Annotated in this window: 99 protein-coding genes, 2 tRNA genes and 1 pseudogene; 53 read left to right on the top strand and 49 right to left on the bottom strand. The window is 65.9% G+C overall.

Features of this window, described 5'->3' with window-relative positions:
* Nucleotides 1–95: 95 nt before the first annotated feature.
* Nucleotides 96–509: a PaaI family thioesterase gene (locus ACFPU0_RS21580; RefSeq protein WP_377695485.1), complete on the top strand. Its 414-nt coding sequence runs from the start codon at nucleotides 96–98 to the stop codon at nucleotides 507–509.
* A gap of 178 nt (nucleotides 510–687) precedes the next feature.
* Here ACFPU0_RS21580 and ACFPU0_RS21575 read toward each other — a convergent pair whose 3' ends face one another.
* A complete protein-coding gene (locus ACFPU0_RS21575; RefSeq protein ID WP_377695328.1) occupies nucleotides 688–2,025 on the bottom strand; it encodes an OprD family porin in 1,338 nt (445 codons plus the stop codon).
* Nucleotides 2,026–2,760: 735 nt separating this feature from the next.
* On the opposite strand from ACFPU0_RS21575, the gene ACFPU0_RS21570 reads away from it, so the two are divergent.
* On the top strand, nucleotides 2,761–3,186 hold the full coding sequence (locus tag ACFPU0_RS21570) for an HIT domain-containing protein (protein ID WP_377695327.1): 426 nt from the start codon (nucleotides 2,761–2,763) through the stop codon (nucleotides 3,184–3,186).
* A 2-nt stretch (nucleotides 3,187–3,188) separates the two neighbouring features.
* Nucleotides 3,189–3,395 (top strand): SlyX family protein, encoded by a 207-nt coding sequence (locus ACFPU0_RS21565; protein WP_377695326.1) that lies wholly within the window; start codon nucleotides 3,189–3,191, stop codon nucleotides 3,393–3,395.
* 51 nt (nucleotides 3,396–3,446) lie between these two features.
* On the opposite strand, the gene ACFPU0_RS21560 is transcribed toward ACFPU0_RS21565, so the two are convergent.
* The 5 genes and pseudogenes from ACFPU0_RS21560 to ACFPU0_RS21540 all read right to left on the bottom strand — a co-directional run bounded on the left by ACFPU0_RS21560 (nucleotide 3,447) and on the right by ACFPU0_RS21540 (nucleotide 6,798).
* Complete coding sequence (locus tag ACFPU0_RS21560) at nucleotides 3,447–3,671, bottom strand: cold shock domain-containing protein (RefSeq protein WP_162945915.1); 225 nt, start codon at nucleotides 3,669–3,671, stop codon at nucleotides 3,447–3,449.
* A 54-nt stretch (nucleotides 3,672–3,725) separates the two neighbouring features.
* Nucleotides 3,726–4,157: pseudogene (locus ACFPU0_RS21555) on the bottom strand (cold shock domain-containing protein membrane protein); the annotation flags it as partial.
* Nucleotides 4,158–4,201: 44 nt separating this feature from the next.
* The gene (locus ACFPU0_RS21550; protein ID WP_377695325.1) at nucleotides 4,202–5,269 is read right to left on the bottom strand and encodes a GGDEF domain-containing protein; all 1,068 of its coding nucleotides are present in this window, start codon (nucleotides 5,267–5,269) and stop codon (nucleotides 4,202–4,204) included.
* A 105-nt stretch (nucleotides 5,270–5,374) separates the two neighbouring features.
* Nucleotides 5,375–5,845, bottom strand: a complete 471-nt coding sequence (locus ACFPU0_RS21545) for a Dps family protein (RefSeq protein WP_377695324.1) — start codon at nucleotides 5,843–5,845, stop codon at nucleotides 5,375–5,377.
* Between the two features lie 134 nt (nucleotides 5,846–5,979).
* Nucleotides 5,980–6,798: an SDR family NAD(P)-dependent oxidoreductase gene (locus tag ACFPU0_RS21540; protein ID WP_377695323.1), complete on the bottom strand. Its 819-nt coding sequence runs from the start codon at nucleotides 6,796–6,798 to the stop codon at nucleotides 5,980–5,982.
* 268 nt (nucleotides 6,799–7,066) lie between these two features.
* Here ACFPU0_RS21540 and aspS point away from each other — a divergent pair, with 268 nt between their 5' ends.
* The 15 genes from aspS to ACFPU0_RS21465 all read left to right on the top strand — a co-directional run bounded on the left by aspS (nucleotide 7,067) and on the right by ACFPU0_RS21465 (nucleotide 19,112).
* Nucleotides 7,067–8,842 (top strand): aspartate--tRNA ligase, encoded by a 1,776-nt coding sequence (gene aspS, locus ACFPU0_RS21535; protein ID WP_377695322.1) that lies wholly within the window; start codon nucleotides 7,067–7,069, stop codon nucleotides 8,840–8,842.
* Between the two features lie 63 nt (nucleotides 8,843–8,905).
* On the top strand, nucleotides 8,906–9,655 hold the full coding sequence (locus ACFPU0_RS21530; RefSeq protein WP_377695321.1) for a YebC/PmpR family DNA-binding transcriptional regulator: 750 nt from the start codon (nucleotides 8,906–8,908) through the stop codon (nucleotides 9,653–9,655).
* Nucleotides 9,656–9,790: 135 nt separating this feature from the next.
* Nucleotides 9,791–10,315 (top strand): crossover junction endodeoxyribonuclease RuvC, encoded by a 525-nt coding sequence (gene ruvC / locus ACFPU0_RS21525; RefSeq protein WP_377695320.1) that lies wholly within the window; start codon nucleotides 9,791–9,793, stop codon nucleotides 10,313–10,315.
* A gap of 21 nt (nucleotides 10,316–10,336) precedes the next feature.
* Nucleotides 10,337–10,942: a Holliday junction branch migration protein RuvA gene (ruvA, locus tag ACFPU0_RS21520; RefSeq protein WP_377695319.1), complete on the top strand. Its 606-nt coding sequence runs from the start codon at nucleotides 10,337–10,339 to the stop codon at nucleotides 10,940–10,942.
* 6 nt (nucleotides 10,943–10,948) lie between these two features.
* Nucleotides 10,949–12,001 carry a Holliday junction branch migration DNA helicase RuvB gene (gene ruvB, locus ACFPU0_RS21515; RefSeq protein ID WP_377695318.1) on the top strand — a complete coding sequence of 351 codons (1,053 nt, stop codon included), beginning with the start codon at nucleotides 10,949–10,951 and terminating at the stop codon, nucleotides 11,999–12,001.
* A gap of 92 nt (nucleotides 12,002–12,093) precedes the next feature.
* Nucleotides 12,094–12,540, top strand: coding sequence for a tol-pal system-associated acyl-CoA thioesterase (gene ybgC, locus ACFPU0_RS21510; protein WP_377695317.1), 447 nt, complete (start codon nucleotides 12,094–12,096; stop codon nucleotides 12,538–12,540).
* Nucleotides 12,541–12,542: 2 nt separating this feature from the next.
* Entirely contained in the window at nucleotides 12,543–13,238 is a 696-nt protein-coding gene (tolQ, locus tag ACFPU0_RS21505; RefSeq protein WP_190831225.1) for a protein TolQ, read from the top strand.
* 34 nt (nucleotides 13,239–13,272) lie between these two features.
* Complete coding sequence (tolR, locus tag ACFPU0_RS21500; RefSeq protein ID WP_377695316.1) at nucleotides 13,273–13,731, top strand: protein TolR; 459 nt, start codon at nucleotides 13,273–13,275, stop codon at nucleotides 13,729–13,731.
* Complete coding sequence (gene tolA, locus ACFPU0_RS21495; protein WP_377695315.1) at nucleotides 13,731–14,768, top strand: cell envelope integrity protein TolA; 1,038 nt, start codon at nucleotides 13,731–13,733, stop codon at nucleotides 14,766–14,768. Before tolR ends, tolA begins: the two co-directional genes overlap by 1 nt.
* Nucleotides 14,765–16,069, top strand: a complete 1,305-nt coding sequence (tolB, locus tag ACFPU0_RS21490; protein ID WP_377695314.1) for a Tol-Pal system beta propeller repeat protein TolB — start codon at nucleotides 14,765–14,767, stop codon at nucleotides 16,067–16,069. The genes tolA and tolB overlap by 4 nt, the downstream gene beginning before the upstream one ends.
* A gap of 58 nt (nucleotides 16,070–16,127) precedes the next feature.
* Nucleotides 16,128–16,631, top strand: a complete 504-nt coding sequence (gene pal / locus ACFPU0_RS21485; protein WP_377695313.1) for a peptidoglycan-associated lipoprotein Pal — start codon at nucleotides 16,128–16,130, stop codon at nucleotides 16,629–16,631.
* A gap of 6 nt (nucleotides 16,632–16,637) precedes the next feature.
* Nucleotides 16,638–17,459 carry a tol-pal system protein YbgF gene (gene ybgF / locus ACFPU0_RS21480; protein WP_377695312.1) on the top strand — a complete coding sequence of 274 codons (822 nt, stop codon included), beginning with the start codon at nucleotides 16,638–16,640 and terminating at the stop codon, nucleotides 17,457–17,459.
* A 126-nt stretch (nucleotides 17,460–17,585) separates the two neighbouring features.
* Nucleotides 17,586–18,233 carry a 7-carboxy-7-deazaguanine synthase QueE gene (gene queE, locus ACFPU0_RS21475; RefSeq protein WP_377695311.1) on the top strand — a complete coding sequence of 216 codons (648 nt, stop codon included), beginning with the start codon at nucleotides 17,586–17,588 and terminating at the stop codon, nucleotides 18,231–18,233.
* Between the two features lie 70 nt (nucleotides 18,234–18,303).
* Nucleotides 18,304–18,978 carry a 7-cyano-7-deazaguanine synthase QueC gene (queC, locus tag ACFPU0_RS21470; RefSeq protein ID WP_377695310.1) on the top strand — a complete coding sequence of 225 codons (675 nt, stop codon included), beginning with the start codon at nucleotides 18,304–18,306 and terminating at the stop codon, nucleotides 18,976–18,978.
* 58 nt (nucleotides 18,979–19,036) lie between these two features.
* A tRNA-Lys gene (locus ACFPU0_RS21465) sits at nucleotides 19,037–19,112 on the top strand.
* A 77-nt stretch (nucleotides 19,113–19,189) separates the two neighbouring features.
* On the opposite strand, the gene ACFPU0_RS21460 is transcribed toward ACFPU0_RS21465, so the two are convergent.
* Both ACFPU0_RS21460 and ACFPU0_RS21455 read right to left on the bottom strand, forming a co-directional pair.
* Complete coding sequence (locus tag ACFPU0_RS21460; protein WP_377695309.1) at nucleotides 19,190–20,335, bottom strand: response regulator; 1,146 nt, start codon at nucleotides 20,333–20,335, stop codon at nucleotides 19,190–19,192.
* A 35-nt stretch (nucleotides 20,336–20,370) separates the two neighbouring features.
* On the bottom strand, nucleotides 20,371–24,663 hold the full coding sequence (locus ACFPU0_RS21455) for a response regulator (protein ID WP_377695308.1): 4,293 nt from the start codon (nucleotides 24,661–24,663) through the stop codon (nucleotides 20,371–20,373).
* A 292-nt stretch (nucleotides 24,664–24,955) separates the two neighbouring features.
* On the opposite strand from ACFPU0_RS21455, the gene ACFPU0_RS21450 reads away from it, so the two are divergent.
* The 4 genes from ACFPU0_RS21450 (at nucleotide 24,956) to nadA (ending at nucleotide 27,715) form a co-directional block, all read left to right on the top strand.
* Nucleotides 24,956–25,597: a response regulator gene (locus tag ACFPU0_RS21450; protein ID WP_377695307.1), complete on the top strand. Its 642-nt coding sequence runs from the start codon at nucleotides 24,956–24,958 to the stop codon at nucleotides 25,595–25,597.
* Nucleotides 25,598–25,782: 185 nt separating this feature from the next.
* Nucleotides 25,783–25,980, top strand: coding sequence for a hypothetical protein (locus ACFPU0_RS21445; protein WP_377695306.1), 198 nt, complete (start codon nucleotides 25,783–25,785; stop codon nucleotides 25,978–25,980).
* Nucleotides 25,981–26,003: 23 nt separating this feature from the next.
* Nucleotides 26,004–26,297, top strand: coding sequence for a hypothetical protein (locus tag ACFPU0_RS21440; RefSeq protein ID WP_377695305.1), 294 nt, complete (start codon nucleotides 26,004–26,006; stop codon nucleotides 26,295–26,297).
* A 359-nt stretch (nucleotides 26,298–26,656) separates the two neighbouring features.
* Nucleotides 26,657–27,715, top strand: a complete 1,059-nt coding sequence (gene nadA / locus ACFPU0_RS21435) for a quinolinate synthase NadA (protein ID WP_377695304.1) — start codon at nucleotides 26,657–26,659, stop codon at nucleotides 27,713–27,715.
* A gap of 161 nt (nucleotides 27,716–27,876) precedes the next feature.
* Here nadA and ACFPU0_RS21430 read toward each other — a convergent pair whose 3' ends face one another.
* Complete coding sequence (locus ACFPU0_RS21430) at nucleotides 27,877–29,310, bottom strand: M48 family metalloprotease (RefSeq protein ID WP_377695303.1); 1,434 nt, start codon at nucleotides 29,308–29,310, stop codon at nucleotides 27,877–27,879.
* Between the two features lie 146 nt (nucleotides 29,311–29,456).
* Here ACFPU0_RS21430 and ACFPU0_RS21425 point away from each other — a divergent pair, with 146 nt between their 5' ends.
* Nucleotides 29,457–29,708 (top strand): sulfurtransferase TusA family protein, encoded by a 252-nt coding sequence (locus ACFPU0_RS21425; RefSeq protein ID WP_377695302.1) that lies wholly within the window; start codon nucleotides 29,457–29,459, stop codon nucleotides 29,706–29,708.
* A 36-nt stretch (nucleotides 29,709–29,744) separates the two neighbouring features.
* Nucleotides 29,745–30,818 carry an AI-2E family transporter gene (locus ACFPU0_RS21420; protein WP_377695301.1) on the top strand — a complete coding sequence of 358 codons (1,074 nt, stop codon included), beginning with the start codon at nucleotides 29,745–29,747 and terminating at the stop codon, nucleotides 30,816–30,818.
* 185 nt (nucleotides 30,819–31,003) lie between these two features.
* Here the strand turns inward: ACFPU0_RS21420 and ACFPU0_RS21415 are convergent, their stop codons facing one another.
* Together ACFPU0_RS21415 and ACFPU0_RS21410 are read right to left on the bottom strand one after the other, a co-directional pair.
* Nucleotides 31,004–31,477, bottom strand: coding sequence for a peroxiredoxin (locus ACFPU0_RS21415; protein ID WP_377695299.1), 474 nt, complete (start codon nucleotides 31,475–31,477; stop codon nucleotides 31,004–31,006).
* 13 nt (nucleotides 31,478–31,490) lie between these two features.
* The gene (locus ACFPU0_RS21410; RefSeq protein WP_377695298.1) at nucleotides 31,491–32,048 is read right to left on the bottom strand and encodes a glycine cleavage system protein R; all 558 of its coding nucleotides are present in this window, start codon (nucleotides 32,046–32,048) and stop codon (nucleotides 31,491–31,493) included.
* Nucleotides 32,049–32,226: 178 nt separating this feature from the next.
* Between ACFPU0_RS21410 and dapA the strand changes: the two genes are divergently transcribed.
* From dapA to ACFPU0_RS21390, 4 genes are all read left to right on the top strand, one after another.
* Nucleotides 32,227–33,105 carry a 4-hydroxy-tetrahydrodipicolinate synthase gene (gene dapA, locus ACFPU0_RS21405; protein ID WP_377695297.1) on the top strand — a complete coding sequence of 293 codons (879 nt, stop codon included), beginning with the start codon at nucleotides 32,227–32,229 and terminating at the stop codon, nucleotides 33,103–33,105.
* Between the two features lie 18 nt (nucleotides 33,106–33,123).
* The gene (gene bamC, locus ACFPU0_RS21400) at nucleotides 33,124–34,242 is read left to right on the top strand and encodes an outer membrane protein assembly factor BamC (protein ID WP_377695296.1); all 1,119 of its coding nucleotides are present in this window, start codon (nucleotides 33,124–33,126) and stop codon (nucleotides 34,240–34,242) included.
* 90 nt (nucleotides 34,243–34,332) lie between these two features.
* Nucleotides 34,333–35,202: a phosphoribosylaminoimidazolesuccinocarboxamide synthase gene (locus ACFPU0_RS21395; RefSeq protein WP_377695295.1), complete on the top strand. Its 870-nt coding sequence runs from the start codon at nucleotides 34,333–34,335 to the stop codon at nucleotides 35,200–35,202.
* A 160-nt stretch (nucleotides 35,203–35,362) separates the two neighbouring features.
* Nucleotides 35,363–35,452: transfer RNA gene (locus tag ACFPU0_RS21390), tRNA-Ser, on the top strand.
* An 83-nt stretch (nucleotides 35,453–35,535) separates the two neighbouring features.
* Here ACFPU0_RS21390 and ACFPU0_RS21385 read toward each other — a convergent pair.
* Nucleotides 35,536–35,796: a helix-turn-helix domain-containing protein gene (locus ACFPU0_RS21385; protein ID WP_377695294.1), complete on the bottom strand. Its 261-nt coding sequence runs from the start codon at nucleotides 35,794–35,796 to the stop codon at nucleotides 35,536–35,538.
* A gap of 117 nt (nucleotides 35,797–35,913) precedes the next feature.
* Here ACFPU0_RS21385 and ACFPU0_RS21380 point away from each other — a divergent pair, with 117 nt between their 5' ends.
* On the top strand, nucleotides 35,914–36,297 hold the full coding sequence (locus ACFPU0_RS21380) for an HNH endonuclease (RefSeq protein ID WP_377695293.1): 384 nt from the start codon (nucleotides 35,914–35,916) through the stop codon (nucleotides 36,295–36,297).
* 114 nt (nucleotides 36,298–36,411) lie between these two features.
* Here the strand turns inward: ACFPU0_RS21380 and ACFPU0_RS21375 are convergent, their stop codons facing one another.
* From ACFPU0_RS21375 to ACFPU0_RS21365, 3 genes are all read right to left on the bottom strand, one after another.
* Complete coding sequence (locus tag ACFPU0_RS21375; RefSeq protein WP_377695292.1) at nucleotides 36,412–36,648, bottom strand: ribbon-helix-helix domain-containing protein; 237 nt, start codon at nucleotides 36,646–36,648, stop codon at nucleotides 36,412–36,414.
* A gap of 216 nt (nucleotides 36,649–36,864) precedes the next feature.
* Nucleotides 36,865–37,251, bottom strand: coding sequence for a hypothetical protein (locus ACFPU0_RS21370; protein WP_377695291.1), 387 nt, complete (start codon nucleotides 37,249–37,251; stop codon nucleotides 36,865–36,867).
* A gap of 280 nt (nucleotides 37,252–37,531) precedes the next feature.
* Nucleotides 37,532–37,822: a hypothetical protein gene (locus tag ACFPU0_RS21365; protein ID WP_377695290.1), complete on the bottom strand. Its 291-nt coding sequence runs from the start codon at nucleotides 37,820–37,822 to the stop codon at nucleotides 37,532–37,534.
* Nucleotides 37,823–38,456: 634 nt separating this feature from the next.
* Between ACFPU0_RS21365 and ACFPU0_RS21360 the strand changes: the two genes are divergently transcribed.
* The 5 genes from ACFPU0_RS21360 to ACFPU0_RS21340 all read left to right on the top strand — a co-directional run bounded on the left by ACFPU0_RS21360 (nucleotide 38,457) and on the right by ACFPU0_RS21340 (nucleotide 48,356).
* Nucleotides 38,457–40,067 carry a M28 family metallopeptidase gene (locus ACFPU0_RS21360; protein ID WP_377695289.1) on the top strand — a complete coding sequence of 537 codons (1,611 nt, stop codon included), beginning with the start codon at nucleotides 38,457–38,459 and terminating at the stop codon, nucleotides 40,065–40,067.
* A 152-nt stretch (nucleotides 40,068–40,219) separates the two neighbouring features.
* A complete protein-coding gene (locus ACFPU0_RS21355; RefSeq protein WP_377695288.1) occupies nucleotides 40,220–43,057 on the top strand; it encodes an AMP-binding protein in 2,838 nt (945 codons plus the stop codon).
* A 184-nt stretch (nucleotides 43,058–43,241) separates the two neighbouring features.
* Nucleotides 43,242–43,856 carry a translesion DNA synthesis-associated protein ImuA gene (gene imuA, locus ACFPU0_RS21350; RefSeq protein WP_377695287.1) on the top strand — a complete coding sequence of 205 codons (615 nt, stop codon included), beginning with the start codon at nucleotides 43,242–43,244 and terminating at the stop codon, nucleotides 43,854–43,856.
* Nucleotides 43,857–43,863: 7 nt separating this feature from the next.
* The gene (locus ACFPU0_RS21345; protein WP_377695286.1) at nucleotides 43,864–45,279 is read left to right on the top strand and encodes a Y-family DNA polymerase; all 1,416 of its coding nucleotides are present in this window, start codon (nucleotides 43,864–43,866) and stop codon (nucleotides 45,277–45,279) included.
* Entirely contained in the window at nucleotides 45,276–48,356 is a 3,081-nt protein-coding gene (locus ACFPU0_RS21340; RefSeq protein ID WP_377695285.1) for an error-prone DNA polymerase, read from the top strand. Before ACFPU0_RS21345 ends, ACFPU0_RS21340 begins: the two co-directional genes overlap by 4 nt.
* A gap of 326 nt (nucleotides 48,357–48,682) precedes the next feature.
* On the opposite strand, the gene ACFPU0_RS21335 is transcribed toward ACFPU0_RS21340, so the two are convergent.
* The 3 genes from ACFPU0_RS21335 to ACFPU0_RS21325 form a co-directional block, all read right to left on the bottom strand.
* Entirely contained in the window at nucleotides 48,683–48,868 is a 186-nt protein-coding gene (locus tag ACFPU0_RS21335; protein WP_377695284.1) for a hypothetical protein, read from the bottom strand.
* A gap of 124 nt (nucleotides 48,869–48,992) precedes the next feature.
* The gene (locus ACFPU0_RS21330; protein WP_377695283.1) at nucleotides 48,993–49,403 is read right to left on the bottom strand and encodes a hypothetical protein; all 411 of its coding nucleotides are present in this window, start codon (nucleotides 49,401–49,403) and stop codon (nucleotides 48,993–48,995) included.
* Between the two features lie 29 nt (nucleotides 49,404–49,432).
* Entirely contained in the window at nucleotides 49,433–49,915 is a 483-nt protein-coding gene (locus tag ACFPU0_RS21325) for a GreA/GreB family elongation factor (RefSeq protein WP_377695282.1), read from the bottom strand.
* Between the two features lie 576 nt (nucleotides 49,916–50,491).
* On the opposite strand from ACFPU0_RS21325, the gene ACFPU0_RS21320 reads away from it, so the two are divergent.
* Both ACFPU0_RS21320 and rmuC read left to right on the top strand, forming a co-directional pair.
* A complete protein-coding gene (locus ACFPU0_RS21320) occupies nucleotides 50,492–50,902 on the top strand; it encodes a tetratricopeptide repeat protein (protein ID WP_377695281.1) in 411 nt (136 codons plus the stop codon).
* 165 nt (nucleotides 50,903–51,067) lie between these two features.
* Nucleotides 51,068–52,432 carry a DNA recombination protein RmuC gene (rmuC, locus tag ACFPU0_RS21315; RefSeq protein ID WP_377695484.1) on the top strand — a complete coding sequence of 455 codons (1,365 nt, stop codon included), beginning with the start codon at nucleotides 51,068–51,070 and terminating at the stop codon, nucleotides 52,430–52,432.
* A gap of 181 nt (nucleotides 52,433–52,613) precedes the next feature.
* Here rmuC and ACFPU0_RS21310 read toward each other — a convergent pair whose 3' ends face one another.
* Complete coding sequence (locus tag ACFPU0_RS21310; protein WP_377695280.1) at nucleotides 52,614–53,561, bottom strand: alpha/beta fold hydrolase; 948 nt, start codon at nucleotides 53,559–53,561, stop codon at nucleotides 52,614–52,616.
* Between the two features lie 259 nt (nucleotides 53,562–53,820).
* On the opposite strand from ACFPU0_RS21310, the gene ACFPU0_RS21305 reads away from it, so the two are divergent.
* Entirely contained in the window at nucleotides 53,821–54,630 is an 810-nt protein-coding gene (locus tag ACFPU0_RS21305) for a MerR family transcriptional regulator (protein WP_377695279.1), read from the top strand.
* Nucleotides 54,631–54,734: 104 nt separating this feature from the next.
* On the opposite strand, the gene ACFPU0_RS21300 is transcribed toward ACFPU0_RS21305, so the two are convergent.
* The 10 genes from ACFPU0_RS21300 to ACFPU0_RS21255 all read right to left on the bottom strand — a co-directional run bounded on the left by ACFPU0_RS21300 (nucleotide 54,735) and on the right by ACFPU0_RS21255 (nucleotide 67,189).
* On the bottom strand, nucleotides 54,735–56,006 hold the full coding sequence (locus ACFPU0_RS21300) for an MFS transporter (protein WP_377695278.1): 1,272 nt from the start codon (nucleotides 56,004–56,006) through the stop codon (nucleotides 54,735–54,737).
* Between the two features lie 179 nt (nucleotides 56,007–56,185).
* Nucleotides 56,186–57,439 (bottom strand): hypothetical protein, encoded by a 1,254-nt coding sequence (locus ACFPU0_RS21295; protein WP_377695277.1) that lies wholly within the window; start codon nucleotides 57,437–57,439, stop codon nucleotides 56,186–56,188.
* 422 nt (nucleotides 57,440–57,861) lie between these two features.
* Nucleotides 57,862–58,653, bottom strand: coding sequence for an ABC transporter ATP-binding protein (locus ACFPU0_RS21290; RefSeq protein ID WP_377695275.1), 792 nt, complete (start codon nucleotides 58,651–58,653; stop codon nucleotides 57,862–57,864).
* 79 nt (nucleotides 58,654–58,732) lie between these two features.
* A complete protein-coding gene (gene ntrB, locus ACFPU0_RS21285; protein ID WP_377695274.1) occupies nucleotides 58,733–59,590 on the bottom strand; it encodes a nitrate ABC transporter permease in 858 nt (285 codons plus the stop codon).
* 14 nt (nucleotides 59,591–59,604) lie between these two features.
* A complete protein-coding gene (locus ACFPU0_RS21280) occupies nucleotides 59,605–60,888 on the bottom strand; it encodes a CmpA/NrtA family ABC transporter substrate-binding protein (RefSeq protein ID WP_377695273.1) in 1,284 nt (427 codons plus the stop codon).
* 550 nt (nucleotides 60,889–61,438) lie between these two features.
* On the bottom strand, nucleotides 61,439–62,017 hold the full coding sequence (locus tag ACFPU0_RS21275) for an ANTAR domain-containing response regulator (RefSeq protein WP_377695272.1): 579 nt from the start codon (nucleotides 62,015–62,017) through the stop codon (nucleotides 61,439–61,441).
* A 20-nt stretch (nucleotides 62,018–62,037) separates the two neighbouring features.
* Entirely contained in the window at nucleotides 62,038–63,252 is a 1,215-nt protein-coding gene (locus ACFPU0_RS21270) for a CmpA/NrtA family ABC transporter substrate-binding protein (RefSeq protein WP_377695271.1), read from the bottom strand.
* Between the two features lie 170 nt (nucleotides 63,253–63,422).
* Nucleotides 63,423–64,805, bottom strand: a complete 1,383-nt coding sequence (gene ppnN / locus ACFPU0_RS21265; protein WP_377695270.1) for a nucleotide 5'-monophosphate nucleosidase PpnN — start codon at nucleotides 64,803–64,805, stop codon at nucleotides 63,423–63,425.
* Between the two features lie 279 nt (nucleotides 64,806–65,084).
* The gene (locus tag ACFPU0_RS21260) at nucleotides 65,085–66,089 is read right to left on the bottom strand and encodes a 2-dehydropantoate 2-reductase (RefSeq protein ID WP_377695269.1); all 1,005 of its coding nucleotides are present in this window, start codon (nucleotides 66,087–66,089) and stop codon (nucleotides 65,085–65,087) included.
* A gap of 53 nt (nucleotides 66,090–66,142) precedes the next feature.
* Nucleotides 66,143–67,189, bottom strand: a complete 1,047-nt coding sequence (locus ACFPU0_RS21255) for a class I SAM-dependent methyltransferase (protein WP_377695268.1) — start codon at nucleotides 67,187–67,189, stop codon at nucleotides 66,143–66,145.
* A gap of 305 nt (nucleotides 67,190–67,494) precedes the next feature.
* Between ACFPU0_RS21255 and ACFPU0_RS21250 the strand changes: the two genes are divergently transcribed.
* Nucleotides 67,495–71,892 (top strand): DEAD/DEAH box helicase, encoded by a 4,398-nt coding sequence (locus tag ACFPU0_RS21250; protein WP_377695267.1) that lies wholly within the window; start codon nucleotides 67,495–67,497, stop codon nucleotides 71,890–71,892.
* A 266-nt stretch (nucleotides 71,893–72,158) separates the two neighbouring features.
* Here ACFPU0_RS21250 and ACFPU0_RS21245 read toward each other — a convergent pair whose 3' ends face one another.
* Together ACFPU0_RS21245 and ACFPU0_RS21240 are read right to left on the bottom strand one after the other, a co-directional pair.
* Nucleotides 72,159–72,917 (bottom strand): Mut7-C RNAse domain-containing protein, encoded by a 759-nt coding sequence (locus tag ACFPU0_RS21245; RefSeq protein ID WP_377695266.1) that lies wholly within the window; start codon nucleotides 72,915–72,917, stop codon nucleotides 72,159–72,161.
* A 55-nt stretch (nucleotides 72,918–72,972) separates the two neighbouring features.
* Nucleotides 72,973–73,626 (bottom strand): peroxiredoxin, encoded by a 654-nt coding sequence (locus tag ACFPU0_RS21240; RefSeq protein WP_377695265.1) that lies wholly within the window; start codon nucleotides 73,624–73,626, stop codon nucleotides 72,973–72,975.
* Nucleotides 73,627–73,871: 245 nt separating this feature from the next.
* On the opposite strand from ACFPU0_RS21240, the gene ACFPU0_RS21235 reads away from it, so the two are divergent.
* The 3 genes from ACFPU0_RS21235 (at nucleotide 73,872) to fusA (ending at nucleotide 77,602) form a co-directional block, all read left to right on the top strand.
* A complete protein-coding gene (locus ACFPU0_RS21235; RefSeq protein WP_377695264.1) occupies nucleotides 73,872–74,702 on the top strand; it encodes a methyltransferase domain-containing protein in 831 nt (276 codons plus the stop codon).
* A gap of 150 nt (nucleotides 74,703–74,852) precedes the next feature.
* Nucleotides 74,853–75,140, top strand: coding sequence for a GYD domain-containing protein (locus ACFPU0_RS21230; protein WP_377695263.1), 288 nt, complete (start codon nucleotides 74,853–74,855; stop codon nucleotides 75,138–75,140).
* A gap of 359 nt (nucleotides 75,141–75,499) precedes the next feature.
* Nucleotides 75,500–77,602, top strand: coding sequence for an elongation factor G (gene fusA, locus ACFPU0_RS21225; protein WP_377695262.1), 2,103 nt, complete (start codon nucleotides 75,500–75,502; stop codon nucleotides 77,600–77,602).
* Nucleotides 77,603–77,897: 295 nt separating this feature from the next.
* On the opposite strand, the gene ACFPU0_RS21220 is transcribed toward fusA, so the two are convergent.
* From ACFPU0_RS21220 to ACFPU0_RS21210, 3 genes are all read right to left on the bottom strand, one after another.
* The gene (locus ACFPU0_RS21220; RefSeq protein WP_377695261.1) at nucleotides 77,898–78,518 is read right to left on the bottom strand and encodes an NAD(P)H-dependent oxidoreductase; all 621 of its coding nucleotides are present in this window, start codon (nucleotides 78,516–78,518) and stop codon (nucleotides 77,898–77,900) included.
* Complete coding sequence (locus ACFPU0_RS21215; protein ID WP_377695259.1) at nucleotides 78,511–79,905, bottom strand: class II fumarate hydratase; 1,395 nt, start codon at nucleotides 79,903–79,905, stop codon at nucleotides 78,511–78,513. Before ACFPU0_RS21215 ends, ACFPU0_RS21220 begins: the two co-directional genes overlap by 8 nt.
* A gap of 72 nt (nucleotides 79,906–79,977) precedes the next feature.
* A complete protein-coding gene (locus ACFPU0_RS21210; RefSeq protein ID WP_377695258.1) occupies nucleotides 79,978–80,988 on the bottom strand; it encodes a DUF2804 domain-containing protein in 1,011 nt (336 codons plus the stop codon).
* A 291-nt stretch (nucleotides 80,989–81,279) separates the two neighbouring features.
* Between ACFPU0_RS21210 and ACFPU0_RS21205 the strand changes: the two genes are divergently transcribed.
* From ACFPU0_RS21205 to ACFPU0_RS21185, 5 genes are all read left to right on the top strand, one after another.
* Complete coding sequence (locus tag ACFPU0_RS21205) at nucleotides 81,280–81,789, top strand: DUF2059 domain-containing protein (RefSeq protein ID WP_377695257.1); 510 nt, start codon at nucleotides 81,280–81,282, stop codon at nucleotides 81,787–81,789.
* A 13-nt stretch (nucleotides 81,790–81,802) separates the two neighbouring features.
* Nucleotides 81,803–82,108 (top strand): BolA family protein, encoded by a 306-nt coding sequence (locus ACFPU0_RS21200; RefSeq protein WP_377695256.1) that lies wholly within the window; start codon nucleotides 81,803–81,805, stop codon nucleotides 82,106–82,108.
* Nucleotides 82,109–82,262: 154 nt separating this feature from the next.
* Nucleotides 82,263–83,198 (top strand): rhodanese-related sulfurtransferase, encoded by a 936-nt coding sequence (locus tag ACFPU0_RS21195; protein ID WP_377695255.1) that lies wholly within the window; start codon nucleotides 82,263–82,265, stop codon nucleotides 83,196–83,198.
* Between the two features lie 38 nt (nucleotides 83,199–83,236).
* Complete coding sequence (locus ACFPU0_RS21190; RefSeq protein ID WP_377695483.1) at nucleotides 83,237–83,839, top strand: DsbA family protein; 603 nt, start codon at nucleotides 83,237–83,239, stop codon at nucleotides 83,837–83,839.
* Nucleotides 83,832–85,613 (top strand): ABC transporter ATP-binding protein, encoded by a 1,782-nt coding sequence (locus ACFPU0_RS21185; protein WP_377695254.1) that lies wholly within the window; start codon nucleotides 83,832–83,834, stop codon nucleotides 85,611–85,613. The genes ACFPU0_RS21190 and ACFPU0_RS21185 overlap by 8 nt, the downstream gene beginning before the upstream one ends.
* 82 nt (nucleotides 85,614–85,695) lie before the next feature.
* Here ACFPU0_RS21185 and ACFPU0_RS21180 read toward each other — a convergent pair whose 3' ends face one another.
* Both ACFPU0_RS21180 and ACFPU0_RS21175 read right to left on the bottom strand, forming a co-directional pair.
* Nucleotides 85,696–86,592 carry a class I SAM-dependent methyltransferase gene (locus ACFPU0_RS21180; RefSeq protein ID WP_377695253.1) on the bottom strand — a complete coding sequence of 299 codons (897 nt, stop codon included), beginning with the start codon at nucleotides 86,590–86,592 and terminating at the stop codon, nucleotides 85,696–85,698.
* Between the two features lie 152 nt (nucleotides 86,593–86,744).
* The gene (locus ACFPU0_RS21175; RefSeq protein WP_377695252.1) at nucleotides 86,745–87,842 is read right to left on the bottom strand and encodes a helix-turn-helix transcriptional regulator; all 1,098 of its coding nucleotides are present in this window, start codon (nucleotides 87,840–87,842) and stop codon (nucleotides 86,745–86,747) included.
* Between the two features lie 296 nt (nucleotides 87,843–88,138).
* Between ACFPU0_RS21175 and maiA the strand changes: the two genes are divergently transcribed.
* From maiA to ACFPU0_RS21160, 3 genes are all read left to right on the top strand, one after another.
* Entirely contained in the window at nucleotides 88,139–88,804 is a 666-nt protein-coding gene (gene maiA, locus ACFPU0_RS21170) for a maleylacetoacetate isomerase (RefSeq protein WP_377695251.1), read from the top strand.
* An 86-nt stretch (nucleotides 88,805–88,890) separates the two neighbouring features.
* Nucleotides 88,891–90,300, top strand: a complete 1,410-nt coding sequence (locus ACFPU0_RS21165; protein ID WP_377695250.1) for an amino acid permease — start codon at nucleotides 88,891–88,893, stop codon at nucleotides 90,298–90,300.
* 206 nt (nucleotides 90,301–90,506) lie between these two features.
* On the top strand, nucleotides 90,507–91,610 hold the full coding sequence (locus ACFPU0_RS21160) for a hypothetical protein (protein ID WP_377695249.1): 1,104 nt from the start codon (nucleotides 90,507–90,509) through the stop codon (nucleotides 91,608–91,610).
* 53 nt (nucleotides 91,611–91,663) lie between these two features.
* Here ACFPU0_RS21160 and ACFPU0_RS21155 read toward each other — a convergent pair whose 3' ends face one another.
* From ACFPU0_RS21155 to ACFPU0_RS21100, 11 genes are all read right to left on the bottom strand, one after another.
* A complete protein-coding gene (locus ACFPU0_RS21155; protein WP_377695248.1) occupies nucleotides 91,664–92,701 on the bottom strand; it encodes a metal-dependent hydrolase in 1,038 nt (345 codons plus the stop codon).
* Nucleotides 92,702–93,051: 350 nt separating this feature from the next.
* Nucleotides 93,052–94,104, bottom strand: coding sequence for a protein-glutamate methylesterase/protein-glutamine glutaminase (locus ACFPU0_RS21150; protein ID WP_377695247.1), 1,053 nt, complete (start codon nucleotides 94,102–94,104; stop codon nucleotides 93,052–93,054).
* 4 nt (nucleotides 94,105–94,108) lie between these two features.
* Complete coding sequence (locus ACFPU0_RS21145; protein ID WP_377695246.1) at nucleotides 94,109–94,696, bottom strand: chemotaxis protein CheD; 588 nt, start codon at nucleotides 94,694–94,696, stop codon at nucleotides 94,109–94,111.
* Nucleotides 94,693–95,538, bottom strand: coding sequence for a CheR family methyltransferase (locus ACFPU0_RS21140; RefSeq protein ID WP_377695245.1), 846 nt, complete (start codon nucleotides 95,536–95,538; stop codon nucleotides 94,693–94,695). Before ACFPU0_RS21140 ends, ACFPU0_RS21145 begins: the two co-directional genes overlap by 4 nt.
* 47 nt (nucleotides 95,539–95,585) lie before the next feature.
* Complete coding sequence (locus ACFPU0_RS29450) at nucleotides 95,586–97,595, bottom strand: methyl-accepting chemotaxis protein (protein ID WP_417715037.1); 2,010 nt, start codon at nucleotides 97,593–97,595, stop codon at nucleotides 95,586–95,588.
* 18 nt (nucleotides 97,596–97,613) lie between these two features.
* Nucleotides 97,614–98,099 (bottom strand): chemotaxis protein CheW, encoded by a 486-nt coding sequence (locus tag ACFPU0_RS21125; RefSeq protein ID WP_377695244.1) that lies wholly within the window; start codon nucleotides 98,097–98,099, stop codon nucleotides 97,614–97,616.
* Entirely contained in the window at nucleotides 98,086–99,909 is a 1,824-nt protein-coding gene (locus ACFPU0_RS21120) for a chemotaxis protein CheA (protein ID WP_377695243.1), read from the bottom strand. The genes ACFPU0_RS21125 and ACFPU0_RS21120 overlap by 14 nt, the downstream gene beginning before the upstream one ends.
* 23 nt (nucleotides 99,910–99,932) lie before the next feature.
* Complete coding sequence (locus tag ACFPU0_RS21115; RefSeq protein WP_377695242.1) at nucleotides 99,933–100,298, bottom strand: response regulator; 366 nt, start codon at nucleotides 100,296–100,298, stop codon at nucleotides 99,933–99,935.
* Between the two features lie 272 nt (nucleotides 100,299–100,570).
* Nucleotides 100,571–101,311, bottom strand: coding sequence for a methyl-accepting chemotaxis protein (locus ACFPU0_RS21110; protein ID WP_377695482.1), 741 nt, complete (start codon nucleotides 101,309–101,311; stop codon nucleotides 100,571–100,573).
* Nucleotides 101,312–101,850: 539 nt separating this feature from the next.
* Nucleotides 101,851–102,003: a PSPA7_2676 family Cys-rich small protein gene (locus ACFPU0_RS21105; RefSeq protein WP_377695241.1), complete on the bottom strand. Its 153-nt coding sequence runs from the start codon at nucleotides 102,001–102,003 to the stop codon at nucleotides 101,851–101,853.
* Between the two features lie 257 nt (nucleotides 102,004–102,260).
* Nucleotides 102,261–103,205 (bottom strand): LysR family transcriptional regulator, encoded by a 945-nt coding sequence (locus ACFPU0_RS21100; protein ID WP_377695239.1) that lies wholly within the window; start codon nucleotides 103,203–103,205, stop codon nucleotides 102,261–102,263.
* A gap of 126 nt (nucleotides 103,206–103,331) precedes the next feature.
* Here ACFPU0_RS21100 and ACFPU0_RS21095 point away from each other — a divergent pair, with 126 nt between their 5' ends.
* From ACFPU0_RS21095 to ACFPU0_RS21080, 4 genes are all read left to right on the top strand, one after another.
* On the top strand, nucleotides 103,332–105,089 hold the full coding sequence (locus ACFPU0_RS21095) for a DUF1302 domain-containing protein (protein WP_377695238.1): 1,758 nt from the start codon (nucleotides 103,332–103,334) through the stop codon (nucleotides 105,087–105,089).
* A gap of 36 nt (nucleotides 105,090–105,125) precedes the next feature.
* A complete protein-coding gene (locus ACFPU0_RS21090) occupies nucleotides 105,126–106,490 on the top strand; it encodes a DUF1329 domain-containing protein (RefSeq protein WP_377695237.1) in 1,365 nt (454 codons plus the stop codon).
* Between the two features lie 78 nt (nucleotides 106,491–106,568).
* On the top strand, nucleotides 106,569–107,888 hold the full coding sequence (locus ACFPU0_RS21085) for a serine hydrolase domain-containing protein (RefSeq protein WP_377695235.1): 1,320 nt from the start codon (nucleotides 106,569–106,571) through the stop codon (nucleotides 107,886–107,888).
* 467 nt (nucleotides 107,889–108,355) lie between these two features.
* Complete coding sequence (locus ACFPU0_RS21080) at nucleotides 108,356–109,216, top strand: CAP domain-containing protein (RefSeq protein ID WP_377695233.1); 861 nt, start codon at nucleotides 108,356–108,358, stop codon at nucleotides 109,214–109,216.
* A gap of 124 nt (nucleotides 109,217–109,340) precedes the next feature.
* On the opposite strand, the gene ACFPU0_RS21075 is transcribed toward ACFPU0_RS21080, so the two are convergent.
* Nucleotides 109,341–109,553, bottom strand: coding sequence for a hypothetical protein (locus ACFPU0_RS21075; RefSeq protein ID WP_377695232.1), 213 nt, complete (start codon nucleotides 109,551–109,553; stop codon nucleotides 109,341–109,343).
* Between the two features lie 511 nt (nucleotides 109,554–110,064).
* A partial coding sequence (locus ACFPU0_RS21070) for an aldehyde dehydrogenase family protein (RefSeq protein WP_377695231.1) occupies nucleotides 110,065–110,488 on the bottom strand: 424 nt, incomplete at its 5' end.

The following is a 110,488-nucleotide window of genomic DNA, read 5'->3' as shown; positions in this document are numbered from 1 at the left end:
TTGCGATGGGTTTGAATGGCTCGGCATTGTACGGCCCTGATCAAGTTGCGTACAGGATTGCGGTCCGGTTGACGGAGGAGGGCGAGATGGCGGCACTGACGGCGGAGCAGGTGGAGGCGTTGATACGCGGCGGCGTGCCCATGGCCGAGGACATTGACCTGCGTATCGAGCGGCTGGATGCGGATGCTGCCCTGGCGCGGGTACCCTTCCAGTCCAAACTGGTGCGGCCGGGGGGCACTCTGTCCGGCCCGACCATCATGGCCCTGGCCGATGCGGCAATGTATGCGGTAGTGCTGGGACGACTGGGGAAAGTTGAAATGGCGGTGACGTCCAACTTGAACATCAACTTCCTGTCAAGACCCAGGCCGGTGGATCTATTTGCCGAGGCACGGATACTTAAACTTGGTCGGCGTCAAGCAGTTTGTGAAGTATCCCTCTATTCACTGGGCGGGGAAGATGATCTTGTCGCTCATGTGACCGGCACTTATGCATTGCCACTGGGTGACTAAGTCGCGGATATGGGTTTGATTAAAATTCGTTCAGCCTGGTGATGTCCGTCGATTGGAATTCACTCGGTCCGCTGATTAAAAAATCGCCAATGAATTGATCAAGGTTTGAACAGTTCGAGCAAAAAGAAACCCGGCCTAGGCCGGGTTTCCTTTATCACATTGCTGTACGCGAGGGATATTACAGAATATCCAGCGGGTACTCGGTGATCACGCGAACTTCGTCGTTGGCGGTGCCGCCAGCGGAGCCGAAGAAGGCCATGTCGCTGTTGGCGCGCCAGGAGGCGTGGCGAATGCGGATGGACAGGTCTTTGGCGGCGCCTTCCTGAACCACGTACTTGGCCTCGATGTCGCGTTCCCATTCCTTGCCGTCTTCGCCGATCGCGCCAGCGAAGGCGCCGTTCGGGTCGGCCTTGGTGCCGTCGACGTCGTCGCCGGTGATGTAGCGAGCCATGAAGCTCAGGCCGGGCACGCCGTACTCAGCCATGTTCAGGTCGTAGCGAACCTGGATGGACTTCTCGTTCGGGCCGTTGAAGTCGGAGTACTGGACGGAGTTGGCCAGGAAGATGGAGTCGCCGGAGTTCTGGCCGTCCATCGAGATGTAGTCGAAGGGCTCGTCGCCGTTCACCTTCTGGTAGGCCAGGGTGAGCTTGTGGGCGCCGATGGAGTAGGCGGCGGCAGCGGACCAGGCGGTGCTGTCGAGATCGCCAGCCAGGGCCTTGCCTTCGTCCAGGGTGCGGTAGGCGTTGAAGTCCAGGTTCAGGGCCTGGCTGTCGCTGAACGGGAAGTTAAGGTTCAGGTTGCCGTAGTACTGGCGCCAGATGTCTTCCAGCTCGGAGCCGTACAGGCTGGCGCTGACGTTGTCGGTGAAGGCGTAGGAACCGCCTACGTAGTCAGCGGTGTCGCTGGCGATACCGGTGTAGGTGGTGGTGATTTCGCCGTGGCGGTTGGTGGAGGCGCTGCCGTCACGAATGGAGGTGAAGTGGCCGGCGTCGATGTTCAGGCCTTCGATCTCGCTGCTGGTCAGCTGGAAGCCTTCAGCGGAGCCCGGGAACAGGCGAGCGGTGCCGGTGGCGAATACCGGAGCGGTCGGGAACAGGTTGCCGTACTTCAGCTGGGTGTTGGAGAGCTGCGCTTTGACGGCGCCGCCAGCGTAGGAGTAATCGTCTTGGGAACGGCCGTCGGAGCCGGTCGGGAGCAGGCCGGTACCGTTGGTGCCATTGCCGCTGTCCAGTTTCAGACCCAGCATGCCGTGGGCGTCAACACCGAAACCAACGGTGCCCTGGGTATAGCCGGACTCGTAAATGGCGCTGATGCCATGGGCCCATTCTTTACGGTAGTTCTGGTTGGGGGCTTCGTTGTTGCGGAAGTCACGGTAGAAGAAGAAGTTCTTGTTCAGCAGGGTCAGGTTGCTGTCTTCTACGAAGCCCTTGGACTCTTCCTGGGCGCTGGCGAATGCCAACTGCATGCTACCGGCGGTCACGGCCAGAGCCAGTGCGCTCCACTTCATCACTTGCATTGTGATTGCTCCTTTGGTTTTGAAGATTCTCGCCGCTTTCTTATTCAATGGAAGGCGGTTCTTTCTTTTTGTGTCGGCGCTAACTTATAGCACGGCGACAATAATGGCGATAGTTGAAACCTGGTCCTTACGATTTCTTCACAGTGCTGTCGCAAATCGAGAAGAGCTGTGTCGCATATCTATAGGTTCCGCCTTGCATCCCTTCTTCCCCTATGTATCCGAGGCACTTTGCGGGTGGGTGTCCATTGGATTTATTCCCGATCCCGTCTGTGACCTGGCTGCTGCCAAGCAACAAACGTGCACAAACCAGGGGTGTCGACGCGAAAAATGGCCTTTGCCTTGTGGTGTGGTCGTTCCAGGGTGGCGAAGCCCCGATGCCTGCATGGTCGATGAGGGGAATGCGCTGCCCTGAAATGAGGCATCCAGCGCGCCGGGCGGCTCTTGACAGTCAGTGCCGGGAAAGCGTGAAGGTGGCGCGAGCCGGCGTCCTGAGCGGAAGGCCGTAACTCCTGGTGTTGCCAGCGGTAACGAAATGCGAGGGCTGCGCTGATCTGGTGCGTGCGGTAACGCTGCCTGTCCGGCCTTCCTTATATATAGCTGGTGCGCCGCGACGAGTTTCACTCGAGCGATGGCTTGGCTATGCTGCGCGGCCTCGTCTCCGCCGCCCGGCACTGGGCTGGTGAATGGGGCGGGGGTTAAGCTCAGTTATCCTCAAGTCGAACAGGAGAGGTCAGTATGTTCACCCTGGACCCGAGACTTCAGCAGGACACCCTGCCGATTGGTGATTTCCCCCTGTGCCGGCTGTTGTTGATGAACGATGCGCAATATCCCTGGTTCATCCTGGTGCCGCGCCGTGAGGAGGTCGCCGAGTTGTTCCAGCTCGGCGACGAAGACCAGCGCCAACTCTGGCAGGAAACCAGCTTTCTGGCCGAAACCCTCAAGGATGCCTTCGGCGCCGACAAGATGAATGTCGCCACCCTGGGTAACCTGGTCAGCCAGTTGCACATGCATGTGATTATCCGGCGCCGCGATGACGCGGCCTGGCCGGCGCCGGTCTGGGGCCGGCACCCGGCGGTGCCCTACTCGGCGGAGCAGGTCGCTGCTATCCGGTCCAGGCTGCGCCTGGTGTTGGCCGACGATTTCCGCTTCGTGGAGGATTGAACATGAGCCTGGAAATGCGCATTGCCGACCTGGAGAGCCGCCTGGCCTTCCAGGATGACACCATCCAGACCCTCAACGATGTGCTGGTGGAGCAGCAGCGGGTGGTGGAACGCTTGCAGCTGCAACTGGCGGCCCTGGCCAAGCGCCAGGAGGAGTTGCTCAGCCAGTTCGGGCCGGGCGAGGATGAAGCGCCGCCCCCCCATTACTGATCGCCCATGAAAAAGCCCGCCGATTCAGGCGGGCTTTTTCATGGGCGGTGCTCAGCGCCTGCTGGGGAGCGCGGCGATCACGTCTTCGGCCTGCAGGCCCTTGTCCCGCTGGATCACCGAGAACTCCACGCGCTGTCCCTCGATGAGCACACGGTGACCTTCGCCGCGGATGGCGCGAAAGTGCACGAAGATGTCATCCCCCGAGTCGCGGGAGATGAAGCCGAAGCCCTTGGACGTGTTGAACCACTTCACCGTGCCGGTTTCGCGATTGGACATGTCCTGGGGCAGGGGAGCTGCCTGGGTGACCTTGCGCAGGTTGATGGCCAGGTGCAGCGCCACGGCCAGGATCACGGCGAGGATGCTGGCCAGGATCGCCGGCTGCTCGCCGATCGACGGCAGCGGGGCGAGGAGGACCAGAGTCTGCAGGATCACCGCCAGCACCAGCAGGGCGGAAACGAGGGTCTGCAGCTGGTTGTGCATGCCCTTGGCCCAGGCCGGCACCACCGGTGCCAGCAGCAGGTTGAGCAGGCCGCAGAAAGCGAGGTAAAGCGCATCGGGCTGTTGCAGGTAGGGCAGGGTTTCAACGCGCAGGCTTGGAATGAAGGACAGAAGCAATGCGGCAGCCCCCGTCAACAGATGGACGATTTTCAGTATGTTCAATGGATTCACCTTGGAAACGGAATCTCTTACGGAAGAGCCGGGCCGCGCGGGATGAAAAGGGCGCAGGCATCGGCCTATGCCGCATGACCCCGGGATCGGCATGCGGCACGGGCTGTATTTAACAGCAAAGGGCAGGGCTACTCAAATCAAGCGCTTAGCAGAGGTTCCGAGGCTGGCGGATGCACCTGGTTGCGGCCATTCCGCTTGGCCTGGTAGAGGGCGTCGTCGGCGCGGGTAATGAAGCTTTCGAGGCTATCGCCGGGTTCTGCCAGGGCAAGACCGAAGCTGGCGGTGATGGTGTCGAGGACCTGGTCGGTACGGCGGACCTTGACGCGTAGTGCCTGGACCTTGCCGCGCAGTTGCTCGGCGAAGCGCCGGGCGCTATCCAGGTCCCGGCAATCGCGCAGCAGCACGCAGAACTCCTCGCCGCCATAGCGGCCTGCCATGGCGCGCGCCGGCAGCAGTTCGCGCAGCAATTGGCCGACGTGCTGGAGTACGCGGTCGCCCAGCGGGTGGCCGAACTGGTCGTTGAACTGCTTGAAATGGTCGATATCCAGCATCACCAGGGCCAGACCTTCCTGGCCATTCTTCAGGGACTGATCCAGCAGGCGGGTGAAGGCCTGGCGATTGAATACCTGGGTCAGGCCATCCAGGGTGGCGGCCAGTTGCGCGCGTTCCAGCTGGTTGCGCAGATGCTGGATTTCCGATTGCGCGGCGTGCAGGCGGTAGAGGAACTGCTGCTGCTGCTCCTGCATCAGCTGGGTGCTTTCCTGGAGGTGGCTGAGCACGCCGGGCAGGTCGTCGATGATGGGTTCGTGCAGGGCGGCCAGGCCGCTCGCCAGGCTGCTCTGATAGGCCTGGCTGCCGGTCACGCTGCGGCTGACGTCGCTTTCGATGTCATCCACCAGTTCGATGACCTGCTGCTGGCCCTGGCGCGCCTCTTCCAGTTCGCCGCGGATGATGTAGTCACGGAACAGCTTGATCGCCGACTCCGGCGGGAAGACGTCGAAATCCTGGGTGATCTTGTCGAGGCGACGGTTGAGGTCGGGTTCCAGCCCTTTGCTGTAGGTGTACCAGAGGGCGTAATGCACCGGGTTCGGCGGAATCGAATGGCGCACCATGAGGGGGACGGCCTGTTTCAGCAGGTCAGCGGCCTCACGGGTTTCTTCGGGGAATAGCTCAAGCAGCGACGGCGGTTTCGGAGGCTGGCTCATGCACTTCACTGTGACGAGATGTCGAATTGCCAGAGCATAGAACAGGCGGGCTGCGGCGCCTAGCGAAAGGCCCGGTTTCCCGGGCCTTTTTGATCGGCCTGCAGGTCAGGCGGCGAGGAGGCTGCGGAGCATCCAGGCGGTCTTTTCGTGGACCTGCATGCGTTGGGTCAGCAGGTCGGCGGTGGGCTCGTCGCTGACCTTGTCCAGCAGCGGGAAGATGCCGCGGGCGGTGCGTACTACGGCCTCCTGGCCCTGCACCAGTTGCTTGATCATGTCCTGTGCGCTGGGTACGCCTTCCTCTTCCTTGATGGAGGAGAGGCGGGCATAGGCGGCGTAGGTACCGGGTGCCGGGAAGCCCAGGGCGCGGATGCGTTCGGCGATGGCGTCGACCGCCAGGGCCAGCTCGTTGTACTGGCCTTCGAACATCAGGTGCAGGGTGTTGAACATCGGCCCGGTGACGTTCCAGTGGAAGTTGTGGGTCTTGAGGTAGAGGGTGTAGGTGTCGGCCAGCAGGCGGGACAGGCCCTCGGCGATGGCGGCGCGATCCTGTTCGGCGATTCCGATGTTGATTTCCATACCAGTTCTCCTCTCGGTAGCTTGTGGCCCGGAGCGGGCCCGTGATGGACGAAGCCTAGCACGGGGCCTGTGGGGGGCGGTCTTGCCTTCTGTCAATGGAAGCGATCGTTAGAAGTCATTGGTGCGGGCCGGGTTCAAGTCTTTTTCAGCAGTTTGCCCAGCAGTCGCGGGTAATTGGCGGGCAGCAGGCGTTGCAGGTGGTCGAGGAAACGGGCGTCGGCACCGACCATGATCCGCGGCTGGTCGGCCAGGATGCCGCGGATGATGATTTGCGCCGCCTGCTCCGCGGAGGTCCGAGCCAGCCTGTCGAAACGCTCTGCCGCCCGGGCGGCGTCGCTCTTGCCATCGACGCCCTGGTAGAAACGTGCCGAGCGGGCGATATTGGTGCGGATGCCGCCGGGATGGACACAGCTGACCTTGATGGGGGTGAGGCAGAGCTCCTGGCGCAGCGCTTCGGTGAAGCCGCGCACTGCGAACTTGCTGGCGTTGTAGGCGCCCTGGGTGGGGACGCTGACGATGCCGAAGATGCTCGACAGGTTGACGATATGCCCTTCTCCCTGGGCCAGGAGATGGGGAAGGAAGGCCTTGGTGCCATGCACCACGCCCCAGAAATTGACGCCCATCAGCCATTCGAAGTCGTCGTAGCGCAGCTCGGCAATGGTCTGGGATACCGCCACGCCGGCGTTGTTGATCACCAGGTGGGCGCTGCCGTGATCGGCGAGTACCTGGTTGGCGAAGGCGTGCACGGCGTCACGGTCGGCGACGTCCAGGGCGTGGGTGGAAACCTGCAGGCCGTCGCAGCGCAAGGGGGCTGCGGTGGCTTCGAGGCCGTCGGCGTCGATGTCGGCGAGGGCGAGGTGGCAGCCCTGGGCGGCGAGCTGATTGGCCAGTGCCCGGCCGATGCCGGAGCCGGCCCCCGTGATGACCGCGACCTTCCCTGCAAGCGGTTGCATCTTCACTCCTTGTAAGCTTCGCGTCCGTCCGTCGGGCGAGTGCTGGCGAGCTTAGTCACTGCCGGCGGGCGCGGCAAGCGACGTGGCGCCAGTTTGCACGGCCTGGAGGCGCCGGGTGGGCGGCTGCGTTTTGTCAATATTCGCTATATAATTCCGCCCTTTGCCGCGAACCCCGGCCTGTCCGGCAGGGGGTTGCACCTCCGCCGGATGCTCCGCCGCCCCCGGGTGGGCGGACGAATTCACGACTCAAGAGAAGCGAAACACGACCATGATGCGCAGCCACTATTGCGGCCAACTGAACGAGAGCCTGGACGGCCAGGAAGTCACCCTCTGCGGTTGGGTACACCGCCGCCGTGACCACGGCGGGGTCATTTTCCTCGATATCCGTGACCGCGAAGGCCTGGCCCAGGTGGTGTTCGACCCGGATCGCGAAGAAACCTTCGCCCGTGCCGACCGCGTGCGCAGCGAATTCGTGGTCAAGATCACCGGCAAGGTGCGCCTGCGCCCGGCCGGTGCGGTCAACCCGAACATGGCATCCGGTGCCATCGAGGTGCTGGGCTACGAGCTGGAAGTGCTGAACCAGGCCGAGACTCCGCCGTTCCCGCTGGACGAATATTCCGACGTGGGCGAGGAAACCCGTCTGCGCTACCGCTTCATCGACCTGCGTCGCCCGGAAATGGCTGCCAAGCTGAAGCTGCGCTCCAGCATCACCAGCAGCATCCGCCGCTACCTGGACGAGAATGGCTTCCTCGACGTCGAGACGCCGATCCTGACCCGCGCCACCCCGGAAGGCGCCCGCGACTACCTGGTGCCGAGCCGCACCCATCCCGGCAACTTCTTCGCCCTGCCGCAATCGCCCCAGCTGTTCAAGCAGCTGCTGATGGTGGCCGGCTTCGACCGCTACTACCAGATCGCCAAGTGCTTCCGCGACGAAGACCTGCGTGCCGACCGCCAGCCGGAATTCACCCAGATCGACATCGAGACCAGCTTCCTCGACGAGAGCGACATCATCGGCATCACCGAGAACATGATTCGCAAGCTGTTCAAGGAAGTGCTGGACGTCGAGTTCGGCGAATTCCCGCACATGCCCTTCGAAGAGGCCATGCGCCGCTATGGCTCCGACAAGCCCGACCTGCGGATCCCGCTGGAATTGGTGGACGTCGCCGACCAGCTGCAGGCCGTTGAATTCAAGGTGTTCTCCGGCCCGGCCAACGATCCGAAAGGCCGCGTCGCCGCCCTGCGTGTGCCGGGTGCCGCGAGCATGCCGCGCAGCCAGATCGACGACTACACCAAGTTCGTCGGCATCTATGGCGCCAAGGGCCTGGCCTACATCAAGGTCAACGAGCGCGCCAAGGGTGTGGAAGGCCTGCAGTCGCCGATCGTCAAGTTCATTCCTGAAGAGAACCTCAACGTGATCCTCGATCGCGTGGGCGCGGTCGACGGCGACATCGTGTTCTTCGGTGCCGACAAGTTCAAAGTGGTGTGCGACGCCCTGGGCGCCCTGCGCATCAAGATCGGCCACGACCTCAAGCTGCTCACCTGCGAATGGGCGCCGATGTGGGTGGTGGACTTCCCGATGTTCGAAGAGAACGACGATGGCGGCCTGACTTCGCTGCACCATCCCTTCACCTCGCCCAAGTGCAGCCCGGAAGAGCTGGAGGCCAACCCGGCCGCGGCCCTGTCCCGCGCCTACGACATGGTGCTGAACGGCACCGAGCTGGGCGGCGGTTCCATCCGTATCCATGACAAGGCCATGCAGCAGGCGGTATTCCGCGTGCTCGGCATCAGCGAGGAAGAGCAGGAAGAGAAGTTCGGCTTCCTCCTCGACGCCCTGAAGTACGGCGCTCCGCCCCATGGTGGCCTGGCCTTCGGCCTGGATCGCCTGGTGATGCTGATGACCGGCGCCGCGTCGATCCGCGAAGTGATCGCCTTCCCGAAAACCCAGAGTGCGGCCTGCGTCATGACCCAGGCTCCGGGGGCCGTGGATGCCAAGGCCCTGCGCGAGCTGAATATCCGCCTGCGCGAGCAGGCCAAGGTCGAGTAAGTAGAGAACCAACCCTGGACGGCGCCACAGGGCGCCGTCCGTTCAGAGAGTACGGAGTGAGTTATGGCTGGTCATTCCAAATGGGCCAACATCAAGCACCGCAAGGAGCGTCAGGACGCCAAGCGCGGCAAGATCTTCACCAAGCTCATCCGTGAGCTGACCGTGGCCGCCAAGCACGGCGGCGGCAACCCTGCGGACAACCCGCGTCTGCGCCTGGCCGTGGACAAGGCGCTGACCGCGAACATGACCCGCGACACCATCGATCGCGCCATCGCCCGTGGCGCCGGCTCCAACGATGCCGACAACATGGTCGAGCTGAGCTATGAAGGGTATGCCCCGAGCGGCGTGGCCATCATCGTCGAAGCCATGACCGACAACCGCAACCGCACCGCGGCCGAAGTGCGCCATGCCTTCAGCAAATGCGGCGGCAACCTGGGCACCGACGGCTCGGTGGCCTACATGTTCGACCGCAAGGGCCAGATCAGCTACGCCCCTGGCGTGAATGAAGAAGCCTTGATGGAAGCGGCACTGGAAGCCGGTGCCGACGACGTCGTGGCCGAGGAAGACGGTTCCGTCGAGGTCTACACCACCTTCGCCGACTTCCTCTCGGTGAACGAGGCCCTGACCGCCGCCGGTTTCAAGGGTGACGAGGCCGAGGTGGCGATGATCCCGTCCATCACCGCGCCCATCACCGACCTGGAAACCGCGCAGAAGGTCATGAAGCTGATCGACATGCTGGAAGACCTGGACGACGTCCAGAACGTCTACCACAACGCCGAGATCCCTGACGAGATCATGGAGCAGCTCGGCTGAGTGCTGGCGTGATCGCGAAGCCGGAAGTCGCCCCGCGCGCTTCCGGCTTTTTTGTTGGTGGACGGGTCCGTATACTCGCGGCTGGATAAATAGACAGTGTGTCGGCCTCGGTCGGCCCATGGAGTTTGCGGCGGCATGACCCTGATTCTTGGTATCGACCCCGGTTCGCGGATCACCGGCTACGGCGTGGTCCGGGATACCGGGCGCGGCTGCGAATACATCGCCTCGGGCTGCATCCGCACCGGTGCCGGCGAGCTGCATGAGCGCCTGCAGATCGTCTTCCGTGGCGTGGGCGAGGTGATCCGCACCTACGGTCCGGTGACCATGGGCATCGAGCAGGTGTTCATGGCGCGCAATGCCGATTCCGCGCTCAAGCTGGGCCAGGCCCGTGGCGCGGCCATAGTCGCGGCGGCGGAAGCCGGCCTGGAGATCGCCGAGTACACCGCCAGCCAGGTCAAGCAGGCTATCGCCGGTACCGGCGGCGCCGACAAGCAGCAGGTGCAGATGATGGTCATGCACCTGCTCAAGCTGGTGCAGAAGCCGCAGATCGATGCCTCTGATGCCCTGGCCATCGCCCTGTGTCATGCACACCACCGACAGAGCCTGATACCCCACGGGCTGGCGACCGCCAAGCGGCGGGGCGGCCGGCTTCGTTTGTAACCCTTTCAAAGGACGCACTTCGTGATTGGACGCCTGCGCGGCAACCTGGCGGAAAAGCAACCGCCGCACCTGATCCTCGATGTCAACGGCGTGGGCTACGAGCTGGAAGTGCCCATGACCACGCTCTATCGCCTGCCTTCGGTCGGCGAGCCCGTCACCCTGCACACCCACCTGGTGGTGCGCGAGGATGCCCAACTGCTCTACGGCTTCTGGGACAAGCGCGACCGCGAGCTGTTCCGCGAACTGATCCGCCTCAATGGCGTCGGCCCCAAGCTGGCCCTGGCACTGATGTCCGGCCTGGAAGTGGACGAACTGGTGCGCTGCGTGCAGGCCCAGGACACCTCCACCCTGGTGAAGATCCCGGGCGTCGGCAAGAAGACCGCCGAGCGCCTGCTGGTGGAGCTCAAGGACCGCTTCAAGGCCTGGGAGACCATGCCGGCCATCGCCACCCTGGTGGTCGAACCCCGCGTCGGCGTGGCAGTCTCCAGTGCTGAAAACGACGCCCTGAGTGCGCTGATCGCCCTCGGCTTCAAGCCCCAGGAAGCCAGCCGGGCGGTGTCCGCCATCAAGGAAGACGGGCTGTCCAGCGAAGATATGATCCGTCGTGCCCTGAAAGGAATGGTGTAAACCCCCATGATCGAAGCCGACCGCCTGATCACCGCCAGCAGCCGCGACCGCGACGAGCAACTGGACCGAGCCATTCGCCCGCTCAAGCTGGCCGACTATATCGGCCAGCCGGTGGTGCGCGAGCAGATGGAACTGTTCATCCAGGCGGCCAGGGGGCGCAGCGAGGCCCTCGACCATACCCTGATCTTCGGCCCGCCCGGCCTGGGCAAGACCACCCTGGCCAACATCATCGCCAGCGAGATGGGCGTGGCCATCAAAAGCACCTCCGGCCCGGTGCTGGAGCGTCCGGGCGACCTGGCGGCGCTGCTTACCAACCTGGAAGCCGGCGATGTGCTCTTCGTCGACGAGATCCATCGTCTTTCGCCCATCGTGGAAGAGGTACTCTATCCGGCGATGGAGGACTTCCAGCTCGACATCATGATCGGCGAGGGGCCGGCGGCGCGCTCCATCAAGCTCGACCTGCCGCCCTTCACCCTGGTCGGCGCCACCACCCGCGCCGGCATGCTCACCAACCCGCTGCGCGACCGCTTCGGCATCGTCCAGCGCCTGGAGTTCTACAGCACCCAGGACCTGACCACCATCGTCAGCCGCTCGGCCGGCATCCTCGGCCTGCATATCGAGCCCGAGGGCGCCTTCGAGATCGCCCGTCGCGCCCGTGGCACGCCGCGTATCGCCAACCGTCTGCTGCGGCGGGTGCGGGATTTCGCCGAGGTGCGTGCCCAGGGGCAGATCACCCGTCCCATCGCCGACCAGGCGCTGAACCTGCTGGACGTCGACGAGCGTGGTTTCGACCACCAGGACCGGCGTCTACTGCTGACCATGATCGACAAGTTCGATGGCGGCCCGGTGGGCATCGACAACCTGGCGGCGGCCATCAGCGAAGAACGCCACACGATCGAGGATGTGCTCGAGCCCTACCTGATCCAGCAGGGCTACATCATGCGCACGCCGCGGGGGAGGGTAGTGACCCGGCATGCTTACCTGCACTTCGGCCTGAACCTGCCCAAGCGCATGGCGGAAAGCCCCGCTGTCGATTTGTTCGGCTCGGGTGACGAATAGCCACTTCCGTGGTCGAAGCGCTCGGCAGCAACAGGTCGATGAAAAAACAGTTGCCCCACCGGATTGGCAACCTTAGGAGTAAGCACTAGAGTATGCGCGCGCAAAATGGGGCCCAGCCTTTCCAGCATCGTTGTCGCGTCTATTACGAGGACACCGATGCCGGCGGCATCGTCTACTACGTCAATTACCTCAAGTTCATGGAGCGGGCTCGAACCGAGCGTCTGCGAAGCCTGGGCTTTGCCCAGTCCGAGCTGGCCGGAGAGAACCTGCTGTTCGTCGTTCATTCGGCCGAAGCGCGCTACCTGGCGCCGGCGAAGCTGGACGACGAGCTGAACGTCAGTGCCGAGGTGATGGAGTTGAACCGTGCCAGCCTGCGTTTTCGTCAACAGGTCAGGCGCGCCGCCGATGACGCATTGCTATGCGAAGGGCAGTTCCTGATTGCCTGTGTACGTGCCGACAGTTTGAAACCCCGGGCGATCCCCGAAGCGCTGCGTGAAGCCTTCGCCGCCGACCCGGGTCTATTCCCAGCAGGAGATTAAGCGTGGAAGCCAACGTCGTCGACCATACCTCCATGTGGAGCCTGATCAGCAACGCCAGTATCGTGGTGCAGCTGGTCATGCTGACCCTGGTGGCCGCCTCGGTCACCTCCTGGATCATGATCTTCCAGCGCAGCAACATGCTGCGTGCCGCCAAGAAGTCCCTGGAGACTTTCGAAGAGCGCTTCTGGTCCGGCATCGACCTGTCCAAGCTGTACCGCCAGGCCGGCAGCAATCCGGACCCGGACTGCGGTGTCGAGCAGATCTTCCGTGCCGGTTTCAAGGAATTCTCCCGTCTGCGCCAGCAGGCCGGCGTCGACCCGGACGCGGTGATGGAAGGCGTGGCCCGTGCCATGCGCGTAGCCATCTCCCGTGAAGAAGAAAAACTCGAACAGAGCCTGCCGTTCCTCGCCACTGTGGGTTCCACCAGTCCGTACATCGGCCTGTTCGGCACCGTCTGGGGCATCATGAACTCCTTCCGTGGCCTGGCCCAGGTGCAGCAGGCGACCCTGGCCACCGTGGCCCCCGGCATCGCCGAGGCGCTGATCGCCACCGCCATCGGCCTGTTCGCCGCGATCCCGGCCGTCATCGCCTACAACCGCTTCGCCGCCCGCGGCGAAACCCTGGTCGGTCGCTACTACACCTTCGCCGACGAGTTCCAGGCCATCCTGCACCGCAAGGTGCACACCAGCGACGAGTAAGCCGCCGGGACCCTGAGAGGAAAGGTTTCAAGCCATGGCCAGAATCCGCCACAAACGCAAACCGGTCGCCGAGATGAACGTCGTGCCCTACATCGACGTCATGCTCGTGCTGCTGGTGATCTTCATGGTCACCGCGCCCATGCTCAACCAGGGCGTCAAGGTCGACCTGCCGAAGGTCTCCAGCGAGGCCCTGCCGCAGGACAACAACGCCCGCGTCCTGACCATCTCGATCAAGGCCGACAAGTCCTACTACTGGAACATGGGCGAGGAGGTCGAGACCGACCAGACCCGCAAGAGCGAGACCTCGGTCTCCCTGGACCAGCTGGTCCAGGCGGCCTCCGGCATCATGTCCGAGAACAGCCGCCAGGGTAAGACGGTGCAGGTCTTCGTCCGCGGCGACAAGACGGTCGACTACGGCGCCGTGATGGCGGTGATGGGCGGCCTGCAGAAGGCCGGCGTGGCCAACGTCGGGCTGATCACCGAGGCGCCCTGATGCAGCAGCAGAGCGAACGCTCCTCCTCGGAAAGCTACTTCTGGCCGACCATCTGGGCCGTGGCCCTGCACGCCCTGATGTTCGGCATGCTGTTCGTCAGCTTCGCCTTCACCCCGGAACTGCCGCCTTCCCGGCCCATAGTCCAGGCCACCCTGTACCAGCTCAAATCCCAGAGCCAGGCCACGACCCAGACCAACCAGAAGATCGCTGGCGAGAAGAAGAAGACCACGGCGCCCCAGTACGAAACCGAGCAGCTGGAGCAGAAGAAGGCCGAGGAACAGAAGGTCGCGGCGGCCAAGGCGGAGGAACAAAAGAAGGCCGAGGAGGCTCGAAAGGCCGAGGCGGCTGAGCAGAAGGCCGAAGAGGCGAAGAAGGTAGCCGAAGCCAAGAAAGTCGAAGAGGCGAAGAAGGTCGAGGAGAAGAAACAGGCCGATTTCGCCAAGAAGAAAGCCGAAGAGGAAGCCAAGAAGAAGGCCGCCGACGAGGCGAAGAAGCTGGCCGCCGAAGAGGCCAAGAAAAAGGCCGCCGAGGAGGCGAAGAAGAAGGCGGTAGCCGAGGCAGCCAAGAAAAAGGCCGCTGAGGACGCCAAGAAGAAAGCCGCCGCCGACGCCGCCAAGAAGAAAGCGGCGGAACAGGCCAAGCGCAAGGCGGTCGAGGACAAGAAAGCCGCGGCCCTGGCCGAGCTGCTGTCCGAGGACGTGGGCCACCAGCAGGCGCTGGCCGATGAAATCGGTGACCAGGTCGCCGGCAGCCTCGATGACCTGATCATCAAGCTGGTCAGCGAGCAGTGGCGTCGCCCGCCATCGGCGCGTAACGGCATGAGCGTAGAGATAAGGATCGAGATGCTGCCCGATGGCACCATCACCAACGCCAGTGTCACCCGTTCCAGTGGCGATTCGCCTTTTGACCAGTCGGCCGTCAGTGCGGTCCGCAGCGTCGGGCGCATCCCCGAGATGCAACAATTGGACCGCGCTACCTTTGACCAGATGTACAGGCAGCGCCGGATCATCTTCAAACCGGAGGATTTGAGTCTGTGAATAACCTGATTCGTATCGTCCTGCTCGGGGTGGCCATGCTGGTCGGCTCCGTCCAGGCCGCCGACCCGCTGGTGATCACCAGCGGTACCGACCGGGCGACCCCGATCGCCGTGGTGCCCTTTGGCTGGCAGGGCGGCACCGTGCTGCCCACCGAAATGTCCGACGTCATCGGCACCGACCTGCGCAACTCCGGCTACTTCGAGCCGATCCCGCGGCAGAACATGATCAGCCTGCCGACCCAGGCCAGCGAAGTGATCTACCGCGACTGGAAGGCCCTCGGCGCCCAGTACGTGCTGGTGGGCAGCATCGCGCCGGCCGGTGGCCGCCTGCAGGTGCAGTTCGCCCTGTTCAACGTCACCACCGAACAGCAGGTCATGGCCGGCAACGTCAGTGGCTCCACCGACCAGCTGCGTGACATGGCGCACTACATCGCCGACCAGTCCTTCGAGAAGCTCACCGGCATCAAGGGCGCGTTCTCCACCCGCATGCTCTACGTGACCGCCGAGCGCTTCTCGGTGAACAACACCCGCTACACCCTGCAGCGTTCCGACTACGACGGCCAGCGCGCCGTGACCCTGCTGCAGTCCCGTGAGCCCATCCTCTCGCCGCGCTACGCGCCGGATGGCCGCCGCATCGCCTATGTGTCCTTCGAGCAGAAGCGCCCGCGCATCTTCATCCAGCACATCGACACCGGCCGCCGCGAGCAGATCACCAACTTCGAAGGCCTGAACGGCGCCCCGGCCTGGTCGCCGGAAGGCAATCGCCTGGCCTTCGTGCTGTCCCGCGACGGCAACCCGGAGATCTACGTGATGGATCTCGGTAGCCGCCAGCTGCGCCGCGTCACCAACAACATGGCGATCGACACCGAACCCTTCTGGGGCGCGGATGGCCAGACCCTCTACTTCACCTCGGATCGCGCCGGCAAGCCACAGGTCTACAAGACCAGCATCAGCGGTGGCGAGCCGCAGCGCGTGACCTTCACGGGCAACTACAACGCCAACCCGAAACTCTCGGCTGACGAGAAGATGCTGGTGATGATTCACCGCCAGGATGGTTTCACCAACTTCAAGGTGGCCGCCCAGGATCTGACCCGCGCAGGCAGCGCTCCGCGCATCCTTTCCGGCACCACCCTGGACGACTCGCCCACTGTTGCGCCTAATGGCACCATGCTAATCTACGCAACTCGCCAGCAGGGGGGCGGCGTATTGATGCTCGTGTCTACAAACGGGCGCGTACGGGTCCCGATTCCCACCGTTCAGGGCGACATTCGCGAACCTTCCTGGTCGCCGTACCTGAACTGAAGCGGTCATTAAAAAATACCTTTGCTAAACACACCTGGGGTTCATTAGGAGTTACATGATGGAAATGCTGAAATTCGGCAAGTTTGCCGCTCTTGCTCTGGCCATGGCCGTGGCCGTTGGTTGCTCGTCCAAAGGCGGCGAAGGCGCTGGTTCCGGCGAAGGCGCCGTTGACCCGAACGCTGGCTACAACGCCGGTGGCAGCGGTGTAGACGGCAGCATGAGCGAAGAAGCCGCTCTGCGCGCTATCACCACCTTCTACTTCGAGTACGACAGCTCCGACCTGAAGCCGGAAGCCATGCGCGCTCTGGACGTACACGCCAAGGACCTGAAGGCCAACGGCAACCGCGTTGTCCTGGAAGGCCACACCGACGAGCGCGGCACCCGCGAGTACAACATGGCTCTGGGTGAACGCCGTGCCAAGGCCGTTCAGCGCTACCTGGTCCTGCAGGGCGTTTCCCCGGCCCAGCTGGAACTGGTTTCCTACGGCGAAGAGCGTCCGGTTGCCACTGGCAACGACGAGCAGTCCTGGGCGCAAAACCGCCGCGTAGAACTGCGCAAGTAATTCGCCATGGGCAAGTCCAGTCGTGCTCTGACCCTCTTGGCCCTCTCCAGCCTGCCGTTCGTGGCGCTGGCTGAGGTTCCCGTGGTGGATAACAACGCCGGTTACGGTGGAAGTTACCCGCCGTCCGGTTATGGCACGGCTGGCGCCGCCTACGCCGGGACAGGGGCCCCCGCGGCCCCTGTCTCTGCGCAGGGCGAGCTGTTCATGCAGCTGCAGCAGATGCAGGAAGAGATCACTCGCCTGCGCGGCATGGTCGAGGAGCAGCAATACGAGATCCAGCGCCTGAAACAGGAAAGCCTGGAGCGTTACCAGGACCTCGATCGCCGTCTTTCCGGTGGTGCCGCCGCTGGCGCTCCGGCTACCCAGAATTCCCCTGCCGCTGGCGCACCCGCCAGCGGTGCCCCGGCCGCTCCGGCGCAGCAGGCTGCCGCCAGCAGCGAACCGGGCGACCCCGCGAAGGAAAAGCTCTACTACGACGCCGCCTTCGACCTGATCAAGGCCAAGGACTTCGACAAGGCCAGCCAGGCGTTCAACGCTTTCCTGCGCAAGTATCCCAACAGCCAGTACGCCGGCAACGCGCAGTACTGGCTGGGCGAGGTGAACCTCGCCAAAGGCGACCTGCAGGGCGCCAGCCAGGCCTTCGCCCGCGTTGGCCAGGCCTATCCGCAGCACCCCAAGGTGCCGGACTCACTGTACAAGCTGGCGGATGTCGAGCAGCGCCTGGGCAACACTGCCAAGGCCAAGACCATCCTGCAGCAGGTCATCGCCCAGTATCCGGGCAGCTCTGCCGCCCAACTGGCCCAGCGCGACCTGCAGCGCCTGCCCTGATTCCTGAACCCGGAATCAAGAAAACCCGCGCCAGCCGCGGGTTTTTTCGTTAGAATCGCCGGCCTCCACCCTTCAATCCCGCAACGGAGGCGGATGGCCTGTTTCGCCGTCACGCCCGTGGCTGATATGCATCAAACCCTGCGAATTACCGAGATTTTCTACTCGTTGCAGGGGGAAACACGTACCGCCGGACTGCCGACGGTCTTCGTGCGCCTCACCGGCTGCCCCCTGCGTTGTCAGTACTGTGACACCGCCTACGCCTTCAGCGGTGGCGAGATCATGACCCTCGACGCCATCCTCGAACGCGTCGCCGCCTACAAGCCGCGCTATGTCTGCGTCACCGGCGGCGAGCCGTTGGCACAGCCGAACTGCATTCCGCTGCTGCGGCGCCTGTGCGACGCCGGCTTCGATGTTTCCATCGAGACCAGCGGCGCCCTGGACGTGGCCCAGGTCGACCCGCGGGTGAGCAAGGTGGTCGACCTGAAGACCCCGGGCTCCGCCGAAGTCGGCCGCAACCGCTACGAGAACATCGCCCACCTGACGGCCAACGACCAGGTCAAGTTCGTCATCTGCTCCCGCGAGGACTATGACTGGGCGGTTTCCAAGCTGATCGAGTACCGCCTCGACCAGCGCGCCGGCGAGGTGCTGTTCTCGCCCAGCCACAGGGAGGTGAATGCCCGTGAGTTGGCGGACTGGATAGTGGCCGACAACCTGCCCGTGCGCCTGCAATTGCAGCTGCACAAGATCCTCTGGAACGACGAGCCGGGTCACTGATCCGGCGCGATTGCGCACTTTGCCCGCCCGCGTCCGAGGGCGTGGGCGGGCCGATTTCGAGGGATATCCCATGAGCGAGAAGAAAGCGGTCATCCTCCTGTCCGGCGGCCTGGATTCGGCCACTGTGGTCGCCCTGGCCCGCGCCGAAGGCTACGCCTGCTACAGCATGAGTTTCGACTATGGCCAGCGCCATCGCGCCGAACTGCATGCGGCCGAGCGCGTGGCCCGCCAGTTGGGCGTGGTGGAGCACAAGGTGATCGGCCTCAACCTGAACGGTATTGGCGGTTCCGCCCTGACCGACACCTCCATCGACGTGCCCGAGAGCCCCACCGAGGGCATTCCGGTGACCTACGTGCCGGCGCGCAACACCGTGTTCCTCTCGCTCGCCCTGGGCTGGGCCGAGGTGCTGGGTGCGCGCGACATCTTCATCGGCGTCAACGCCGTGGACTACTCCGGCTATCCGGACTGCCGCCCCGAGTTCGTCGAAGCCTTCGAGCGCATGGCCAACCTCGCCACCAAGGCCGGGGTAGAAGGGGATGGCTTCCGCATCCGTGCGCCGCTGCAGAACCTGAGCAAGGCCGAGATCGTCCAGGCCGGCATGCGCCATGGCGTCGATTACGGGCTGACCGTGTCCTGCTATCAGGCTGACGATGATGGTCGTGCCTGCGGCAAATGCGATAGCTGCCGACTGCGTGCGGCGGGCTTTTCTGCGGCTGGAGTGAAGGATCCTACGCGCTATCAGTAATTTTTTTTCGCGAGGGTGTTGAATTCATGAATAAAATCAGTATCATGCGCCTCGCGTTGGGTCGTTAGCTCAGTCGGTAGAGCAGTTGGCTTTTAACCAATTGGTCGTAGGTTCGAATCCTACACGACCCACCACCTTCCAAAGCCCGCCTTTTCAGGCGGGCTTTTTCGTTTCCGGGTGTTTCTCCGGGCGGCTTGCGAAGGCCTGTCGCTCAAGTGTCCAGCGGCATGCTGATGGTCAGGGTGGTCCCGCTGTTCGGCGAGCTGTCGATGCGGAGCTCCCCACCCAGCATGCCGATGCGCTCCTTCATGCCCGCCAGTCCGAAGGAGTCCGCCTTGCGCTCGTCCGTCATGCCGATGCCGTCGTCCTCGATCCGCAGCTGCAGTCTTCGCCCGTCCTGTTTCAGCTCCACCTGAACTCGTGTCGCCTGCGCGTGCCGGGTGATGTTCGACAGCGCCTCCTGGAGAATGCGGAACAGCGCGGTGGCCCGCTGGTCGTCCTGGTCGCAGTGGAAGTCCGCCCCACTTACCTGCAGCCTGCAGTCGGTGCCCGTGCGCTGGCGGAATTCCTCGAGCTGCCACTCGATCGCCGCCTGCAGGCCCAGGTCGAGCACCGGCGGTCGCAGGTCGTTGATGATGGCGCGCACGCTCCTGATCGCGGTATCGATGTGGTTGAGTGCGTCGCTCACCCGTTCCACGAGTTCCCGGGGCAGGGCGTCGGCGCGTTCCTGCAGCATGGACACGTCCATCCGAAGTGCCAGTAGGCTTTGTCCCAACTGGTCGTGGATTTCTCGGGCAATGCGTTTGCGTTCCTCTTCCTTGATCTGCTCCTGATAGGAGGCCAGGTCGCGCAACTGCAACTTCGAGCGCAACAGCTCCTCGGCCTGCAGTGTCAGCTTTCGCTGCAGGTAGAAGAGGTCGACGAATACCTGGATCTTGGCCCGCAGCACTTCGGGCAGGATCGGCGAGAAGATGAAGTCCACCGCGCCGGAGCTGTAACCGCGAATCCTTTCGGAGTCCGAACTGGCTTCGGCCGTGATGAAGATGATCGGCGTGTGCGCCGACTTCGGGCGGCCATGGATCAGGGTCGCGGTCTCGAAACCATCCATCTCCGGCATCTTCACATCCAGCAGGATCGCGGCGAAGTCGCGCTGCAACAGCAGGCGCAGGGCTTCGCGTCCGGAGGTGGCGGTGCTGATCTCCAGGCCCATGTCGGCCACCACGGCGGCGAGCGCAGCGAGCTTGGCCGAATTGTCGTCCACCAGCAGGAGGGCCGCCGGCACACCGTCCGGAGGTGTGAGGTGGTGGAACTGGGTCTGCTCCCTGAATACCGGTATTTCCTGCCGCTCGGTCCCCATCTCGGAGTCCTCTTCTCACCTGCGCCAGGCAGGGGTCAGCGATAGAGCCACTTGCGTATCAATGACAGCAGCTGATCGGTGTTCACCGGCTTGCTGACGTAGTCGGATGCGCCGGCCTCGATGCAGCGCTCCCGGTCGCCTTCCATCGCCTTGGCCGTCAGCGCGATCATCGGCAGCGCGTCGAACTTCGGATACCGGCGAATCTGGCGCATGGTCTCGAAGCCGTCCATGCCGGGCATCATGATGTCCATCAGGACGATGTCGATGTCCGCCTGCTCTTGCAGGATCTCGATCGCGCTTCGGCCATTCTCGGCCGAAACCACCTGTATCCGATTGGATTCCAGCACGCTGGTCAGCGCGAAGATATTGCGCACGTCGTCGTCCACCACCAGGGCTTTCCTGCCCTCCAGGCTTTCCGAGGCCTCATGCAGGCGTTCCAGCACCCTGCGCTGCGCCTCCGACAGCCCAGCCAGGCTGCGGTGCAGATACAGCATGGTTTCGTCGAGCAGGCGCTCCAGGGAGCGGACCTCCTTGATCACGCCCCGTCCCAGCAGCAGCCTCAGGCGCCTCAGCTCGGGCCTGGTCAGGGTCTCGCTGCCGACGACGGTAGTCGGGATGTCGCGGGTCGCCGGGCCCTGCTGCAGCGTCTCGAGGAATTCGATGCCGCTGGCGCCGCAGCTCTTGAGGTCCACGACGAGGCAGTCGACGCGCTTCCTGCCCAGCCGCTTCAAGGCCTCGGCGCAGCTGCCGAACGCTTCCAGCTGCACATCGCCATCCCCGAGCAGATCGAGGATCTGCGCGCGCTCGCCTTCGTCGCTTTCGACGAGCAGCAGGTTCCTGGTCTTGCGCTGGATGAACTTCGCCAGGGCTGCCAGCGCCTGTCTGATGTCGGTGGCCGCCAGCGGCTTGACCAGGAAGCCGAACGCGCCGAGGCGCCGGCCCTGGGTGCGCTCATCCCTGCTGGCGACGACCTGCACGGGAATGTGCCGCGTGGCGAGGTTGAGCTTGATCCGTTCGAGCACCTGCCAGCCGTTGACGTCCGACACATCCAGGTCAAGGCTGATGGCCGCCGGGCTGTACCGCTCGATCAACTCCAGCGCCTCCCCGCCGCGGGGGCTGGCGATGCATTTGAAGCCCTGCTGTGGTGCGGCGCTGAGCCAGGTGGCGGTGAGGCGCGCATCGGCGCTCAATACCAGCAGCACCCGGTCCCCTGGCTGCACCGACTCGCGGTCGTCCACAATTTGTGCCGGCTGCGCTGGCGGGAAGTCGTACCCGGCTTCGGCCAGCGATTCCTCCACCGCCAGCCGGTTCGCTTCGTGGGCCCGCACCGGTACGAACAGGGCGAAGCTGCTGCCCTTGCCGGGCTCGCTCCTGATCAGCCTCAGCTCCCCGCCCAGCACGCGCGCGAGTTCGCGGCTGATCGACAGGCCGAGCCCGGTGCCGCCGTATTTGCGCGAGGTCCCGGTATCGGCCTGCTGGAACGCCTCGAATATCAGGTGCTGCTTGTCGACGGGAATGCCGATGCCGGAATCGGTGACCACGAAGCCCACCACCGGATTGGCGCTATTGAGTTCACCATGGTCTTCGCTCCACCCCGAGGCGGCGGGGGCGATGGCGATCCGGACACCGCCGTTCTCGGTGAACTTGAAGGCGTTGGACAGCAGGTTCTTCACCACTTGCAACAGGCGCTTGCCATCGGTCCAGATGGAGGAGGGCAGGGTTGGCGCCAGTTCGATGGTGAAACCGAGCCCCCGGCTCTCGGCCACGGGGCGGAAAATGCGTTCGATCTGGTCGTGCAGGTCGGAGAACAGGGTTTCGTCGAGGTTCAGGGTGACGGTGCCCGACTCGATCTTGGACAGGTAGAGGATCTCGTCGATCAGCTCCAGCAGGTCCTTGCCGGCGCTGTGAATGGTCCGGGCGTACTCGACCTGCTTGGGCGTAAGGTTGCGTTCCGCGTTGTCGCTGAGCTGCTGGGCCAGGATCAGCAGGCTGTTCAGGGGCGTACGCAGTTCGTGGGACATGCTGGAAAGGAATTCGGACTTGTACCTCGAGGTCTGCATCAGCTGCTCCGCCTTCTCCTCCAGCGACAGCTTGGTGATCTCCACCTCGCGGTTCTTGCGTTCCACTTCGGCCTTCTGTTCCTCCAGCAGGCGGGCCTTGTGCTCCAGCTCTTCGTTGGTCTGTTTCAGCTCTTCCTGCTGGACGCGCAGCTCCTGCGCCAGGGATTGCGACTGGGCGAGGAGTTCCTCGGTGCGCATGTTGGCTTCGATGGTATTGAGCACGATACCGATGGATTCGGCGAGCTGGTCGAGGAAGTGCTGATGGATCGGGCTGTACGCGGTCAGCGAGGCCATCTCGACCACAGCCTTGACCTTGTCCTCGAAAGGGATCGGCAGCACGACGATATTCAGCGGTGCTGCCGCGCCGAGTCCCGAGGAGATGGCCACGTAGCTGCTCGGGACATCGGTCAGCAGGATGCGCCGTTTTTCATAGGCGCACTGGCCGACCAGCCCCTCGCCCAGCCGCCATTCGTCGTTGACGTTGATATTGCCCTTGAACGCGTAGGTCGACAGCAGCTTGAGCGTCGGGGCGTCGGGCGGGGTCTCGGTCATCATGTAGAACACGCCGTGCTGGGCCTCGATCAGCGGTGCCAGTTCGGACAGCACCAGCCTGGCGACGGCACACAGGTCGCGCTGGCCCTGGAGCAGGCGGGTGAACTTCGCCAGGTTGGCCTTCAGCCAGACCTGCTCCGCATTCTGCCGCGTGGTCTCGCGCAGGTTGCGGATCATCTCGTTGACGTTGTCCTTCAGCTCCGCCACTTCGCCCTTGGCATCCACCTGCACTTCCCGCGTCAGGTCGCCCTTGGTCACGGCGGTGGCCACGTCGGCGATGGCCCGGACCTGGCTGGTCAGATTGGCGGCCAGGCCGTTCACGTTGTCGGTGAGGTCGCGCCAGGTGCCGGCGGCGCCCGGCACATTGGCCTGGCCCCCCAGCTTGCCCTCGACACCCACCTCCCGCGCCACCGAGGTGACCTGTTCGGAGAACAGCGCCAGGGTATCGGTCATGTCGTTGATGGTGTCGGCCAGTTCGGCGATTTCGCCCTTGGCCTCGAGGGTGAGTTTCTTCTTCATGTCGCCGTTGGCCACAGCGGTCACCACCTTGGCGATGCCGCGCACCTGGTTGGTCAGGTTGGCGGCCATGAAATTCACGTTCTGGGTGAGGTCCTTCCAGGTCCCGGAAACGCCTTCCACCTGGGCCTGGCCGCCGAGCTTGCCCTCGCTGCCGACCTCGCGGGCCACCCGCGTCACTTCGGCGGCAAGGCTGTTGAGCTGGTCGACCATGGTGTTGATGGTGTTCTTCAGCTCGACGATCTCACCCTTGGCTTCCACGGTGATCTTGCGCCCGAGATCGCCCTTGGCCACCGCGGTCGTCACGTCGGCGATATTGCGGACCTGGTTGGTCAGGTTGGCGGCCATGCTGTTCACCGAGTCGGTCAGGGCCTTCCAGGTACCGCCCACGCCGGTCACGGTGGCCTGGCCGCCGAGTTTGCCGTCGGTGCCCACTTCACGCGCCACCCGCGTCACTTCGTCGGCGAAGTTCGAGAGCTGGTCGATCATGGTGTTGACGGTGTCCTTCAGCTCGAGGATCTCGCCCCTGGCCTCCACCGTGATTTTCTTGCCGAGGTCGCCGCGCGCCACCGCCGTGGTGACGTCGGCTATGTTGCGCACCTGGTTGGTCAGGTTGGCGGCCATGCTGTTCACCGAGTCGGTCAGGTCCTTCCAGGTGCCGGAGACTCCCGGCACCTTGGCCTGGCCGCCGAGGATGCCCTCGGTACCGACCTCGCGCGCCACCCGGGTCACTTCGGCGGTGAAGGAACCGAGGCGCATCACCATGGTGTTCACCGTCTCCGCCGATTTCAGGAACTGGCCCTTCAGCTTCAGGCCGTCGAATTCCGTAGGCATCTGCTGGTGCAGGTCGCCTTCGGCCACCGAGCCGATGACACGGATCATCTCGCTCATCGGGCTGATCAGGTCATTGGTCAGGGCATTGCTCGAATTGACGATGGTGCGCCACGAGCCCCGCAGCATCGGCAGTTCGATGCGTTCGTGGACCTTGCCCTGCTTGCCGACCTGCCGCGCCACGCGTTCCATCTCGCTGACGGTATCCGCGGCCATTTCGATGATTTCGTTGAGGGTCTCGGCGATCCTGCCCGGTATCCCGCTCCGGTCCTCCGGCATGCGCGTGCTGAAATCGCCCCTGCGGAAGGCCTTCAGGGTCGCGAGCAAGACCGCCAGGTCCAATTGTTCGGGTGGCGTTTGTGTAGCCATGGTTCGCCCCGCCAGGATTCTGAATCCTTTTCCCGGAGCGTTGCGTCGGCAGGAAGCTCAGGCGCCAGGGATGGAGCTGCCCCGGACTGGAGCTCACGCGGGAGGGGCCAGGGCAGCAGACCCGGGACCGCCCACGTTCGCATCCTGAAACTATAGCTGCCGGGTCGAAGGCTTTGGCCGCCAGTCCTGGTGGCGGCCTCCGTGGCTTGCCGGTCCTCGATGGCAGGAATAGTGTGAAGGTTCGTCGGCAAACCTAGTTGTGCAGCGCATCGGCCTGCCTCGGGGGCGTCCCATGACTGACCGCAGAATCAGGGTCCTGCTGGTGGATGACCACAGCATCGTGCGCAATGGCGTGCGGCGCATGCTGGAAACGGCAGGCGAGATCGATGTCACTGGCGAGGCCGAGACGGCCCAGGAAGCGATGCGCCTGGTCCAGGCCCAGGACTTCGACGTGGCGCTGGTGGACATCAGCCTGCCCGACAAGAGCGGCCTGCACCTGCTCAGGATGTTGCGCAGCGACAAGCCCAGGCTGGCGGTGCTGATGCTGAGCATGCACTCCATCGAGGCCTACGCGCTGCGCGCCATCAAGCTTGGTGCCGCGGGCTACCTGACCAAGGACATTTCCGCAGGCACCCTGGTCGACGCCGTGCGCAAGGCGGCCCAGGGCGGCAAGCACGTCACCCCCGAGCTGGCGGAGCAGCTGGTCAACGCCATTGGCACCGGCGGCGGCGCCCCCCACGAAATGCTCTCGGACCGGGAGCTGGAAGTCCTCAAGCTGCTCGCCTCGGGCGAACGGATCGTCCGCATCGCAGAACTCCTGCACCTCAGCCCGAGCACTGTCACCACCTATCGCTCGCGCATCCTGGAAAAGACCGGCATGGACAGCAATGCCAAGCTGGCGCGCTATGCCCTGGAAAACGGTCTGCTGACATAGGGCAACGTGCCTGTAGTCGAAACCCTACACGCGCATGGCCGCTACAACGACAGTAGGTGCGCGCGAATGACGATACCGGCGACTGCGCCGCTTCCGCATAGTTCCCTCCACTACCAGAACAGGTCGCCGGTGGAGAGGGTTTCTCCGGCATTTTTTCAGGAATGTCTATCGACGGGAGGCGAATCATGCAATCAATCAATGCATCGCCGCATCCCATGCAAGGTTTCCACAAGCGCAACGCCACAACCGATTTCTGGACACACCCCATCCAGCTCGAACTGCCGTTTCTTGATTCGGGATCGCCTGCGCTGAACCAGCTGGATTCGTCCTTGCCGACGCCGGGACGTCCAGCCCGGAACGAGTGCCGCAATCGTGTCGAGTGATCGAGCAAACCGGAGGTTGAACAATGGGTTATTGGCTGTGTGCCTTGCTGTGGGGGCTGGTGCTGCTGGAGGAGGTCCAGTGCATACCGCTCCGGGAGTGGAAGGCCGATGGAATGAGAAAGGTGTTACTGCTGCGTCGAACCAGGACCAGGAGCGCGTACTTGCTTGCTCTGGCAGCGGGAGCCTTGTTCTTGTATGTCGAGCTTTCGTTGATGCTGATGAACCAAAGCGATTTTGACTTCAACCAGGTGGTCGCTCTGGCAAGCGTGGTCTGGGGCGGCTATCTGGCTCTGCTGTGCATGAAGGGAAGGAGATAGGCCGGTCTTGCCTTCTGGCCGTGCCCGGCTCCAAGGAGCTGGCCTATTTCAGGTTGGTGCTGATGTTGGGACTTTAAACTACCTGTGAGACCGTTCTGGTGCGGAGCGCACCATGGTCAGAGGAACGAGTCGTACAGGTGATGCTGGTCCAAGCCTGCCTTTTCAAGGCAGGCTTTTTTATTGTCGGCAGTGGGAAGGCAAGGCCCTTGCGGCACCGTGGACGGACGGTGGCTGCCGGGCCTGTCCCGGAGCCGCCCAATCTGCGGTATGATCCGCCCCCCAATCCCTGTGGCATCCAGGCCACAAGGGCCCGGGTGTATAATTGTTTCCGCGTCAATGCGCTCGCAGGTTCCAGTTCTATGACACAGCTTTCCGAACGCTTTCTGGTCCAGGCCCACCTTGCCGCCAAGCAGCCCAAGCAGCTGACGGCCGAGGAAGAGGCGCACTTTCGTGCCGCCATCGCCGCCGAGCTGAAGGCGCGGGACGCCGTGCTGGTGGCACATTACTACTGCGATCCGGTGATCCAGGCACTGGCCGAGGAAACCGGCGGCTGCGTCTCCGACTCCCTGGAAATGGCGCGTTTCGGCAACCAGCACTCGGCACAGACCGTGGTAGTGGCCGGCGTGCGCTTCATGGGCGAGACCGCGAAGATCCTCAACCCCGAAAAACGCGTGCTGATGCCCACCCTGGAGGCCACCTGCTCCCTGGACCTGGGTTGCCCGGTGGACGAGTTCTCGGCCTTCTGCGACCAGCATCCCGAGCGCACCGTGGTGGTATACGCCAATACCTCGGCCGCGGTGAAGGCCCGTGCCGACTGGGTGGTGACCTCCAGCTGCGCGCTGGAAATCGTCGAGAGTCTGATGGACAACGGCGAGAAGATCATCTGGGCGCCGGACCAGCACCTGGGCCGCTATATCCAGCGTGAAACCGGTGCCGACATGCTGCTCTGGGACGGCGCCTGCATCGTCCACGAGGAGTTCAAGGCCAAGCAGTTGCAGGACATGAAGGCGCTGTACCCGGACGCTGCCGTGCTGGTCCACCCGGAATCCCCCGAGGCGGTGATCGAACTGGCCGACGCGGTGGGGTCCACCAGCCAGTTGATCAAGGCCGCGCAGACCTTGCCGAACAAGACCTTCATCGTCGCCACCGACCGCGGCATCTTCTACAAGATGCAGCAGCTGTGCCCGGACAAGCAGTTCATCGAGGCCCCCACCGCCGGCAACGGCGCGGCCTGCCGCAGCTGTGCCCATTGCCCGTGGATGGCGATGAACACCCTGGAGCGCACTCTGCAATGCCTGCGCGAAGGCAGCAACGAGATCTTCGTCGACCCGGCGCTTATCCCCAAGGCGATAAAGCCGCTCAAGCGCATGCTCGACTTCACCCAGGCGGCGCGTCTGAAGCAGGCCGGCAACGCCTGATCGTCACGCCATAAGAAAGCCCGGACTTGTCCGGGCTTTCTTGTAGGGGCTGTCTGGCAGGCCGTTGGCCTGCTTGGCGAATGAATTCGCCCCTACAAGAAGATACGTGCCTCTGTAGGGGCGAATTCATTCGCCAAGGACCGCGCAGCGGTCCCTTCGCATTAGCGCATCATCTGCTTGACCATCGCCTGCTGCTGGATCAGCTCCTGCTGGCGGGCGTCGATGCGTGCGGCCAGGGGGAAGTTGCTGCTGGCGCGGCGTTTGGCGAAGTCCAGCTGCTCGATGCCCTGGTCGAAGTCGCCCACCAGGGCGAAGTACTCGGCGCGCGCCTGGTGCAGGCCGATGGTGTTGCCGGCCAGCCCACGGACTTCGGCCACCTGGTACCAGATATCCGGGTCGTCGGAGCGGGTCCTGAGCAGGTCGTCGAGGACCTTCTCGGCCTCCTTGGCTTTGTTCTGCTTGAGCAGCAGGTCGCTGCGGGCCTGCTTCAGCGGGTAGTTGTTGGGGTACTGGGCGAGCATCCGCTCCACCCGCTGCTGGGCCTCGGCCAGGCGGTTGGCGGTGATGTCCAGGTCCACCTGGGCCAGGTTGTAGACGATCTCGTTGGGCGCCTTGGCCAGCAGCGGGGAAAGGTTTTCCCGCGCCTGGTTGAGCTGGCCGCCCTTGATCAGGGCGATGGCCAGGCCGTAGCGGGCCGCGTCCAGTTTCGGGTCGTCGTCGAGCATGGCGCGGAAGCGCTTGGTGGCGATGCCCGGGGTTTCCTCGAACATCAGCTGTACGCGGGCGCGCATGAGCTGGTAGCGCAGGCTGTTCTCGACACCGCCGGGGGGCAGCTGTTCGGCGCGGTTGCGGGTGTCGGCGATACGGTTCTCGGTCACCGGGTGGGTCAGGAGGAATTCCGGCGGCTTGGCATCGTAGCGGTACTGGCGCATCAGGCGTTCGAACATGCGCGGCATGGCGCGTGGGTCATAGCCGGCTTTTTCCAGGTTGAGCAGGCCGATGCGGTCGGCCTCCTGTTCGTTCTGCCGGGAAAAGCGCCGCTGTTCCTGGATGGCCGCCGCCTGGGTACCCATGATCGCTGCCATGCCGGCATCGCCGGCACCGGCTGCCGCGGCGACTATGCCGGCGAGCATCGCCGCCATCACCGGGATCTGCATGCGCTGCTGGGCCTCGACGCCGCGGGCGAAGTGGCGCTGCGACAAGTGCGCCAGTTCGTGAGCCAGTACCGACGCATACTCGGCTTCGGTCGGGGCATAGAGGAACAGGCCGCCGTTGACGCCGATGATCCCGCCCGGGGCGGCGAAGGCGTTCAGTTGCGGGCTGTTGAGCAGCACGAACTCCAGGCGGCGGTCCTGCAGCTGGCTGGTTTCGGCCAGGCGGTAGACGCTGGACTCGACATAGTCCTTGAGTTGCGGATCGTTGAGCTGCGGCACCTGGCCGCGCAGCAGGCTGAGCCAGGCGCGGCCGAGCTGGTGTTCCTGGTCCGGGGAGACGATGGAGGAGCTGGAGTCTCCCAGGGAGGGCAGGTCGTCGGCCATGGCCGGAGGCGCGAGAAGGCAGGCAAGCGTCAGCAGAGTGGGGCGCAGAAGATTCATGCACTGGGCTCGTTGGCGGCAAAGGCCTAACTGTAGCCTCCAGGCCCGCCGGCTGGCCAGCAGCGCTCTGCCTTGGGTATCCTAACCATCCGCTCAAGAATTTCCGCCCCCCACGGACCGCCAGGCGCCTACCCCGGAGAACCATGATGTCTGACACCGCCAGTCGAACCCTCGCTTTCGACGCCGAGCTGGATGCCAGCGGCCTGAACTGCCCACTGCCTCTGCTCAAGGCCAAGCTCGAGCTCAATCGCTTGCCCAGCGGCGCCGTGCTCAAGGTGATCGCCACCGACGCCGGCTCCCAGCGCGATTTCCGCGCTTTCGCCCAACTCGCAGGGCACCAGTTGCTGAAGGAAGAGGTCGAAGACGGCGTGTTTCGCTACTGGCTGCGCAAGGCCTGACCCCGGCCCGGGTTCCGGGCCATCCAAGGAATCCTGATGTTCAAGGTGCTTCGCGACTGGGTGCAGCGCTACTTCTCCGACGAGGAGGCGGTGGTGCTGGCCGTGGTCCTGTTTCTCGGCTTCACCGCCGTCCTTACCCTCGGCAACATGCTCGCGCCGGTGCTGGCCGGGATGGTGCTGGCCTTTCTCATGCAGGGGCTGGTCAACCTGCTGGAACGCATACGGTTGCCCCAGACCCTCGCGGTATGGATCGTCTTCACCCTGTTCATCGGCGTGCTGGCGCTGATCCTGGGCGTGCTGCTGCCGCTGCTCTGGCAGCAGCTCAGTACGTTGTTCCAGGAACTTCCGGGGATGCTCGCCGAGTGGCAATCGCTGTTGCTGCTGCTGCCCGAGCGCTACCCGCACCTGGTGACCGATGAGCAGGTGCTGAGGGCCATCGAGGTCACGCGCAGCGAGATCGGCAAGCTCGGCCAGTGGGCGCTGACCTTCTCGCTGTCGAGCCTGCCGTTGCTGGTCAACATCATGATCTACCTGGTGCTGGTGCCGATCCTGGTGTTCTTCTTCCTCAAGGACAGCGAGCTGATCGGCCGCTGGTTCAGCAACTACCTGCCCAGCGAACGCGGCCTGATGACCCAGGTCTGGGACGAGGTGAACATCCAGATCGCCAACTACATCCGCGGCAAGGTGATCGAGATCGTCATCTGTGGCGGCGTCACCTACGTGGCCTTCGTCTGGCTGGGCCTCAACTACGCGGCACTGCTGGCCCTGCTGGTGGGGCTCTCGGTGGTGGTGCCCTATGTGGGCGCGGTGGTGGTGACGGTGCCGGTGGCGCTGATCGCGCTGTTCCAGTGGGGCTGGGGTGACCAGTTCATCTACCTGATGGTGGTCTATACGGTGATCCAGACCCTGGATGGCAACGTGCTGGTGCCGCTGCTGTTCTCCGAGGCGGTGAACCTGCACCCGGTGGCGATCATCTGCGCCGTGCTGCTGTTCGGCGGGCTCTGGGGCTTCTGGGGGGTGTTCTTCGCCATTCCCCTGGCGACGCTGTTCAAGGCAGTGCTGGATGCCTGGCCCCGCAATGGCCCACGCAATGCGGCCCTTGGTGGATAGAAAAGCGCTATCCCCCTACTGGCTGATCGGCGTGTTCCTGAGCCTCTGTAGGATGGCGTAGAGCGGAGCGAAACCCATCACCGCCGATCGATGGGTTTCGCAGTCTCGCGGAACGCCGCCCGACCCGCCCCAGCCATGTACACCAACGAAAAAGGCCGCAATCGCGGCCTTTATTGGATCGGGCTTCAGCCCTTGTTCAGCGCCTGGGCTGCGGCGAGCACCGCATCCACATGGCCCGGTACCTTCACGCCGCGCCACTCCTGGCGCAGCACGCCGTCCTTGTCGATCAGGAAGGTGCTGCGGTCGACGCCCAGGTATTCCTTGCCGTAGAGCTTCTTCAGCTTGATTACATCGAACAACTGGCAGAGCGCCTCGTCCTTGTCGGAGATCAGCTCGAAGGGAAACTCCTGCTTGCACTTGAAGTTCTCGTGGGACTTCATGCCATCGCGGGAAACGCCGAAGATCAGGGTATTGGCCGCCAGGAAGGCGCCGTGCTGGTCACGGAAGCCCTGGCCTTCGGTGGTGCAGCCGGGCGTGCTGTCCTTCGGGTAGAAGTAGAGCACTACCTGCTTGCCCTTGAGGGCCGACAGGCTGACCTCCTGGCCACTGGTGGCCTGGGCGGTGAAATCGGCGACGGGGTGGTCGAGGGAAACGGCCATGTTTCTCGGCTCCTCAGGGATGTTGCGGACGCCAGGGTTCGATCAGGGCGTCCAGGTTCAGGGCATCGGCGAAATCCAGGAACTGGTCGCGCAGCCAGCTGATCTGGGTGCCGGCGGGCAGGGTCACGGTGATGGTGGCGTTGAGCATGGTGCTGCCGGTCTGCGGCGCCTGGTAGGTGTCGCAGGTGAGGTTTTCCAGCTCGACGCGGTGATCGATGAAGAACTGGCACAGCTCATTGAGGATGTCCGGGCGGTAGGCCGCGCTGACATAGGCCACATAGGGCAGCGCCTGGGGACGCATCTCGAGGGCGTTGCTGCGGGTCACATTGGCGGTGAAGCCATGGCGCTTGGACAGCGCAGTCATCCCCGATTCCAGGCGCGCCAGGCCGTCCCAGCTGCCGGAAATCTGCAGCACCAGGGCGCAGAACTCGCCGTGGCGGGTCAGTCGGCTGCTGACCACGGCGCAGCGGTTTTCCTGGCTGGCGCGACACAGCACATTGGTCAGCTCCATCGGGTTGCGGCCCAGGGCACTGATCAGGAGGAATTGTTCGCGGGGCGGGGTGGTGGACATGCAGCATTCCTAAAGCGAGGGGAGGGCGACCGGGGCCGCGCTGTTCAAACGGGGAAGGTTAGCGAAAAGCGGCGCCGGGGGGAATGCCGTAGCCGCCTGACGGCGCTTGCGTTCACCTTGTGCAAGGCCAGAGCCGACAGTACCATTACGGCTCTCTTTTTCCGGCAGGAGCGGTTGCATGATTGCGGGCAGTATGGTGGCACTGGTTACGCCCATGGATGCGCAGGGTCAATTGGACTGGGACAGCCTGGCCAAACTCGTCGACTTCCATCTTCAAGAGGGCACCAACGCCATAGTCGCCGTCGGCACCACCGGTGAGTCCGCGACGCTGGACGTCACCGAGCACGTGGAAGTGATCCGCCGTGTGGTCGACCAGGTCAATGGCCGCATCCCGGTCATCGCCGGTACCGGTGGCAATTCCACTCGCGAATCGGTCGAGCTCACCGCCGCCGCCAAGAAAGTCGGCGCCGATGCCTGCCTGCTGGTGACCCCGTACTACAACAAGCCGACCCAGGAAGGCCTGTACCAGCATTTCCGCCATATCGCCGAAAACGTGGCCATCCCGCAGATCCTCTACAACGTACCGGGCCGCACCGTGTGCGACATGCTCCCGGAAACCGTCGAGCGCCTGTCGAAGATCAGCAATATCATCGGCATCAAGGAAGCCACCGGCGACCTGCAGCGTGGCCAGGAAGTGCTCGACCGCGTGAGCAAGGACTTCCTCGTCTACTCCGGTGACGACGCCACTGCCGTCGAGCTGATGCTGATGGGCGGCAAGGGCAACATCTCCGTGACCGCCAACGTCGCGCCGCGCGCCATGGCCGACCTCTGCGCCGCCGCCATGCGTGGCGAGGCCGCTGCCGCCCGTGCCATCAACGACAAGCTGATGCCGCTGCACAAGGCGCTGTTCATCGAGTCCAACCCGATCCCGGTGAAGTTCGCCCTGCACGAGATGGGTCTGATTCCCGATGGCATCCGCCTGCCGCTGACCTGGCTCAGCCCGCGCTGCCACGAACCCCTGCGTCAAGCAATGCGCCAGTCCGGCGTTCTCGCCTAATCCAAGGAAACATCCCGCATGAAGCGACTGGCCGGACTCTCCGCACTCGCCCTGATCATTTCCAGCACCAGCGGTTGCGGCTGGCTCTGGGGCCCGGAAGGCTACTTCCGCGACCGCGGCAGCGATTACCTGGAAGCGCGCCAGACCGCTCCCATGCAGCTTCCCCCGAATGTCGACGCCAAGCGCCTCGACCCGCTGCTGCCGGTGCCGATGAACGTCGCCAGCAGCCGTGCCGAAGGTGAATTCGAGGTACCGCGTCCGCAGGCCCTGCAGGCCAAGGGCGAAGTCAGCGACTACAGCCTGCAGAAGAGCGGCGACTCCCGTTGGGTGGTCGCCCAGCGCGTCCCGGCGGAGGTCTGGCCGGTGGCCCGCCAGTTCTTCGAGGATGGCGGCTTCCGCATCGCCGACGAGCGCCCGCAGACCGGTGAATTCAGCACCGACTGGCAGCGCCTCGACCAGCTCTCCGGCCCCCTGGCCCGTCGCCTGGGCAGCCGTGTCAGCGGCGTCGAGCCGGACAGCGAAGTCCGTGCCCGCGTGCGCATCGAGCCGGGCGTGCAGCGCAATACCAGCGAAATCTTCGTCACCAGCGTCACCCGTCCGGCGGGCAGCACCGCCGACACCGGTTGGCCGAGCCGTTCCGACAATCCGAGCCTGGAAGCCGCACTGCTGGACGAAATGCTCGCCACCATGGCCCGCAGCGCCGAACAGGGTGGTTCCGTTTCCCTGCTCGCCGCCCGCGACTTCGACGCGCCTAGCCGCGTGACGCTGTCCGAAGACGGCAACGGCAACCCCATGCTCAGCCTCGGCGCCGACTTCGACCGTTCCTGGTCCAGCGTCGGTCGCGCCCTGGAGACCGCCGACGTACGCGTCGACGACCTCAACCGCAGCCTGGGCGTCTACTACATCAACCTCGCCGAAGGCGCGAAGGACAAGGACGAGAAGCCCGGCTTCTTCAGCCGCCTGTGGGGCAGCGACCCCAGCGAGGAAGAGATCGAGGCCCGCGCCGAGCGCTACCAGGTTCGCCTGACCCGCGTCGGCGACAGCGTGCAGGTCACGGTGGAGAAGGACATCAACACCGTGGCCCCCGCCGATGTGGCGCGCCGCGTGCTGACCCTGATCCAGGAAAACCTCGGCTAAGCGGTACGCCGGCTCACGGCGAATCGTGGAAACAACAAGGCGAAACCCCCGGGTTTCGCCTGTTTCGTTTGATAAAGGCGGAAAAACGACATGAGCACACCCACCACCCTCAGCTTGAAGAAGATCTACTCGGGCAAGGTCCGCGACCTTTACGAAATCGACGCCAAGCGCATGCTGATGGTCGCCACCGACCGCCTCTCCGCGTTCGACGTGATCCTCGACCAGCCGATTCCGGAAAAGGGCAAGATCCTCACCGCCATCTCCAACTTCTGGTTCGACAAGCTGTCCGGCATCGTTCCCAACCATTTCACCGGTGACAAGGTGGAAGACGTGGTGCCCGCCGCCGAACTGCCCCTGGTGGAAGGCCGCGCCGTGGTGGCCAAGCGTCTGAAACCCGTGGCCGTCGAAGCCATCGTGCGTGGCTACATCGTCGGCTCCGGCTGGAAGGAGTACCAGAAGACCGGCACCGTCTGCGGCATCCAGCTGCCGGCCGGCCTGAAGGAAGCCTCCAAGCTGCCGCAACCCATCTTCACCCCCTCCACCAAGGCGGCGGTCGGCGACCACGACGAGAACATCTCCTTCGAGCAGTGCGAAGCCATCATCGGCAAGGAACTGGCCGCCAAGGTCCGTGACACCGCCATCGCCCTGTACAGCACCGCCGTCGAATACGCCGCCACCCGCGGCATCATCATCGCCGACACCAAGTTCGAATTCGGCATCGACGAAGACGGCACCCTGACGCTGATGGACGAAGTGCTGACCCCCGACTCCAGCCGCTTCTGGCCGGTGGAAAGCTACGTCGAAGGCAAGAACCCGCCGAGCTTCGACAAGCAGTTCGTCCGCGACTGGCTGGAATCCACCGGCTGGAACAAGGAACCCCCGGCCCCGGCCGTGCCCGCCGAAGTCGCGCAGAAGACCGCCGACAAGTACCGCGAAGCCCTGACCAAGCTGACTTCCTGATGCTTTTGTTCCCCTCTCCCTCTGGGAGAGGGGCCAGGGGTGAGGGCGGTGTCCGGCACCTCGGATTTCCTCTATGCACCGCAACCATCTGAAACCACGCGAAAAAATCGCGCCACGGGCTTCGCCAAAGGCCGATGAGCTGGTATCATGCGCGCCGTTCGGGAAGATGCCGGAGTGGCCGAACGGGACGGATTCGAAATCCGTTGTGTCAGCAATGGCACCTAGGGTTCAAATCCCTATCTTCCCGCCATACATGAAAAGCCCCGCAGACCTTGGTCTGCGGGGCTTTTTGCTTTGGGGCCGCTATCGAGCCCCAGGCGTATCTTCACGCCATCATCTGTCCTGCTCGGAGCCTGCCAGGAGGCTCTCGTAGGTGCGTACGAAGGTTGGGAGATCAGTTCCCAGCACAGCGCACAGATCGCGTATCTGGACGAGATCCAGCCTGCGTGAACCATTCTCCACATCGCTCATGAATGACTGCGGCCGGCCCAGGGCCTCCGAGCATTGGCTTTGCGTCATTCCAGCATTGGCGCGCATTTGCCTGATCAACTGCGTGAGCGTTTCGTACTCCGGGCGGTAGATACCTTTCACCATGTCGGCTGCTCCTTCAGAAACAGCTGACCGTAAATCCGGTTTTGGGATATCTGAATTTGGGATAATTTGCCAATACACCCACGGAGGAGATTTGGCGAGGCTGCCAAGGACCGAACCATGTCCCGCGCGCTTATCCGGCATCGATTCAATGCTTACATCAACCAGTCTGGCCGTTGCTTCTACTGCGGAGTCGCCATGTGGCTGAAAGGGATCGAAGGTTTTGCCCACAAGCACCGCATATCACTGAGGCAGGCAGGGCGCTTCAAGTGCACGGCCGAGCATCTGGTGGCTCGCCGTGAAGGAGGTGGGGATGAGCCGGAGAACATCGTGGCCGCTTGTTCCTACTGCAACTGCAAACGCCACGATCGCAAACAGCCCATGTCGCCGGACCACTACAGGCGCTATGTCCTGGGCAGGTTGCAGAGCCGGCGTTGGCACCAGGATTGGGTCTACCGGTGTGCCGGAGAACTGTTGCCTGCATCTTCGACAAGTGTGTCGTAGCAGGTCCGCGAGCCCGCGCCGGAAACTGCGCCAGCGTTTCTGCTAACGGGAGGTCGCTGACAGTGTCCTCGATATCCCGATTGGCCAGGGCGCGGGGAATGATGGGCTAGGCCTTCATGCGCTGGCGTTCTGCACTCGGTTGCGCAGAGCCTCGAAATAGTTGTCATCGGCGGGGGCTGCAGGCTCGGATGCGGCGCCTTCCAGGAGCAGGTTGCGCAGGCGCTGGCAGTCCTGGTCTTTGCGGATCAGCTCGCACACATACTCGCTGCTAGTGCCATAGCCGCGCTGGCTGACCTGCTTATCGACAAAGCTTTTCAGGGAGTCGGGCAGGGAGATGTTCATGGTGCTCATGGGAGCCAGCCTTTTGGCAAATTTTGCCAAGCCATGTTAGCAGCGGGTGCCCGGGCCAGGTGCCAGGAACGTGCCGAAGCTAGTCATGAAAATGCCCCGCAGATTCCACTCTGCGGGGCGTTTGCTTGCTGGATCCAGGGATTTTCTTCCAAGGCTCACGAGGGCGTCGACACGCACTCGCTCATGGCCGCCTCCCGTTCGATAGGCACCAACGTCTCAAGCCCTGGAACACATCACCGCCGCATTGATCAGCCTTCCCTTGTCCTGCCAGGCATTTCGCTGATAGACGGAAAAGTGGCTCTGGCCTGGGGCGCTGGAGAGTTCCACCAGGCCTGAGGCCTTGGCGGGATCAGTGCTGCCCATGAAGAAAAGGGTCTTGCCGTTCTCCGCCTGGGTGAAGGTTGCCGCGTCGTGCCGGATGCCATCCTTCACGCAGTTCACGTAATCCGTATCGGCTCGGCTCGTGACGCCGGACGTACCGTCGCGGCTGGCCCTGATGTCGGGATTTTGCGCACAGCCTGTTGCGATCAGCAGAGTGGATAGAAGCAGGACTTTGCCGCCAAGAAGGAATGCTGAAGAGTTGCCAGGGTTCGTATTGTTCATGGCTGTTGCTCCAGGCTGGTGCATTTGGCTAGCCCGGTCTGATATTGCCGGCTGGCCGGTCGTGGCAGGGCGCCTGGGAGCGGAGGCCGTCGACTGAGGGGGCGGGAATCCTCCCCCAAGTGGCCGCTGCCTGTGCGGAGTAAGTGTATTCCCCTTTTTCCGTCCTGGATTGAGAGGGAAATGCGCTGGTCTGAAAGCGTGCCGAAGGGGCGGTGCAGCCATTCGAGATGGTGCTGCCGGTCGAGAAACCGTTCCTGTTCCGCAGTCGGTGGTCAGGCCTTCAGAAGTAGAGGTAGAGCGCCGCCGCCGCAACGGAAAGGCAAAGAACCAGCAGTACGGCCAGGGAAACGGGGGGAGGTGACGTGCGGTTGCGTCCCTCGATGATTTCCTGTGCCTGCGGTTGGACGCAGGAGGGCCGGGTGCGTTGCCTGGCCGGGTGGTTCATGGGCTCGCTCGACGCGTTGTCCTGGGCGTCGTCGGTTGGTGTCGTGGTGCGATCCGGGCGCTTCCACGTCCTGCCTTCTGGTTCCGGGTGCGTTTCCTGGAGCCAATTGCGGTCTTCCAGTCCCATACCGACCTCCCTGTCATTGGGTGCTGCAATGAACAACGATAGCCTGGGGATGCCGCAAAACACGTCGCCTATACCCAAGCCTTCGGCCTGCTGCCGATGAAGCCCCCGAGCGGTCGGGGTTTTCCAGGTTCTCTTCACTGCCCATCCAGGGTCTCCATCGGGTTCAGCTTTTGCTGTTGACCGGCCTGGCGGCGCTCCGGGCACCAGGCACTCCATTGTGTCGCTGTACTGTAGGTCATTGCTGATGAGCATCAAGTCGAATTCGCGACTGGCATTGGCCGAAACCTTGCCGAGTTTCGCTTTTTAGGGTGATTTCGTTGGCGTAGCAGCGTTGCGCACACGTCCTGCTGCTGGTGTGGGCATAAGGCCGCGGTGGGGGTGCAGGCTCTGGCGCCACATGGACTTGTTGGCGGCTTCTTCGCTGCCGGCATCCGCTAATGGCCAGTTGCCTTGATCATCTCCGGCGAATTGACACGGAAAAGGCGACAAGCTGCACGTTTTTTACAAGGAGTTGGAAGAACTGAACGACCTTGCGCCAGTCTCTTCTCCTAGGCCTGCCCCAGAGGAAGCCGTACAGGACAGTGGCGCAATGCCATGGCAGGCCGCCTACAGCCACTTCAAAAGGATTGAAGTCATGACCCACAAGAACAGCGTCAGACGTGTTGTTGGTTCCCTGGTTCTCGCTGCTTCCACTTCCACCCTTGCCGCCCCGGTGCCTGAAGGCGATGCCTTCGGCGAGTTCTGGAGCCCCGGCAAGCCCAACCCTGGTATCTGCAAGTCGCCTGTGCTGGTCGGCACGCCGCTGGGCCTGCCGCGCTGCCTCGAGGCGAGCAATGTGATGAGCCGCCTGCAGGCGTTGCAGGATATCGCCACCCTCAACGACGGCAATCGCGCCGCCGGGCTGCCGGGCTACCAGGCCTCGATCGACTACGTGAAACAGACCCTGGAGCGCGCCGGCTACCAGGTGCAGGTGCAGCCGTTCCCCTTCACCGCCTTCTTCCCGAAGGGGCCGGGCACCTTGCAGGCATTGACGCCGCAGCCGGCCAGCTACGTCTGGGAGGAGGACTTCAACTACCTGTCGCAGACCGAGCCCGGTGATGTCAGCGCGCCGGTGGTGGCGGTGGACCTGGCCCTCGGAGCCGGCAATACCTCCACCAGCGGCTGCGAGGCGGAAGACTTCGCCGGCTTCCCCAGTGGCGCCATTGCCCTGATCCAGCGTGGCAGCTGCACCTTCGAAGTGAAGGCGGAGAATGCCGCGGCCGCCGGTGCGGTGGGGGCGATCATCTTCAACCAGGGCAATACCGAAGAGCGCAAGGGCCTGGAGAACGTCACCCTGGGCGACACCTACGAGGGCGGCATCCCGGTGTTCTTCGCCACCTATGACAACGGCGTGGCCTGGTCGCAGACCGCCGGCCTGCAACTGCATATGGTGGCGGACGTGATCCGCGACAAGACCGAGACCTTCAACCTGGTGGCCGAGACTCCGCGCGGCAACCCGGACAACGTGGTGATGGCTGGCGCCCACCTGGACTCGGTGTTCGAGGGCCCCGGCGTCAATGACAACGGCTCGGGCAGCGCGGCCCTGCTGGAGATGGCCGTGCTGCTGCGCAAGGCGCATCCGCAGAACAAGGTGCGTTTCGCCTGGTGGGGGGCCGAGGAGTCCGGGCTGGTGGGCTCGACCTTCTACGTCAACAGCCTGAGCGACGAGGAGCGGCAGAAGATCAAGGCGTACCTGAACTTCGACATGATAGGTTCGCCGAACTTCGCCAACTTCATCTATGACGGCGACGGTTCCTCCTTCGGCCTGCAGGGCCCGCCCGGCTCGGCGGCCATCGAGCGCCTGTTCGAGGCCTACTTCAATCTGCGTGGCGAACCCTTCGAGGGGACCCAGATCGACTTCCGCTCCGACTATGCGCAGTTCTTCGAAGTGGGCATCCCCTTCGGTGGCCTGTTCACCGGTGCCGAGGACATCAAGAGCGAGGAGCAGGCGCAGAAGTACGGCGGCGCCGCCGGCCAGGCCTTCGATCCCTGCTACCACCAGGGTTGCGACGACATCGGCAACATCGATCTGAACGCCCTGGAGATCAACGGCGACGCCATGGCCTTCGCCACCAGTTGGCTGTCGCTGTCGACGAAGATCATCGACGACGAGATCGCCGCCGCCCAGCAAGCCCAGGGGACCACCACGCTGCGCATACAGTCGGTACGCCAGGCCGAGCGCTGGGGTAACCATTACGTCAGATAATGCCTGAGCCCTCTGCGCCGGGGGGCCGGCGCAGAGCCCAGGCCGGCGCCGGATACGCGCCGAAACGAAGCTCCAGGGGCCCACGGCCGCGCAAAGGCCGGTACGGGCCCATACTGGACAAAGGCGATTACCTTTAGTCACGAGGGCCGCCTATGTCTCGTCCGCCTGCGGAAGCCGGCAACGTTCCCGCCCGTGACGGGGATGCGGAAAAACTGCTGGGGATCGTCCAGCGCACGGTGACCGAACTGCGCCCACAGGCTGCACAAGGTTTGCGGGTCACCTTGCACAGCGTGCTGGACCGCGATCTGGGGGTGGACAGCCTGGCCCGGGTCGAACTCTGGTCGCGCATCGAGCAGGAGTTCGCGGTTCGATTGCCGCAGGAGCTGTTCGCCTCGGCCAGCACCCCCGCCGATGTGCTGCACGTCCTGCAGCGCAGCCCGGCTTCCCGGCCGCTGCAACCCACCCGTTCCGGCCATCCTGGCGAGCCCGCCGCGGGCGACCGGCACACACCGGATGCCGCACTGACCCTGATCGACGTGCTGGACTGGCATGTACGCCGGCACTCCGGGCAGACCCACGTGCTCCTGCTGGGGGATGACGAGCAGCCGGACGAAATCAGCTACGGCGCCTTGCAGCAGGGCGCCCTGGCCGTCGCGGCGGGTCTGCAGCGTGGTGGCCTGCTCGCCGGGCAGGCGGTGGCGCTGATGTTGCCCACCGGGCGCGACTTTCTCCTGGGCTTTTTCGGCATCCTGCTCGCGGGCGGCATACCGGTGCCCATCTACCCGCCGCTGCGCCTGTCGCAGATCGAGGATCACCTGCAGCGTCAGGCCGGCATCCTGCGCAACGCCGAGGCCAGCGTGCTGATCACCGTCCCCGAGGCGAGGCTGCTGGCCCAGCTGCTCCGCCCCCTGGTGCCGAGCCTGGCGCGCATCGCCAGCGTTGCCGAGCTGGGTGGCGAGGGGCGCGAATGCGCGACGGTGGTGCGGCAGCCGGACGATATCGCCTTCCTGCAGTACACCTCGGGCAGCACCGGCCAGCCCAAGGGGGTGATGGTGAGCCACGCCAACTTGCTGGCCAACCTGCGTGCCATGGGCACCGTGCTGCAGGTGGGGCCGGGTGACCTGTTCGTCAGCTGGCTGCCCATGTACCACGACATGGGGCTGATAGGCGCCTGGCTGGGCAGCCTTTACTACGGTTTCAATCTGGTGCTGATGTCGCCCCTGGCCTTCCTGTCCAGGCCGGCGCGCTGGCTATGGGCCATCGACCGCTTCCGCGGCACCCTGTCGGCGGCGCCCAACTTCGCCTACGAGCTGTGCCTGAACAAACTCGCCGACAGCGATCTCGAAGGCCTGGACCTGAGCAGCTGGCGCCTGGCCCTCAACGGCGCCGAGCCGGTCAGCCCGGCCACCCTGCAGCGCTTCGCCGAGCGTTTCGCGCGCTACGGCCTGGCACCGACTGCACTGACGCCGGTCTTCGGCCTGGCCGAGGGCACCCTGGGCGTGTCTTTCCCGCCCCTGGGCCGAGGGCCGCTGGTCGACCGGGTGCAGCGCGAGGCATTCCAGCTTCGCGGCCAGGCACTGGCGCCAGGGACGGACGATAGCGCCACCCTCAGCTTCGTCTCCTGCGGCCGCCCCCTGCCGGGACACCAGATTCGCATCGTCGACGACCGCCGCGTCGAACTTCCCGAGCGCCGGGAAGGTCACCTGCAGTTCAGCGGGCCTTCGACCACCTCGGGTTATTACCGCGCCCCGGAGGAAACCGCCCGGGTCCTGCGCGATGGCTGGATGGACTCCCTCGACCTCGCCTACATGGCCGATGGCGAGGTCTATCTCACCGGCCGCGCCAAGGACCTGATCATCCGTGCCGGGCGCAATCTCTATCCCTACGATGTCGAGACGGCGGTCGGCAACCTGCCGGGCCTGCGCAAGGGATGTGTCGCGGTATTCGGCAGCCGCGACGCGGCCAGCGGAACCGACCGCCTGGTGGTGATGGCGGAAGCCCAGGAGCAGGAGGAGGGGGCGCAGCAGCGCCTGCGCCAGGAGGTCAACCGCATACTGGTCGACCTGGCTGGCGTGCCCCCCGACGATATCGTCCTGGTCCCTCCCCATAGCGTGCTGAAGACGTCCAGCGGCAAGATTCGCCGTGCCGCCTGCCGTGAACTGTACGAGCGCGGTGAAGCGGGGCGGCCACGCCTCGCCCCGTGGCGCCAGGTGTTGCGCCTGCTGGCGCAGGCCATGCGTGGGCATCTCGGCCGTGGCTGGCAGGGCGCGCGCGTCCTCTCCTATGCCGTGTATATCTGGCTGCTGTTCTGGCTGGTCACGCCGCTGACCTGGCTGGGCGTTGCGATCCTGCCGCAGGGGCGCTGGTGCCGCACCTTCGTGCATTGGGCGGCACGGTTGTTCATCCGCCTGGCCGGGGTGCCGTTCAGCGTCGAAGGGCTGGAACATCTGCCGGGGGAGGGGGCCTGCGTGCTGGCCGCCAACCATGCGAGCTATCTCGATGGGGTCATCCTCTGCGCCGCGCTGCCGCCGCGGTTCGCTTTCGTCGCCAAGCGCGAACTGGCGGGCCAGTGGATCCCCAGCCTGTTCCTGCGCAAGCTCGGCGCGCTGTTCGTCGAACGCTTCGACCTGCAACGCAGTGTGGCCGACAGCGAGGCCCTGGAGCGGGCGCTGCGGGCCGGCCAGTCGTTGCTGTTCTTCCCGGAGGGCACCTTCACCCGTGAACCGGGTTTGCGTGCCTTCCACATGGGCGCCTTCGTGCTGGCCGCCAATACCGCTGTTCCCTTGCTGCCGGTGGCGATCCGTGGCACCCGCACGGTGCTGCGCGATGGCCAGTGGTTCCCGCTCCGTGGGGCGATCCATGTCAGTGTCTGCGCGCCTCTGCTGGCGGAGGGGCCGGGCTGGCCGGAGTCGATCAGGTTGCGGGATGCGACCCGGGCCGTGCTGCTGGAACGCCTGGATGAGTCGGAACGCACCCTGAGCTTCAGTTGAGGGCGCTGGCCGGGGGGACGGCCTTCCGTCTTCCCGGATTGACGCGGAGCAGGTAGCGCGATTTACTGTATATAAATACAGTATCCGTAGGATTTCCCCCGATGGCCTTGGTGATTGTTCCTGGCCCTTTCGGCAGCCCTTTCCCGGGGCTGCCGTTTTTTTCTTCCGGCAATGGGTCGAGGTGATGGGCGCTGTCGTTGCCCTCGACACCCTGCTCAACGAACGGCGGGTATGGAAGGGCCAGCCCGGCGCGCAGCCGGCCGGCAGCGACCAGCCCACCGGCCTCGTCGCCCTGGACAGGGTCCTGCCCGGCGGTGGCTGGCCTGAAGCCGCGCTCAGCGAAATCCTTGTCGCGGCTGCGGGGCTCGGCGAGTTGCGCCTGCTCTGGCCCACCCTGGCGCGGCTGACCGGCAGTGCCGAGCGGGTGGTGCTGGTGGCGCCGCCCCATATCCCCTATCCCCAGGCCTGGCAGGCCGCCGGCGTCGACCTGCGCTGGCTGGCGCTGGTGGAGGCCAGCGGCCGCGACGCGCTCTGGGCCGCCGAGCAGTGCCTGCGTTCCGGCAGTTGCGGCGCGGTGCTCTGCTGGCCGCAGCAGGCCGACGACCGCGCCTTGCGCCGCTTGCAGGTGGCCGCGGAAAGCGGCCAGACCCTGGCCTTTGCCTATCGCCCCCTGGATGCCGCCCTCAACCCTTCGCCAGCGTCCCTGCGCATCGCCGTCGACGGGTTGCCGGCGCAATTGCGGGTGCTCAAGTGCCGGGGCGGTCTGCCACCGGCGAATCCCATCGCCCTGGCCCGGTGAAGCCGCCATGCGCTGGGCCTGCATACTGCTGCCGCAACTGGCGCTGGATGGCGTGCTGCGCGGTCATCCCGACCCCGAGGCGCCCCTGGCGCTGGTGACCGGCACGGCGCAGCGCCGCGTGCTGCGCGCCCTCAACCCGGCAGCCAGGGCCCTGGGGCTGCGCCCTGGCCAGTCACTGACTGCCGCCCACGCCCTGACCCGGGATTTCGCCCAGGTGGAGTACGACCCGGCGCAGGTCGAGCGCTGGGAGCGACTGCTCGCGGCCTGGGCCTATGGCTTCAGTTCCCAGGTCAGCCTGCGCTACCCGCGATGCCTGCTGCTGGAGGTGGAATCCAGCTTCGCCCTGTTCGGCCCCTGGCCGCGTTTCGAGGCGCGACTGCGCCGGGAGCTGGCGGCCCTGGGCTTTCGCCATCGCATAGTCGCGGCGCCCAATCCGGCGGCGGCACGGATACTGGCCAATGCCTACGACGGCCTGGCCGTGACGCACCAGGATGAGTTGCGCCAGGCCCTCGGGCGCATGCCGGTGGACCGCGCCGGCCTGGCGCGCGAAACCGCCACCGCCTTTGCCCGCATGGGCCTGCGCCACCTGGAACAGGTGCTGGCGCTGCCGCGGGAGACGCTGGCCCGGCGCTTTCCGGCCGAGGTGCTGCAGCACTTCGACACCCTGCTCGGCGAACGGCCCCTGGCCCTGGAGTGCTACCGGCCGCCGGACGAGTTCGACCTGCGCATCGAGCTGAACTTCGAGGTGGAGTCCCTCCAGGCGCTGCTCTTCCCCCTGCGCCGTCTCACCGCCGACCTGGCCGCCTTCCTCGCCAGCCGTGACAGCGGCGTGCAGCGTTTCGTCCTGCATCTGGAACACCGCGACCTCCACGACACCCAGGTGCCGGTGGGCCTGCTCAGCGCCGAGCGCGAAGCGGCCATGCTCTTCGAGCTGGCCCGCGGGCGCCTGGAGCAGTTGCAGGTGCCGGCGCCGGTGCGTGCCTTCCGCCTGCAGGCGCGGGACCTGCCGGCCTTCGTGCCGGAACGCCGCGAGCTGTTCGACGAGCGCCCGCAGCAATCCCTGCCCTGGGAACAGCTGCGCGAGCGTCTGCGCGCGCGCCTGGGAGACGATGCCGTGCACAGTCTCGCGCTGCGCGCCGACCACCGCCCCGAATGGGCCTGGCAGCTGGACGCCGTCGGCTCGCCGGTGCCGCTCCAGTCCGCGCCACCGCGCCCCGGCTGGCTGCTGCGTGAACCGCACCCCCTGCGGGAAGTGGGCTTGCGCATCCTCGCCGGCCCCGAGCGCATCGAGTCCGGCTGGTGGGACGGTGGCGATGTGCGCCGCGACTACTACCTGGTGGAAACCCGCAGCGGCCAGCGCGGCTGGGCTTTTCGTCCGGTGAACGGGGAGGGGCCGCTGCTGCTGCACGGCTGGTTCGCATGAGCGCCTACGCCGAACTGCACTGCCTGTCCAACTTCAGCTTCCAGCGTGGGGCCTCCAGCGCTCTCGAACTGTTCCAGCGCGCCGCACTGCATGGCTACGCGGCACTGGCGATCACCGATGAGTGCACCCTGGCCGGCATCGTCCGTGCCTGGCAGGCCGCCAAGAAGACCGGGCTGCCTCTGGTGATCGGCAGCGAGATGCGCGTCGAAGGCGGCCCCAGGCTGGTGCTGCTGGTGGAAAACCTGGCCGGCTACCAGCACCTCTGCCGTCTCATCACCCGGGCCCGACGGCGGGCGGAGAAGGGCCGGTATCGACTGCTGCGGGAGGACCTGTCGGAACCGGCGGACGGCCTGCTGGCTCTCTGGGTGCCCGACTTTGATGACGATGATCGCGAAGCTTCCTGGCTGCGCCGATGCTTTCCCGGGCGCCTGTGGCTGGCGGTGGAACTGCACCGGGGCCCGGACGACGCCGGCCGCCTGGCGCGCCTGCTGGCCCTGGCCGAACGCTGCGGCATTGCGCCCGTGGCGGCGGGGGATGTACATATGCACGCCCGCGGCCGCCGCGCCCTGCAGGACTGCATGACCGCCGTGCGCCACCATTGCACGGTGGCCGAGGCCGGTCACCGGCTTTTCCCCAATGGCGAGCGCCACCTGCGTCAGCGCGAGGTGCTGGCCGGCCTCTATCCGCCAGCGCTGCTCGCCGAGTCGGTGCGCATCGCCCGTCGCTGCACCTTCCACCTGGGCGAGCTGAGTTACCAGTACCCCCGCGAACTGGTGCCGGACGGCCACAGCTCCACCACCTGGTTGCGCGAGCTGACCGAGCGGGGGCTGCGGCGGCGCTGGGCCGAGGCGGTGCCGGAAAGCGCGCGGGCGCTGGTGGAGAAGGAGCTGGCGCTGATCGCCGAGCTGGGCTACGAGAGCTACTTCCTCACGGTGGCCGATATCGTCGAGTTCGCCCGCAGCCAGGACATCCTCTGCCAGGGACGTGGCTCGGCGGCCAACTCGGTGGTGTGCTTCGCCCTGGGCATCACCGAGCTGAATCCCTGCGGGAACACCGAGATGCTGTTCGAGCGCTTCATGTCCAAGGAGCGCAACGAGCCGCCGGATATAGACGTGGACTTCGAGCACGAACGCCGCGAGGAGGTGATCCAGTACCTGTTCCGCCGCTACGGGCGGGGCAGGGCGGCGCTCACCGCGGTGGTCAGCACTTATCACGGCGCCGGCGCGGTGCGCGATGTGGCCAAGGCCCTCGGCCTGCCGCCGGACCAGGTCAATGCCCTGGCCGACTGCTGTGGCAGCTGGAGCGACCAGGCCCCAGCGGCGGAGCGCCTGCGCGAGGTGGGCTTCGACCCGGACAGCCCGGTGCTGCGCCGGGTGCTGGCGCTGACCGGCGAACTGATCGGCTTTCCCCGTCACCTGTCGCAGCACCCCGGCGGCTTCGTGATTTCCGAAACGCCGCTGGACAGCCTGGTGCCGGTGGAAAACGCCAGCATGGCCGAACGCACCGTGATCCAGTGGGACAAGGACGACCTCGACCTGGTGGGGCTGCTCAAGGTGGATGTGCTGGCCCTGGGGATGCTCAGCGCGCTGCGCCGCTGCTTCGCCCTGATCGAGCGCTATCGCGGCACCCGCTGGACCCTGGCGACCCTGCCCCGGGAGGACCGGGCGACCTACGACATGATCAGCCGCGCCGACACCATCGGTGTGTTCCAGATCGAGTCGCGGGCGCAGATGTCCATGCTGCCGCGGCTCAGGCCCAGGACCTTCTACGACCTGGTGATCCAGGTCGCCATCGTCCGGCCGGGGCCCATCCAGGGCAACATGGTCCATCCCTACCTGCGCCGACGTAACAGGATCGAGGAGGTGGAGTATCCCTCCGAGGAACTGGTCCCCGTGTTCGAACGCACCCTGGGGGTACCGCTGTTCCAGGAGCAGGTGATGCAGCTGGCCATGGTCGCCGCCGACTATACCCCCGGCGAAGCCGACGAGCTGCGCCGTAACATGGCGGCCTGGAAGCGCCACGGTGGGTTGGAGCACCATCGCCAGCGGCTGACTTCGCGCATGCTCGCCAAGGGGTATGAACCGACCTTCATCGAGCAGATCTTCGAACAGATCAAGGGCTTCGGCAGTTACGGCTTTCCCGAATCCCACGCGGCCAGTTTCGCCTTGCTCACCTACGCCAGCAGCTGGCTGAAATGCCACGAACCGGCGGCCTTCGCCTGCGCCCTGATCAACAGCTGGCCCATGGGCTTCTACAGCCCTGACCAGGTACTGCAGGATGCCCGCCGCCACGGCCTTGCGGTGCGCCCGGTGGATGTGCGGCACTCGGACTGGGATTGTTCCCTGGAGCCGGTGGGGCAGGGCAGCGAGCTGGCCATTCGCCTGGGGCTGCGCATGGTGCGTGGTTTTCGCGAGGAGGATGCGCGGCACATCGAGGCGGCGCGGCAGGCGGCGGTCTTCGCCAGCGTCGGCGACCTCTGTCGGCGCGCCTGCCTGGATGCCCGCGCCCGCGAACTGCTGGCCGACTCCGGTGCCCTGCGCGGGTTGGCCGGACACCGCCACCGGGCGCGTTGGGCCGTGGCCGGGGTGGAGGTGCAGGCGCCGCTCTTCGCCGGCCTGCCGGAACAGGACGAAGCCCAGGTGGCCCTGCCGCTGCCCAGCGTGGGCGAAGACATGCTCACCGACTACGCCACCCTGGGCACCACCCTCGGGCCGCACCCCATCGCCATGTTGCGCGGCGACCTGCGCAAGCGGCGCTGCCGCAGCTCACGGGAGCTGCTGGCGGTGGAACACGGACGGCAGGTCAGCGTCGCCGGTCTGGTGGTGGGGCGGCAGCGACCGCAGACCGCCAGTGGGGTGATCTTCGTCACCCTGGAAGACGAACACGGCATGGTCAATGTGGTGGTCTGGAACGATCTCGCCGAGCGCCAGCGCCGCGTGCTGGTGGGCTCGCGGCTGCTGCAGGTGGACGGCCGGCTGGAATCGGTGGAGGGCGTGCGCCACCTGATCGCCCGCCGCCTGCATGACCTCACGCCCCTGCTCGACGGGCTGGATGTACGCAGCCGGGATTTTCGCTAGATCGGCGCAAATCACCGCAGTTTTTGGATTTTTGTGGAATCCGGTGAGTCCGTGAGCCATGCAGGGTGGATAGCGCTTTTCTATCCACCAGCGAGGCCGTGCAGGACACCGCTGGTGGAAATCCCCGAAGGGATTTCCACCCTACGCACTCGCGAACGGATTCGCCCCACAGGTCCTGTGCCATCAGCCGTGTAGGGTGGATAGCGCTTTTCTATCCACCAGCGGGGCAATGCAGGACACCGCTGGTGGAAATCCCCGAAGGGATTTCCACTCTACGTGTTAGATCGACGCAAATCGCTGCACGTTTCTGGCTTTTGCCTTGGGCATCAGTGCGGCGTCGCCGGGGTGTCCTTCGCCTTCTGCCGCCGGAATGAGCGGGAAGAGTGGGGCGGTGAGGACCGGCTGTGATGGTGGTGGTGATGGTGGGAGATCCTGAGCATGGCCCACAGCAGCGCGACCGCCGCCAGCAGCCAGCCCATGATCATCAGGGCTATGAAAATTTCGGGACCCATTGCGAACCGCCTCTGGCGCCAAAGTGGTGGGCGCACGTCCTGAGTCTAGTCTGGCCAGTGTGACGACTGCTTGAAGCCGGCGGCCTTTGGTCGGCTCGGCTGTGGCGATCGGACGGGGTGCCGGTCAACGGCACTCCTGGTCCATGTTGCGCTTGGCCTTCTCGGTGGGGGCATTACGGTACTGATCGGTCCAGAACTGGCACTTGGCATCGCCCAGCCGGCGCTGTTCCTCCAGCCGTTCCTGGCGCTCGTTGTCTGCGCGCTGGGCGGCGCTGTAGTTCTCCTCGTACTTCTGCAGGCGTTCCTCGCCGCTGCTTGGCAAGGCGGGCGCCGGGGCCGGAGCCGGCTGGGACGGGGCGGGCGGTGGAGTGAAGACCTCGGCGACCGGTGCCTGGGCGTTGGCCATGTAGAGCTGATAGCCGAAGTAGGTGGTCGCGCCGATGGCGATGAAACCGAGCCAGACCCCCAGGGCGACGCTGAGAATCAGGGCCAGGGGGCTGAAGCTGATGCGCAGGATGCGGCGTTGGCGAGCCATGGTGCCTCCGAAGCGTTGGGGCGGCAGCTTCAGTGTACCTCCAGCACCTCGAAGGTCTGATGGCCATTACCGATGGTCAGGGTCACCTCGGCGCCTTCGGCCTTGCCCAGCAGGGCCTGGCCCAGGGGTGAGCGGGGGCTGATCACGGTGATTTCCTCGCCCTGGTCCACCACCTTCAGGCCGGCTGCTTCGGGGCCGAGGAACAGGCGCTGCTCGCTGCCGTCCTCGGCGGCCAGCAGCACCAGGGCGCTGAGCTGGATCCCCTGCGCCGGATCGAAGGTGCGCAGTCTGAGGTTCTCGAACAGGCCCAGCGCCTGCTTGATCTCGGCGGCACGGCGGGCCTGGCCGGTGGCCAGGTAGGAGGCTTCCAGGCCGAGGGTGTCGTACTTGTTCTCGGCGATGTTTTCCTCGTGGGTCGCCGCCTCGTAGGCGGTCTGCGCTGCGCGCTGCAGCAGCTGCAGGTCAGCGGCGAGCTTGTCGAGGATCAGGCGGTGGATACGGGTTTTGTCCATGGGGCGCGGTCGGCTGGGGAACGGCGAGACATTCTAGGGACCTTCCGGCAAAGGTGGGAGACGGGCTTTTGCAAGAAGGGGAGAAGCTGTGCACAGAGTTGGCGCAGTCGGACCTTGGTACCTGCTTCGGGAGGTCTACTCCCGGCCCCTTTTTGTGCCATTCGTCGCCGGCTGGAACGCGCGTACAACACAGGTTTCAGACGATTTCCAGCGCGAAATGCCCCGCAACGGGGCGATAGGGGTATTGACAGTTTCGAGTTGTGCACAGTCGCGAAGCAGCCTCGCAAATCGCTGCCAGAATGCCCCGTAAGCGCTTGATTCTCAGTGATGAATTCGTAACTACATGAAAAATAAGGAATTTTATAATTGGTGAAAAAATCATCAGTTTGACTGGAGGCCAGGATCCACAAGCGCTCGGTGACGTTTCGAGCACCTTCTTCACAGAGTTATCCACAGCTTCTGTGGATTGTCCCGAGCACTTGCTCTAGAACGCGACCTGCGGCAATTGCAAGACTTTACCTGCCACGAAAAAGGAGTAGAGTTGCGCGCCTTTCCGGCCACCTGCCCCCCTGTTTCATGAAGTACCGCGTTCCCGTCGATGCCGCTTCCAGCCCGCAAACCCTGCCGACCCGCGTCGCCCTCTGGTTGCTGGACAACCCGCGCCTGGGCCAGGCGTCGAGCGTGAAACGGTTCGCCGGCAAGCTGCTCAAGCAGCCGGCGCGGGAAGGCGTGGTGGCCGCCCAGAGTCGCCTGGGGCAGATGCTCTGCCGCGACTGCGGCAACCCGCGCGATCGCCGTATCGGCCTGGACATGTTGCGCCAGGCCGCCCGCGCCGGTGATCGCCGCGCGCAACTGGAACTGGGCCGCCTGTGCAGCCATCCGCGCATCAACGAACCGCTGCAGGCCCGCCACTGGCTGGAACAGGCCGCGGCCCAAGGGTCCCACGAAGCCAAGCGCCTGCTCGGCCGTCTCCCGCAGCACCCCTGATCGCGCGCCCGCCGCTGGGTATACTCCCGGCATTCCAGCGCGGAGCCGCTCATGCCCATAGATATCCCCAACCTGTTGATCGGCCTGTTCGCCGCCGCCGTGCCCCTGCTGGGCCTGGCCTGGCAGCTGCAGCGCAAGCTCAGCGTCCTCGAGACCGAACAGACCCTGCTCGAAGAGCGCCTGACCCACGCCCAACTGGCCCAGGACGGCCTGGCCGTGCAACTTGACGACAGCCGTGTGGAAAACCGCGAACTCGGCCAACTCAATGCCGCCCAGCAGGCCGAACTGGCAGCCCTGCGCCGCGAGGCGGAGCTGCTCGGTGTCGAGCGCCAGAGCGCGCGCGAGGCACTGCTGGCCTGGAACCAGGAACGTGAGCGCAAGGACGTCGAACTGCGTCGCCTGGACGCCGAGCGTGCCGGCCTGGAAGCCGAGTTGCGCGAGCAGCGCGAGGCCCACGAACAGCGCCTGGGTGACTTGCAGGCGGCCCGCGACGACCTGCGCGCGCAGTTCGCCGAGCTGGCCGGGAAGATCTTCGACGAGCGCGAGCAGCGCTTCGCCGAAACCAGCCAGCAACGCCTCGGCCAGTTGCTCGACCCGCTCAAGGAGCGCATCCAGGCCTTCGAGAAGCGGGTGGAAGAAAGCTATCAACAGGAAGCCCGCGAGCGTTTCTCCCTGGGCAAGGAGCTGGAGCGCCTGCAGCAGCTCAACCAGCGCCTGGGCGATGAGGCCACCAACCTCACCCGCGCCCTGAAAGGGCAGAAGACCCAAGGCAACTGGGGCGAACTGGTGCTGGAGCGGGTGCTGGAGCACGCCGGCCTGGAGAAGGGCCGCGAATACCAGACCCAGGTCAGTCTGAAGAGCGCCGAGGGCGAACGCTTCCAGCCCGACGTGCTGATCCAGCTGCCGGGGGACAAGCAGGTGGTGGTGGACGCCAAGGTCAGCCTCACCGCCTACCAGGCGCTGATCGCCGCCGAGGACGAAGCCGCCCGCAGCCAGGCTCTGAAGCAGCACGTACTGTCCCTGCGCAGTCACCTCAAGGGGCTGTCGGTGAAGGACTACCAGCGCCTGGAGGGCCTGCACAGCCTGGACTTCGTGCTGCTCTTCGTGCCCATCGAAGCGGCCTTCGCCGCTGCCCTGCAGGCCGACCCCGGGTTGTTCCAGGAGGCCTTCGAGCAGCACATCGTGATCGTCAGCCCGACCACCCTGCTGGCCACCCTGCGGGTGATCGACAGCCTCTGGCGCCAGGAACGGCAAAGCCAGAACGCCCGCGAGATCGCCGAACGCGCCGGAGCGCTGTACGACAAGTTCGTCGCCTTCGTCCAGGACCTGGACGAGATGGGCAGCCGCCTGCAGCAGCTGGACAAGGCCTACGCCAGCGCCCGCAACAAGCTGGTGGACGGTCGCGGCAACCTGGTCGGCCGGGTGGAAAACCTCAAGCTCCTCGGCGCCCGCGCCAGCAAGAGCCTGCCCACCGACCTGCTGGAGCGGGCGGCGGGGTTGCCGCTGCTGGATGAGCAGATCGAGGGTTGAGATTGTTGGGCAGCCCTGCGGCCTGCTTCGCGAATGAATTCGCTCCTACAGTGACTGCACTGAGCTGGGTTGTGAGTCACCCCTCTCCTCTTCAGGGAGAGGGGCCGGGGGAGAGGGATGTCGTGCCCCGCTCGAACCTCCAGGGGCAGACCTGCGGCCTGCTTGGCGAATGAATTCGCCCCTACATAAAAGCGCCCACTTTCCTCAGACAGCCTCCGTCCTTTGCCTCGCCGCCTTCGATCTGGTCGACGAACTCCCTGATCCAGCCGGCGAGGCGTTGCGGCTCGGCCAGCAATTGCCAGTGCCCGGCAGCCACTTCCCGGCGCCATAGGCGCGGCGCCCAGCGGTCGAGTTGCTGGAACAGCTGCGGGCGCACGAAGCGGTCGCGGGTGGCAACGATGAGCTGCACCGGTACCCGGGTCGACCGCGGGCGCGGACGGAACAGGCTGTTGATGAAGTTGGCGCGATAGAGCTTCACGCCATGCCGGCCATCGGCTTCCTGCGTGGGATTGGGGCGCGTCGTCCGCACCCCCTCCAGGCGCCGCAGCAGGCCTGGCCAGGCGCGGGCCAGGCCAAGACGCCAGAGCAGTTCCGGCAGCCACGGGGTGTGGAAGAAAGCGACGTACCAGGAGCTGACCAACTGGCCGAGCACCTGCCCGAAAGCGCGGGGGCGTTTCTCCTTCAGGCGCTCGCGCATCCAGTGGCCTACGTGGTCCAGGCAGGGGCCGGATACCGTGGTGTAGGAGGCCAGCAGCGGTTGGATGCGTGGCTCGGTCACCGCTTCCCAGGACTGGATCGAGCCCCAGTCGTGGGCCACCAGGTGCACCGGTCCCTCGGGGCTGGCGGCCCTGATCACCGCTTCCAGGTCCCTGGCCAGCTTCTCCAGCCGGTAGTCGCGTGTCCTGCGCGGGATATCCGAGGCGCCGGCGCCACGCACGTCGTAGGCGACTATCTGGTAGTCGGCGGCCAATTCGCGCACCAGCGGCAGCCAGACTTCATGGTTGTCGGGATAGCCGTGCACCAGCAGCAGGGTTGGCCCGCAGGCATTGCCCCAGCGGTAGGCGGCCAGTTCCACACCGGCGCCCTTCACGGCGAAGCGCTGGGGGGCCGGTAGCGAAGGCAGGTTCATGGGGCGCTCCTGAGGAAGACCGTTACATTGTTTGATGTAACGATCATTCTTCAGCAGGGAGTCCGGCCCCGGCCAGCCCTCGGCGGCATTCGTTCCGTCCGCGTTACCCGCTTACCCAAGGACGGAAAGGCCCGTTGCAGAGCGGATGCGTGGCGGTTATGGCGAAATAGGAGGGAAGCGCCCGGGGCAAGTCCAGCCAATGGTTGGGGCGGGCGGCCGCTGTTGTTGGGGCGAAGGGGGCGGCGATATGATCCGGCCCATGAAAAATCTCCCCTCCTTCCTCGGCAAGCTGCTCCACCCGACCGCCGAAAGCCCGGCCGTACCGGACGCTGAATATACGGTGGATGAACTGGCCCGCGAGGCCGGGACCACGGTGCGCAACCTGCGTGCCTACCAGGATCGCGGCCTGCTGCCGCCGCCGGAGCGGCGTGGACGGGTGGGCATCTACAACGGCGCGCACCTGGCGCGGCTGCGGCTGATCGGCCAATTGCTGGAACGCGGCTACGGCATCGCCAGCATTCGCGAGCTGCTGGAGGCCTGGGAGCAGGGGCAGGACCTGGCCCATGTGCTGGGGCTGGAGCAGGCCATTGTCGGTGCCTGGAACCTGGTGGAGCCCACCCGCCTGGGCTTCGACGACGTGCAGGCGCTGTTCGGCGCCGACCTCACCGACGCCAACATGGACCGCGCCCGCGAGCTGGGCCTGATCGAGTTCGCCGGCGACCACCTGCGGGTGCTCAACCCCCGGGTATTCGGCGCCGGGGTGCAGCTCTACCGCTCGGGGATCCCGCTGGATGTGCTGCTGGAGCAGTTCGCCGCCATCCGCCGCCAGGTGGAGCCGGTGTCGGCGGGCATCGTGCGGATGATAGTCGAGCACCTGGTCAACCCGCTGCTCTCCGACAGCCTGCCCCATGTCCGCGAACTGGATGGCCTGAATCGCCAGCTGCTGGCCCTGCGCCCGCTGGTGGAGCAGGTGGTGGACAGCGAACTGGCCCGCGGCCTGCAGCTTTCGGCCAACCAGGAGCTGGGAGAGCGGGTAGGCGAGTTGTTGAAGGGCTTTCTCGAGCGCTGAATTGGCTCGCCATCACGGCGCCTTGGAATGCCAGACCTGGCGTCTCCGGTACCTCGCTAGTTGGGTTTCGCTGCGCTCTACCGCAACCTACGATTCGCGACTGCTCAGCCGGTCAGCGCCGCGCGCCGTCCGCGCTCCAGGCGCACGCTGGCCAGCAGCAGCAGGCCGATCACGAAGTAACTGCCGGTGATGAGCATGGCCAGGCGGTGGTCGCCTCCGGAAAGCCAGCTGGCCAGCCCGTAGGTCATGGGGCCGAGGATGGCGGAGAGCTTCACCGCCTGGCCCCAGAGCCCGAAGAACTCCGCCAGCCGCGTCGGCGGGGCGAGCAGGCCGACGATGGCGCGGCCCGCCGATTGGCTGGCGCCCATGCACAGGCCGGCGATATTGGCCGCAGCCCAGAACAGCGCCGGGCCGCTGGCCAGCCAGATCATGCCGACCATGGCCAGCCAGCCCAGCAGGGTCAGTGCCAGGGTGGGGCGGTGGCCGATGCGGTCCTGCAGCCAGCCGAAGAGCACGGCGCCGATGGAGGCGGTGATGTTGACGAGGAAGATCAGCAGCAGGGTGTCCTGGGTGGTGAAGCCCATTACCTGGTCGGCGTAGATGGCCGCCAGGCTGATCACCGCGGCGATGCCGGCCTGGTAGCAGACGGTGCAGGCGAGGAAGCGCATCAGGTCGCGATAGCGGCCGGCTTCGCGCAGGGTGCGGGCCAGGCGTGACCAGGCGCCTTGCGCCGCGGCCGGTTGCGGCAGGCTGCGTTCCTGCAGATAGAGGAAGGTCGGGGTACTGGCGAGGGCGAAGAGCAGGGCGGTGATGAGCACGCACACCGGCACGAACTGCGCCGCCGTCTGTCCCTGGCCCTGGGCCCAGCTGACGTAGCCCAGGCAGGCGCCCAGGCTGACCAGCCCGCCGATGTAGCCCAACCCCCAGCCCCAGCCGGACACCCGGCCCATGGCGTCGTCGCGGGCGAGTTCGGGGAGGAAGGCGGCGATCAGATTCTCCCCGGTGCCGAAGCAGAAGTTCGACAGCACCACGAAGAGCACCGCCAGCCCCAGGGCGCCCGGACCGGCCAGGGCCAGGGCCGCGGTGAAGATCACGCAGCCGATGGTGCTGAACAGCAGCAGGCGCTTCTTGCGCGCCGTGGCGTCGGCATGGGCGCCGATCAGCGGGGCGGTGAGGATCACCAGGGCGTAGGAGAGGGCGAGGGTGCTGGTCCAGGCCAGGGTGCCCCAGGGTTTGCCCTCGGCCACCACGGCGACGAAGTAGGCGTTGAACACGGCGGTGATGATCACCGTGGTGTAGCCGGAGTTGGCGAAATCGAACATCGCCCAGGCCCAGATTTCCCGGCGTGTCACGCCGCTGGCGAGGCTGGATCGCATGGCGCTTTTCCCCCTGTGGAGCGTCCCGGAGAGCCTAGCCCCGTCGACGCCATCCCGCGACCGCATCGGGTGCCCGGTCGAATTCCAGCGGCGTTGATCGCCCGCTGGCGGGGCGACGCCCGGGGTGCGCGGCGTGGCCGCCGCGCACCGGAGGCCGGCCCGTTGCGGGCCGGGTTCGCTCAATAGCTGTACTGCACCTGGACCCAGAGCTTGTCGGTATCGACGGTCCTGGCCTCGTCCGCCGAGTCGTAGTTGGCGTACTTGAGCAGGCCGACCAGCCCCTTCAGGCCCGGAATGGGGTGCGCGTACGAGAGATCGACCTCGTCGCCATAGCGGTCGCTGCCCTGATCGGTGCGGAAGTCGTGGTACCAGGCCTGCAGGCTGCCGCCGGCCAGGGGCGCGGTGAAGCCCAGGTAGGCGTCCTCGATGCCGTCGGCCGGGGTGGTGAGGAACTGGTCGGCCCAGCCCTGGAAGATGTGCTTGGTCGCCAGCGGTGTCTGGAAGGCGCGATTGCCCGGGCCGCTGTCGCCACCCAGCACCTCGTAGCCGCCCTTGAACTGCACGCCCTTGAACAGGTAACCCAGCTCCGCCAGGTAGTACTCGCTGTCCAGGTCCAGCGGGTTGTCCGCATAGTCCTGCTGGCGGGCGTATTCCAGGGCGTAGTTGAACGCGCCCAGGGCACCGTTCAGGCGCAGGCCGTGGGTCTTGCTGGACAGGCTGCCCAGGGGGGCGGTGGTGGTGACGGCGATATTGTCCAGGCCGAGCAGGTAGCTGTAGGCGGTGACCACGAGCTCGGGCCGCACCAGGTACTGGGCGTTGAGCAGGTGGCTGTGGCCCTCGATGTTCGCCGGGTTGCTGCGGTTGTCGAAGCGGCCGTTGTCCGGGCCGAAGATGGTGTTGATGTTGTCCAGGTAGGCGTAGTTCAGGGTCAGGCCGTCGAGGGGCTTGAGCTGGCCGAGGGCGGCGTCGTAGGTCTGTTCGTTCTGGCGCCAGGCGGAGCCGCCGACGAAGCGCTGGTTGTCCAGGTTGATGCGCTGGCGGCCCAGCACGGCGCTGCCGAAGGCCTGGTCGTAGCGCAGCAGGGCCTGGTTGACTTCGGTGCCATCGGGGTCGACCACCATGGCGTAGTCGGTCTGGCCGTTGCGGGTGTCGTTGTAGGCGGCATCGCCCAGGCGGCTGACGTTGTCCACTTCCAGCAGCCCGGAGAGGCCGTACCACTTGCCGCTCTGGAAGCCGATGCGGGTGCGCAGGGTCTGGGCGTTGGCATCGCGCAGGTTGTTTTCCTGGTCGACGTTCTCGAAGCGGTAGCGGGCATCCAGAACCGGCTTGCCCTGGGTGAACAGGTTACTGATGTCCTCAGCAGCCAGGGCGGCGTGACTCTGGGTTATGCCGGCAACGGCGAGAGACAGCAGGGCGGGTTTCAGCATGTGCATAGCGGTCTTCCTAAGCCTGGAATCGCAAAAAAAACGCCACAGCGCCCGCGCTCCCGAAGGGGGAGGGGTACCGTGACGTCGTTGTCGGTTGAGTGGCAGACACGCCGTTGTGCTGACCGGGGTGGGTCTTAGCAGGCGCCGTGCCATTTCATGCAAGTTTTTGATTTGGTTGGATTTGATGCCAAGCCTGGAACCATTGGCGATTAGCCGGTGCACCGTTCATGCCCAGATCGCATTGAGCAGGGGCGGTGACGGGGCGGGGCGGTTGAGTGTGCTGAGAACCCGTAGGAGCGAGCTCTGCTCGCGAAGTGGGCCCGTTCGCGAGCAGAGCTCGCTCCTACAGTGGGAGGGTTAGGCGCTGGGGGATAAAAGGGAATGGCGTCGCCCCCGCAGGTGTTCCTGCGAGAGCGAGCCAGGCGGGGTCAGGCGGCGGGGCGGTGCTGGCGCTGGTAGAGGAATTCCAGCACGGCGCTGCGGTACTCGTGGTAGCGGGCATCGTTGGCCAGGGCCAGGCGATCGCGCGGGCGCGCGAGGTCGACGCGGACGATGTCGCCGACCGTGGCCGCCGGGCCGTTGGTCATCATCACGATGCGGTCGGAGAGCAGCACCGCCTCGTCCACGTCATGGGTGACCATCACCACCGTGCTGCGGGTTTCGCCGACGATGCGCAGCAACTCGTCCTGCAGGTGCGCGCGGGTGAGGGCGTCCAGGGCGCCGAAGGGTTCGTCCATCAGCAGCACCTTGGGTTCCATGGCCAGGGCGCGGGCGATGCCCACGCGCTGCTTCATGCCGCCGGAGATTTCGTTGGGGTGCTTGTGCGCCGCGTGGTCCAGGCCGACCATGCGCAGGGCCGCGGCGGTGCGCTCCTTGAGCCGGGCCTTGCCTTCCTTGCCGGCGAACACCCGCTCCACCGCCAGGTAGACGTTGCCGAAGCAGGTCAGCCAGGGCAGCAGGCTGTGGTTCTGGAACACCACGGCGCGTTCCGGGCCAGGGCCGTCGATTTCCCGTCCGTTGCAGATCAGCCCGCCTTCGCTGGCTTCCAGCAGCCCGGCGATCAGGTTGAGCACGGTGGACTTGCCGCAGCCGGAGTGGCCGATCAGCGAGACGAACTCGCCACGGGCGATGCAGAGGTTGACCTCGCCGAGGGCCTGGAAGCGCCCCTTGCGGGTATCGAAGTGTTTGCTGACACCGGTCAGCTCGACGAACTTGTCCATAAGGGTTTTCCTGCTCTTGGTAGGAGCGAGCTTGCTCGCGAATGCGGTTCGCGAGCAGAGCTCGCTCCTACAGGAATGGTCAGTTGCTGTAGTCGAAACGCTTGGCCAGCCACAGCAGGCCCTGCTCCAGGGCCAGGCCAACCAGGCCGACGATGATGATGGCGATGAGGATGTGCTCGACGTTCAGGTTGTTCCACTCGTCCCACACCCAGAAGCCCAGGCCGGTGCCGCCGGTGAGCATCTCCGCCGCCACGATCACCAGCCAGGCGACGCCGATGGCCAGGCGGATGCCGGTCATCAGGTGCGGCAGCACGGCGGGGAAGAGGATGCGGGTGAGCACCTTGAATTCCGAGAGCTTCAGCACCCGCGCCACGTTGAGGTAGTCCTGCGGCACGCTGGCCACGCCGGCGGCGGTGTTGAGGATGATCGGCCAGATCGAACTGATGAAGATCACCCAGATCGAAGCCGGCCCGGCGGCCTCGAACACCAGCAGGCCGATGGGCAGCCAGGCCAGCGGGGAGACCGGGCGCAGCAGGCTGATGATCGGCGACAGCATGCCGGCCAGGAAGGCGAAGCGGCCGATGGCGAAGCCCAGGGGGATGCCCACCAGTGCGGCCATGCCGAAGCCCAGGCCGACCCGGCCCAGGGAGTGGAGGATGTTCCAGCCGATGCCCATGTCGTTGGGGCCGTTGTCGTAGAAGGGATCGGCGAAGAGTTCCAGCGCCGAATGCCAGGTCGACAGCGGCCCCGGTAGCCCTTCGCTGCGTGCCGCCACCAGGGCCCAGAGGCCGATGAACAGCAGCAGGCCGAGCAGTGGTGGGAGCAGCGCCCGTGCCAGGTTGTTGAAGAACTCCGCGCCGGGCTTGGCCAGGCGAGGAGCCACGCTGGGTGCAGCCTTGGCGGCCAGCGGCAGTGGCGGATTTACCGGAGCGTTCATCGTTACCTCCCGGGTCAGGCTTTGATCGCGAAGGACTGGGCGTAGGCGGCGGGGTTGGAGCCATCCCACAGCTTGCCGTCCATCAGGGTGCTGCCGCGCATGGTGCTGGCCGGAACCGGCAGGCCAAGGGCGCTGGCCGCTTCGCTGAACAGCTTGGTCTGGTTGACCTGGGCGGCGACGGCGGCGTAGTCCGGGTCCTGCTTGATCAGGCCCCAGCGCTTGAATTGGGTGAGGAACCACATGCCGTCGGAGACCCAGGGGAAGTTGACGTTGCAGTCCTTGCAGAAGGCCATGGCGTGCTGGTCTTGCCAGGTGTTGCCCAGGCCGTCCTCGTAGTGGCCGAGGAAGCGCTGTTCGATGACCTCCACCGGGGCGTTGACGTAGGCCTTGCCGGCGATGAGTTTGGCGGTGGCCTTCCTGTTCTCGTCGCTGGCCTCGATGAAGCGGCTGGCGTCGAGCAGGGCCATCACCAGCGCCCGTGCGGTGTTGGGGTTCTGCTCGACGAAGTCGCGCGAGCAGCCCAGCACCTTCTCCGGATGGTCCGCCCAGATCTGCTGGGTGGTGGTGGCGGTGAAACCGATCTTGTCGAAGATCGCCCGCGCGCCCCAGGGCTCGCCGACGCAGAAACCATCCATGTTGCCGACGCGCATGTTGGCGACCATCTGCGGCGGCGGCACGGTGATGGTCTTCACGTCGGTCATGGGGTTGATGCCGTGGCTGGCCAGCCAGTAGTAGAGCCACATGGCGTGGGTGCCGGTGGGGAAGGTCTGGGCGAAGGTCAGCGGGCTGCCGCCTTTCTTGATATGGGCGGCGAGCTGCTCGCCGTTAGTCACGCCGGCTTCCTGCAATTGACGGGAGAGGGTGATGGCCTGGCCGTTCTGGTTCAGTCCCATGAGCACCGCCATGTTCTTCTGCGGTCCGGCGACGCCGAGCTGGGAGCTGTACATCATGCCGTAGAGCACATGGGAGGCATCCAGTTCGCCGGTGTTCAGCTTGTCGCGCACGCCAGCCCAGGAGGCCTCCTTGCTGGGTTCGATAGAGAGACCGTACTTGGCGGCGAAGCCCTGGGTCGCGGCTACCACCACCGAGGCGCAGTCGGTGAGGGGAATGAAACCGACCTTCAGGGCGGTCTTTTCCGGTGCATCCGAGCCGGCGGCCCAGGCCGCGCTGCGCAGGAAGCCAGGGGCAGAGAGGCCGAGGGCGGTCACGCCGCCGACAGTGCCGGCAATGGCGATGGATTGCTTGAGGAAGTTGCGACGGCTGTTGTTAACCGGGTCTTTGGAATCACGTTCGCTCATCAAAGTTGTCCTTGTAGGAAGGCAAAAACAAAAACGGCGCACGCCAGGGCTCCCGATAGGGGAAGGAGCTCTGACGGACGCCGTTGTCCGTGATCCGCGGCCCACCGCCGTTGGCGCGCTACGCAAGATTCTGCAGGTGGAATTGCAAAGGCCTTGCCAGTTTGCCCGGCAGGCCCAAGGCCTGGCTGGGGCAGGCTTCGGCAGGTTATGAATGCCTTTTGAATCAGTAGCTTGCTGGTTGGATGGAGCAGAAGGGCAGGCTGGCGGGACTGGGCCATATGCGTGCGAAGGGAGAGCGGCCTGATCGGTTTTGGTTCGCTCGGCGGTTCAGGCCAAGGGTGGATGACGCTCTTTTCATCCACCACCGGAGGTGAGGTTGGCCGCGTGGGTGGAGGTGAAGATCGATTGTGTGGGGGCGAATTCATTGGCTAACGACTGCGAAGCAGCCCCTTGGCTCGAAGCCCCATGGCGGGCCTGCGGCCCGCTCAGCGAATGAATTCGCCCCCACAGAGGACAGCCAGGCTCCTGCGTGCCTGGTCGGCTCTAAAACTCAGACCCCGAGCATCTCGTGGGTGGCGATGATCTGCTCGGCCACCTGGATCAGCCGCTGCTGGCGTCCCATGGCCTGGCGGCGCATCAGGGTGTAGGCGTCGTCCTCGGCGCAGTTCTTCATCTTCATCAGCAGGCCCTTGGCCAGCTCGATGCGCTTGCGTTCGGCCAGTTGGGTGTCCCGCGCCAGCAACTGGGCGCGCAGGGTCTGGTCGGCCTCGAAGCGGGCCATGGCCACCTCCAGGATCGGCCGCAGGCGCTCGGCATGGATGCCTTCGACTATGTAGGCACTGACCCCGGCCTGGATCGCCTGGCGCATCAGGTCCGGGTCGTGGTCGTCGGTGAACATGACGATGGGGCGGGGCTGGTCGCGGCTGACCATCACCACCTGTTCCATCATGTCGCGGCCGGCGGACTCGGTATCGATCAGCACCACATCGGGGCGCGCCGCCTCGATGCGTTCGGCCAGGTCGAGGCTCAGGCCGGTCTCGTCGAGGACCTCGAAGCCGGCATCGGTCAGGGCATTGCGCAGGCGGCCGACCTTCTTCGGGGTGTCGTTGATCAGGAGAATGCGGAGCATGGCGGGTTCATCTCCAGGCATCAGAGGGCAAGGGCGGTGGCGGCGGCGCTGCGCCCATGGATGGCGAAGCTGCGGGCATAGCCGGCCGGGTCGCTGCCGTCCCAGGTGCCGCCGTCGAACAGCCGCGAGTGGCGCATGGGCTGCTCGGGTACGGCGATGCCCAGGGCTTCGGCGGCTTCCCGGTAGAGTTCGAGCTGATGCACCTGGCGGGCCACGGCGAGATAGTCCGGGTCCTCCCTGAGCAGCCCCCAGCGGCGGAACTGGGTCATGAACCAGATGCCGTCGGACAGCCAGGGCATGGTGGCCTCGCCGTCGGCGAAAAAGCGCAGTGGGTGGGCATCGCGCCAGGCATGGCCGAGGCCGTCCTCGTAGAGCCCGAGAAAGCGCGGCTGGATGGCCGAAAGCGGTGCATCGAGGTAGTCGCTGCCGCTGATCAGCCGGGCCGTGCTGCGCTTGTTCTCGTCGTTGGCATCGATGAAGCGGCTGGCTTCCAGCACCGCCATGGTCAGGGCGCGGGCGGTGTTGGGGTACTGCTCGACGAAGGCGCGGGTGCAGCCCAGCACTTTCTCCGGGTGGTCGGGCCAGATCATCTGGCTGGTGGCCAGGGTGAAGCCGCGTTTCTCGTCCACCGCCAGCGCGCCCCAGGGGCCGCCGGCGCAGAAACCATCGATGTGCCCGGCCTTGAGGTGCTGGACCATCAGCGCGGGCGGCAGCACCACGGTGTTCACGTCTTGCAGCGGGTGGATGCCCTGGGCCGCCAGCCAGTAGTAGAGCCACATGGCATGGGTGCCGGTGGGGAAGGTCTGGGCGAAGGTCAACCTTGCACCCCGCTGGCGCACGCGCGCGGCGAGGGCCCCGGCGTGGGTCACGCCGGCCTGGCGCAGGGTTTCGGAGAGGTTGATCGCCTGGCCGTTCTGGCACAACCCCATGAGGATCGCCATATCGGTGGGCGCGCCACCCAGGCCCAGGTGGATGCCGTAGACCTGGCCATAGAGCGAGTGCGCGGCATCCAGTTCGCCGCACAGCAGCTTGTCGCGCAGGGCGGCCCAGGACGTCTGGCGCTGCAGTTCGAGTGTCAGGCCGTAGGGCTGGGCGAAGCCCTGGGTGGCCGCGACTATCAGCGAGGCGGAGTCGGAAAGGGCCATGAAGCCCAGGTTCAATGTGCGCTTTTCCGGGGCATCGCTGCCCGCGACCCAGGCGAGGGCGTCGTTACGGGTGCAACTCTTGTCGGTCATGTCGTTGGTCCCACCACTGAACGAAAAAGGCGCCGCCCCGGCCACCCGGGGATTGGTGGCCGGAAACGACGCCATCGTCTGTGAACCGACTCCGCCGTTGGAGCGGGTTCTGGGGCTGGAGCGTTAGCAAGCGATGTGCCAGCAGGCCGTACCGGCTGGCGCCGGCGGGATCAAGCCGAGTTCTGCACCACCCGGTAGCAGGGCACGTAGGCCGCGCCGCCCGGCAGCTTCATCCGGTGCTGGCGAACGAAGGCCTTGAGCAGGTCGTCCAGCGGCTGCATCACCGCGGCATCGCCGTGGATCTCGTAGGGGCCGTGCTGTTCGATCAGGCGGATGCCCTTGTCCTTCACGTTGCCGGCGACTATGCCGGAGAAGGCCCGGCGCAGGTTGGCGGCCAGTTCGTGGGCGGGCAGGTCGCGGCTGAGGTCGAGGCTGGCCATGTTGTCGTGGGTGGGTTCGAAGGGGCGTTGGAAACGCTCGTCGATCTTCAGCAACCAGTTGAAGTGGAAGGCGTCGTTGCGCTCGCGGCGGAACTGCTTCACCGCCTTCAGGCCCTGGGCCATCTCGATGGCCACGGCGGCCGGGTCGTCGATGATGATCCGGTAGCGGCTCTGCGCGGCTTCGCCCAGGGTGGCGCCGACGAAGGCGTGCAACTGCTCCAGGTAGGCGGCGGCGCTCTTCGGCCCGGTGAGGACCAGGGGGAAGGGCAGCTCGCGGTTGTCCGGGTGCATCAGGATGCCGAGCAGGTAGAGGAACTCTTCCGCCGTGCCGACGCCGCCCGGGAAGATGACGATGCCGTGGCCGACGCGCACGAAGGCCTCCAGGCGTTTCTCGATATCCGGCAGGATCACCAGCTCGTTGACGATGGGGTTGGGCGCTTCGGCGGCGATGATGCCCGGCTCGGTCAGCCCCAGGTAGCGGCCGCCGTGGGTGCGCTGCTTGGCGTGGCCGATGGTGGCGCCCTTCATCGGCCCCTTCATCACGCCGGGGCCGCAGCCGGTGCAGACGTCCAGATGGCGCAGGCCAAGTTCGTGGCCGACCTTCTTGGTGTACTTGTATTCCTCGGTGCTGATGGAGTGCCCGCCCCAGCACACGACTATCTTCGGCTCCACGCCGGCGCGCAGGGTGCGGGCGTTGCGCAGCAGGTGGAAGACGTAATCGGTGATGCCCTGGGAGCTGTCCAGGTCGATGCGCCGGCTCTTCAGTTCGTTCTCGGTGTAGACGATGTCGCGCAAGGCGCTGAACAGCATCTCGCGGGTGCTGGCGATCATCTCGCCGTCGACGAAGGCATCGGCCGGCGCGTTGATCAGCTCCAGGCGCACGCCGCGGTCCTGCTGGTGGAGGCGCACTTCGAAATCCCGGTAGGCGTCGAGGATGGTCTTGGCGTTGTCGATCTGCGCGCCGGTGTTGAGGATGGCCAGGGCGCACTGGCGGAACAGCTGGTACATGCGGCCCGAGCCGGCTTCGCTGAGCTCCTGCACTTCCAGGTGGGAGAGGGTTTCCAGGCTGCCCTTGGGGCTGACCTGGGCATTGATGACGTGTCTTTTGGCCATTCGATATTTCCTTGAAGCGAAGCCGGAGTGCCAGGCAGCCACCCACGGCGGAATACGGTGCGCCCTTGTCCATGGCGCGAATTGCGGCGGTCGTTCTTATCTGTGCATTGCGAGGTTACGGATTTGTGTCGCGGAGATTCTTCTCAGGTCCCAGGGTCAGGTAATAGCGAGATTAGTGTCTGTCTGACAAGGAATTTCTTGGCGATGTCTCTTCCGTACGGCACTTCACCCAAGGGTGGAAGTCCACGAGCTGGAGTTCCACCACCGGGGTGATCCCGATCAGCCCCGCACCTGCGCCAGCAGGGCATCGCCCGACCAGTTGCGCTGCCCGCCCCGCTCCGCGGCATGCACCAGTTGCAGCAGCCTGGCGTTGACCGGTGCCTCGCGGTGCAGGCTGTGGGCGAGTTCGAGGATCTCCCCCTGCAGGTAGTCGATTTCCGTCTTGCGTCCGGCGACGAGATCGTCCTGCATGGAGGAGCGGGCCAGCGGATCGAGGGCGAGCATGCGTTTCGCCGCCAGGCGGAACAGCGCGTCAGGGGCGTCCAGCAGGGTTGGAATCCATTGCGCCGGCAGCGGCGTCAGGCGGGCGAGGTGCTGGTGTTTCGCTTCCATCAGGGCCAGGCCTTCCCGTTGTGCGGCCGCCAGCACCTGGCGATAGGGGCGCTGCAGCAGTTCGTCGCGCAGGGGCAGGCCGGAGAGGGCGTTCACCGCGTTATTGAGGTTGAACAGCAGCTTGGCCCATTGCACGGCCTGGATGTCCTGGTGTTGCACCAGGGGCAGGCCGGCGCGCTCGAATGCCGACAAGACCGGGTCGAGCAACGGCGAACGCCCGACCTGGAGGGTGCCCTCCGAGCCCTGGTGGAAGTGGCCGGGGGCGATCTGCGCAACGTTGAAGGGGACTGACCCGAGCAGCACCTGCCGATCCGGCAGGTGGCTGGCCAGCAGTTCGCCGTTATGCAGGCCGTTCTGCAAGGTCAGCAGCGGGGTGGATGCGCCGAGGTGGGGAGCCATGGCGTCGGCGGCGCTGGCCGTATCCCCGGATTTCACCGTGACCAGCACCAGGTCGGCGTCGGCCACTGCCGACGGGTCTCGGGTGAAGTCGACCATGTCCGGCGCCAGGCGGGTTTTCCAGCCATGCAGGTCGCTGAGCGTCAGGCCTTGCCGGGCCACGGTTTCCAGCATGTGGCTGCGGCCGATGAAGCGCACGCTGGCGCCGCCGGTCACAAGGCGCCCACCTATGTAGCAGCCTATGGTGCCGGCCCCGAATATCGCGATGGATGCCACGTCGGTTCTCCTGTTTCAGGCTTGCAATGCCGTTCGGGCGGACGCAACGACCGCTACTTGCGTGCTTCCAGGATCAGGTTGAAGGGTGTTTCCGTGGCCCGGCGGAAATGCGTGAAACCGGCCTCTTCGAAGACCTTGCGCAAGCGCGCTTCGCCGGCCTGGGCGCCGAGGCCGAGGCCCACTTCCTGGGACAGGGAGTTGGGCGTGCAGATGAAGGTGGACGCGCAGTAGAACAGGCGCCCCACCGGGGTCATGTTGTCGTCGAGCTTGTCGTTGGCGTAAGGCTCCACCAGCAGCACGGTGCCGTCCGGCTTCAGGGTCTGGTAGGCATGCCGGGCGGCGCCCACCGGGTCGCCCATGTCGTGCAGGCAGTCGAAGTAGCAGATCAGGTCGTAATCGTCGCCGGGATAATCCTTGGCGCTGGCCTGGGCGAAGGTCGCCCGGTCGGCCACGCCGCCTTCCCGGGCGCGTTGGGTGGCCGTCTCGATGGACGGTCCGTGGTAGTCGAAACCGATGAAGCGCGAAGCCGGGAAGGCCTGCGCCAGGATCACGGTGGAGGCGCCATGGCCGCAACCGATGTCGGCGACCTTGGCACCGGCCTCGAGTTTTTCCACCACGCCGTCCAGCGCCGGCAGCCACTCGGCCACCAGGTGTGCGCGATAGCCGGGGCGGAAGAAGCGTTCGGTGCCGCTGAACATGCAGGGATGGTGATCACCCCAGGGCAATCCGCCGTCACCGCGCATGGCCTTCACCAGCTTGTCCTTGTCGTGGAAGAGTGCGGCGATCACCGAGGCGCCGCCGGCCACGTACACCGGCGAGTCTTCCACGGCCAGGGCCAGCGCCTGTTCTTCCGGGAGGCGGAAGCGCCCGTTGTCGTGCTCCATGTAGCCGGAGGCGGCGTGGGCACTCAGCCATTCGCGCAACAGCCGCGTATTGCAGCCGGTCCTGGCGGCCAGGTCCTCGGGGCTGACCGGTTGGCTGTCGGCCATGGCGCGGTAGAGCCCCAGTTCGTCGCCGAGGATGATGTTGGCGAGCATCGCGGCACCGCCCATGTCGGACACCAGTTTGCCCATGAAGTCATTGAGTCTGGATTCGTCCATTGCCTGTCCTCCTCTGGCAAGGCGGTGGTCGGCTGGCCGGGGCGACAGCACTATGCGACGGCGGGGGGAAATGCGCGGGGATGTTGGACGGGGGCCGCGGCAGCTCGGTAGTGCCGGGCTGGAGTGGCCCCGTCCGTGTCCTGCAATCGCAAGACAATTTCAGTTTAGTGGCCGGGCGCGGGGCGATGCCGGCAACCCGGTGCCTGGGTGCAGGCGCCCGATGAATGGTGGCAGGGCCGTCCCGGGCGGCGACCACCGGTCCGGCGCCCTTGAGGCCGATGACCGGCCGACCCATATTGGGACCCATGACATCGAGCCGCCATTCCACCCGGGCCGCGCTGGAAGGCTTCCATCCCGCCGTCGCCGCCTGGTTCCGCGCCAGCTTCGCTGCGCCCACCGCGGCCCAGGCCCTCGCCTGGCCGGCGATCCGTGCCGGGCACAGCACCCTGGTGGCGGCGCCTACCGGCTCGGGCAAGACCCTCACCGCCTTTCTCTCCGCCATCGATGAGCTGGTCCACGAGGGCCTGGAGCAGGGCGGCCTGGCGGACCGCTGCAGCGTGGTCTACGTTTCGCCGCTGAAGGCGCTGTCCAACGATATCCGCATCAACCTGGAGGAACCGCTGGCCGGCATTCGCGCCGAACTGGCGCGCCAGGGCCTGGCGGATGTGGATATCCGCACCGCGGTACGCACCGGCGACACCTCCCAGGCCGAGCGCGATGCCATGCGCAAGCGGCCGCCGCATATCCTGGTCACCACCCCGGAATCCCTCTATATCCTGCTCGGCTCGGATTCCGGCCGCGCCATGCTCGCCGGCTGCCGCAGCCTGATCATCGACGAGATCCACGCCATTGCCGGCAGCAAGCGCGGCAGCCACCTGATGCTCAGCGCCGAGCGCCTGGAAGCCCTGTGCGGACGGCCCCTGCAGCGCATCGGCCTGTCCGCCACGCAGAAGCCCATCGAGCGGGTGGCGCAGTTCCTCATGGGCCGGGCGCGCCCGGCCTGCACCCTGGTGGATGTGGGCTACAGCCGCGAGCGCGACCTCGCCCTGGAGGTGCCGCCGGTGCCGCTGGAAGCGGTGCTGAGCAACGACGCCTGGGAAAAGGTCTACGACCGCCTGGCCCAGCTGGTGGCCGAGCACCGCACCACCCTGGTCTTCGTCAACACCCGGCGCCTGGCCGAGCGCGCCAGCCGCCACCTGTCCGAGCGCCTGGGCGCCCGAGCGGTGGCCGCGCACCACGGCAGCATGGCGCGGGACCTGCGCCTGGACGCCGAACAGCGCCTCAAGCGTGGCGAACTCAAGGTGCTGGTGGCCACCGCTTCCCTGGAGCTGGGCATCGACATAGGCGAGGTGGAGCTGGTCTGCCAGCTCGGTTCGCCGCGCAGCATCGCCGCTTTCCTGCAGCGGGTCGGCCGCTCGGGCCACAGTGTCGGCGGCACGCCCAAGGGGCGCCTGTTCCCCCAGTCGCGGGATGACCTGATCGAGTGCGCGGCGCTGCTGGACTGCGTGCGCCGCGACGAGCTGGATGCCCTGGTCATCCCCCATGCACCCCTGGATGTGCTGGCCCAGCAGATGGTGGCCGAAGTGGCCTGCCAGGAATGGGGCGAGGACGAGCTGTTCGCCTTGATGACCCGCGCCATGCCCTACGCGGACCTGGCGCGGGAGCGTTTCGACGCCCTGGTCAGGATGCTTTCCGAGGGCTACAACGGCCGCCAGGGCGTGCGTGGCGCCTACCTGCACCGCGACGCGGTGAACCGCCGCCTGCGCGGCCGGCGCGCGGCGCGCCTGACCGCCATCACCTCCGGCGGCGCCATTCCCGAGACCGCCGACTACGCCGTCTTGCTGGAACCCCAGGGCGTGCCGGTGGGCAGCGTGCACGAGGACTTCGCCGTGGAAAGCCTGGCCGGCGACGTGTTCCAGCTCGGCAACCAGTCCTACCGCATTCTGCGGGTCGAACCGGGGCGGGTGCGGGTGGAAGACGCCCGCGGCCAGCCGCCGAACATTCCCTTCTGGCTGGGGGAAGCGCCGGGGCGGACGGATGAGTTGTCGGCGGGGGTGGCGAGGTTGCGGGGGATGGTGGAGGGCTGGCTGGCGGAGTCTGAGCATGCCGATGCAACCCTCTCCCCCAGCCCCTCTCCCGCAAGCGGGAGAGGGGAGCCCGTCGAGCGCGCGATCAGCGGCCTGCGCGACAGCATCGGCATAAGCGAGGCGGCGGCGCGGCAGATCGTCGAGTACCTGGCGCGGGCCCGGGCGGCGCTGGGGGGCCTGCCGACCCGTGAGCGGCTGGTGATGGAGCGCTTTTTCGACGAATCCGGCGGCATGCAGCTGATCATCCATTCGCCCTACGGCAGCCGGATCAACCGCGCCTGGGGCCTGGCCCTGCGCAAGCGCTTCTGCCGCAGTTTCAACTTCGAGCTGCAGGCGGCGGCCACCGAGGATGCGCTGATCCTTTCGCTGTCCACCAGCCACAGCTTCCCGCTGGAGGAAGTCTGGCGCTACCTGCGCGCCAGCAGCGCCGAACAGCTGTTGATCCAGGCCATTCTCGACGCACCGCTGTTCGGCGTGCGCTGGCGCTGGAGCGCCTCCACCGCCCTGGCCCTGCCGCGCTTCTCCGGCGGGCGCAAGGTGGCGCCGCAGATCCAGCGCATGCGCAGCGAGGACCTGCTGGCCAGCGTCTTCCCCGACCAGGTGGCCTGCCAGGAGAACCTGGTGGGCGAGCGCGAGATTCCCGACCACCCGCTGGTGGCCCAGACCCTGGACGACTGCCTGCACGAAGCCATGGATGCCGAGGGCTGGCTCGTGCTGCTGCGGCGGATGGAGCGTGGCGAGGTGGATCTGCTGGCCCGCGACCTGCCGGCGCCCTCGGCCCTGGCGGCGGAAATCCTCGGTGCGCGACCCTATGCCTTCCTCGACGATGCGCCGCTGGAGGAGCGCCGCGCCCAGGCCGTGCTGAACCGCCGCTGGACCGACGCGGAATCCGCCGACGACCTCGGCGCCCTGGATCTCGACGCCATCGCGGCGGTGGCCGAGGAAGCCTGGCCGCAGGTGCGCGATGCCGACGAGATGCACGAGGCGCTGCTGGCGCTGGCCTGCGTCACCCGGGCGGAAGTGGATGCCAATCACGGCTGGGCCGGCTGGCTGGCGCAACTGGCCAAGGCTCGTCGCGCCACTTGCCTGCACCTTGCGGGCGAACCGGTGCTGTGGCTCCCGGCCGAGCGGCTGGAGCAGTTCCGTGTCCTCTACCCGGACGCCCGCCTCAAGCCGGCAATCACCGCGCCCGAGGGCTTCACCGCTGCCTGGGAGGCGGATGCCGCCCTGGTGGAAACGGTGCGTGCGCGCCTTGGCGGATTCGGCCCCCTGACCTTGGCGAAACTGGCTATCGACCTGTGCCGGGAACAGGGTGCGCTGGCCTGCGCCCTGGCCAGCCTGGAGCGCGAGGGCCAGGTGCTGCGCGGCCGCTTCACCCCCGGCGCGGTGGTGGAGGAGTGGTGCGAACGCCACCTGCTGGCGCGCATCCACCGCTACACGGTCAAGCGCCTGCGTCGGGAGATCGAACCGGTGGAGCGGGCCGACTTCATGCGTTTCCTGTTCGACTGGCAGCGCGTCGCGGCGAACGCCCAGGTGCGTGGCGCCGAAGCCCTGGCCGGGGTGCTCGGGCAGCTGGAAGGCTTCGAGGCGGCGGCCGGCGCCTGGGAAAGCGAAATCCTGCCGAGCCGGGTGGCTGACTACGGCATCAACTGGCTGGATGACCTGTGCCGTGCCGGGCGCATCGTCTGGTGCCGCCTGGGCGGGCGCGGCAAGGCCGCGGCGGGACCGGTGCGCGGCACGCCCATCCTGCTGCTGCCGCGCAAGAGCCTGGGGCTCTGGCGCGCCTGCCTGCCGGATGCGCCGGCGGCCGAACCTTCCGCCCGCGCCGAGCGCGTGCGCCAGGTGCTGGCCAGCCAGGGCGCGCTGTTCTTCGACGAACTGCTGGACGAGGCCCATCTGCTGCGCAGCGAACTGGAGGACTGCCTCGGCGAACTGGTGGCCCTGGGCCTGGCCAATGCCGACAGCTTCGCCGGCCTGCGTTCCCTGCTGCTGCCGGCGGCGCGCCGCAGCCGCCACGACCGCCGTGCGCGCCTGGCCCTGGCCAATATGCAGGACGCCGGGCGCTGGGCGCTGCTGCGCGGCAAGGTGGAGGAGGAGAGCGGCAAGGTCCCGGCCGAGGCCCTGGAGCACGTGGCGCGTACCCTGCTGCGCCGCTACGGCGTAGTGGGCTGGCGCCTGCTGGAGCGGGAAGCGGACTGGCTGCCGCCCTGGCGTGACCTGTTGCGGGTCTACCATCGCCTGGAGGCCCGTGGCGAGATACGCGGCGGACGCTTCGTCGCCGGGGTTTCCGGTGAACAGTTCGCCCTGCCGGAAGCCGTGGGCCTGCTGCGGGAGGTGCGCAAGCGGCCGCTCGACGGTAGCCTGGTCAGCCTGTCCGCCTGCGACCCACTGAACCTCCTGGGCACCCTGCTGGGTGGCGCCAAGGTGCCGGCGGTGGCGGGCAATCGCCTGCTGCTGCGTGACGGCGTGCCGGTGGCGACCCTGGTGGCGGGCAAGGTGAACCTGTTGCGGGAGGCCGACGCCGCGACCGTCGCGCAATGGCGTGCGGCGCTGATCCGCCAGCCGGCGGCGACGCCGCTGGGGCAGCAGTCACGAAGGGCGCGGATGCCTTTGTAGGTGCGAATTTCGTAGGGACGCATTTCCTTGTAGGGGCGAATTCATTCGCCAAGCAGGCCGAAGGCCTGCCCTGTGAGGTGAGGGGGCAACTGCGCTGCCCCTGGCGAATGAATTCGCCCCTACAGGTAATTGTTGCGCAGCCCTAACCGCTTGAAACCGCTCAGAAATTGACCCGACCCAGGTAGCCCCGCGCCACACTTGGCGCGTGGCCATCGCCCGACAGCTTATCCACAGCTTCATCCACTGCTTTTGTGGGCAACGGGGTGTCAGGCTTCGCCGGACTTATCCACAACCAGCAGGGGCGCCAGCAGCGCGCACATGCTGCGCCAGTGGGAGCCTTCCCAGTACAGGCGGTCGCAGGTGTCGCAGCTGAGAAAGCGCGAATAGAGCACACCGATGCGCGGTGGCAGGCGCGGGCGGGCAAGCTCGGGGTCGATCTCCCGCAGCGGGCGATTGCAGTGCAGGCAAAGGCTGAAGGGCCTGGCGCTGCGGGCCAGATCCAGCCGCTCGAAGAGTTCCCGCAACTGCAGAGCGGGTTTGAGCGCATGCACGTAACAGCCATGGGTGATGATCCTGCGCTTGAGCAGTTCGCGGTCGCGGGTCAGGACGATGCGCCCCTCATGGGCGGCGATTTCGGCGATCTGGCCATCCTCGAAGGCGTTGTCGTAGAGGGTGTCGAAACCGCTCATGCGCAGCAGGCTGGCTAGCCCGCCGAGGTGGGCGTCGGCGACGAAGCGCAATACCCGCAGGGGGTGGACGCGCACCTTGAGCAGCGGGCTGATGTCCAGGGCTTCGAACTTGGGATAGACCGCCAGGCGGTCGCCGTCGAGTATCACCCGGTCGAAGCCCACCGACTCGCCGTTGAGCAGCACCAGTTCCACTTCCGTGTGGGGAATGCCCAGGGCTTCGATCATGTGCTTGACCGTGGCCGCCCTGGCACAGGCGCAGGTAAAAGCCTGTCGGCGACGCTCGGCCGGCAGGAAGTCGTTGAGCTCTTCGTAGAAGCGGAATGTTGCCCTGACCATGCAGGACAGTATGGCAGGCCACGGCGCGCCCTCCCGCAGGAGGGCGCGCGGATGGTCATTTCGGCTGGGCGACGACCCGCAGGTAGGGCTTGAGGGTCTTGTAGCCCTGGGGATATTTCTTCTGCGCGTCTTCGTCCGACACCGAGGTGGGGATGATCACGTCATCGCCCGGACGCCAGTTCACCGGCGTGGCCACCGTGTGCTTGGCGTTGAGCTGCAGCGAGTCGAGCAGGCGCAGCACCTCGTCGAAGTTGCGCCCGGCGCTCATGGGGTAGACCAGCATGGCCTTGACCTTCTTGTCCGGGCCGATGATGAACACCGAACGCACCGTGGCGTTGTCCACGGCGGTGCGCGCACCTGGGCTGGCGTTGGGGTGGATCATGTCGTAGAGCTTGGCCACGGTGAGGTTGTCGTCACCGATCAGCGGGTAGTTCACCGCGCAGCCCTGGGTTTCCTCGATATCGCCGACCCACTTGCGGTGGTCGCTGACCGGGTCCACGGAGAGGCCCACGATCTTGGTATTGCGCTTGTCGAACTCGGGCTTGAGCTTGGCCATGTAACCGAGCTCAGTGGTGCACACCGGGGTGAAGTCCTTCGGGTGGGAGAACAGGATGGCCCACTGGTCGCCGATCCACTGGTGGAAACTGAGGGTGCCTTCGGTGCTTTCTGCGGTGAAGTCGGGGGCTTCGTCACCAATGCGGATTGCCATGTTCGTCCTCCTTTCTGTTGGCGGGGGGCTGCCGTTGCCACGGCAGGCGTTGCGACCGGGGGCGACGCTGCGCCACTGACGGGTCGGGCCTTGAAGTATAGGTGCCCGGTCGGCGCCTGCCGGGCGAAAGGGGGATCAGCGGTCATGCGCCATGGCAGTGGGCTGCTATTCCTACCCAGATAGAGGATTTGAATGTTGTCCGGCCTGCCAGTCGCCGGTTCGAACGCGGCGACAGGAGGTTTCGAATGAGCGGAAACGACAAGGGGCGGGTGGAGCCTTCCCCCGCCGAGGTGTATGAGGAATTCTTCGTCCCTGCGCTGTTCCGGCAGTGGGGGCCGCGGGTCGTTGCGGAGGCCGGTGTGGTTCCCGGCGAGCGGGTACTCGATGTGGCCTGCGGCACCGGTGTGCTGGCCTGCGCCGCCGCCGAGCGTGTCGGCCCCGGTGGTTCGGTGGTGGGCCTGGACCCGAATCCGCAGATGCTCGCCGTGGCCCGGCGCAAGAGCAGCGCCATCGAATGGGTGGACGGGCGGGCCGAGTCGCTGCCGTTCGCCGACGACAGTTTCGATGCGGTGGTCAGCCAGTTCGGCATGATGTTCTTCGACGATCCGCCCGCTGCCCTGCGGGAAATGCTGCGGGTGCTGAGGCCTGGCGGACGCCTGGCGGTGGCCGTGTGCGATGCGCTGGAGCATTCGCCCGGCTATGCGGCCCTGGCCCAGGTGCTGCAACGACTCTTCGGCGACCCGGTGGCCAATGCCTTCCGCGCCCCCTTCGTGCTGGGCGATGCCGACAGGCTGCTGGGCTTCTGCGACCAGGCGGGGGTGGCCGAAGCCCGGGTCATGCGGCATGACGGCGCGGTCCGCTTTCCGTCGATCAAGGACCTGGTCTCCACCGAGCGGGCCTGTGTCTGGACCCTTGGCGGCCTGCTCGACGATGGGCAGTTCCAGCGATTGCAACAGGAGGCGGAACAGGCGCTACGGCCCTTCGCCAGTGCTGACGGACGGGTCGAATTCCTGATGCCGGTGCTGATAGTCACCGCCAGCAAGGCCGGCAGTACCGAGTGCGGTTGGGTCGCCTGAGCGGCGGCCCGGAGCGAATGGCCGCCGGGATGGTGCCTCCCGGGCTCGGGGAGGGGAGGTCCGGTGCGAGATAGAGGCGGAAATGGATGAATGGCGGCCTTCTCCAGTGCAGTCCCTCGCAACCCCCGTGACCGTCGCTGGAGAGTGTTCATGGCTACCTTCATCACGCTGGCGAGCTTTACCGATCAGGGTATTCGCAACGTCAAGGATTCCCCGGATCGATTCGTAGCCTTCAAGGGGCTGGCCGAGCAGCTCGGCCTGTCGGTCAAGGCCGCTTACTGGACGGTCGGCAACTACGACGTCGTCCTGGTGGTCGAGGGGAACGAGGAGGCGGCGACCACCCTGCTGCTGAAGACCGGCGCGCTCGGCAATGTCCGGACACAGACCCTGCGCGGCTACTCGGAGCAGGAGTTCCGGCGCCTCCTCAGCAGTCTGTAGCAGGTCCCGGCCCGGCGGGCGGGACCTCTGCCCGCCGCGGCTGCGGGGTTTTTCCTGAACCTCTCCTGGCCATCCCGCTCCGTCGCAGGACCGGGCCGGTTTCGTCCAGGCGACACTGCGCCAGGCGGTGCGCGGCGTCCGGGCGGACTAGCGGATGAGCGGCCGGTGCCGTGGCGGCGGCGGTGCTAGCGTTAGAGGAGGGGGAGGTGCCGGCCAGGGGCCGCGCCGTGCCCTGCGTGGCAAGGCCGCCCCGGTCTTTCGCCGCTCACAACCTTCCGTATCCAGGGCGGTGCCGGCTGGCACCGCGAGAAGGCGTGCGGCCTTGCCGAACCCCATAAAACCGCACGGAGGTGATCGCCATGGCCCGTACAACTCCCATCAGCCATTACCGCAACATCGGCATAGTGGCCCACGTGGATGCCGGCAAGACCACCACCACCGAGCGGGTCCTCTACTACACCGGGGTCAACCACAAGATGGGCGAGGTGCACGACGGTGCCGCGACCATGGACTGGATGGTCCAGGAGCAGGAGCGCGGCATCACCATCACCTCGGCGGCCACCACCGCCTTCTGGACCGGTTCGCGCAAGCAGCTGGAGAAGTTCCGCATCAACATCATCGACACCCCCGGCCACGTGGACTTCACCATCGAGGTGGAGCGTTCCCTGCGGGTGCTGGATGGCGCGGTGGTGGTGTTCAGCGGCGCCGATGGCGTGGAGCCGCAATCCGAGACGGTCTGGCGCCAGGCCGACAAGTACCACGTGCCGCGCATCGCCTATGTGAACAAGATGGACCGCGCCGGCGCCGACTTCCTGCTGGTGGTGGAGCAGATCAGGAAGCGCCTCGGCCATACCCCGGTGCCGATCCAGCTGCCCATCGGCCAGGAGGAGCATTTCAACGGCCAGATCGACCTGATCCGCATGAAGGCCATCTACTGGAACGACGCCGACCAGGGGGCCACCTTCCGTGAGGAGGAGATCCCCGCCGAGCTGCTGGAGGACGCACGGCACTGGCGCAACGTGATGCTGGAAGTGGCGGCGGAGGCCAACGAGGAGCTGATGACCAAATACCTGGAGGTGGGTGACCTCTCCGAGGACGAGATCAAGGCCGGCCTGCGCATCCGTACCCTGTCCTGCGAGGTGGTGCCGGCGGTGTGCGGTTCCTCCTTCAAGAACAAGGGCGTGCCGCTGGTGCTGGACGCGGTGGTCGAGCTGCTGCCGGCGCCCACCGAGATCCCGTCGATCCGCGGCACCCACCCGGACGACCCGGAGAAGGAAGACGAACGCCATGCCGACGATGCCGAACCTTTCTCCGCGCTGGCCTTCAAGATCGCCGCCGACCCCTTCGTCGGCACCCTGACCTTCGTCCGCGTCTACTCCGGCGTGCTCAACTCGGGCGATGCGGTGCAGAACTCGGTGAAGGGCAAGAAGGAGCGCGTCGGCCGCATGGTGCAGATGCACGCCAACCACCGTGCCGAGATCAAGGAGGTGCGCGCCGGCGATATCGCCGCGCTGATCGGCATGAAGGACGTCACCACCGGCGACACCCTCTGCGACATCAACAAGCCGATCATCCTCGAACGCATGGACTTCCCCGAGCCGGTGATCTCCATTGCCGTGGAACCCAAGACCAAGGCCGACCAGGAAAAGATGGGCATCGCCCTCGGCAAGCTGGCCCAGGAGGACCCCTCCTTCCGGGTCAAGACGGACGAGGAGACCGGGCAGACCATCATCTCCGGCATGGGCGAGCTGCACCTGGACATCATCGTCGACCGCATGAAGCGCGAATTCGGCGTCGAGGCCAATACCGGCAAGCCCCAGGTGGCCTACCGCGAGGCCATCCGCAAGACCGCCGAGATCGAGGGCAAGTTCATCCGCCAGTCCGGCGGGCGCGGCCAGTACGGCCATTGCTGGATCCGCTTCGCACCGGCGGACGAGGGTGTCGAGGGGCTGGAATTCACCAACGAGATCGTCGGTGGCATCGTCCCCCGCGAGTTCATCCCGGCCATCCAGAAGGGCATCGAGGAGCAGATGAAGAACGGCGTGCTCGCCGGCTACCCGTTGCTGGGCCTGAAGGCCGCCGTGTTCGACGGTTCCTACCACGACGTGGACTCCAGCGAGATGGCCTTCAAGATCGCCGCCTCCATGGCCACCAAGCAGCTGTCGCAGAAGGGCGGCGCGGTGCTGCTGGAGCCGGTGATGAAGCTGGAGGTGGTGACCCCCGAGGACTACATGGGCGACATCATGGGCGACCTCAACCGCCGCCGTGGCCTGATCCACGGTATGGAAGACGGGCTCTCCGGCAAGATCATCCGCGCCGAGGTGCCCCTGGGCGAGATGTTCGGCTACGCCACCGACGTGCGCTCCATGTCCCAGGGCCGGGCGAGCTTCTCCATGGAGTTCGCCCGCTATGCCGAAGTGCCGGCGAGCATCGCCGAGGCGATCGTGAAGAAGTCGGGGTAAGCGGGGCCTGCTCTCGCCGATGAGTGGTTCCGCAGCCGTGTAGGGGGATAGCGCTTTTCTATCCACCAGCGGGGCTGTGCAGGACACCGCTGGTGGAAATCCCCGAAGGGATTTCCACCCTACGCACTCGCGAACGGATTCGCCCCCACAGGTCCTGTGCCATCAGCCGTGTAGGGTGGATAGCGCTTTTCTATCCACCAGCGGGGCTGTGCAGGACACCGCTGGTGGAAATCCCCGAAGGGATTTCCACCCTACGCAGTCGCGAACGAATTCGCCCCCACACATCCCTGCGGGATCAGCAGCGGGTACCGAGCATTTCGGCCTTGCGCAGCCAGGTCTGGCGCTGTTCCTCGGAGGAGGGGCGTACCGGGGAGAACTCGGTGAGGCGGCGGGTCCGGATGCCGCAGAAACCGAGGATGGTGCGCACCATCTGGCGGTGCGCCGGCGCCCCGTAGATCCAGCGGAAGTACCAGGGCGGGGTGTCCAGGGTCACCAGCAGGTCGGCGGTGCGGCCGGTCAGCAGCTTGTCCCAGGCCTGGGACTGGCCGCGATAGCGAAAGGCGAAGCCGGGCAGGAAGACCCGGTCGAAGAAGCCCTTGAGCAGCGCCGGCAGGCCGCCCCACCAGACCGGATAGACGAACACCAGGTGCTCGGCCCAGTGGATCTGCCGCTGGGCTTCGAGCAGGTCGGGTTCGAGGATCTGGTTCTGGTCGTAGCCGCCACGCAGCACCGGGTCGAACTGCATCTCGCCGAGTTTCAGCAGGCGCACCACATGGCCTTCGCTGCGCGCGCCCTGGGCGAAGGCTTCGCTCAGGGCGTGACAGAGGCTGCCGCCCTTGGGGGTGCCGAGGATCATCAGGATGCGCTTGCCGTCACCTTCGATCGGCGTGGCGCCGTGCTTTGCCGCCTCAGCCATGTTGACCGGCCTCCAGCATGCCTTCCGGACGTACCCAGGCGTCGAACTCTTCCTCGGTCAGGTAGCCCAGGGCCAGGGCCGCCGCGCGCAAGGTGGTGCCTTCGGCGTAGGCCTTCTTGGCGATCTGCGCGGCCTTGTCGTAGCCGATGTGCGGGTTGAGGGCGGTGACCAGCATCAGGCCGCGCTCCAGGTGTTCGGCCATCCGCGCGGCGTCCGGCTCCATGCCGGCCACGCAGTGCTGCTGGAAGTTGCGGCAGCCGTCGCCGAGCAGGCGGATGGACTGCAGCAGGTTGTGCACGATCACCGGCTTGAACACGTTCAGCTGCAGGTGCCCCTGGCTGGCGGCGAAACCGATGGTGGCGTCGTTGCCCATGACCTGGCAGGCCAGCATGGACAGGGCCTCGCACTGGGTCGGGTTGACCTTGCCGGGCATGATCGAGCTGCCCGGCTCGTTGGCCGGAAGCCTGACTTCGGCCAGGCCGCCACGGGGCCCGGAGCCCAGCAGGCGCAGGTCGTTGGCGATCTTCATCAGGGCCACGGCCAGGGTCTTGAGGGCGCCGGAGAGGTTCACCAGCGGCTCGTGGCCGGCCAGGGCGGCGAACTTGTTCGGCGCCGAGACGAAATCCAGCCCGGACAGCGCTGCCAGCTCGGCGGCCATGGCGTCGGCGAAGCCATGGGGGGCGTTGAGGCCGGTGCCCACGGCGGTGCCGCCCTGGGCCAGTTGCAGGACCGCCGGCAAGGCGCCGCGGATGGCCTTGTCGGCGTAGTCGAGCTGGGCGACGAAGGCGGAGAGTTCCTGGCCGAAGGTGACCGGCGTGGCATCCATCATGTGGGTGCGGCCGGTCTTCACAAGGTGGGCGTGGCGCGCTGATTGCTCGGCCAGGCCGGCGGAGAGCTCGGCGATGGCCGGCAGCAGCTCGTGCTGCACGGCCTTGGCGATGGCGATGTGCATCGCCGTGGGGAAGCAGTCGTTGGAGCTCTGGGCGAAGTTGACATGGTCGTTGGGGTGCACCGGGCTCTTGCCGCCGCGGCCGCCGTTGGCCAGTTCGTTGGCGCGGCCGGCGATCACCTCGTTGACGTTCATGTTGCTCTGGGTGCCGCTGCCGGTCTGCCAGACCACCAGGGGGAACTGCCCGTCGTGCTTGCCGGCCAGCACTTCGTCGGCGGCCTGTTCGATCAGGCGGGCGACGTCCGGCGGCAGGGCGCCGTCGCGGCCATTGACCCGCGCGGCGGCTTTCTTGATCAGGGCCAGGGCATGCACCACGGCCAGCGGCATGCGCTCGCCACCTATTGCGAAGTTTTCCAGCGAGCGCTGGGTCTGGGCACCCCAGTAGGCGTCGTCGGCGACTTCGACAGGTCCCAGGCTGTCGGTTTCTGTGCGGCTCATGTGGATTGGCTCCGGCTGTTGATTCCGCAGTTTAGGCCGTATCTCCGGCACTCGGTTCAACCGTTCGGGCGATTACCAGCGCGCGCGGGTGGCACCGAGCCAGCCGACGGCGTTGCTCACCGGCACGCGCGCGCCGTCCGGGCTGCGCAGCACGCCGTCGAAGTGGCCGAACCATTGCCGGGTATCGGCATGGATCGGGCCGACGCGCGGGCAGGCGTGGTGCAGCTGCCGGGGCGTGAAACTGAGCTCCACCCGGCGGCAGGGTGTGCTCAGCCGCCAGGGCGCGAGGGAGCCCTCGGGAGCCTGTTCGATCTGTACCGGGCGGTCCAGTTTGGACAGCTTGCCGCCGAACCACAGGGCGTTCTCGGTGAGGCCGCTGGCGTCGGTCCAGCCGCCGCCGAAGTTGGCCGCGATGCCGCCGGGCGCGGCGAAGGCGGCGCGGGTCCAGTGGCTGTTCCACGGCCAGACGCCACGGCCGAAATCCAGCGCGGCGAAGCTCTGCCCGGTGGTGCAGGGGTAATGCCGATCGCCCAGTTGCACGCCACCGCTGGCGGGAAGGCCCATGTGCCGGCTGCAGGCATGGAAGCAGTGGCCGGCCATGGGGGCCACCAGGTTCACCGAGTCCAGGTGGGCGGGGCGCAGGACGTCGAGGGCAACGTGCAGCGGCAGGCCGCCGAGGTCCGGGGCCTCCACCCGCAGGCGCAGGCGGCCGAGGTGCTGCTCCACCTCGATCTGCAGGCGCGGGTGGTCGAAGCCATGGCTTTCCAGCGGCGTGTCGGGCAGCCGGCAGCCGCGGGCGAACGGGCGAAGCTGGGTGTGGGCGACGGCCTTGCCGCTGTCGAGGTCGAGGAAGTAGGCGGCGCCGTAGCCCAGGTAGTCGAGGTCCGCGAGGGTCAGCGACAGCATCCAGCGCGGGGTGGTGATGCACCAGTGGTTCCAGCGCTTGCGGCGGCCGAAGTGGCCGGGAATCGCATAATTCAGGCGGGGTCGGCTGGACCAGCCGATAGCGGTGGGCACGAGCTTGCCGCGGGCGTCGCAGAGTGCCGGAAATCCCGGCGGCAGGGTGGAGATGTGGCTAGTCATCGGGCACGTCCATGTGTGTGCGGAGCCTGGGTTCTGTGAGAAACCGACCTCAGCCTCATCGGAAAATCCGTCGAATGGCACCACGGATTTCGAAGCCGGCACAGGATGCCCAGTGGGGGAAAGCATGAGCAAGTGATAGCATTTTGACAACTGCCCAATGGGGTGCTGTACCGCACATTTTCGCCACGGGGTTGTCGAAGAAGTTCGCAGCTTGAGCCCGATATCGGCTTGAGCGCAGAATGATCTGCCCCGGGGCAGCCCCCATCATCCATGCCCGAACAAGGATTCCCAATGACCAAGCTTCGCGTTCTCTGCACCGCCGTCCTGCTGGCTTGCGCCAGTGGCCAGGTCCTGGCCGATGCCGCCAGCCACGCTGCCGATGCCGAGCGCTTCCTCAAGCTCGCCCGCGCGGACAAGCTGACCGTCCCGGTCTATGCGCAGGTGCAGCAGATGTTCGAGCAGCGTTTCCAGCAGACCAAGGCGCCGGCCGACAAGAAGGCCACCCTGGAGAGTTACCAGGCCAAGGCCAATGCCGCCCTGGACAAGGCCGTCGGCTGGGACAAGCTGAAGCCGGAACTGGTGAAGATCTACACCAGCAATTTCACCGAGAGCGAACTCAAGGACCTGGTCGCCTTCTATGAGTCCCCCCTGGGGCGCAAGGTGCTGGAAAAGATGCCGGCCCTGACCCAGCAGTCCGCCCAGCTGACCCAGAGCCGCCTGGAAAGCGCCGTGCCCGAGGTCAACAAGCTGCTCAGCGACATGACCAGCGAACTGGCCCCCCAGGACAAGAAGAAGCCGTAAGCGGAGTTACCCGATGTCCATGCAAGAACGTATCCTGACCGCCCTGGAGGCCCTCGAACCGCAGCACCTGGAAGTGCTGGACGAGAGCCACATGCATAGCCGCGGCCTGGAAACCCATTACAAGGCGGTGATCGTCAGCCCGGTGTTCACCGGGCTGAACGCCGTCAAGCGTCACCAGAAGGTCTACGGCAGCCTCGGCGACCTGATGGGCCAGTTCCACGCCCTGGCCCTGCACACCTACACCCCCGAGGAGTGGGCGGAGCAGGGCGCCGCGCCGGATTCGCCCACCTGCAAGGGCGGCAGCAAGCTGGGGCATTGATAGGCGGTACGCCCGTTGGGCGCCTGAGACATTCTCACGCAGCCTGTCCCCTGCGGCTTTTTGATAGACTCCGCACCGCGCCGGCCCAGCCGGCGCAGTCGTTTCTATCACCCGGTCCGCCCTTTGCGAGGGCGACCACTGGAGGAAGTACCGCATGACCCAGATCGTCGTCGCGGCGCTGTACAAGTTCGTAACCCTGAAGGACTACGTCGCGCTGCGTGAACCCCTGCTCAAGACCCTGCTCGACAACGGCGTCAAAGGCACGCTGCTGTTGGCCGAGGAAGGCATCAACGGCACCGTTTCCGGCACCCGCGAAGGCATCGACGCGCTGCTCGCCTGGCTCAGGGTCGACCCGCGCCTGGCGGACCTGGACCACAAGGAGTCCTACTGCGAGGAGCAGCCGTTCTACCGCACCAAGGTCAAGCTGAAGAAGGAAATCGTCACCCTCGGCGTGCCCGGCGTGGACCCCAACCAGCAGGTCGGCACCTATGTCGACCCCAAGGACTGGAACGCCCTGATCAGCGACCCCGAGGTGCTGCTGATCGACACCCGCAACGACTACGAAGTGGCCATCGGCACCTTCGAGGGCGCGGTGGATCCGAAGACCAGGTCCTTCCGCGAATTCCCCGAATACATCAAGGCCCATTACGACCCGGCCGTGCACAAGAAGGTCGCGATGTTCTGCACCGGTGGCATCCGTTGCGAGAAGGCCTCCAGCTACATGCTCGGCCAGGGCTTCGAGGAGGTCTTCCATCTCAAGGGCGGCATCCTCAAGTACCTGGAGGAAGTACCCCGGGAGGAAACCCTCTGGCGCGGCGACTGCTTCGTCTTCGACAATCGTGTCACCGTGCGCCACGATCTATCGGAAGGGGATTTCGACCAGTGCCACGCGTGCCGTAACCCGATCTCGCTGGACGACCGCCAGTCGGAACACTACTCGCCGGGCATCAGCTGCCCGCACTGCTGGGACAGCCTGAGCGAGAAGACCCGCGCCAGCGCGATCGAGCGGCAGAAACAGATCGAACTGGCCAAGGCCCGCAACCTGCCCCATCCGATCGGCCGCGACCCGCGCCAAGCCATGGAGAACTGAGTTTGTCCAACGCCCGCCTGCTCTATGTGATGGACCCCATGTGCTCCTGGTGCTGGGGCTTCGCCCCGGTGGCGGCGGCCCTCGCCGAGCAGGCCGCGGCGGCCGGCGTGCCGCTGCACCTGATCGCCGGCGGCCTGCGTACCGGCCAGGGCGCGGCGCTGGATGCCCATACCAAGCGCTATATCCTGGAACACTGGCAGGCGGTCAACCAGGCCACGGGCCAACCCTTCCGCTTCGACGGCGCGCTTCCCGAGGGCTTCGTCTACGACACCGAGCCGGCCTGCCGTGCCCTGGTGGTGGCGCGCATGCTCGCGCCGGAACTGGCCTGGCCGCTGGTCAGGCTGATCCAGCACGCCTTCTACGCCGAGGGGCGCGACGTGACCCAGGCGTCCACCCTGGTGGCCCTGGCGGAACAGGTGGGGATTGCGCGCATCGAGTTCGCCGAAGCCTTCGACGGTGCTGCGGCCCGGGAGGCGACGGCCGCCGACTTCACCTGGGTACAGGACCTCGGCATCGCCGGCTTCCCCACCATGCTGGCCGAGCGCGATGGCCAGCTGGCGCTGCTGACCAATGGCTACCAGCCGCTGGCCGAGCTGGCGCCGCTGCTGGGTCGCTGGCTGGAACGGGGTACCCATGGCTGATCGCTTGAGCTGGGCGGAGATCCGCCGTCTGGCCTTGCGCCACAAGAGAGCCCTTTGGCTGGCCAACTTCGCCGCCGTGCTGGCCACCCTCTGCAGCGTGCCCATCCCGCTGCTGCTGCCCCTGCTGGTGGACGAAGTGTTGTTGCAGCGTGGCGATGCCGCACTGCGCTTCATGGACCACTTCCTGCCCCAGCCCTGGGAGAAAGCCGTCGGCTATATCGGCCTGATGCTGCTGACCACCCTGTTGCTGCGCGGCATGGCCCTGGTGTTCAACGTGTTGCAGGCGCGCCTCTTCGCGCGGCTGGCCAAGGACATCGTCTATCGCATCCGCATCCGCCTGATCGAGCGCTTGAAGCGCATCTCCCTGGGCGAATACGAAAGTCTTGGCGGCGGTACCGTCACCGCCCACCTGGTGACCGACCTGGACACCCTGGACAAGTTCGTCGGCGAGACCCTGAGCCGCTTCCTGGTGGCCGTGCTCACCCTCACCGGCACAGCCGCCATCCTGGTCTGGATGCACTGGCAGCTGGCGCTGCTGATCCTCCTGTTCAACCCCCTGGTGATCTACTCCACGGTGCAACTGGGCAAGAAGGTCAAGCACCTGAAGAAGCTGGAGAACGACAGCACGTCCCGCTTCACCCAGGCGCTGACGGAAACCCTCGAAGCCATCCAGGAAGTGCGCACCAGCAACCGCCAGGGCTTCTTTTTCGGCCGCCTCGGCCAGCGCGCCCAGGAAGTCCGCGACTATGCCGTGGCCTCCCAGTGGAAGAGCGACGCGGCCGGGCGCACCAGCGGCCTGCTGTTCCAGTTCGGCATCGACTTCTTCCGCGCCGCGGCCATGCTCACGGTGCTCTTCTCGGACCTCTCCATCGGCCAGATGCTGGCCGTGTTCAGCTACCTCTGGTTCATGATCGGCCCGGTGGAGCAACTGCTCGGCCTGCAGTACTCCTACTACGCCGCCGGTGCCGCAGTAGGACGGATCAACGAGCTGCTGGCCCGCGCCGACGAGCCCGAGTACAAACCCAGCGTCGATCCCTTCAAGGGGCGCGAGACGGTGGGCATCGAGGTCAAGGGCCTGCGTTTCGCCTACACCGACGACCCGGTGCTGGACGGCCTCAACCTGTCCATCGCTCCGGGGGAGAAGGTGGCCATAGTCGGTGCCAGCGGCGGCGGCAAGAGCACCCTGGTGCAACTGCTGCTCGGGCTCTATCAGCCCCAGGCCGGGCAGATCCGCTACGGTGGCTGCCGCCTGGAGGAGATCGGCCTGGCCGAGGTGCGCGACAACGTCGCCGTGGTGCTGCAGCACCCGGCGCTGTTCAACGACAGCGTGCGCGCCAACCTGACCATGGGCCGCGAGCGCAGTGACGAAGCCTGTTGGCGCGCACTGGAAATCGCCCAGCTGGCCGACACCATCCGCAGCCTGCCCCTGGGCCTGGACAGCGTGGTGGGGCGCTCCGGCGTGCGCCTGTCCGGTGGCCAGCGGCAGCGCCTGGCCATCGCCCGCATGGTGCTGGCCGAACCCAAGGTGGTGATCCTCGATGAAGCCACCTCAGCCCTGGACGCCGCCACCGAATACGCCCTGCACCAGGCCCTGGGCACCTTCCTCAATGGCCGTACCACGCTGATCATCGCCCACCGCCTGTCCGCGGTTAAGCAGGCCGACCGGGTGCTGGTGTTCGACGGTGGCCATATCGCCGAAGACGGCGACCATCAGCAGCTGATCGCCGAAGGCGGGCTGTACGCCAAGCTCTACGGGCATCTGCAGCAGGGCTGACTCCGCCGGTGGATAGAAAAGCGCCATCCACCCTACGGGGTAGGGTGGAAATCCGCGTGGCGGATTTCCACCATCGGCACCGTCAGCTGTAGCGCACCGCCTCGAGGAACACGATGCGCTGGCCGACGTCGTGGAACACCCGCGCCGAGGCGATCTGGTTGTAGTCGATGCCGTCCAGCAGGCTCAGCATCTGGGCGTCGTGGCGGTAGCGCGGGCGCCAGTCCAGCAGGCCTTCGAGAAGGGTGATGGCATTGATGCCGGGGCGGAAGTTGCCCAGCAGCAGGCGGCCGCCCGGACGCAGGGCCTGGAACAGCCGATGCACCAGGCGTTCGCAACGACGGTCGTCGAGCAACTCGGTGACGGCTGCCGAATACACCAGGTCATAGCCCTCGAACCGGTACTCGCCGGCGAGCAACTCTTCGAGGCCGCCCAGGCGGGTGGTGACCCCCAGCGCGCCGTAGCTCTTGCGCACGGTTTCCAGGCGCGCCTGGTCATCGTCGAACACCAGCATCTCGCCATAGCGGCCATGGCGCAGCGCATGGGAGAGTTCCGCCTCGCGGAAGTGGCCGCCGGCGATGCACAGCAGGCGGGCGGCCTTGCCCGCCTGCTGGCAGGTGTCGTCCACGGCGCGGGCCAGCATGCGGCGCCGGCAGCGCAGGGCACGGGCGGCCGCCGCGTTGGTGGCGAAGTCGAACAGCTGGCGGGTACGCTCCTCGGGCAGCTCGCGCAGCGCGTCGGACTCCACGCCATACAGATAGTCCAGCAGCACGGCGTTGCCGCAGCGCATGCCCTGGCTGGGGAGGCGCCTGCAGGGGAACTGCAGGATGTTGTTGGTCGGGGGTGGTGCTTCGCTGGCTGGCCCGGGTCGGTCGAACTTCAGTCGCTCCCGTTCCGACTTGATCCTTGCCAGTTCCTGGCGGAGCTGTTGTTGTTCCTCGATGCGTCTGCGCAACTCTTCCGGCCCGCTGATTTCTTCCACACGCCACCTCCTCTGGCTCGACGCGGAATCCTTGACCCGACACGCGGGATGAAGGCAGATGTTGACTCCGTAAGTACCTTAGTTGATGGCCATTTGCCCGCCATCATTCATCTAGATGAAATGGCGATTTCCGATGGCTGGAAATATGCCGATCAGAGGTCCTGGAGGCGTGCGAGGAGACTGACCAGCTCGGCCTGGCGTTCCGTCCCGGTCTTGCGGAAAAGCGCGCGCAGCTGGGTGCGAACGGTGTTGATCGAGACCGTCAGGCGTGCGGCGCAGGCTTCGGGGGCGAGGCCCTGGACCAGCAGCTCGGCAAGGCGTCGTTCCGCCGGGGTGAACTGGAAGACTTCGGCCATGAACCGGCTCCGCGGCTGGTGTTCCAGCACTGCGAGGAGCGCCATGGGGCCCGGGTATCGGGCGGCCAGGGCCTGCTCTTCGGACACCGGTGTGACCAGCAGCTGGCTCGCAGGCTCCGCCTCCAGCGGGAGCCAGCCGGCGCGACGGTTGCCTTCGCGGCCCAGCGCCTGGCGGATCAATGCCTGCAGGCGGCTGTCGAGGCTTCCACCGTGCAACCGGCCCTGGCGCTCCTGCAGGGGAAACTGCCGCCGACTCAGGCGCAATTCGGCCTGGCGGTTGCAGAACAGCACCCGGCCCTCGGCGCCGAGCAGCCAGACCGGCACGCCGTGGCGTTCCAGCAGCAGGTCACGGCGCGCCACGTCCAGTTCCAGTGCCTGCAGGCGGTTGGACATCCGTGCCGCGCGCAGCAAGTGCGGGCTGAGGCGGTCCAGCAGGTCGCGCTCCTGCCTCTGCGGCAGCGCCGCGCCCACTGCCGTCAGCAGCGACAGGTAGACGCCCGAGTCGGCCTGCTCATGAAGTTTGATGCAGGAAATGCTGTTCATGCCGAAGGGCAGGTGGAATTCCTGGTAGTAGGGGTCGCGCTGGATGCGCCGTGGACCCAGGTCTTCGCGGTCGTGGTACCAGCTGCCGACGGGGCGTGGCACCAGCACTTCCTTGGCCGGATCGTACTGGTGGTAGTAGCTGTTGTAGGCCTCCACGCTGGCCGGGTCGCAGCTGTGGATGGAAGTCACCTGCGGCCGCCGCTGGCGCTGGTCGAGGAAGAGCAGGGCGCCCATCTGATGCCCGGTGGCTGCCGCCAGCCGGTCCAGCATCGGTTCCCAGGCGCCTTCGTCCAGCACGCATTCGTAGCAGAGGTTGACCAGGTCGTCGTAGAGCTCTTCCATTTGCGGCATTGCGCGGCGTCCTTGAGCGGTGGGTGGCGCATTGCCTTCATATGGCACAGCCCTGTGGCCCTTGAGAATCGCCGCTGGTCGGGCCAAAGGATTCCCGCCTGGAAGCCTGGATGAACGCCATGTAAACAAAAGTTTACGCACCCGGGGCGCCTGGCAGGTGATGCCATCGGCATTCCGGGGGTGTAAGGAAAACTTTCCGGATTGACCGTTCGGCGTTTCGCTTCGGCAAGTTCGACACCTTGTTCGCGAAGCCCTGCCAGAGTGTCATGGCGCAAACAAGAAATCGGTCCGACACCATGAACACCGAACTGACCCTCTATGGCTACTGGCGCTCCAGCGCTGCCTACCGTGTCCGCATCGCCTTGAACCTCAAGGGGCTGGCCTACCGCCAGGAGCCGGTCCACCTGGTCAAGGATGGCGGCCAGCAGCACCAGGGCGCTTATCGCGAACTCAATCCCCAGGGCCTGGTGCCGCTGCTGGTGGACGCCGGCAACGCCGGTGGCGAAGTGCGCATCGCCCAGTCCCTGGCCATCCTCGAATACCTCGAAGAAGTCTTCCCCGTGCCGGCCCTGCTGCCGGCCGACCCGGCCCAGCGCGCCCTGGTGCGTTCCCTGGCCCTGCATATCGCCTGCGACATCCATCCGCTGAACAACCTGCGGGTGCTGCAGTACCTCAAGGCCGAACTGGCGGTGTCCGACGAGGCCAAGGACGCCTGGTACCGCCACTGGGTGGCCCTTGGCCTCGCCGCCGTGGAAAAGGGCCTGGAGGCCTTCGGCGGCAAGCTCTCCCTGGGCAGCCGGCCCGGCTACCTGGAAGCCTGCCTGCTGCCCCAGGTGTACAACGCGCGACGCTTCGACTGTGACCTGTCGGCCTATCCGCGCATCCTCGATATCGCTGCGCGCTGCGAAGCTCTCGAGGCATTCAGGAATGCTGCTCCGGAGGTACAGCCAGACGCCCAGTAACCCAGGCCTACCTGCCTTGCAAACTTCCGCCGGACCACAAGCCCGGCGGGTGAAATCCCGTCACGACAACAACAAAAGGTGACGCAATGAGTGACATGCAACACTCGGGCGAGCTGAAACGCGGCCTGAAGAATCGCCATATCCAGTTGATCGCCCTCGGCGGCGCCATCGGTACCGGCCTGTTCCTCGGCTCGGCCGGGGTGCTCAAGTCCGCCGGCCCTTCGATGATCCTCGGCTACGCCATCTGCGGCTTCATCGCCTTCCTGATCATGCGCCAGCTCGGCGAGATGATCGTCGAAGAGCCGGTGGCCGGCTCCTTCAGCCATTTCGCCCACAAGTACTGGGGCGGCTTCGCCGGCTTCCTCTCCGGCTGGAACTGCTGGGTGCTGTACATCCTGGTGGGCATGTCCGAGCTCACCGCGGTGGGCAAGTACATCCACTACTGGTGGCCGGACGTACCCACCTGGGCCACGGCGGCGGTGTTCTTCCTGGTGGTCAACGCCATCAACCTGGCCAACGTGAAGCTCTTCGGCGAGGCCGAGTTCTGGTTCGCCATGATCAAGGTGGTGGCCATCGTCGGCATGATCATCCTCGGTTGCTGGATGCTGTTCAGCGGTAGCGGCGGCGAGCAGGCCGCGGTGAGCAACCTGTGGGAACATGGCGGCTTCTTCCCCAATGGCGTCAGCGGGCTGGTGATGGCCATGGCCTTCATCATGTTCTCCTTCGGTGGCCTGGAGATGCTCGGCTTCACCGCCGCCGAGGCCGACAAGCCGAAGCAGGTGATCCCCAAGGCGATCAACCAGGTCATCTACCGCATCCTGATCTTCTATGTCGGCGCCCTGGTGGTGCTGCTCTCCCTGAGCCCCTGGGACGCTCTGCTGGCTTCCATCAACGGTGCCGGCGACGCCTACAGCGGCAGCCCCTTCGTGAAGATCTTCGCGCTGATCGGCAGCGACACCGCCGCCCACCTGCTGAACTTCGTGGTGCTCACCGCCGCCCTGTCGGTCTACAACAGCGGCACCTACTGCAACGGCCGCATGCTGCTGGGCCTGGCCGAGCAGGGCGACGCCCCGCGCGCCCTGGCCAAGGTGGACAAGCGCGGCGTACCGGTGCGCTCGCTGCTGGTATCGGCCGGGGTGACCTTCCTTGCCGTGGTGGTCAACTACGTGGTCCCGCAGAACGCGCTGGAGCTGCTTATGTCCCTGGTGGTGGCCGCCCTGGTGATCAACTGGGCGATGATCAGCTACTCCCACCTGAAGTTCCGTCAGCGCATGGACAAGGACGGCGTCCGCACCGGCTTCCGCGCCCTGTGGTTCCCCATGGGCAACTACCTGTGCCTGGCCTTCGTGGTGTTCATCCTCGGCGTCATGCTGATGATCCCGGGCATCCAGGTGTCGGTCTACGCCATCCCGGTGTGGCTGCTGGTGATGTGGGGCTGCTACCGCCTCAAGCTGTCCAGCGCCGCCAAGGCCCGCCAGGCCTACGCCGCCGGCTGATTGCCGCTCCACCCGCAAGGCCCGGCCCAGCGCCGGGCCTTGTCGTTTCCGTGTTCCGGGTTAAGGAAAGGACCACGCAATTTGTCGTGAAATTGCAGGTAATTTCGGAGAATTCATAAAGGGATGCTGGCTTCTTCGGCTTGTGAAGCGGGCGCCTCCCTGTATGGTGGTCGGTTCGTCTCTAGGACCCGTACAGGAGAAAGGATATGAAACTGGCCCTGCACTTCGATGGTTCCGTTGCGATCAACACCCTGCGCCAGGCGATCCTGGCCGCTGGGGAGAGCACCACCATCCACTACTCCGCCGCCCACGACCTGGACGCCAGCACCATGCTCTCGGTGCTGAGCGCCGCAGGCGGCGAGAAGAACCTGATCCTCGGTTTCGACGGCGCCCGCCTGGACCCCCGCAGTCTGCAGCAGGCGGTGAGCTTCACCGGAGACCGCACCCGCATCGATATCGCTGCCGCCCAGGCGGTACACCCGAGCGCCCTGGTGACCGCCATCACCGCCGCTGGCGATGGCAAGTCCATGCGGGCCGTCTTCAGCGGCGCCCGGGTCAACCAGGAAATCCTGCGCAGCGCCCTGGATGTCGCCGGCCGCCTGGTGGATATCAGCCTCGGCGCCTCCCAGTCCCTCGCCCTGGAAACCCTGCTGGCTACCCTCCAGGCCGCCGGCGACCAGCGCAAGTTCGCCGTGGAACTGGGCGGCGCGCAGCCGGCTGCCAACCTGCTCCAGGCCGTGGAGGCGGCTGGCGCCAATACCGGCATCGCCATCAACACCGCCCACGCCCTGGACCGGGACGAACTGCAGGCGCTGATGCTGGGGGCCGGGGATGCCAAGCAGCTCAGCCTGTCGTTCAATGGCGGCCAGTTGGACGAAGCCAGCCTGCCGCAGATAGTGGCGGCAGCCGGCACCAATACCCTGGTGCGGCTGAACAACGCCGAGGCCCTCGGCGCTGGCCGCCTGCTCTCGGCCATCGAGGCCACCGGCAATACCCGTCAGCTCAGCGTCGAGTACAACGGCGTGCAGACCCCTGCCGCTGGCCTGGTGCAGGCCATCGAGGCGGCCGGCATCAGCACCTCAGTGAGCGTCAGTAGCGCCCAGGGCGTGGCGGTCGAGGGGTTGGTTGCGGCTCTGGACGCGGCGGGGCAGGCCAGGAAGCTGGACCTGCAGTTCAACGCCGGGCAACTGCCGGCGGCCGAGTTGCAGCGGTTGGTGGAAGCCGCCGGCAATCGCTGCGGCCTGTCCATCAACGGCGCCCAGGCACTGCCATTGCCGGCGCTGCTGGACGTACTGAAGGCAGCGGCCTGACCGCCGTTCCGCCGGATGGACCAACGGGCCGCCTGCGGGCGGCCCGTCGCTGTCTAGCGTTGCAGCAGGCCGGCCCAGGTGGAGAGGGGCACGGGCGGATCCTGGTGCCAGATGCGCTGCCAGAGCACCTTCAGGCGTTGCAGGTCGCCGCGCTCGGTGCGCCAGCGGCGCGCCTCGGCCACCGGCTGCCAGCGTCCGTCCCGGCGCTCGGCGAGGACGAAGCGGAACGGGTGGAAACCGGTCATGCCCAGGCGCAGGTCGGTGACCACCAGCACCTGGCCGATCTGGTCGTAACGCAGGATGCCGTGGGTGAACCACGCCAGCCGCATATGCTGGGGCGAATCCCGCAGCCGCCGCGCGAGTTCGGTACCGCGCGGGATGCGTTCGAGCTTCGGTGGCTTGTGGTCGAACCAGCTCACCAGGGCTTCGTGGTAGTCCTCGCCGTCCAGCACTATCACCCGCCAGAGCAGGGTATTGAAGGGGGTCGGGGTGCTGAAGATCGCCTGCGGGCGGATGCCTTCGCGGTCCAGCACTTCGGCGATCTGCTGCTCGGCCATGAATTTGCCGCCCAGGGTCGACAACAGGTAGAGGCTGGACAGCGCCAGCGCGGCCAGTGGCAGGCGTGGCGCGCGCCCACGCAGCCCGAACAGCAGCCCGCCGAGCACCGCGGCCAGCAATGGCAGGCTGTAGAGCGGGTCGATGATGAAAATGCTCGACCAGGCCACCGGGGGCGTCAGCATCGGCCAGAACAGCTGGGTACCGTAGCTGGTGAAGCAGTCCAGCAGCGGATGGGTGGCCAGTACCAGCCAGAGGCCGAGGAACAGGCGTCGGGTGGAATAGCCCGGATGCGGCCGCAAGCGTCGCACCAGCCAGGTGAGCAGCGCGGCCAGGGCACTGAGGACGAAGAGCGAATGGCTGAAACCGCGGTGGTGGGTCATGGTGTCCACCGCGTCGCTGTAGCGGATCACCACGTCCAGGTCCGGCAGGGTGCCGAGCAGGGCGCCGTAGAGCAGCGCCTTGCGGCCTTGCCAGCGGCCGAGCACCGCGCCCTGGATGGTGGCGCCGAGCAGTGCCTGGGTGAGTGAGTCCATCGCCGTCCCTCGTGATAGGTCAGCGAGCTACGTTAACTATCCCGTTGACTGATGGCTTGCGGGAAATTCGGACGAAAGTTTTCCACCGGCGCGGCATGAATCCCGCCTGTGGCCCGCCGTAGGGTGCGCCATGCGAACTCGAACCCTGCGCCACGTCCAGGCGCCGGTGCGCACAGCGCACCCTACCACGCAGCCCCAATCGCCCTGGCCAAATAAACGACGCTCCTGGCCGCACATGCGAGGTACAGCTTGAGCACTCGGCTGACGGTAGGGTGCGCCATGCGCACCGCCTACACGCTCAAGCCCTGCGCCACGTCGAGGTCGCACCCTGCGAGCCCGGTCAGGCAGCGCTACACGCGGTTGCCGCTGCCACGTCGGCGGGCCTGGGCGAGCAAGGCCGGGCCGATCTCCTCCAGGGGCAGCACCTCTTCCGCCGCGCCGATCTCCGCCGCTTCCCGGGGCATGCCGTAGACCACGCAGCTGGCTTCGTCCTGGGCCAGGGTGTAGCCGCCGGCCTGGCGAATTTCCTTGAGGCCCCGGGCGCCGTCCTTGCCCATGCCGGTGAGCAGGGCGGCGATCAGGTTGCGGCCGGCGCAGCGGGCTGCGCTCGAGAACATCACGTCCACCGCCGGGCGGTGGCCGTTGACCTGGGGCGCATCGGACAGCCGCGCCACGTAGTTGGCGCCGGAGCGTGCCACTTCCATGTGCAGGCCGCCGGGGGCGAGGAGGGCGGTGCCGGGGAGGATGCGGTCGCCGTCGCGGGCTTCGCTGACGCTGATGCGGCACAGCTTGTCCAGGCGCGCGGCGAAGGAGCGGGTGAAGCCGGGCGGCATATGCTGGGTGATGACTACGCCGGGGCTGTCCGCCGGCAGGCCCAGCAGGACTTCCTTGATGGCTTCGGTGCCGCCGGTGGAGGCGCCGAGGGCGATCAGCTTCTCGGTGCCGACTATGGGCAGGCCGCGTTCCGCCTGGCGCTGGGTGGCGGCCGGGTTGCGCCGGATCATGCGCGCGCCGGCGGCGACCTTGAGCTTGGCGCGGATCTCCTCGGCGTAGCGCTGCATGCCGTCGGCGATGCCGAGCCTCGGCTTGGCGACGAAGTCGATGGCGCCCAGCTCCAGGGCGCGCAGGGTGGCTTCGGAACCGCGTTCGGTGAGCGAGGAGATCATCACCACCGGGGTGGGCCGACCCTTCATCAGCTTGTCGAGGAAGGTCAGGCCGTCCATGCGCGGCATTTCCACATCCAGGGTGATGACGTCGGGGGCATGCTGCTTGATCAGGTCGCGGGCGACGAAGGCATCGGGCGCCACGCCCACCAGCTGCAGTTCGGCGTCGGCGCGGACGATTTCACTGAGCAGGCTGCGGATCAGCGCCGAATCGTCAACCACCAGTACCTTGATCGCCACCCGGTCACTCCTTGAACAGGTCGTAGGGCCCCAGCGCCTCGCCGCGCTTGAGGTAGAGCAGGTATTCCAGTTCGCGTTGCAGGATGGTGTCGTTGTGCAGGCTCCTGAGCTTCTTCACCAGCACCTTGCCGCTGGAGGGAAAGATGTAGACCTTGCGCGCGTGCGGGCCCATCACATCCTCGGCCAGCAGCGGGATGCCTTCGGTGTCCAGGTAGCTGTGGACGAACTCCACCGTGCGCAGGGTGGTGTCGTGGCGCAACAGGTCGTGAGGCAGGTTGCCGGCGCCGAATACCTTGGCTTCCAGCTGGTGCCGGCGGGCACCTTCGCGCAGCAGTTCTTCTATGAGCTGCTCCATGATACGCACGCCGTGGTTGGCGCTGGCCTGGTCGGGCAGGAGGAAGTGGTTCATCCCGCCGATGCCGCGCTGGCTGTCGAACAGGCAGACCGCCACGCAGCTGCCGAGTACCGCGACCAGCACCTGGTCCTCGCTGGTGGCGTAGAACTCGCCGGGCAGGATCTTCACCGCCGGCAGCTGGAAATCGGGATCGAAATAGCGGTTGGCGGCGATGGCGCCTGCGGTTTCTCCTTTCATGCCGGAACTCCTGTAACGGGCCTGTAGACGGTGCGGCTGACCAGCTTCACCACGTGGCTAGCCTGGACGAAGCTTTCCGAGTGCCCGGCAAAGAATAGACCGTCTGACCTGAGCAGCCGCACCATGCGTTCCAGCAGTTGGACCTGGGTGGTCTTGTCGAAGTAGATCATCACGTTGCGGCAGAAGATCCCGTCGAAGCCGCCGGGCAGGCGCCAATCGGCATCCAGCAGGTTGATGCGGCGGAACTCCACCATCTGCCGCAGCTCGGGCACCACCCGCGCCATGCCGGCATTGGCGCCGGTGCCGCGCTGGAAGTAGCGTTTCTTCACCGCCGCTTCCAGCTGGGCGATGCGCTCCAGCGGGTAGACCCCGCGGCGCGCGGTTTCCAGTACGCCTGTGTCGATGTCCGAGGCGATGATCTGCAGGTTCCGCGCCCGTTCGCCGAGCGCCTGGTGCAGGGCGATGGCCATGGAGTAGGGCTCTTCCCCGGTGCTGGATGCCGCCGACCAGAAGCGCAGCGACCGGCCCCGGCGCTGGGGTTCGGCGGCCAGGGCGGCGAGTTGCGCGAAGTGGTGCGGTTCGCGGAAGAAGGCGGTGATATTGGTGGTCAGGGCATTGATGAAGTGCTGCCATTCCCCGGGGTGCTGGTCGAGGTAGGCCAGGTAGCTGGAGAAGCCGGACAGGTCGAGCTGGCGCAGCCGCCGTGCCAGGCGGCTGTAGACCATCTGCTGCTTGCTGGCGGCCAGGCTGATGCCGGAGCGCCGGTAGAGCCTCTGGCGCACCTGCTCGAAGTCGTTTTCGTCGTAGCTGAACTCGTGTCCGCCCGGGACCTGCGCGTTCATCGGCTTCCCTCGAAACCCGGCGCCAGGGGCGCCGGGGTGGTCTGGCCCTAGAACTCTTCCCATTCCTCTTCCTTGCTCCGTGCGCTCCGCCCGGCGCGCGGCGGGCGTGCCGGCTGGGGCTGGGGCTGGCGCGCGGTGCCACGGGCGGCGGCCGGCTGGCCGGCGTGGGCGGGGTCCAGCTTGAACACCGCCACCGAGCGGGCCATCAGCCCGGCCTGTTCCTGCAGGGCTTCGGCGGCAGCGGCGGCCTGTTCCACCAGGGCGGCGTTCTGCTGGGTCATCTCGTCCATCTGGCTGACCGCGCCGTTCACTTCCTCGATGCCTCGGCTCTGCTCGGTGGAGGCGGCGGCGATCTCGGCCATGATGTCGGTGACCCGCTTGATGGCGATCACGATGTCGCTCATGGTCTGGCCGGCCTGGGCCACCAGGGTGTTGCCGTTCTCCACCTTGCTCACCGAGTCGGAGATCAGGGTCTTGATCTCCTTGGCCGCCGCCGCCGAGCGTTGCGCCAGGGTGCGCACCTCGGCGGCGACCACGGCGAAGCCGCGGCCCTGCTCGCCGGCGCGGGCCGCTTCCACTGCCGCGTTGAGGGCGAGGATGTTGGTCTGGAAGGCGATGCCGTCGATGACCCCGATGATGTCGGAGATCTTGCGCGCCGACTCGTTGATGGAGGACATGGTGCTGACCACCTTCTGCACCACGTTGCCGCCCTCGGTGGCCACTTCCGAGGCATTCACCGCCAGGGAGTTGGCCTGGCGCGCATTCTCGGCATTGAGTTTCACGGTGCTGGTCAGCTCCTCCATGCTGGAGGCGGTTTCCTCCAGGCTGGAGGCCTGCTGCTCGGTGCGGGTGGACAGCTCGGCGTTGCCGCTGGCGATCTCGCCGGCGGCGGTGTTTATGGTGTCGGCGGCTTCGCGGATCTGCCCGAGCATGCGCGACAGGCTCTGGGCGGTCTCGTTGGAGTAGTCCTTCAGCTCGCCGAAGGTGCCCTGGTAGTCGGCGTCGATGCTTTGCGACAGATCGCCCTGGGCAAGGGCGCCGAGCATCCGCGAGACGTCCTTGAGGCCCTTGTCGGCGGTGTCCACCAGGGTGTTCAGGCCGTTGGCCAGGTTGAGCAGGAAGCCGCTCTTGCCCTCTTCGCTGATGCGCTTGGAGAAGTCGCCGGTGGCCGCGGCGCCGACCAGCCCGGCCACTTCTTTCTCGACCTGGACTTCCGCCGTGCGGTCGGCCCATTCCACCACCGAGCCGAGGCGCTCGCCGGCATCGCTGAGGACCGGGTTGGCCACCAGGCCGAAGGTACGCCCGCCCACCTCGATCTGGGTGCGGAAGGTACTGGTGAAGGTGGCGAGCAGGCGCTTCTGGTGCTCGGGGTTCTTGTGGAACTGGTCGATGGACCCGCCCAGCAGCCTGCTCACCGAGAAGCTGGGCAGCGCCTTGCGCAGGTCCGCCTCGGCGTTCTGCAGCATGCTGGTGACGGTCTTGTTCATGTAGACGATGGTGCGCTCGCTGTCGGCGATCATCACGTTGGTGCTGCAGTTATCCAGGGCGCTCTTGATGCGCACGTTCTCCGCGGCGGTCCGGGCGGCGACCTCGAGGCGGTCGCGCACGCCGTCGATGGCTTCGGTGATCTGCGCCTTCTTGCCCGGCAGCCGCTCCATGTCCTGGCTGAAGTCGCCATTGCCGTAGGCGGTGACCACGCGCACCACCTGCATCTTCACGGCGATATGGGCGGCCACCAGGTCGTTGATGCCCTTGGCGAGGCGCGCGTGGATGGCGCTGAAGCGTTCGACCGGGATGACCTGGTCGATCCAGCCGTCGCTGTGCTGGCGGGTCATCTCCACCAGGGCCTGGTCCAGCGCCTCGGTCTGGGCCGCCTCGGCCTTCTGCTGGCGCAGGCTTTTCTGCAGGTGCGCGAGGCTCTCGTGGACCGGCGCCCAGATGGGATCGTCAGCCTGGCCCAGGGGCTGATCCAGGTTGCCGTCGGCCAGTGCCCGGATCAGGCCGGCCAGGTGCTGCGCGCGAAGTTGTGCTTGTGCTTTTCCGTTGAACAGACCCATGGATTGTCCCCTTGCGTGTCAGGCTGCGGCTGCTTCGACCAGGGCCATTTCGCGGCTGGTCATCAGCTTCTCGATATCCACCAGGATCAACATCCGCTCGGCCACGGTGGCAAGGCCGAGCAGGTATTCGGTATCGAAACTGGCGCCGAACTCCGGCGGCGGCTTGATCTCCTCGCTGCCGAGGGCGATCACGTCGGACACCGAGTCCACCACCACGCCGACGATGCGGCGGCCGATGTTGAGGATGATCACGACGGTGAAAGGGTCGTAGGTGACGTCGGCCAGGTTGAACTTGATGCGCAGGTCGACGATGGGAACTATGGCGCCGCGCAGGTTGATCACGCCCTTGATGAAGGCGGGGCTGTTGGCGATGGCGGTGACATGGTCGTAGCCGCGGATTTCCTGCACCCGGAGTATGTCGATGGCGTACTCCTCGCGGCCGAGGGTGAAGGTCAGGTACTCCTGGGCCGGTTGTCCGGCCTGTTCCGCACTAGGGGAGTTCATGCAGCGCTGCTCCTTGTTGTTTTTGTTGTTGTGCCAGGCCCGGCAAGGCGTCGACGTCGAGGATCAGGGCGACGCTGCCGTCGCCCATGATGGTGGCGCCGGCGATGCCGTCGATCCGGCGGAAGTTCTGTTCCAGGCTCTTGATCACCACCTGCTGCTGGCCCACCAGGTCGTCCACCTGCAGGGCGAAGGGGCGGCCATCGGCTTCGAGGATCACCACGATGGACTGCTCGGCGGGCAGCGGCGGGCTGGACTCGCCCAGGAGATCGTGCAGCGAGAGCAGCGGCAGGTACTCGCCGCGCACGCGGATCACCGCGCCTTCCTCGCCGCCCAGGCCACGGATGTCGGACGCTTTCGGCTGCAGGGACTCGACTATGTAGGTCAGCGGGATCACATAGTGGGTGCGCGCCACGGCGACGATCAGGCCATCGAGGATCGCCAGGGTCAGGGGCAGGCGGATGCTGATGCGGGTTCCCTGCCCGGCGACTGAGTCGAGGTCGATGCGTCCGCCCATGGTCTGGATATTGCGCTTGACCACGTCCAGGCCGACGCCGCGCCCGGAGAGGTCGGTGACCGTTTCGGCGGTGGAGAAGCCGGGCATGAAGATCAGTTGCCAGACCTCGGCGTCGCTCATGCCGTCGTGCACCGGCAGGTTCTTCTCGCGGGCCTTGGCGAGAATGCGCTCGCGGGACAGGCCGCGGCCGTCGTCGCTGATCTCCACCACTATGCTGCCGCCCTGGTGGAAGGCGCCCAGGCGCACGGTGCCGCTGGCCGGCTTGCCGGCGGCCAGGCGCGCCGCGGGCAGTTCGATGCCATGGTCGATGCTGTTGCGCACGATGTGGGTGAGCGGGTCGCTGAGGCGTTCGATCACGCCCTTGTCCAACTCGGTGTGCTCGCCCTGCAGCACCAGATCCACCTGCTTGCCGAGACGCGCCGAGGTGTCGCGCACCAGGCGCGGGAAGCGGCTGAAGATGAAGCTGATGGGCAGCATGCGGATCGACATCACCGATTCCTGCAGGTCGCGGGTGTTGTGTTCCAGTTGCGCCAGGGCCTGGTGGATGCGCTCGTGCTGGCTCGGGTCGAGGGCGCCGCCGAGCTGGCCGAGCATGGCCTGGGTGATGACCAGCTCGCCCACCAGGTTGATCAGGCTGTCGATCTTCTCGACGCTGACGCGGATGGAGCTGGATTCGCCTTCGACGCTGGCCGCCTTGCCGGGCGCTGGCACCGGGGCGGACTTCGCCGCTTCGGTGGTTGTCTGAGTCGCGGCCGGGGTGCCGGGTGCATCGTCGAAGAAACCGAAGGCTTCCGGCTCGGCAGCGCCGGGCGTGCCCGGGGCATCGTCGAAAAAGCCGAAGTCCTGCTCCTCGATGCCTTCGGGCGTGCCCGGTGCGTCATCGAAGAAACCGAAGCCCGCATCCTCGCCGGCCTCCAGCAGCTCACGCAGGCGGGCGACGGTTTCCGCCACCGGCACATGCGGGTCGGGGCGCTGCTGGCGATGGGCCTCGAGCAGGCGCATCAACACGTCGCGGGCCTGCAGGAAGAGGTCGACCATCTCCGCGTGGAGCGCCATCCGGCCGCTGCGGATGCGGTCGAGCAGGGTCTCCAGTTCATGGGTCACGGCGGTCAGGTCGTCGAAGCCGAACATGCCGGCCGAGCCCTTGATGGAATGGGCGGCGCGGAAGATGCCGTTGAGTTCTTCCGCATCGGGCTGCTGCAGGTCGAGGCCGAGCAGCAGCAGTTCTAGGCTGGCCAGGTGCTCTTCGGTCTCCTCGAAGAACACCTGGAGGAACTGGTTCATCCCGTCGTTCATGGGGCGGCGCCTTGTGCCGGGGGTCAGGGGAGGACCTTGCGGGTGACTTCCAGCAGCTTGGGCGGATCGAAGGGCTTGACCAGCCAACCGGTGGCGCCGGCCGACTTGCCCTGCTGTTTCATGGCGTCGCTGGACTCGGTGGTCAGCATCAGGATGGGCGTGGCGCGGTAACCGGGCAGCCCGCGCAGGTTGCGGATCAGGCTGAGCCCGTCCATGTTCGGCATGTTCTGGTCGGTGAAGACCAGGTTGTAGGCCTTGCTCTGGGCCTTGCCCAGGCCGTCCTTGCCATCCACCGCCTCGTCCACCAGGTAGCCGGCGGCCTTGAGGGTGAAGCTCAGCATCTGCCTTATGGATGCCGAGTCGTCGACTATCAGGATCTGCTTGCTCATCAGGTGCGGCTCCCCCTTGCGCTCGTTTTTCCGGGTGACGCTTCTCTTTGTTGTAGGGGGCGAATTCATTTGCCAGGCAGGCCGAAGGTCTGCCTTGTATCGACGGGGCAACTGCGTTGCCCTTGGCGAATGAATTCGCCCCTACAGAGTTCTGCACAACGGTGATGGCAACTAGCCATGTCTATGTGTAGATGGGCGCCTGTTGGGCGTCCAGTTCCTGGCGTCAACCATTCGTCGTGCGGATGAACGGCAGCCGTCCGGCGATCAACGGCTCAGAAAAGCTCCACCTCGCCCGCGCCGACGCTCTGCTGGCTCACGGGGTTGGCGATGGGTTTGCGCAATTCGGCGGTTTCGCTGTCAAGCCGCTCGGCCCATTGCTCCGGCGCCAGGCTGCGCAGCCCGCCGAGGCCGGCGGCGAAACCGCCGAGCCTGGCGAAGTGCTTGCGCATCTGGCCGAGCAACTGGCTGCTCATGTCCTGGAACTGCAGCGCGGTGATGGCCTGGTCGACGCCCGAGCCCACCTCCAGGGAAATCCGGTCCAGTTCCTGGATCACCTTCAGGGTGTGGCGGTTCATGCCTTCCAGGTCTTCCAGCATGTCGTGGACCTGCTGCCTGGCTTCGAGGGCGAAGCCCATGTCCTTGTCCGCGAGCTGGGCGATGGCGGCCTCGGCATCCTGGATTTCGCGGTAGACCACGTCGACGTGCTGGCGGATCTGCCCGGAGAATCCGGTGGAACGGGTGGACAGGGCACGCACCTCATCGGCCACCACGGCGAAACCCCGGCCGCTTTCCCCGGCACGGGCGGCCTCGATGGCGGCGTTCAGCGCCAGCAGGTTGGTCTGCTTGGCGATGGCGTCCATATCGTGGGTGGATTTCAGGATATCGGCGATCTTCTGCGTTACCCGGTCCATGCGCTTCACCAGCTCCTGGGAGGTCTGGCTGGTTTCCAGGGTGGCCTCGACGAACAGGCCGAGGGTATGGCGGGTGGTGGCGATGAACTCCTGGAAGTTCATACCATCGTCATCGACCGACTGTTCGCCGTAGCGTTCGATCAGGGAATGGGAGTGGCCGCGCTGCTGGTCGACGCGGGCGGCCAGGCCATGGAAGCTGTCGCCGAGGCGGCGGATGGCGTCCTGCAGCAGGCTGTCGATCTGGCCGGCATGGGCCTGGAGGGTGCCGAGCTGGTCGTCCAGGGCGGCCTGGGCATGTTGCCAGTCCGGCGCCGCGGTCACCGGCTGCAGGCTGGCCCGGGTCGCCCCGGGACTGGCCCCGCGCAGCAGCCAGACCAGCGACAGGCTGGCCAGCCAGCCGCCGCCGAGAGCCAGCCAGGCCGGCACCTCGAGGGCGAACAGGCCGGCGCAAGCCAGCCAGACCAGGGAGTGCAGGGCCAGGCCCTTGATGGGGTTGGCGGACGACGGATGCGACATGGTGCACTCCCTTGCCTGGTTGTTCGGCCGGACGACTGACCCTGCGAAGGTCATCGGCAACGCTGGTTAAAACTAGAGGGTGATAGCGTGCTGTCAAATGGCCAACCGTCCGCCGCTTGTGCCGATCATCCGGTGGTTTCGGCCCCTTCCTCCGGCAGGCTCACATAGCGCTGGGCGCCGCAACGCAGGCAGCGTTGGCAGATCATGGGCACGGCGCCCACTTCGGTACGGAAACTCTCGGTCCAGCGACAACCGAGCAGGAAGCAACGAATACGCATGGCTCCTCCCCGGGGGCGATCCCCTTGGTGAGATAAGGCAGTGGTGGTTTGGAACTGCACTCGCCTTGTTCTTGTTGGAGGCATGGATCGGGCCCGAGATTCGGCCAGGAGCGCTAGAACCGGCAACCTAAATGATCGGGTGGTACCACCGCTTGTCGGCGACCACTTGGCGAAAGCGCCAGGGCCCATTCGCCCGACACTTGCAGCCCTCGAGGATGGGGCGGGTCGATCGGGATGCTGTGCTGGTCGTCAATGGGTTAATCGCGGCTGGACAGCTGTTGTCGTTCGGACTCCTGGATAATCAGGTCGATGGCTTTCTTCGCGATAGGCGACAGGGTGCGCCCGGCATGGCACACGATGGTCTGCTGGATGTAGCGCAGGTGAGCGGGTATCGCCGGCCGGATGGCGGGAACCAGGTCGATCATGACACCGGTTTGCACATCGTTCTCCACCCACGATTGCCAGGTCAGCAGCAGGGCGTCGCTGGTCAGCGTGGAGTGGCGCAGCCAGCTCAGTTCGTTGCAGATCAGTCTCCAGGGCAGTGGCGTCCCCGGTGGCAGCCCGAACAGCGCTCGCGCGTGGGTATCGTCGGTGCTCACGGCGTTCCACGGATAGGCGAGTATCTGCTCGTGCGTGATGGGGGTGTCCTGAAGCGCCAGCGGGTGGTCGCGGCGGCAGAAGATGGACGCCGGCTGCGGGGGCAAATGCCTGACGGCAAAGCGCGGATCGGTATCCCGGTCGACCTTCAACGCGGTCACCACGAATTCTATGTGCTCCAGTTCAAGGCGACGGAGCAGGTGAATCCAGTAATTGACCTCGACGTTCACGACGAGCTTGGGCGCGCGCTGTTTCAGTGTCGTCAGCACATTCGGGATGGTGACGTTGGCGGCCATCAAGCTGACACCGAAACTCAGCTCTCCCCCTTCGGCTCCGGCGATGTCATTTGCCTCCGCGACCAGCTTGCTGGCGCAGCCCATCAATTCGCGCGCCCGTGCGATCAATTGCTGGCCCGCTGACGTCAGCATCACTGATCGCGTGTCCCGATCGAACAGACGTACACCCAGATCCGCTTCCAGCGATTGAATGCTGCGGCTGAATGCCGTCTGCGAGAGGTGAGCCCGTTCCGCTGCCCGCGAGAAGTGCAATTCCTCGCTGAGGAGGAGCAGGTGACGGACTCGTTTCAAATCGATTGAGTCGTTCAACGCATTAATCGCTCAGTATTTTTGCATTGGACGCTTGTACATCACTTGAAGAGACTCCGCCAGAGCTCGTATCGCTCAGCTGGCAGCCGCCGCGGTTGCCAAGCCCATAACAATAAGTAGCGGGGAATGCTTGTGATAAGGAAATGTCAGCCTGGTCGCTTTCGCCTTCGGGCCCTGGCAGCGGCCATGACCTTTGGCTGGGGCATGCAGGCTCACGCCGTGTCCTTCAGCCTGGGCGAGATCGATGGGCAGTTCGACTCCACGCTGTCCATCGGCGCCAGTTGGGCGGTTCGCGGCGCCGATCCGGACAACATCGGCACGTTCAATGGTGGTAGCGCCTCTTCCCAGACCGGTGACGACGGGCGCCTCAACTTCAAGAAAGGCGAGACCTTCTCGAAGATCTTCAAGGGGATCCACGACCTGGAGCTGAAGTACCGCGATAGCGGCATCTTCCTGCGTGGCAAGTACTGGTACGACTTCGAACTGAAGGACGAGCATCGTCCGTTCATCGAGATCGACGAGCACAACCGCAAGGAGGCTGCCAGGTCCTCCGGCGCCCAGCTGCTGGATGCATTCGCCTATCACAACTACATCGTTGCCAATCAGCCGGGGACCGTCCGCCTTGGCAAGCAGGTGGTGAGCTGGGGCGAGAGCACCTTCATCGGCAACAGTATCAACAGCATCAACCCGATCGACGTGGCGGCCTTCCGCCGACCGGGTGCGGAGATCAAGGAAGGCCTGCTCCCGGTGAACCTGCTGTATCTCTCCCAAGGGCTGGGCGATAGCCTGTCGGCCGAGTTCTTCTATCAGCTCGAATGGGATCAGACCGTAGTCGATAACTGCGGCACCTTCTTCGGCGCGGATACCATCGCCGATGGCTGCGACGATCGCCTGGAGTTGTCGTCGCTCGGCGATCCCGCCACGCATTTGCACATGACCCGTGGCGCGGACCGGGACGCGCGTGACGGCGGGCAGTATGGCATCGCATTGCGCTGGTTCGCCGAGGAGCTGAACAACTCCGAGTTCGGCTTTTACGTGATGAACTATCACAGCCGTTCTCCCTACCTGGGCGCAATCGTAGGCACTGGCCCGTTCACTGTACGCCCGGGCAGCACTGCGACCACTGCCGAGTACTTCCTGGAATATCCGGAAGACATCCGCCTGTACGGCCTGAGCTTTTCCACCACGGCCGGCGGCACGGCCATTTCGGGCGAGATCAGCCATCGGCCCAACATGCCGCTGCAACTCAACAGCAACGACGTCACCACGGCGGCGCTCGCCGGGCAGTTGGGTGCGGCCCTGGGCACTCCTGTATTCGCCAGTGGCCATGCCCGGCCGATCGCCGGAGAGGAGTTCCATGGTTACGTGCGCAAGCCGGTGAGCCAGGCCCAGGTCACGCTGACGCACTTCTTCGACCAGGTACTGACGGCCGATCGCCTGACGCTCGTGGGTGAGGTCGGCTACAACCACCTTGGCGATATCAACGACAGCGCGCTGCGCTTCGGGCGGGACAGCGTATTCGGCAATGGCGAACTGCCCAGCAACAGCAATTGCACCTTGCTGGCCAACCCAGTGAATCCCCAGGAATGCAATAGCAAGGGGTTCTACACCACCACCTCCTGGGGCTATCGCGCACGGGCGATCCTCGACTACCAGAACCTGCTCGCCAACGTGAACCTGAAACCGAACCTGTCCTGGTCGCACGACGTGGATGGCTACGGACCGAACTTCAACGAGGGCAGCAAGGCCGTGAGCCTGGGCCTGGATGCCGACTACCGCAATACCTACAGCGCCAGCCTGTCCTACACCGATTTTTTCGGTGGCAAGTACAACACCTCGATCGATCGTGACTTCGTTGCGCTCAGCTTCGCCGTGAGCTTCTGAGCCCGTGCGCAACCACTTACCCAGGAAGATGATGCGATGAACTCGTCGAAAACCATCCTGAGGTCCGGCGCCCTGGCGCTGGCCTTGTCCTCTACCTCTGTCCTCGCTGCCGTATCCCCCGGAGAAGCGGAGCAGTTGGGAACTCGGTTGACGCCCATCGGCGCCGAAAAGGCCGGCAATGCCGATGGCAGCATACCGGCGTGGACCGGCGGCCTGCCGCAGAATGCCGGAGCGGTCGACGCCAAGGGATTCCTGGCGGACCCCTATGCCGGTGAGCAGCCATTGTTCAGCATCACCACGCAGAACATAGAGCAGTACAAGGAACGGCTGACCCCCGGCCAGTTGGCCCTGTTCAAGCGTTATCCCGATTACCGGATGAATGTCTATCCCACCCACCGCAGCGCCGGCCTGCCGGCAACTGTGCTCGAAGCCACCCGGAAGAATGCGGTCAATACCCGGCTGGTGGCCGGCGGCAATGGCCTGGAGGGGTTCACCGGCGCCAACCCTTTCCCCATTCCGAAGAACGGACTGGAAGTCATCTGGAACCACATCACCCGTTATCGCGGTGGCAGCGTGAAGCGCCAGATCGTGCAGATCGTGCCGGACCCCAGGGGGAACGGTAGTCCGGTGACCTATGACCACCAGGTGGTATTTCGCGAGCACCTCGCGGACTACGACCCCGGCAAGCCGAGCAACGTGTTGTTCTATCACAAGCAGACCGTGATCTCTCCCGCGCGCCTGGCCGGTAACGTGGAACTGGTGCACGAGACGGTCGACCAGGTGAAGGAACCGCGCCTGGCCTGGCTGTACAACGCCGGTCAGCGCCGTGTGCGCCGCGCACCGCAGATCGCCTACGACGGCCCGACGGCCAGCTCGGATGGTCAGCGGGTGTCGGACAACTACGACATGTATAACGGCGCCCCGGATCGCTATGACTGGAAGCTGGTCGGAAAGCAGGAGCTCTACATCCCCTACAACAGCTACAAGCTCGATTCGCCGCAGCTGAAGTACAGGGACATCATCAAGGCCGGCCATATCGACCAGGACCTGGCCCGCTACGAGCTGCATCGCGTGTGGCATGTGGTCGCCACCCTGAAGCCTGGCGAACGCCACATCTATGGCAAACGGGACTTCTACATCGACGAAGACACCTGGCAAGCGGCGGTCATCGACCACTATGACGGTCGTGGCACCCTGTGGCGCGTGGCCGAGGCTCATTCGCAGTTCTACTACAACCACCAGACCCCCTGGTACACGGCCGAAACCCTGAACGACCTGGTGTCGGGGCGATATCTGGTCCTGGGGCTGAAGAACGAAGAGAAAAGCAGCTACCAGTTCGATATCAAGGCGATCGAGGCCGAGTTCACCCCCAACGCCCTGCGCCAGTCCGGCGTGCGCTGACCAGCCAAAACGCTCCGTGTGTCCCCGCGGCCTTCGGGCCGCCTTTCGTTCGAGACCACCCATAGGAAGGAGAAATCCATGACAACGAGAAAGGCCGTTCTGCACACCTTGCTGGGAAGCCTGGTGCTGTCCTGTTCAATCGCCCAGGCCCTCGTCCAGCCCCAGTTTGCGGATGCCGGGGCCAGCGACCCGGTGGTGATGGGCTGGATGCAGGGCATTCCGCCCGCACCCGGGAAAACCATAGGTTTCGACAATTTCCTGCAGTTCCCGCAAATGCGCTGGTCGTTCTCGCACATGCGCGAACTGCTGCCGACGGTGCAGGTCTCGCGGGGCAGCGGGGAGGTCAGCCCCCTGCCGCGCGCCGAGCGCACGGATATCGATGCCCTGGAATTCATCCCCCTCGGCGGTGACCGCCCCATGACCTGGGAGCAGTCGCTCAAGGCCAACTACACCGATGGCATCCTCGTGCTGCACCGTGGGCGAGTGGTCTACGAGCGCTACTTCGGCGGCCTGAGCGAGTCGGGCCAGCACATCGCGATGTCCGTGACCAAGTCCTTCATCGGCACCTTGGCGGCGATGCTGGTCCAGGAGGGCAAGATCGATCCGCAGGCGAAGGTGAGCCAGTACGTCCCGGAACTCGCGGACAGCGCGTTCGGCGACGCCACCCTGCGCCAGGTGATGGACATGACCGTCGGCGTTCGTTTCTCGGAAAAATATGCCGACCCCAAGGCGGATATCTGGGAGTACGTGCGGGCGGGCCATATGCTTCCCCGCCCGGCTGGCTACGACGGCGCCACCTCGCTGACCGGGTATCTGGTGAAGTTGCAGAAGGAAGGCGAACACGGCCAGGCCTTCGCCTACAAGACGGTCGATACGGAAGTGCTGTCCTGGGTGATTCAGCGCGTGACCGGCAAATCCATCGCCACCAACCTGCAGGAGCGCATCTGGAGCAGGCTTGGCGCCGAGCAGGATGCCTACTTCATCGCCGACGAGATTGGCACGGCCTTCGCGGGCGGTGGCCTCAACACCACCTTGCGCGACCTGGCCCGTTTCGGCGAGATGATGCGCCTGGACGGCAGGTTCAATGGCCAGCAGATCGTCCCGAAGGAGGTGGTCGCGGATATCCGCGCCGGCGGCAGCACCGAGCACTTCGCCAAGGCGGGCATGGCGCTGCTGCCGAACTGGAGCTATCGCGACATGTGGTGGGTGTCGAACAACGAGCATGGCGCCTACTCCGCGCGCGGCGTACATGGGCAGGCCATCTACATCGACCCCACGGCGGAAATGGTCATCGTCCGCTATGCCTCCCATCCGCTTGCTGGCAGCTCCAATTTCGATCCGACCTCCCTGCCGGCCTATCACGCCCTTGCCAAGCACTTGATGGCCAAGTCCCTATAAGGAAGCGCACTCGCCAAGCGGACTCTGCCAGGGCATCTGCATCACCCTTGGCGATTCATTTGGACTTGGGAAACCACGTCCTGAGGACGTGGTCATGAGCCAGCGGCTCTGCCTGTGACGATTCGAATACCCAGGCTAGCAGGATGAAGCCGATGGGGTAGGGTGCGCCGTGCGCACCGGCGGTTTGACGTGGTGCCGAAGCCGATCCCGGAATCGGTGCGCGCAGCGCACCCTACGGTCCAGGCCAGGCGAAAGGGGGCGGTCTTGTGCAGGGGGAGGATTCGCCCCCTTCCAGGGGGCTAGCGCAAATCCACGTTCTACGAACGTGGATGTCTACTCGCCAAGGGCCGCGCAGCGGCCCGGATCACCGGTCCGCCATTTTCCCCACAGGGGCCTGAACCTTGTTCCCGCTGCCACAGTCAAACCCGCCGGCCCGACTTCCTCAGCACCCTCTCGCAAGATCCCTCATGCGCCCAATCACCCGATCCCTTCGCCTGTTCTCGCTGTTTCCCATCGTCCTGAGCCCCCTGTTCGCCGGCCCCGCCCAGGCCGGCAGCGAACGCCAGTTGCTGGCCGCCATCAACGACTACCGCACCCACAGCCAGCGCTGCGAATGGCGTAGCTACCGGGCGGCGCCGCCGCTGGTGCTGAAATCCAATGTCGCCCTGCCCGTGGGGTATTCGGGCGAGCTGCGGCGCGGATTGCGCAACGCCGGCTACCTGGCGGGCGAGGTACGCACCATTCGCCTGTCCGGGGCGCGGGATGCCGGGGCGGCCTTCGATATGCTCCGCGACGAATACTGCAGTGACCTGCTCGACACCCAGGTTTCCGACATCGGCATCAGCCGCAGCGGCAACCAATGGCGCCTGGTGCTGGCCCGGCCGATGGCCAGCGCCCAGTTGGGCGATGCCAAGTCGGCGGGGCAGGCACTGCTGGCCAAGGTCAACGCGGCGCGGGCCAGGTCGCGCATGTGCGGCGGCAAGCGCTTCGCCGCCGCCCGCCCACTGACCTGGAGTTCCGCCCTCGGCAGCGCCGCCCTGCAGCACAGCCGCTCCATGGCCACCCGCGACTACTTCTCCCACCAGGGCCCGAACGGCGATTCTCCCTTCGACCGCGCCCGCGCGGCTGGCTACAAGGGCCGGCAGGTCGGCGAGAACATCGCCGCCGGCCAGGGTTCGCCCAGCCAGGCCATGGAAAGCTGGCTGGACAGCCCCGGCCATTGCGCCAACCTGATGAACCCCAGGTTCACCCATGTCGGCGCCGCCTACGCCTCGCAAACCCGCAGCGAGAACGGCATCTACTGGACCATGATGTTCGGCGCGCCCTGATACCGGGAGTGCCTGTGGGGGCGAATTCATTCGCAAAGGGCAACGCAGTTGCCCCCTCCAGCGCCTCAGGGCAGACCTGCGGTCTGCTTCGCGATTGAAATCGCCCCCACAACGGCTGGCCTTGTCAGTCGCCCAGCGGCATCCGCTTCCAACTCGGCTCATCCCTCAATGCCGGATCATCATGGGCGGCCATGCGCCTGGCCAGCAGGTGGGCGCGTGGCGCGGCGATCAGGCGGGCGAAGTCGTAGGCGACGAACCAGGGCCGGTTGTCGATCATCACCGCCCGCAGATGCTGGGTATGGCGTTGGAACACTATGGGGGTATATGCGTCTTGCATGGTGGTTCTCCGTTATGGGGTCAGGAGCTGCCACCTGCGTCGCCAAACGAGGGTGGCAGACCGCGCGGGGTTGGCGAACCGGCTAACGGGAACCGGCAGATCACGAGGATCTCCCCGCGCGATCTGCCATATAGCGCTGCAGCAAAATCTGCAGATGTGGTGATGCCTGCAAGAAACGTCCGCCGATTCTCGCATGCACCGTTCGGCGCAATCGCGCCCGTTATAACCAGGTCGCCAAACCCGGCCACGGGATTGACCGTGGCCGGGGCAGGATAGGGAGGGCAGGGCGCAAGGGCAAGCGGGGCGAAGGTCGAGCGGATCGCCCTGGTGTCAGGTCGACGCCAGGGCGAGTTCGGCAAACACGCCGATGAGGACGAGGCGGATACTCTGGAGGGTGTTGCGCATGGCTGGTTCTCCTGGTGGAGGAAGTGCGTGGTACATCCTGCGGGCCGTTTCTTCCTGTAGGGGCGAATGAATTCGCCCCTACAAGGAGCCGGCCGGGGCCAGCCCGTCAGTGCTTGAACATCACATGGCGCACCGCGGTGTAGTCCTCCAGCCCGTACATGGACATGTCCTTGCCGTAGCCGGAGTGCTTGACGCCGCCATGGGGCATTTCGCTGACCAGCATGAAATGAGTGTTGACCCAGGTGCAGCCGTACTGCAGGCGTGCGGACAGGCGGTGGGCGCGGCCGACATCGGCGGTCCAGAGCGAGGAGGCCAGGCCGTAGTCGGAGTCGTTGGCCCAGGCCAGCACCTGCTCCTCGTCGTCGAAGGCGGTGACCGAGACCACCGGGCCGAACACCTCGCGGCGGACGATCTCGTCATCCTGGTGGGCGCCGGCCAGCACGGTGGGCTGGAAGAAGAAACCGGGGCCCTCGACGCGCGCCCCGCCGGTGACCACCTGGATGTGCGGCAGGGCGGCGGCGCGCTGGACG

Source organism: Pseudomonas sp. GCM10022186, assembly GCF_042656385.1.
GTDB lineage: Bacteria > Pseudomonadota > Gammaproteobacteria > Pseudomonadales > Pseudomonadaceae > Metapseudomonas.
This window is presented reverse-complemented; position numbering and strand designations above follow the sequence as displayed.

What these genes read in the sequence shown, in the direction of transcription:
- ACFPU0_RS21575 (WP_377695328.1), bottom strand. Translation starts at nt 2,025, where the DNA reads ATGCAAGTGATGAAGTGGAGCGCACTGGCTCTGGCCGTGACCGCCGGT.
- ACFPU0_RS21570 (WP_377695327.1), top strand. Translation starts at nt 2,761, where the DNA reads ATGTTCACCCTGGACCCGAGACTTCAGCAGGACACCCTGCCGATTGGT.
- ACFPU0_RS21565 (WP_377695326.1), top strand. Translation starts at nt 3,189, where the DNA reads ATGAGCCTGGAAATGCGCATTGCCGACCTGGAGAGCCGCCTGGCCTTC.
- ACFPU0_RS21560 (WP_162945915.1), bottom strand. Translation starts at nt 3,671, where the DNA reads ATGTCCAATCGCGAAACCGGCACGGTGAAGTGGTTCAACACGTCCAAG.
- ACFPU0_RS21550 (WP_377695325.1), bottom strand. Translation starts at nt 5,269, where the DNA reads ATGAGCCAGCCTCCGAAACCGCCGTCGCTGCTTGAGCTATTCCCCGAA.
- ACFPU0_RS21545 (WP_377695324.1), bottom strand. Translation starts at nt 5,845, where the DNA reads ATGGAAATCAACATCGGAATCGCCGAACAGGATCGCGCCGCCATCGCC.
- ACFPU0_RS21540 (WP_377695323.1), bottom strand. Translation starts at nt 6,798, where the DNA reads ATGCAACCGCTTGCAGGGAAGGTCGCGGTCATCACGGGGGCCGGCTCC.
- aspS (WP_377695322.1), top strand. Translation starts at nt 7,067, where the DNA reads ATGATGCGCAGCCACTATTGCGGCCAACTGAACGAGAGCCTGGACGGC.
- ACFPU0_RS21530 (WP_377695321.1), top strand. Translation starts at nt 8,906, where the DNA reads ATGGCTGGTCATTCCAAATGGGCCAACATCAAGCACCGCAAGGAGCGT.
- ruvC (WP_377695320.1), top strand. Translation starts at nt 9,791, where the DNA reads ATGACCCTGATTCTTGGTATCGACCCCGGTTCGCGGATCACCGGCTAC.
- ruvB (WP_377695318.1), top strand. Translation starts at nt 10,949, where the DNA reads ATGATCGAAGCCGACCGCCTGATCACCGCCAGCAGCCGCGACCGCGAC.
- ybgC (WP_377695317.1), top strand. Translation starts at nt 12,094, where the DNA reads ATGCGCGCGCAAAATGGGGCCCAGCCTTTCCAGCATCGTTGTCGCGTC.
- tolR (WP_377695316.1), top strand. Translation starts at nt 13,273, where the DNA reads ATGGCCAGAATCCGCCACAAACGCAAACCGGTCGCCGAGATGAACGTC.
- tolA (WP_377695315.1), top strand. Translation starts at nt 13,731, where the DNA reads ATGCAGCAGCAGAGCGAACGCTCCTCCTCGGAAAGCTACTTCTGGCCG.
- pal (WP_377695313.1), top strand. Translation starts at nt 16,128, where the DNA reads ATGGAAATGCTGAAATTCGGCAAGTTTGCCGCTCTTGCTCTGGCCATG.
- ybgF (WP_377695312.1), top strand. Translation starts at nt 16,638, where the DNA reads ATGGGCAAGTCCAGTCGTGCTCTGACCCTCTTGGCCCTCTCCAGCCTG.
- queE (WP_377695311.1), top strand. Translation starts at nt 17,586, where the DNA reads ATGCATCAAACCCTGCGAATTACCGAGATTTTCTACTCGTTGCAGGGG.
- queC (WP_377695310.1), top strand. Translation starts at nt 18,304, where the DNA reads ATGAGCGAGAAGAAAGCGGTCATCCTCCTGTCCGGCGGCCTGGATTCG.
- ACFPU0_RS21460 (WP_377695309.1), bottom strand. Translation starts at nt 20,335, where the DNA reads ATGGGGACCGAGCGGCAGGAAATACCGGTATTCAGGGAGCAGACCCAG.
- ACFPU0_RS21455 (WP_377695308.1), bottom strand. Translation starts at nt 24,663, where the DNA reads ATGGCTACACAAACGCCACCCGAACAATTGGACCTGGCGGTCTTGCTC.
- ACFPU0_RS21450 (WP_377695307.1), top strand. Translation starts at nt 24,956, where the DNA reads ATGACTGACCGCAGAATCAGGGTCCTGCTGGTGGATGACCACAGCATC.
- ACFPU0_RS21445 (WP_377695306.1), top strand. Translation starts at nt 25,783, where the DNA reads ATGCAATCAATCAATGCATCGCCGCATCCCATGCAAGGTTTCCACAAG.
- ACFPU0_RS21440 (WP_377695305.1), top strand. Translation starts at nt 26,004, where the DNA reads ATGGGTTATTGGCTGTGTGCCTTGCTGTGGGGGCTGGTGCTGCTGGAG.
- nadA (WP_377695304.1), top strand. Translation starts at nt 26,657, where the DNA reads ATGACACAGCTTTCCGAACGCTTTCTGGTCCAGGCCCACCTTGCCGCC.
- ACFPU0_RS21430 (WP_377695303.1), bottom strand. Translation starts at nt 29,310, where the DNA reads ATGAATCTTCTGCGCCCCACTCTGCTGACGCTTGCCTGCCTTCTCGCG.
- ACFPU0_RS21425 (WP_377695302.1), top strand. Translation starts at nt 29,457, where the DNA reads ATGTCTGACACCGCCAGTCGAACCCTCGCTTTCGACGCCGAGCTGGAT.
- ACFPU0_RS21420 (WP_377695301.1), top strand. Translation starts at nt 29,745, where the DNA reads ATGTTCAAGGTGCTTCGCGACTGGGTGCAGCGCTACTTCTCCGACGAG.
- ACFPU0_RS21415 (WP_377695299.1), bottom strand. Translation starts at nt 31,477, where the DNA reads ATGGCCGTTTCCCTCGACCACCCCGTCGCCGATTTCACCGCCCAGGCC.
- ACFPU0_RS21410 (WP_377695298.1), bottom strand. Translation starts at nt 32,048, where the DNA reads ATGTCCACCACCCCGCCCCGCGAACAATTCCTCCTGATCAGTGCCCTG.
- dapA (WP_377695297.1), top strand. Translation starts at nt 32,227, where the DNA reads ATGATTGCGGGCAGTATGGTGGCACTGGTTACGCCCATGGATGCGCAG.
- bamC (WP_377695296.1), top strand. Translation starts at nt 33,124, where the DNA reads ATGAAGCGACTGGCCGGACTCTCCGCACTCGCCCTGATCATTTCCAGC.
- ACFPU0_RS21395 (WP_377695295.1), top strand. Translation starts at nt 34,333, where the DNA reads ATGAGCACACCCACCACCCTCAGCTTGAAGAAGATCTACTCGGGCAAG.
- ACFPU0_RS21385 (WP_377695294.1), bottom strand. Translation starts at nt 35,796, where the DNA reads ATGGTGAAAGGTATCTACCGCCCGGAGTACGAAACGCTCACGCAGTTG.
- ACFPU0_RS21380 (WP_377695293.1), top strand. Translation starts at nt 35,914, where the DNA reads ATGTCCCGCGCGCTTATCCGGCATCGATTCAATGCTTACATCAACCAG.
- ACFPU0_RS21375 (WP_377695292.1), bottom strand. Translation starts at nt 36,648, where the DNA reads ATGAGCACCATGAACATCTCCCTGCCCGACTCCCTGAAAAGCTTTGTC.
- ACFPU0_RS21370 (WP_377695291.1), bottom strand. Translation starts at nt 37,251, where the DNA reads ATGAACAATACGAACCCTGGCAACTCTTCAGCATTCCTTCTTGGCGGC.
- ACFPU0_RS21365 (WP_377695290.1), bottom strand. Translation starts at nt 37,822, where the DNA reads ATGGGACTGGAAGACCGCAATTGGCTCCAGGAAACGCACCCGGAACCA.
- ACFPU0_RS21360 (WP_377695289.1), top strand. Translation starts at nt 38,457, where the DNA reads ATGACCCACAAGAACAGCGTCAGACGTGTTGTTGGTTCCCTGGTTCTC.
- ACFPU0_RS21355 (WP_377695288.1), top strand. Translation starts at nt 40,220, where the DNA reads ATGTCTCGTCCGCCTGCGGAAGCCGGCAACGTTCCCGCCCGTGACGGG.
- imuA (WP_377695287.1), top strand. Translation starts at nt 43,242, where the DNA reads ATGGGCGCTGTCGTTGCCCTCGACACCCTGCTCAACGAACGGCGGGTA.
- ACFPU0_RS21345 (WP_377695286.1), top strand. Translation starts at nt 43,864, where the DNA reads ATGCGCTGGGCCTGCATACTGCTGCCGCAACTGGCGCTGGATGGCGTG.
- ACFPU0_RS21340 (WP_377695285.1), top strand. Translation starts at nt 45,276, where the DNA reads ATGAGCGCCTACGCCGAACTGCACTGCCTGTCCAACTTCAGCTTCCAG.
- ACFPU0_RS21335 (WP_377695284.1), bottom strand. Translation starts at nt 48,868, where the DNA reads ATGGGTCCCGAAATTTTCATAGCCCTGATGATCATGGGCTGGCTGCTG.
- ACFPU0_RS21330 (WP_377695283.1), bottom strand. Translation starts at nt 49,403, where the DNA reads ATGGCTCGCCAACGCCGCATCCTGCGCATCAGCTTCAGCCCCCTGGCC.
- ACFPU0_RS21325 (WP_377695282.1), bottom strand. Translation starts at nt 49,915, where the DNA reads ATGGACAAAACCCGTATCCACCGCCTGATCCTCGACAAGCTCGCCGCT.
- ACFPU0_RS21320 (WP_377695281.1), top strand. Translation starts at nt 50,492, where the DNA reads ATGAAGTACCGCGTTCCCGTCGATGCCGCTTCCAGCCCGCAAACCCTG.
- ACFPU0_RS21310 (WP_377695280.1), bottom strand. Translation starts at nt 53,561, where the DNA reads ATGAACCTGCCTTCGCTACCGGCCCCCCAGCGCTTCGCCGTGAAGGGC.
- ACFPU0_RS21305 (WP_377695279.1), top strand. Translation starts at nt 53,821, where the DNA reads ATGAAAAATCTCCCCTCCTTCCTCGGCAAGCTGCTCCACCCGACCGCC.
- ACFPU0_RS21300 (WP_377695278.1), bottom strand. Translation starts at nt 56,006, where the DNA reads ATGCGATCCAGCCTCGCCAGCGGCGTGACACGCCGGGAAATCTGGGCC.
- ACFPU0_RS21295 (WP_377695277.1), bottom strand. Translation starts at nt 57,439, where the DNA reads ATGCACATGCTGAAACCCGCCCTGCTGTCTCTCGCCGTTGCCGGCATA.
- ACFPU0_RS21290 (WP_377695275.1), bottom strand. Translation starts at nt 58,653, where the DNA reads ATGGACAAGTTCGTCGAGCTGACCGGTGTCAGCAAACACTTCGATACC.
- ntrB (WP_377695274.1), bottom strand. Translation starts at nt 59,590, where the DNA reads ATGAACGCTCCGGTAAATCCGCCACTGCCGCTGGCCGCCAAGGCTGCA.
- ACFPU0_RS21280 (WP_377695273.1), bottom strand. Translation starts at nt 60,888, where the DNA reads ATGAGCGAACGTGATTCCAAAGACCCGGTTAACAACAGCCGTCGCAAC.
- ACFPU0_RS21275 (WP_377695272.1), bottom strand. Translation starts at nt 62,017, where the DNA reads ATGCTCCGCATTCTCCTGATCAACGACACCCCGAAGAAGGTCGGCCGC.
- ACFPU0_RS21270 (WP_377695271.1), bottom strand. Translation starts at nt 63,252, where the DNA reads ATGACCGACAAGAGTTGCACCCGTAACGACGCCCTCGCCTGGGTCGCG.
- ppnN (WP_377695270.1), bottom strand. Translation starts at nt 64,805, where the DNA reads ATGGCCAAAAGACACGTCATCAATGCCCAGGTCAGCCCCAAGGGCAGC.
- ACFPU0_RS21255 (WP_377695268.1), bottom strand. Translation starts at nt 67,189, where the DNA reads ATGGACGAATCCAGACTCAATGACTTCATGGGCAAACTGGTGTCCGAC.
- ACFPU0_RS21250 (WP_377695267.1), top strand. Translation starts at nt 67,495, where the DNA reads ATGACATCGAGCCGCCATTCCACCCGGGCCGCGCTGGAAGGCTTCCAT.
- ACFPU0_RS21245 (WP_377695266.1), bottom strand. Translation starts at nt 72,917, where the DNA reads ATGGTCAGGGCAACATTCCGCTTCTACGAAGAGCTCAACGACTTCCTG.
- ACFPU0_RS21240 (WP_377695265.1), bottom strand. Translation starts at nt 73,626, where the DNA reads ATGGCAATCCGCATTGGTGACGAAGCCCCCGACTTCACCGCAGAAAGC.
- ACFPU0_RS21235 (WP_377695264.1), top strand. Translation starts at nt 73,872, where the DNA reads ATGAGCGGAAACGACAAGGGGCGGGTGGAGCCTTCCCCCGCCGAGGTG.
- ACFPU0_RS21230 (WP_377695263.1), top strand. Translation starts at nt 74,853, where the DNA reads ATGGCTACCTTCATCACGCTGGCGAGCTTTACCGATCAGGGTATTCGC.
- fusA (WP_377695262.1), top strand. Translation starts at nt 75,500, where the DNA reads ATGGCCCGTACAACTCCCATCAGCCATTACCGCAACATCGGCATAGTG.
- ACFPU0_RS21220 (WP_377695261.1), bottom strand. Translation starts at nt 78,518, where the DNA reads ATGGCTGAGGCGGCAAAGCACGGCGCCACGCCGATCGAAGGTGACGGC.
- ACFPU0_RS21215 (WP_377695259.1), bottom strand. Translation starts at nt 79,905, where the DNA reads ATGAGCCGCACAGAAACCGACAGCCTGGGACCTGTCGAAGTCGCCGAC.
- ACFPU0_RS21210 (WP_377695258.1), bottom strand. Translation starts at nt 80,988, where the DNA reads ATGACTAGCCACATCTCCACCCTGCCGCCGGGATTTCCGGCACTCTGC.
- ACFPU0_RS21205 (WP_377695257.1), top strand. Translation starts at nt 81,280, where the DNA reads ATGACCAAGCTTCGCGTTCTCTGCACCGCCGTCCTGCTGGCTTGCGCC.
- ACFPU0_RS21200 (WP_377695256.1), top strand. Translation starts at nt 81,803, where the DNA reads ATGTCCATGCAAGAACGTATCCTGACCGCCCTGGAGGCCCTCGAACCG.
- ACFPU0_RS21195 (WP_377695255.1), top strand. Translation starts at nt 82,263, where the DNA reads ATGACCCAGATCGTCGTCGCGGCGCTGTACAAGTTCGTAACCCTGAAG.
- ACFPU0_RS21190 (WP_377695483.1), top strand. Translation starts at nt 83,237, where the DNA reads ATGTGCTCCTGGTGCTGGGGCTTCGCCCCGGTGGCGGCGGCCCTCGCC.
- ACFPU0_RS21185 (WP_377695254.1), top strand. Translation starts at nt 83,832, where the DNA reads ATGGCTGATCGCTTGAGCTGGGCGGAGATCCGCCGTCTGGCCTTGCGC.
- ACFPU0_RS21175 (WP_377695252.1), bottom strand. Translation starts at nt 87,842, where the DNA reads ATGCCGCAAATGGAAGAGCTCTACGACGACCTGGTCAACCTCTGCTAC.
- maiA (WP_377695251.1), top strand. Translation starts at nt 88,139, where the DNA reads ATGAACACCGAACTGACCCTCTATGGCTACTGGCGCTCCAGCGCTGCC.
- ACFPU0_RS21165 (WP_377695250.1), top strand. Translation starts at nt 88,891, where the DNA reads ATGAGTGACATGCAACACTCGGGCGAGCTGAAACGCGGCCTGAAGAAT.
- ACFPU0_RS21160 (WP_377695249.1), top strand. Translation starts at nt 90,507, where the DNA reads ATGAAACTGGCCCTGCACTTCGATGGTTCCGTTGCGATCAACACCCTG.
- ACFPU0_RS21155 (WP_377695248.1), bottom strand. Translation starts at nt 92,701, where the DNA reads ATGGACTCACTCACCCAGGCACTGCTCGGCGCCACCATCCAGGGCGCG.
- ACFPU0_RS21145 (WP_377695246.1), bottom strand. Translation starts at nt 94,696, where the DNA reads ATGAAAGGAGAAACCGCAGGCGCCATCGCCGCCAACCGCTATTTCGAT.
- ACFPU0_RS21140 (WP_377695245.1), bottom strand. Translation starts at nt 95,538, where the DNA reads ATGAACGCGCAGGTCCCGGGCGGACACGAGTTCAGCTACGACGAAAAC.
- ACFPU0_RS29450 (WP_417715037.1), bottom strand. Translation starts at nt 97,595, where the DNA reads ATGGGTCTGTTCAACGGAAAAGCACAAGCACAACTTCGCGCGCAGCAC.
- ACFPU0_RS21125 (WP_377695244.1), bottom strand. Translation starts at nt 98,099, where the DNA reads ATGAACTCCCCTAGTGCGGAACAGGCCGGACAACCGGCCCAGGAGTAC.
- ACFPU0_RS21120 (WP_377695243.1), bottom strand. Translation starts at nt 99,909, where the DNA reads ATGAACGACGGGATGAACCAGTTCCTCCAGGTGTTCTTCGAGGAGACC.
- ACFPU0_RS21115 (WP_377695242.1), bottom strand. Translation starts at nt 100,298, where the DNA reads ATGAGCAAGCAGATCCTGATAGTCGACGACTCGGCATCCATAAGGCAG.
- ACFPU0_RS21110 (WP_377695482.1), bottom strand. Translation starts at nt 101,311, where the DNA reads ATGAACTTCCAGGAGTTCATCGCCACCACCCGCCATACCCTCGGCCTG.
- ACFPU0_RS21105 (WP_377695241.1), bottom strand. Translation starts at nt 102,003, where the DNA reads ATGCGTATTCGTTGCTTCCTGCTCGGTTGTCGCTGGACCGAGAGTTTC.
- ACFPU0_RS21095 (WP_377695238.1), top strand. Translation starts at nt 103,332, where the DNA reads ATGCTTGTGATAAGGAAATGTCAGCCTGGTCGCTTTCGCCTTCGGGCC.
- ACFPU0_RS21090 (WP_377695237.1), top strand. Translation starts at nt 105,126, where the DNA reads ATGAACTCGTCGAAAACCATCCTGAGGTCCGGCGCCCTGGCGCTGGCC.
- ACFPU0_RS21085 (WP_377695235.1), top strand. Translation starts at nt 106,569, where the DNA reads ATGACAACGAGAAAGGCCGTTCTGCACACCTTGCTGGGAAGCCTGGTG.
- ACFPU0_RS21080 (WP_377695233.1), top strand. Translation starts at nt 108,356, where the DNA reads ATGCGCCCAATCACCCGATCCCTTCGCCTGTTCTCGCTGTTTCCCATC.
- ACFPU0_RS21075 (WP_377695232.1), bottom strand. Translation starts at nt 109,553, where the DNA reads ATGCAAGACGCATATACCCCCATAGTGTTCCAACGCCATACCCAGCAT.